The sequence below is a fragment of the Lachnospira rogosae (ex Hitch et al. 2025) genome, assembly GCF_040096455.1.
Lineage (GTDB): Bacteria > Bacillota > Clostridia > Lachnospirales > Lachnospiraceae > Lachnospira > Lachnospira rogosae.
This window is the reverse complement of the sequence record NZ_JBBMER010000001.1, coordinates 173,015-288,357: the sequence shown is the minus strand read 5'-3', so window position 1 is coordinate 288,357 and position 115,343 is coordinate 173,015. Positions and strand designations below refer to the sequence as shown.

106 protein-coding genes, 1 tRNA gene and 1 pseudogene (2 of these 108 running past the window's edge) are annotated in these 115,343 nt (G+C 36.5%); 16 read left to right on the top strand and 92 right to left on the bottom strand.

Going from position 1 to position 115,343, the window contains the following annotated elements:
• A pseudogene (locus WMO14_RS01275) lies at positions 1 to 237 on the top strand (transposase) (its annotated part extends 44 nt beyond the left edge of the window); the annotation flags it as partial.
• A 17-nt stretch (positions 238 to 254) separates the two neighbouring features.
• Here the strand turns inward: WMO14_RS01275 and WMO14_RS01270 are convergent.
• Entirely contained in the window at positions 255 to 1,076 is an 822-nt protein-coding gene (locus tag WMO14_RS01270; protein ID WP_242854115.1) for a helix-turn-helix domain-containing protein, read from the bottom strand.
• A gap of 192 nt (positions 1,077 to 1,268) precedes the next feature.
• Here WMO14_RS01270 and WMO14_RS01265 point away from each other — a divergent pair, with 192 nt between their 5' ends.
• Genes WMO14_RS01265 through bilR form a run of 3 tightly spaced genes read left to right on the top strand, consistent with a single transcriptional unit; the run spans position 1,269 to position 5,389 of the window.
• Positions 1,269 to 2,648 carry an MFS transporter gene (locus WMO14_RS01265; protein ID WP_055174632.1) on the top strand — a complete coding sequence of 460 codons (1,380 nt, stop codon included), beginning with the start codon at positions 1,269 to 1,271 and terminating at the stop codon, positions 2,646 to 2,648.
• Between the two features lie 24 nt (positions 2,649 to 2,672).
• Positions 2,673 to 3,425 carry an alpha/beta hydrolase gene (locus tag WMO14_RS01260; RefSeq protein WP_055174630.1) on the top strand — a complete coding sequence of 251 codons (753 nt, stop codon included), beginning with the start codon at positions 2,673 to 2,675 and terminating at the stop codon, positions 3,423 to 3,425.
• Positions 3,426 to 3,454: 29 nt separating this feature from the next.
• Positions 3,455 to 5,389, top strand: coding sequence for a bilirubin reductase, long form (bilR, locus tag WMO14_RS01255; RefSeq protein WP_349153143.1), 1,935 nt, complete (start codon positions 3,455 to 3,457; stop codon positions 5,387 to 5,389).
• A 218-nt stretch (positions 5,390 to 5,607) separates the two neighbouring features.
• On the opposite strand, the gene WMO14_RS01250 is transcribed toward bilR, so the two are convergent.
• The 7 genes from WMO14_RS01250 to WMO14_RS01220 all read right to left on the bottom strand — a co-directional run bounded on the left by WMO14_RS01250 (position 5,608) and on the right by WMO14_RS01220 (position 13,060).
• The gene (locus WMO14_RS01250) at positions 5,608 to 6,147 is read right to left on the bottom strand and encodes a Gx transporter family protein (RefSeq protein WP_022502174.1); all 540 of its coding nucleotides are present in this window, start codon (positions 6,145 to 6,147) and stop codon (positions 5,608 to 5,610) included.
• Positions 6,148 to 6,258: 111 nt separating this feature from the next.
• Positions 6,259 to 6,651 (bottom strand): NusG domain II-containing protein, encoded by a 393-nt coding sequence (locus WMO14_RS01245; RefSeq protein ID WP_349153142.1) that lies wholly within the window; start codon positions 6,649 to 6,651, stop codon positions 6,259 to 6,261.
• Positions 6,652 to 6,677: 26 nt separating this feature from the next.
• Positions 6,678 to 7,199: a DNA-deoxyinosine glycosylase gene (locus WMO14_RS01240; RefSeq protein WP_349153141.1), complete on the bottom strand. Its 522-nt coding sequence runs from the start codon at positions 7,197 to 7,199 to the stop codon at positions 6,678 to 6,680.
• A 46-nt stretch (positions 7,200 to 7,245) separates the two neighbouring features.
• A complete protein-coding gene (locus tag WMO14_RS01235) occupies positions 7,246 to 8,598 on the bottom strand; it encodes an MATE family efflux transporter (protein WP_349153140.1) in 1,353 nt (450 codons plus the stop codon).
• A 205-nt stretch (positions 8,599 to 8,803) separates the two neighbouring features.
• A complete protein-coding gene (hypB, locus tag WMO14_RS01230) occupies positions 8,804 to 9,484 on the bottom strand; it encodes a hydrogenase nickel incorporation protein HypB (protein WP_055174613.1) in 681 nt (226 codons plus the stop codon).
• Positions 9,485 to 9,718: 234 nt separating this feature from the next.
• A complete protein-coding gene (gene uidA, locus WMO14_RS01225; protein ID WP_022502167.1) occupies positions 9,719 to 11,551 on the bottom strand; it encodes a beta-glucuronidase in 1,833 nt (610 codons plus the stop codon).
• 114 nt (positions 11,552 to 11,665) lie between these two features.
• The gene (locus WMO14_RS01220) at positions 11,666 to 13,060 is read right to left on the bottom strand and encodes an MFS transporter (protein WP_022502166.1); all 1,395 of its coding nucleotides are present in this window, start codon (positions 13,058 to 13,060) and stop codon (positions 11,666 to 11,668) included.
• 454 nt (positions 13,061 to 13,514) lie between these two features.
• Between WMO14_RS01220 and WMO14_RS01215 the strand changes: the two genes are divergently transcribed.
• The gene (locus WMO14_RS01215) at positions 13,515 to 14,735 is read left to right on the top strand and encodes an AraC family transcriptional regulator (protein ID WP_349153139.1); all 1,221 of its coding nucleotides are present in this window, start codon (positions 13,515 to 13,517) and stop codon (positions 14,733 to 14,735) included.
• 114 nt (positions 14,736 to 14,849) lie between these two features.
• On the opposite strand, the gene WMO14_RS01210 is transcribed toward WMO14_RS01215, so the two are convergent.
• The 26 genes from WMO14_RS01210 to rsxC all read right to left on the bottom strand — a co-directional run bounded on the left by WMO14_RS01210 (position 14,850) and on the right by rsxC (position 39,168).
• Positions 14,850 to 15,512, bottom strand: a complete 663-nt coding sequence (locus tag WMO14_RS01210; RefSeq protein WP_349153138.1) for a GntR family transcriptional regulator — start codon at positions 15,510 to 15,512, stop codon at positions 14,850 to 14,852.
• A gap of 192 nt (positions 15,513 to 15,704) precedes the next feature.
• Positions 15,705 to 17,312: a mannitol dehydrogenase family protein gene (locus WMO14_RS01205; protein WP_349153137.1), complete on the bottom strand. Its 1,608-nt coding sequence runs from the start codon at positions 17,310 to 17,312 to the stop codon at positions 15,705 to 15,707.
• Positions 17,313 to 17,370: 58 nt separating this feature from the next.
• Positions 17,371 to 18,438: a mannonate dehydratase gene (gene uxuA, locus WMO14_RS01200; protein ID WP_349153136.1), complete on the bottom strand. Its 1,068-nt coding sequence runs from the start codon at positions 18,436 to 18,438 to the stop codon at positions 17,371 to 17,373.
• Between the two features lie 373 nt (positions 18,439 to 18,811).
• The gene (locus WMO14_RS01195) at positions 18,812 to 19,906 is read right to left on the bottom strand and encodes a hypothetical protein (protein ID WP_349153135.1); all 1,095 of its coding nucleotides are present in this window, start codon (positions 19,904 to 19,906) and stop codon (positions 18,812 to 18,814) included.
• 32 nt (positions 19,907 to 19,938) lie between these two features.
• Entirely contained in the window at positions 19,939 to 22,647 is a 2,709-nt protein-coding gene (locus WMO14_RS01190) for an alpha-amylase family glycosyl hydrolase (RefSeq protein WP_349153134.1), read from the bottom strand.
• Between the two features lie 249 nt (positions 22,648 to 22,896).
• Positions 22,897 to 23,880, bottom strand: coding sequence for a DUF3878 family protein (locus WMO14_RS01185; RefSeq protein WP_116443437.1), 984 nt, complete (start codon positions 23,878 to 23,880; stop codon positions 22,897 to 22,899).
• 69 nt (positions 23,881 to 23,949) lie between these two features.
• Positions 23,950 to 24,744, bottom strand: coding sequence for a class I SAM-dependent methyltransferase (locus tag WMO14_RS01180; protein ID WP_055174594.1), 795 nt, complete (start codon positions 24,742 to 24,744; stop codon positions 23,950 to 23,952).
• A gap of 12 nt (positions 24,745 to 24,756) precedes the next feature.
• Positions 24,757 to 25,254 (bottom strand): class I SAM-dependent methyltransferase, encoded by a 498-nt coding sequence (locus WMO14_RS01175; protein WP_349153133.1) that lies wholly within the window; start codon positions 25,252 to 25,254, stop codon positions 24,757 to 24,759.
• Positions 25,255 to 25,537: 283 nt separating this feature from the next.
• Positions 25,538 to 25,675, bottom strand: a complete 138-nt coding sequence (locus WMO14_RS12895) for a LysR family transcriptional regulator (protein WP_369431801.1) — start codon at positions 25,673 to 25,675, stop codon at positions 25,538 to 25,540.
• Between the two features lie 194 nt (positions 25,676 to 25,869).
• Positions 25,870 to 26,280, bottom strand: a complete 411-nt coding sequence (locus tag WMO14_RS01170) for a peptide deformylase (protein WP_022501648.1) — start codon at positions 26,278 to 26,280, stop codon at positions 25,870 to 25,872.
• A gap of 32 nt (positions 26,281 to 26,312) precedes the next feature.
• Positions 26,313 to 26,531 (bottom strand): hypothetical protein, encoded by a 219-nt coding sequence (locus WMO14_RS01165; protein ID WP_022501649.1) that lies wholly within the window; start codon positions 26,529 to 26,531, stop codon positions 26,313 to 26,315.
• 44 nt (positions 26,532 to 26,575) lie between these two features.
• A complete protein-coding gene (locus WMO14_RS01160; protein WP_349153132.1) occupies positions 26,576 to 27,115 on the bottom strand; it encodes a nitroreductase family protein in 540 nt (179 codons plus the stop codon).
• A gap of 206 nt (positions 27,116 to 27,321) precedes the next feature.
• Entirely contained in the window at positions 27,322 to 28,053 is a 732-nt protein-coding gene (locus tag WMO14_RS01155) for an AlkZ-related protein (RefSeq protein WP_349153131.1), read from the bottom strand.
• Positions 28,054 to 28,136: 83 nt separating this feature from the next.
• A complete protein-coding gene (locus WMO14_RS01150) occupies positions 28,137 to 28,496 on the bottom strand; it encodes an alpha/beta hydrolase family protein (protein WP_349153130.1) in 360 nt (119 codons plus the stop codon).
• Complete coding sequence (locus WMO14_RS01145) at positions 28,447 to 28,581, bottom strand: hypothetical protein (protein ID WP_022501653.1); 135 nt, start codon at positions 28,579 to 28,581, stop codon at positions 28,447 to 28,449. Before WMO14_RS01145 ends, WMO14_RS01150 begins: the two co-directional genes overlap by 50 nt.
• A gap of 30 nt (positions 28,582 to 28,611) precedes the next feature.
• Positions 28,612 to 29,112, bottom strand: a complete 501-nt coding sequence (locus WMO14_RS01140; protein ID WP_022501654.1) for a pyridoxamine 5'-phosphate oxidase family protein — start codon at positions 29,110 to 29,112, stop codon at positions 28,612 to 28,614.
• A gap of 62 nt (positions 29,113 to 29,174) precedes the next feature.
• Positions 29,175 to 29,384 carry a hypothetical protein gene (locus WMO14_RS01135; RefSeq protein ID WP_022203749.1) on the bottom strand — a complete coding sequence of 70 codons (210 nt, stop codon included), beginning with the start codon at positions 29,382 to 29,384 and terminating at the stop codon, positions 29,175 to 29,177.
• A gap of 127 nt (positions 29,385 to 29,511) precedes the next feature.
• Complete coding sequence (locus WMO14_RS01130) at positions 29,512 to 29,733, bottom strand: Lar family restriction alleviation protein (protein ID WP_022501655.1); 222 nt, start codon at positions 29,731 to 29,733, stop codon at positions 29,512 to 29,514.
• Between the two features lie 272 nt (positions 29,734 to 30,005).
• Complete coding sequence (locus tag WMO14_RS01125) at positions 30,006 to 31,343, bottom strand: McrC family protein (RefSeq protein ID WP_318295481.1); 1,338 nt, start codon at positions 31,341 to 31,343, stop codon at positions 30,006 to 30,008.
• Entirely contained in the window at positions 31,340 to 33,943 is a 2,604-nt protein-coding gene (locus WMO14_RS01120; RefSeq protein ID WP_349153129.1) for an McrB family protein, read from the bottom strand. Before WMO14_RS01120 ends, WMO14_RS01125 begins: the two co-directional genes overlap by 4 nt.
• 199 nt (positions 33,944 to 34,142) lie before the next feature.
• Positions 34,143 to 34,940 (bottom strand): RnfABCDGE type electron transport complex subunit B, encoded by a 798-nt coding sequence (locus tag WMO14_RS01115; RefSeq protein ID WP_055174535.1) that lies wholly within the window; start codon positions 34,938 to 34,940, stop codon positions 34,143 to 34,145.
• Between the two features lie 12 nt (positions 34,941 to 34,952).
• Positions 34,953 to 35,525, bottom strand: a complete 573-nt coding sequence (rsxA, locus tag WMO14_RS01110; RefSeq protein ID WP_349153128.1) for an electron transport complex subunit RsxA — start codon at positions 35,523 to 35,525, stop codon at positions 34,953 to 34,955.
• A 16-nt stretch (positions 35,526 to 35,541) separates the two neighbouring features.
• The gene (rsxE, locus tag WMO14_RS01105; protein WP_022203742.1) at positions 35,542 to 36,207 is read right to left on the bottom strand and encodes an electron transport complex subunit RsxE; all 666 of its coding nucleotides are present in this window, start codon (positions 36,205 to 36,207) and stop codon (positions 35,542 to 35,544) included.
• A complete protein-coding gene (locus tag WMO14_RS01100) occupies positions 36,200 to 36,862 on the bottom strand; it encodes an RnfABCDGE type electron transport complex subunit G (RefSeq protein ID WP_022501997.1) in 663 nt (220 codons plus the stop codon). The genes rsxE and WMO14_RS01100 overlap by 8 nt, the downstream gene beginning before the upstream one ends.
• A gap of 1 nt (position 36,863) precedes the next feature.
• Complete coding sequence (locus tag WMO14_RS01095) at positions 36,864 to 37,835, bottom strand: RnfABCDGE type electron transport complex subunit D (protein WP_055174533.1); 972 nt, start codon at positions 37,833 to 37,835, stop codon at positions 36,864 to 36,866.
• A 13-nt stretch (positions 37,836 to 37,848) separates the two neighbouring features.
• Complete coding sequence (gene rsxC, locus WMO14_RS01090) at positions 37,849 to 39,168, bottom strand: electron transport complex subunit RsxC (RefSeq protein WP_022501999.1); 1,320 nt, start codon at positions 39,166 to 39,168, stop codon at positions 37,849 to 37,851.
• A 252-nt stretch (positions 39,169 to 39,420) separates the two neighbouring features.
• Between rsxC and WMO14_RS01085 the strand changes: the two genes are divergently transcribed.
• Positions 39,421 to 40,575 carry a ribonuclease H-like domain-containing protein gene (locus WMO14_RS01085; protein ID WP_055306553.1) on the top strand — a complete coding sequence of 385 codons (1,155 nt, stop codon included), beginning with the start codon at positions 39,421 to 39,423 and terminating at the stop codon, positions 40,573 to 40,575.
• On the opposite strand, the gene WMO14_RS01080 is transcribed toward WMO14_RS01085, so the two are convergent.
• The gene (locus WMO14_RS01080) at positions 40,544 to 41,323 is read right to left on the bottom strand and encodes a CheR family methyltransferase (protein ID WP_022502001.1); all 780 of its coding nucleotides are present in this window, start codon (positions 41,321 to 41,323) and stop codon (positions 40,544 to 40,546) included. The two genes, WMO14_RS01085 and WMO14_RS01080, sit on opposite strands and share 32 nt — an antisense overlap.
• Positions 41,324 to 41,682: 359 nt before the next feature.
• Between WMO14_RS01080 and WMO14_RS01075 the strand changes: the two genes are divergently transcribed.
• Positions 41,683 to 42,438 carry a YlmH/Sll1252 family protein gene (locus WMO14_RS01075; RefSeq protein WP_022502002.1) on the top strand — a complete coding sequence of 252 codons (756 nt, stop codon included), beginning with the start codon at positions 41,683 to 41,685 and terminating at the stop codon, positions 42,436 to 42,438.
• 206 nt (positions 42,439 to 42,644) lie between these two features.
• Here WMO14_RS01075 and rpsA read toward each other — a convergent pair whose 3' ends face one another.
• The 13 genes from rpsA to WMO14_RS01010 form a co-directional block, all read right to left on the bottom strand.
• A complete protein-coding gene (rpsA, locus tag WMO14_RS01070; RefSeq protein WP_022502003.1) occupies positions 42,645 to 43,730 on the bottom strand; it encodes a 30S ribosomal protein S1 in 1,086 nt (361 codons plus the stop codon).
• Positions 43,699 to 44,565 (bottom strand): 4-hydroxy-3-methylbut-2-enyl diphosphate reductase, encoded by an 867-nt coding sequence (gene ispH, locus WMO14_RS01065; protein ID WP_022502004.1) that lies wholly within the window; start codon positions 44,563 to 44,565, stop codon positions 43,699 to 43,701. Before ispH ends, rpsA begins: the two co-directional genes overlap by 32 nt.
• 15 nt (positions 44,566 to 44,580) lie before the next feature.
• Positions 44,581 to 45,246 (bottom strand): (d)CMP kinase, encoded by a 666-nt coding sequence (gene cmk / locus WMO14_RS01060; RefSeq protein ID WP_055174529.1) that lies wholly within the window; start codon positions 45,244 to 45,246, stop codon positions 44,581 to 44,583.
• A gap of 45 nt (positions 45,247 to 45,291) precedes the next feature.
• Complete coding sequence (locus WMO14_RS01055; protein ID WP_349153127.1) at positions 45,292 to 46,710, bottom strand: BaiN/RdsA family NAD(P)/FAD-dependent oxidoreductase; 1,419 nt, start codon at positions 46,708 to 46,710, stop codon at positions 45,292 to 45,294.
• Between the two features lie 20 nt (positions 46,711 to 46,730).
• The gene (locus WMO14_RS01050) at positions 46,731 to 47,345 is read right to left on the bottom strand and encodes a hypothetical protein (RefSeq protein ID WP_055174525.1); all 615 of its coding nucleotides are present in this window, start codon (positions 47,343 to 47,345) and stop codon (positions 46,731 to 46,733) included.
• Between the two features lie 252 nt (positions 47,346 to 47,597).
• Positions 47,598 to 48,578 carry a diaminopimelate dehydrogenase gene (locus tag WMO14_RS01045; protein ID WP_022502008.1) on the bottom strand — a complete coding sequence of 327 codons (981 nt, stop codon included), beginning with the start codon at positions 48,576 to 48,578 and terminating at the stop codon, positions 47,598 to 47,600.
• A gap of 132 nt (positions 48,579 to 48,710) precedes the next feature.
• On the bottom strand, positions 48,711 to 50,678 hold the full coding sequence (locus WMO14_RS01040) for a hypothetical protein (protein ID WP_349153126.1): 1,968 nt from the start codon (positions 50,676 to 50,678) through the stop codon (positions 48,711 to 48,713).
• 199 nt (positions 50,679 to 50,877) lie between these two features.
• Positions 50,878 to 52,311 (bottom strand): oxaloacetate decarboxylase subunit alpha, encoded by a 1,434-nt coding sequence (locus WMO14_RS01035; RefSeq protein ID WP_022502010.1) that lies wholly within the window; start codon positions 52,309 to 52,311, stop codon positions 50,878 to 50,880.
• A gap of 203 nt (positions 52,312 to 52,514) precedes the next feature.
• Positions 52,515 to 53,666 carry a sodium ion-translocating decarboxylase subunit beta gene (locus WMO14_RS01030; RefSeq protein ID WP_090140650.1) on the bottom strand — a complete coding sequence of 384 codons (1,152 nt, stop codon included), beginning with the start codon at positions 53,664 to 53,666 and terminating at the stop codon, positions 52,515 to 52,517.
• Between the two features lie 46 nt (positions 53,667 to 53,712).
• The gene (locus WMO14_RS01025) at positions 53,713 to 54,081 is read right to left on the bottom strand and encodes a biotin/lipoyl-containing protein (RefSeq protein WP_055174518.1); all 369 of its coding nucleotides are present in this window, start codon (positions 54,079 to 54,081) and stop codon (positions 53,713 to 53,715) included.
• A gap of 3 nt (positions 54,082 to 54,084) precedes the next feature.
• On the bottom strand, positions 54,085 to 54,933 hold the full coding sequence (locus WMO14_RS01020) for an OadG family protein (RefSeq protein ID WP_349153125.1): 849 nt from the start codon (positions 54,931 to 54,933) through the stop codon (positions 54,085 to 54,087).
• Positions 54,934 to 54,949: 16 nt separating this feature from the next.
• Positions 54,950 to 56,395 (bottom strand): acyl-CoA carboxylase subunit beta, encoded by a 1,446-nt coding sequence (locus tag WMO14_RS01015; protein ID WP_055174514.1) that lies wholly within the window; start codon positions 56,393 to 56,395, stop codon positions 54,950 to 54,952.
• A 163-nt stretch (positions 56,396 to 56,558) separates the two neighbouring features.
• Complete coding sequence (locus WMO14_RS01010) at positions 56,559 to 57,209, bottom strand: thiamine diphosphokinase (protein WP_090140652.1); 651 nt, start codon at positions 57,207 to 57,209, stop codon at positions 56,559 to 56,561.
• A 251-nt stretch (positions 57,210 to 57,460) separates the two neighbouring features.
• Here WMO14_RS01010 and WMO14_RS01005 point away from each other — a divergent pair, with 251 nt between their 5' ends.
• Positions 57,461 to 58,069 carry a hypothetical protein gene (locus WMO14_RS01005; protein ID WP_090140654.1) on the top strand — a complete coding sequence of 203 codons (609 nt, stop codon included), beginning with the start codon at positions 57,461 to 57,463 and terminating at the stop codon, positions 58,067 to 58,069.
• 241 nt (positions 58,070 to 58,310) lie between these two features.
• Here the strand turns inward: WMO14_RS01005 and gltA are convergent, their stop codons facing one another.
• The 4 genes from gltA to WMO14_RS00985 all read right to left on the bottom strand — a co-directional run bounded on the left by gltA (position 58,311) and on the right by WMO14_RS00985 (position 66,750).
• On the bottom strand, positions 58,311 to 59,696 hold the full coding sequence (gene gltA / locus WMO14_RS01000; RefSeq protein ID WP_055174508.1) for an NADPH-dependent glutamate synthase: 1,386 nt from the start codon (positions 59,694 to 59,696) through the stop codon (positions 58,311 to 58,313).
• A 20-nt stretch (positions 59,697 to 59,716) separates the two neighbouring features.
• Positions 59,717 to 60,595 carry a sulfide/dihydroorotate dehydrogenase-like FAD/NAD-binding protein gene (locus tag WMO14_RS00995; protein WP_022502018.1) on the bottom strand — a complete coding sequence of 293 codons (879 nt, stop codon included), beginning with the start codon at positions 60,593 to 60,595 and terminating at the stop codon, positions 59,717 to 59,719.
• 54 nt (positions 60,596 to 60,649) lie between these two features.
• Positions 60,650 to 62,389, bottom strand: coding sequence for a chitobiase/beta-hexosaminidase C-terminal domain-containing protein (locus tag WMO14_RS00990; protein ID WP_349153124.1), 1,740 nt, complete (start codon positions 62,387 to 62,389; stop codon positions 60,650 to 60,652).
• A gap of 476 nt (positions 62,390 to 62,865) precedes the next feature.
• Positions 62,866 to 66,750 carry an Ig-like domain-containing protein gene (locus WMO14_RS00985; RefSeq protein ID WP_349153123.1) on the bottom strand — a complete coding sequence of 1,295 codons (3,885 nt, stop codon included), beginning with the start codon at positions 66,748 to 66,750 and terminating at the stop codon, positions 62,866 to 62,868.
• A 322-nt stretch (positions 66,751 to 67,072) separates the two neighbouring features.
• Between WMO14_RS00985 and WMO14_RS00980 the strand changes: the two genes are divergently transcribed.
• The 5 genes from WMO14_RS00980 to WMO14_RS00960 all read left to right on the top strand — a co-directional run bounded on the left by WMO14_RS00980 (position 67,073) and on the right by WMO14_RS00960 (position 72,444).
• Entirely contained in the window at positions 67,073 to 68,185 is a 1,113-nt protein-coding gene (locus WMO14_RS00980) for a sugar kinase (RefSeq protein WP_012739150.1), read from the top strand.
• Positions 68,186 to 68,428: 243 nt separating this feature from the next.
• Positions 68,429 to 69,142 carry a LytR/AlgR family response regulator transcription factor gene (locus tag WMO14_RS00975; protein ID WP_349153122.1) on the top strand — a complete coding sequence of 238 codons (714 nt, stop codon included), beginning with the start codon at positions 68,429 to 68,431 and terminating at the stop codon, positions 69,140 to 69,142.
• Positions 69,143 to 69,153: 11 nt separating this feature from the next.
• The gene (locus tag WMO14_RS00970) at positions 69,154 to 70,518 is read left to right on the top strand and encodes a sensor histidine kinase (RefSeq protein ID WP_349153121.1); all 1,365 of its coding nucleotides are present in this window, start codon (positions 69,154 to 69,156) and stop codon (positions 70,516 to 70,518) included.
• 276 nt (positions 70,519 to 70,794) lie between these two features.
• Complete coding sequence (locus tag WMO14_RS00965) at positions 70,795 to 71,718, top strand: Fic family protein (RefSeq protein ID WP_349153120.1); 924 nt, start codon at positions 70,795 to 70,797, stop codon at positions 71,716 to 71,718.
• Positions 71,719 to 72,105: 387 nt separating this feature from the next.
• Positions 72,106 to 72,444: a helix-turn-helix domain-containing protein gene (locus WMO14_RS00960; protein ID WP_349153119.1), complete on the top strand. Its 339-nt coding sequence runs from the start codon at positions 72,106 to 72,108 to the stop codon at positions 72,442 to 72,444.
• Here the strand turns inward: WMO14_RS00960 and WMO14_RS00955 are convergent.
• From WMO14_RS00955 to WMO14_RS00945, 3 genes are all read right to left on the bottom strand, one after another.
• Positions 72,428 to 73,006, bottom strand: a complete 579-nt coding sequence (locus WMO14_RS00955; RefSeq protein WP_022502024.1) for a QueT transporter family protein — start codon at positions 73,004 to 73,006, stop codon at positions 72,428 to 72,430. The genes WMO14_RS00960 and WMO14_RS00955 overlap by 17 nt on opposite strands.
• 265 nt (positions 73,007 to 73,271) lie before the next feature.
• The gene (locus WMO14_RS00950) at positions 73,272 to 74,759 is read right to left on the bottom strand and encodes a UxaA family hydrolase (RefSeq protein WP_022502025.1); all 1,488 of its coding nucleotides are present in this window, start codon (positions 74,757 to 74,759) and stop codon (positions 73,272 to 73,274) included.
• Positions 74,760 to 75,024: 265 nt separating this feature from the next.
• Positions 75,025 to 76,539 (bottom strand): tagaturonate reductase, encoded by a 1,515-nt coding sequence (locus WMO14_RS00945; RefSeq protein ID WP_022502026.1) that lies wholly within the window; start codon positions 76,537 to 76,539, stop codon positions 75,025 to 75,027.
• Positions 76,540 to 77,124: 585 nt separating this feature from the next.
• Between WMO14_RS00945 and WMO14_RS00940 the strand changes: the two genes are divergently transcribed.
• Complete coding sequence (locus WMO14_RS00940; protein WP_055174496.1) at positions 77,125 to 78,129, top strand: LacI family DNA-binding transcriptional regulator; 1,005 nt, start codon at positions 77,125 to 77,127, stop codon at positions 78,127 to 78,129.
• A gap of 21 nt (positions 78,130 to 78,150) precedes the next feature.
• Positions 78,151 to 79,557 (top strand): glucuronate isomerase, encoded by a 1,407-nt coding sequence (uxaC, locus tag WMO14_RS00935; protein ID WP_349153118.1) that lies wholly within the window; start codon positions 78,151 to 78,153, stop codon positions 79,555 to 79,557.
• A gap of 173 nt (positions 79,558 to 79,730) precedes the next feature.
• Here uxaC and WMO14_RS00930 read toward each other — a convergent pair whose 3' ends face one another.
• From WMO14_RS00930 to WMO14_RS00830, 21 genes are all read right to left on the bottom strand, one after another.
• Positions 79,731 to 80,288 carry a hypothetical protein gene (locus WMO14_RS00930; protein WP_022502029.1) on the bottom strand — a complete coding sequence of 186 codons (558 nt, stop codon included), beginning with the start codon at positions 80,286 to 80,288 and terminating at the stop codon, positions 79,731 to 79,733.
• 2 nt (positions 80,289 to 80,290) lie between these two features.
• Positions 80,291 to 81,055, bottom strand: a complete 765-nt coding sequence (locus WMO14_RS00925; protein ID WP_349153117.1) for a PilZ domain-containing protein — start codon at positions 81,053 to 81,055, stop codon at positions 80,291 to 80,293.
• A 273-nt stretch (positions 81,056 to 81,328) separates the two neighbouring features.
• Complete coding sequence (locus WMO14_RS00920) at positions 81,329 to 82,072, bottom strand: YebC/PmpR family DNA-binding transcriptional regulator (RefSeq protein ID WP_022502031.1); 744 nt, start codon at positions 82,070 to 82,072, stop codon at positions 81,329 to 81,331.
• A gap of 68 nt (positions 82,073 to 82,140) precedes the next feature.
• The gene (locus WMO14_RS00915) at positions 82,141 to 83,505 is read right to left on the bottom strand and encodes a putative bifunctional diguanylate cyclase/phosphodiesterase (RefSeq protein ID WP_349153116.1); all 1,365 of its coding nucleotides are present in this window, start codon (positions 83,503 to 83,505) and stop codon (positions 82,141 to 82,143) included.
• Between the two features lie 194 nt (positions 83,506 to 83,699).
• Complete coding sequence (locus WMO14_RS00910) at positions 83,700 to 84,119, bottom strand: HIT family protein (RefSeq protein WP_022502033.1); 420 nt, start codon at positions 84,117 to 84,119, stop codon at positions 83,700 to 83,702.
• A gap of 121 nt (positions 84,120 to 84,240) precedes the next feature.
• Positions 84,241 to 86,325: a polyribonucleotide nucleotidyltransferase gene (locus WMO14_RS00905; protein ID WP_055174490.1), complete on the bottom strand. Its 2,085-nt coding sequence runs from the start codon at positions 86,323 to 86,325 to the stop codon at positions 84,241 to 84,243.
• Between the two features lie 212 nt (positions 86,326 to 86,537).
• On the bottom strand, positions 86,538 to 86,804 hold the full coding sequence (gene rpsO, locus WMO14_RS00900; RefSeq protein WP_022502035.1) for a 30S ribosomal protein S15: 267 nt from the start codon (positions 86,802 to 86,804) through the stop codon (positions 86,538 to 86,540).
• A gap of 227 nt (positions 86,805 to 87,031) precedes the next feature.
• Positions 87,032 to 87,958: a bifunctional riboflavin kinase/FAD synthetase gene (locus WMO14_RS00895; protein ID WP_022502036.1), complete on the bottom strand. Its 927-nt coding sequence runs from the start codon at positions 87,956 to 87,958 to the stop codon at positions 87,032 to 87,034.
• 31 nt (positions 87,959 to 87,989) lie between these two features.
• Positions 87,990 to 88,898, bottom strand: a complete 909-nt coding sequence (truB, locus tag WMO14_RS00890; protein ID WP_055174488.1) for a tRNA pseudouridine(55) synthase TruB — start codon at positions 88,896 to 88,898, stop codon at positions 87,990 to 87,992.
• Positions 88,899 to 88,921: 23 nt separating this feature from the next.
• Positions 88,922 to 89,875: a DHH family phosphoesterase gene (locus WMO14_RS00885; protein WP_349153115.1), complete on the bottom strand. Its 954-nt coding sequence runs from the start codon at positions 89,873 to 89,875 to the stop codon at positions 88,922 to 88,924.
• Between the two features lie 13 nt (positions 89,876 to 89,888).
• Positions 89,889 to 90,263 (bottom strand): 30S ribosome-binding factor RbfA, encoded by a 375-nt coding sequence (gene rbfA / locus WMO14_RS00880; protein WP_022502039.1) that lies wholly within the window; start codon positions 90,261 to 90,263, stop codon positions 89,889 to 89,891.
• A gap of 85 nt (positions 90,264 to 90,348) precedes the next feature.
• Entirely contained in the window at positions 90,349 to 93,273 is a 2,925-nt protein-coding gene (gene infB / locus WMO14_RS00875) for a translation initiation factor IF-2 (RefSeq protein ID WP_349153114.1), read from the bottom strand.
• A gap of 56 nt (positions 93,274 to 93,329) precedes the next feature.
• A complete protein-coding gene (locus WMO14_RS00870) occupies positions 93,330 to 93,614 on the bottom strand; it encodes a L7Ae/L30e/S12e/Gadd45 family ribosomal protein (RefSeq protein ID WP_055175047.1) in 285 nt (94 codons plus the stop codon).
• 13 nt (positions 93,615 to 93,627) lie between these two features.
• Positions 93,628 to 93,903 carry an RNase P modulator RnpM gene (gene rnpM, locus WMO14_RS00865; protein WP_082421562.1) on the bottom strand — a complete coding sequence of 92 codons (276 nt, stop codon included), beginning with the start codon at positions 93,901 to 93,903 and terminating at the stop codon, positions 93,628 to 93,630.
• A gap of 20 nt (positions 93,904 to 93,923) precedes the next feature.
• Positions 93,924 to 95,147, bottom strand: coding sequence for a transcription termination factor NusA (gene nusA / locus WMO14_RS00860; protein WP_349153113.1), 1,224 nt, complete (start codon positions 95,145 to 95,147; stop codon positions 93,924 to 93,926).
• A 38-nt stretch (positions 95,148 to 95,185) separates the two neighbouring features.
• Positions 95,186 to 95,650, bottom strand: coding sequence for a ribosome maturation factor RimP (gene rimP / locus WMO14_RS00855; RefSeq protein WP_022502044.1), 465 nt, complete (start codon positions 95,648 to 95,650; stop codon positions 95,186 to 95,188).
• 121 nt (positions 95,651 to 95,771) lie between these two features.
• A tRNA-Glu gene (locus WMO14_RS00850) sits at positions 95,772 to 95,843 on the bottom strand.
• A 169-nt stretch (positions 95,844 to 96,012) separates the two neighbouring features.
• The gene (locus tag WMO14_RS00845) at positions 96,013 to 96,780 is read right to left on the bottom strand and encodes a carboxymuconolactone decarboxylase family protein (protein ID WP_349153112.1); all 768 of its coding nucleotides are present in this window, start codon (positions 96,778 to 96,780) and stop codon (positions 96,013 to 96,015) included.
• A gap of 28 nt (positions 96,781 to 96,808) precedes the next feature.
• Positions 96,809 to 97,672, bottom strand: a complete 864-nt coding sequence (locus tag WMO14_RS00840; protein WP_022502046.1) for an aldo/keto reductase — start codon at positions 97,670 to 97,672, stop codon at positions 96,809 to 96,811.
• A gap of 107 nt (positions 97,673 to 97,779) precedes the next feature.
• A complete protein-coding gene (locus WMO14_RS00835; protein ID WP_055175041.1) occupies positions 97,780 to 98,571 on the bottom strand; it encodes a DUF3169 family protein in 792 nt (263 codons plus the stop codon).
• On the bottom strand, positions 98,561 to 98,779 hold the full coding sequence (locus WMO14_RS00830) for a helix-turn-helix transcriptional regulator (protein WP_055174479.1): 219 nt from the start codon (positions 98,777 to 98,779) through the stop codon (positions 98,561 to 98,563). Before WMO14_RS00830 ends, WMO14_RS00835 begins: the two co-directional genes overlap by 11 nt.
• A 203-nt stretch (positions 98,780 to 98,982) precedes the next feature.
• Between WMO14_RS00830 and WMO14_RS00825 the strand changes: the two genes are divergently transcribed.
• On the top strand, positions 98,983 to 99,507 hold the full coding sequence (locus WMO14_RS00825; RefSeq protein ID WP_349153111.1) for a FadR/GntR family transcriptional regulator: 525 nt from the start codon (positions 98,983 to 98,985) through the stop codon (positions 99,505 to 99,507).
• A gap of 41 nt (positions 99,508 to 99,548) precedes the next feature.
• Here WMO14_RS00825 and WMO14_RS00820 read toward each other — a convergent pair whose 3' ends face one another.
• From WMO14_RS00820 to WMO14_RS00745, 16 genes are all read right to left on the bottom strand, one after another.
• Entirely contained in the window at positions 99,549 to 101,066 is a 1,518-nt protein-coding gene (locus WMO14_RS00820; protein WP_055174469.1) for a cobyric acid synthase, read from the bottom strand.
• Between the two features lie 134 nt (positions 101,067 to 101,200).
• Positions 101,201 to 102,313 carry a pyridoxal phosphate-dependent aminotransferase gene (locus WMO14_RS00815; RefSeq protein WP_349153110.1) on the bottom strand — a complete coding sequence of 371 codons (1,113 nt, stop codon included), beginning with the start codon at positions 102,311 to 102,313 and terminating at the stop codon, positions 101,201 to 101,203.
• An 82-nt stretch (positions 102,314 to 102,395) separates the two neighbouring features.
• On the bottom strand, positions 102,396 to 103,415 hold the full coding sequence (gene cbiB / locus WMO14_RS00810) for an adenosylcobinamide-phosphate synthase CbiB (protein WP_349153109.1): 1,020 nt from the start codon (positions 103,413 to 103,415) through the stop codon (positions 102,396 to 102,398).
• 139 nt (positions 103,416 to 103,554) lie between these two features.
• Positions 103,555 to 104,142: a histidine phosphatase family protein gene (locus WMO14_RS00805; protein WP_022502051.1), complete on the bottom strand. Its 588-nt coding sequence runs from the start codon at positions 104,140 to 104,142 to the stop codon at positions 103,555 to 103,557.
• Between the two features lies 1 nt (position 104,143).
• Positions 104,144 to 104,611, bottom strand: a complete 468-nt coding sequence (locus WMO14_RS00800) for a bifunctional adenosylcobinamide kinase/adenosylcobinamide-phosphate guanylyltransferase (protein WP_055174463.1) — start codon at positions 104,609 to 104,611, stop codon at positions 104,144 to 104,146.
• Positions 104,612 to 104,644: 33 nt separating this feature from the next.
• Positions 104,645 to 105,415 carry an adenosylcobinamide-GDP ribazoletransferase gene (locus tag WMO14_RS00795; protein ID WP_055174461.1) on the bottom strand — a complete coding sequence of 257 codons (771 nt, stop codon included), beginning with the start codon at positions 105,413 to 105,415 and terminating at the stop codon, positions 104,645 to 104,647.
• Positions 105,402 to 105,941 carry a bifunctional adenosylcobinamide kinase/adenosylcobinamide-phosphate guanylyltransferase gene (locus tag WMO14_RS00790; protein WP_022502054.1) on the bottom strand — a complete coding sequence of 180 codons (540 nt, stop codon included), beginning with the start codon at positions 105,939 to 105,941 and terminating at the stop codon, positions 105,402 to 105,404. The genes WMO14_RS00795 and WMO14_RS00790 overlap by 14 nt, the downstream gene beginning before the upstream one ends.
• Positions 105,935 to 108,403: a cobyrinic acid a,c-diamide synthase CobB gene (locus tag WMO14_RS00785; protein WP_349153108.1), complete on the bottom strand. Its 2,469-nt coding sequence runs from the start codon at positions 108,401 to 108,403 to the stop codon at positions 105,935 to 105,937. The genes WMO14_RS00790 and WMO14_RS00785 overlap by 7 nt, the downstream gene beginning before the upstream one ends.
• Positions 108,400 to 109,590: a precorrin-6y C5,15-methyltransferase (decarboxylating) subunit CbiE gene (gene cbiE / locus WMO14_RS00780; RefSeq protein ID WP_349153107.1), complete on the bottom strand. Its 1,191-nt coding sequence runs from the start codon at positions 109,588 to 109,590 to the stop codon at positions 108,400 to 108,402. The genes WMO14_RS00785 and cbiE overlap by 4 nt, the downstream gene beginning before the upstream one ends.
• A gap of 85 nt (positions 109,591 to 109,675) precedes the next feature.
• Entirely contained in the window at positions 109,676 to 110,458 is a 783-nt protein-coding gene (cobK, locus tag WMO14_RS00775; protein WP_349153106.1) for a precorrin-6A reductase, read from the bottom strand.
• Complete coding sequence (gene cobJ / locus WMO14_RS00770; RefSeq protein WP_055174455.1) at positions 110,455 to 111,174, bottom strand: precorrin-3B C(17)-methyltransferase; 720 nt, start codon at positions 111,172 to 111,174, stop codon at positions 110,455 to 110,457. The genes cobK and cobJ overlap by 4 nt, the downstream gene beginning before the upstream one ends.
• A 3-nt stretch (positions 111,175 to 111,177) precedes the next feature.
• Positions 111,178 to 112,245 carry a cobalt-precorrin 5A hydrolase gene (locus tag WMO14_RS00765; protein ID WP_055174454.1) on the bottom strand — a complete coding sequence of 356 codons (1,068 nt, stop codon included), beginning with the start codon at positions 112,243 to 112,245 and terminating at the stop codon, positions 111,178 to 111,180.
• Positions 112,242 to 112,988: a precorrin-4 C(11)-methyltransferase gene (cobM, locus tag WMO14_RS00760; protein ID WP_022502060.1), complete on the bottom strand. Its 747-nt coding sequence runs from the start codon at positions 112,986 to 112,988 to the stop codon at positions 112,242 to 112,244. The genes WMO14_RS00765 and cobM overlap by 4 nt, the downstream gene beginning before the upstream one ends.
• Positions 112,989 to 113,073: 85 nt before the next feature.
• On the bottom strand, positions 113,074 to 114,231 hold the full coding sequence (gene cbiD / locus WMO14_RS00755) for a cobalt-precorrin-5B (C(1))-methyltransferase CbiD (protein ID WP_349153105.1): 1,158 nt from the start codon (positions 114,229 to 114,231) through the stop codon (positions 113,074 to 113,076).
• Positions 114,225 to 114,857: a precorrin-8X methylmutase gene (locus WMO14_RS00750; RefSeq protein ID WP_022502062.1), complete on the bottom strand. Its 633-nt coding sequence runs from the start codon at positions 114,855 to 114,857 to the stop codon at positions 114,225 to 114,227. The genes cbiD and WMO14_RS00750 overlap by 7 nt, the downstream gene beginning before the upstream one ends.
• Before the next feature lie 14 nt (positions 114,858 to 114,871).
• A protein-coding gene (locus tag WMO14_RS00745) for an ABC transporter ATP-binding protein (RefSeq protein ID WP_022502063.1) crosses the window boundary here: on the bottom strand, positions 114,872 to 115,343 show its end. Its footprint extends 722 nt past the window's final position; the window shows 472 of its 1,194 coding nt (coding positions 723–1,194); the start codon falls outside the window, past its right edge; the stop codon is at positions 114,872 to 114,874.

Genomic DNA, 115,343 nt, shown 5'->3' with positions numbered 1-115,343 from the left:
GAGTGGATATCAACTAAAACTTCCACTCGAAAACTGCAAAAGAGATATCAATTTCATATTTCTTCTAGAAGGGCATTCTGCACCTGACCATGCAACACTTGCACGATTCAGAAGCATTCATTTTGCCCCTTGTTCTAAGCGTATTCTCGCAGAAGTTTCAAGATTGAGGCAAATGCCAATAAATATACTTTCGTGTGGAAAAAAGCCGTTACAAAAAATCAGGCAAAATTTGCTTTATTCTACAAACACAATCATTACTTTTCATTCCTGTCAATCTTTAAATCTTTGTAATATTGCATTGGAGTAACACCATATTCTTTCTTAAATGCTCTAAAAAAATGATTATACCCTCCAAATCCACCAAGCTCATATACCTCATGAATACTTTTCCCCTGCTCTATATAATGGCGGCATAAATCAAGTTTGCTCTTTACAATGTATGAATGAGGTGTCTCACCTGTCAATTTTTTAAACTCTCTTACTATATGATAACGGCTTATATAAAATTCATTTTCCAAGCGCTCCAACGAGATATCTTCTGTCAAATGTTCTCTGATATAAATAAAAATATCATCCATTACAACGTGTTTTTTCTTCTTCTTCTTGATCTGTACATCATCCTGAACAGATGAGCGAAGTGCAAGTACAAGAATCATAGTTAATAGGCTTTTCTCGTATAATGAGTGGGCAAATTTAGGCGGCTCATTATTCATCGAATAGAGCTTTTTTGATATATTCTTTATAAGCATAGCCGATTCAGTCTCAGAATGAACAATCTTAACTTGATACGGAACAAAATCAAACGCTTCATCAAGTCTTGTTTCTTCATCTGACAATTTCCTTAAAAGTTCTCCACCTATATAAAGAACATAAACTTCAAGAGGATACTTATTTTTACGATATTCAAGCTTTACTTTATTACCTGGCTTAATAAATATCAAATCCTCCATAGTACATACAATATTATCGTCCTCCTGGTGCATATACCCTATCCCACCAGCTATAAATACAATTGTATAGCTCTCCTTTTGCCCAAAGCTTCGCTGGGCACTATCCAATATTTTCAAATATTCCATTTTGTAGCCTTGCTTTTTCATATGTCTATTTTGTACACTTTCCTATTATATTTTTTGTTCATTTCGTCAAAATATACAATATATCAATTTTTCGTAGTTTGCAAGCAATATTTGTATATGGATATCAGCATAACCCCAATATAATAAGATTGTAGCTACTAAAACAATATAAATGTTTGGAGGTAAATTATCATGAAAGAAACAAGACCTTTTTCCATGAAGGACAAAATTGGTTACACTCTTGGCGATTTGGGATGTTGCTGTACTGAGCAGTTCCGTGCCATGTATCTTGCTATTTTTTATACACTGGTATTAAAAGTTAATCCAGTACACGTAGGAATCCTTATGCTTGTTACAAAGTTTTGGGATGCTATAAATGACCCTTTAATTGGTGCACTTGTTGATAGCCACAAAAACAAAGGAAAAGGAAAATTTATTCCTTGGATTAAATTCTTTGCTTTTCCAACTGCAGTACTCTGTATATTAGGATTTGTTAACGTAAGCAATTTCGCTTATGGTGCACGTATTGCTTATATGTTCATTACATATATTGTTTACGAAATTATGTACACATGTGTCAACGTTCCATTTGGTAGTCTTTCAAGTGTAATGACTGATGATGTTAACCAACGTACTGACCTTTCTCGTTTCAGAAGTCTTGGCGGTACAATTTTTATGACAGTTATCGTTATTGCTGGACCATTATTCTTATATAAAGATAACCAGCCAGTACCTAGCCATTTCCTTATTATGTCAGCAATCTGTGCAGTTATTGGATTAATCTGTCTTATGTTTACATCTCATTGGTGTAAAGAGCGTATTATTACAGAACCAGTTGTTGAGAAAAAAGAAAAGTTTAACTACTTCCAGGTAATTAAAGATATTACTAAAAACAAAGCATTACTCGGAGTTATGTTATCAAGCTTTATCGGTATTGTTGGAGCAGGTATGGTTAACGGATTAAATACTTATTTATTCCGCGATTATTTTGGAAATGTTGCCATCATGGCAGTTTCAGGTATGTTAAGTGTACTCTGGTCACTTATTGCATTCGTAGGCACAAAATTTGTTGCTAAGAAATTTGGAAAGAAAGAATGGATCATGTACAGTGCAACTTTCTCAGTTGTTGTTTATGCTATTTTATTCTTCTTCCCACTTGAAAATCCTTTGCTCTTTATTATCATCAACGGAATCTGCTATCTTGGAGTAAGTGGTTTCCAAGTATTAGTTTGGGCACTTGTAAATGATGCAATTGATTATCAAGAACTTCAGACAGGAAAACGTAATGAAGGAATTGTATATTCGGCATATACATTCTTCCGTAAACTTGCTAATGCTGTATCAGGAAGTATGAGTAGTTTTGCACTTGCAATTGCTGGATTCCAGGTTAATGAAGCTGTCCAGAATGAAGCATTCTCAGGACATCTTTGGAAAACATATACAGGTTTATATGTTGTAGGATATTTATTAGCTGTTCTGGTATTAAAATTTATCTACCCTCTTACAAAAGAGAAAACAGCTGAAATGTTACAGGATTTAGCTGACAAGCGAAATGCTACTACTGCAGAATAAAATTAGAAATGGAGGTATTTTAAATTGACAAAACAAGTAGAAATCACAAACCGTGATGGACACATCTTACGCGGAATAGTTAACATTCCAGAAGATGGCACAAGATTTCCTGCTATTGTAAATGTACATGGCTTTACAGGGAATAAAAGCGGTTACAAAAGTATTTATACGCACACAGCCAGATTATTAGCTGAACATGGATTTGCCAGTGTCCGTTTTGATTTATACGGAAATGGTGAAAGTGATGGTGAATTCGAGGACATGACCTTTACAGGTATCCTACACGATATCGAGGATATTATAAACTGGACTAAAACACAAGATTTTGCCAATCCAGATAAGATTATCTTATCTGGTCAGAGTATGGGAGGATACGCAGCTGCTACTGCCGCTCCTATTGTTAATCCTTATGCTCTCATACTTATGTGTCCAGGTGCTGGAATGTGGTTTGGATGTAAGGATCGTGCTGAAGCCATGGAAGCTAAGGGGATCACCAAGGCCGATATTGAAGGACTCACTTTCCCAACATCTTTTAATCATGATTTATTTAATTATGAGCCATTCTCGTCAGCAGAAGGATACAACGGACCAGTCCTCCTTATAAGAGGAACTGCAGATGATTTGGTAGATGATGCAACATGCCATAGATATGAGTCACTTTACAATGGAAAATGCAATTATAAAACAATTGAAGGCGCTAACCACAATTTTGCCAGTGCTTTTGCAAGAGCAGAATTAGACAAATTAATGTTAGAGTTTTTAACACCACTTAAATAGTATATTCAATTTGAAAGGAAGTATGAACAATGAAATTATTAGAGCCTATAAAAGTTGGAAATATTGAGTTTAAAAACCGTATTATGTTCCCACCACTTACAACAGGATATGAGGAAAAAGATGGTTCAATTGGAGAACAAAGTTTTCGTTTTTACGAGCGTCTCGCAAAAGGCGGTGTCGGATATATAGTAATTGGAGATGTTGCACCACTTCCAACATTCTCTCCTACACCAAAGCTTTATTCACCTGAGCAGGTTCAAAGCTTCAAAAGACTTGCTGACGCATGTCATGAAAATGGCGCAAAACTTGGAATTCAGTTATTCCATCCTGACTACAATGTTAAAGCTTTAAACGATTTGTTTCATCAGGGCAAAATGCAGGAAGCAAGAGCTAAACTTCACCATGATATGCAGCACTTTGTAAATGAAGTTACTGCAGAAGAGCTTGATGAAATAATAAAGCATATGGAAAACTGTGCTATCTTAGCACACGAAGCTGGTGTTGATTGTATTGAAGTACATGGAGACCGTCTTGTTGGTTCTCTTTGCTCTCCTATTTTAAATCATAGAACTGATGAATATGGCGGTGACCTGGCTAATCGTACACGTTTTGCATTAACACTCGTAAAAAGATTAAAAACAATCGTACCTGACATGGTTATCGACTACAAGCTTCCTATAGTTACTCCTCTTGGAGAAAATAGTTTTAGAGGAAAAGGTGGTCTTCCACTTGATGAAGCTTGCATTTTTGCTAAAGAATTAGAAGCTTGCGGTGTTGACACATTACATGTTGCACAGGCTAACCATACTGGAAATATGGGTGATACAATCCCTGCCATGGGAACACAGCCATACGGATTTATGGTTTCTTATTCTAAAAAAATCAAAGAGTTTGTATCTATTCCTGTATCTGTAGTAGGCCGTATCGTTACACCAGAAGCTGCTGAAGCAGTTATTACAAATGGTTCTGCTGATATTATTGGATTAGGTCGTTCTCTTCTCACAGACCCTGACTTTGCAAACAAATGTGCAGATGGACATTGCTGTAATGTCAGAACATGTATGATGTGTAATAAAGGATGTACAGATAATATTCAGAATCGTGCTTTCTTAAGTTGTGTACTTAATGCTGAAAATGGTTACGAAGGATCTCGTCAGATTACTCCTGCAGCATCAACAAAGAATATAGCAATTATTGGTGCTGGTATTGCTGGACTTGAAGCTGCACGTGTTTCCGCATTAAGAGGACATCATGTAACTATATTTGAGAAATCACTTCAGATTGGTGGTCAGTTACTTATTGCTAGTGTACCTCCAAGAAAAGAAGAAATGATGAGAAGCATTAATTATTATACAAATGTACTTCCTGAATTGGATGTAACATTCAGGCTTGGTCAGGAATTCACATCCCAAGATTATAATTCATTCGATGAAGTAATTGTGGCAACAGGAGCAAACAATGCAATAATCCCTGTTCCTGGCAAAGATCTTCCAACTGTAGCAAGTGCATGGGATGTACTTGCCAAGAAAGAAATCGTATTCGGTAATGTTTCTGTAATCGGTGGTGGTCTTGTAGGTGTTGAAACCGCTGAATATCTGGCTTCACGCGGATGTAAGGTTACAATTATTGAAATGATGGATCAGATTGCAAAAGAAGAAAGTAACACTATTTTACCTACTTTAATGAGGGAATTAGAGCATTATAATGTTCAAATAGTAACATCTGCAAAATTATCAGAAATTAAAGATGATTCTGTAGTTGTTGAAAAAACAATAGACGACAATACATCAACAGAAGAAATTGCTTCAGACTTTGTTGTAATGGCTGTTGGTGCAAGAAAGAACCTTCCAGAGCTTTCTGATTGTCCTCTTCCACTTCACTATATTGGTGATTGTGCTGGAGAACGTCCAAGTAATATTGAACATGCTATTAAATCAGCATATGATGTAGCATGTGAAATATAAATTATTAATTACCCTATTACCACAAAGGGGCTGTCGCACTAAGAAATTAGTGCGATGCCCCTTCTTTTTAAAAAGTGCCTGAATTTAGAAATATCAAAATAAAAATCTTTAAAACCCGTATAGGTTTATTAAAGTACGCCAATTTTTGGAACATCCCATTCATTTTAATAAATAGTAACTTAAAAATCGTATTTTTATAGGAAAAAGAGGCTGGTACCTTAACGATTTTCAATCGTTAAAGCGACAGCCCCTTTTTTTACATATTTAACTACTATTCCTGACACAATTCCTATAATAATACCTGTTATTACACCAGCTATTATAAGCACTGGCAGATAATATATTATAGCACTGCTTCCCATTATAAATATTGCCGCGATTATCTGTCCGACATTATGCATAATTGCTCCACTTACACTCACACCGATATACGAAAAACTGTCTATTTTTTTTAGAACAATCATTGTTACCATACTAAGCACTGCTCCCGCAATACTAAACAAAAAGCTGTTAAGATTACCAAAAAGCATTGCAGTCAGTGATATTCTTAAAATATTAATTATAACCGCTTCCTTAATTCCCAATGTATAAAGAATTGTGATAACTGCTATATTGGCAACTCCAAGCTTAATTCCAGGAACTGGTATTGGAACTGGTATAATACTCTCAATATAGCTGAATATCATAGCCAGTGCCGTAAGCACCCCGCACATAGCAATGTTATATGTGCTGTTGTTCTTTTTATGTTCTTTTGTCATATTCTTTAATGTATTTACTCCTTCAACTATTATATAATAATTTTCTTTTCATCCTATTCTGCATTTACAAACACACTATTGCACTTTTTTCCAACTGCCTTACTTATATTACTATCTTACTATTGAATCGACCCCGCTATCATCAGCCGCTGCTCCTATAATCTCTACAACCACACGGTGTGGAAGACAGACTATTGTTTCACCTGTCTTGCTTATCCTTCCTGTCTTAACACATAACTTGTCAGGGCAATCAGCATCTGTCATTGTCACACCACCATTTTCTATTGTGACAATATTGCTTCCACCCTGATATCCTTCTATAGTCAGTGTTTCATTCTGATTGACAGATATTGTCTTTATGACCTGTCCGTCAACCTTTATCTGCACAAATGCACCATCTTTCTTAACAAAATGATTAATCACAACAAATGCAATAACTGCTATGATTACAAATGCTGCAATTAATATTATATCTTTTTTATATTTATGATTATTATTATCCAAATATCTGTCCTTACTTTCCATATTACTTATATATTTATTGTTCCACTCCATATTCCAATGAGCCTGTCCAATGAATACGCAGCATTTGCAGGGCTTGTGGACGGAAGAACCTCTGCTTCAATACCAAGTACTTTCTGCTGGTACTTTTTGTAATAATTACCTGAAGCTGCACCATTACAGTATACACGCTCAATCCGGGAATTGCTTATAATCTGTCCTAAATCCGTTGGTACGACATTTTTAATGCTGCTGTCACTTGAACCGATTATATCGCAGCTATATAAAGTATCCCATAAAGCTATATGATTATTATGCAGCATCTGCTTCTTATCCTCTATCGTAACTGGAACTTCAATATTCTTATCATTCATTCCACTGTTATTAATGACTGCCGTTATAACCTTCCAGAACCTGTTGCCCGGATGTCCATAGAAGAACATCTGCTCTCTTGATTTAACAGATGGCAGACTTCCAAGAATAAGTATCTTAGAGTTATTGTCATAAAGCGGAGGAAATGGATGAATAATATGCTCATACTGTGACTTCATTAGTTGTTATCTCCTGATATATTTATAATATTTTCTATTTATACTGTCAGCTATTATCCTCTACCAGCAGTTTCTTAAATTTAACCATAAATACACTTGTGGTAACCACTGCCGCTATAATATCACTTACTGGCTCTGCAAGAAATACTGCAAACACCTTATTGCTTATAAATAACGGAAGTATGAATATAAGTGGTATAAGCAGTATCAGCTTTCTAAGGCAAGCCATAATAAGGCTGACCTTTGCCTGTCCCAGTGCCATAAAACTCTGCTGACAGCATCTCTGAAAGCCCAGTGAAAACATTCCTGCCATATATACCCTTAACGTCCACACTGTATACTGCTTAAGTTCTGCATTGTTTGTAAACATTCCGGCAAATACCTGAGGCACAAGCATCATAACTGCCCAGCTTGCAATTGTAAATATAATACATACCTTAAACTGTGTAAAAAATGCCCTCTTAACCCTGTCATAGTTCTTGGCACCGTAATTATAACTCATAATAGGCTGTCCACCCTGACATATTCCCTGCAATGGCATAAGAACAAGCTGGTTAGTGCTTGTTATAATTGTCATAGCACCAACCGCCAGATCACCGCCATAACGTGACAGACTTGATGTAAAGCTTACAGATAATATGCTCTCTGTTGAAAGCATTACAAAGCTTGATATTCCAAGTGCAAGGCATGGCATTATTATAGTGCTTTTAAGCTTCAGATTACATTTTCTAAGTCTTAAAATGGTCTTATCTCCTGTAAGAAAATGCAGTATCCATACTGCACCAACTGCCTGACTAAGCACTGTTGCAAGTGCTGCTCCCTGAACGCCCATATTGAATACAAATATAAATACCGGGTCTAATATAATATTAATAACTGCCCCGATAACTGTTGTCAGCATACTAATCTTGGCAAAACCCTGCGTTGTAATAAACAAATTCATTCCTAACACAATAAGCACAAATATGCTTCCAAGCACATATATCCTTGCATATGAAAGAGCATATGGCATTGTAACACTGCTTGCACCTAACCATTTAAGAAGCACTGGCAATGTCCCATAAAATCCTGCTGTAAGCACGACTGCACATATCACTAAAAATGTAAAACAGTTCCCGACAATTTTCTCTGCCGTAGCATTATCTTTCTTACCCATATAAATAGCAGCCCTTGGTGCTCCACCCGAACCGGCAAGCATTGCAAATGCATTAAGAAGCATAAGAACCGGCGTAAATAAACCAACACCTGTAAATGCATCTGCACCTATCTGTGGTATATGTCCTATATATATCCTGTCAACTATATTATAGAGCAAATTCACTACCTGAGCTACAACCGCTGGAATTGCAAGCTTTGCCATAAGCTTAGGTATACTGCCCTCACCTAAATTATTAATCATATTATTCTTCCTCAAACCATCTTATTTCTTATCTCTTCAACCATAGTCTCATTGGTCATACCAAGCTCTTTAAGAAGCTCTGCTGGATTATAACGGTCATAGAATTTCACTTCAGGATATTCCTGTGTAATTTCTATGCTGAAGCCGTTGCTGGTATGTTTATCGACCTGTTCCAAAATCCGGATAAAGCTAACTATGCCAGAACTTATGAATATTTCTCAGTTAACTTTTTACGTTCATCTGCAAGCCATGTTACAAACTGTTCCATACCTTCACCTGTCTTTGCACTTATTGGCATAATTATAGCATTTGGATTAAGTTCTTTAACATGATTAGTAAACTTCTGCATATCAAAATCAAATGCTTTCAGAGTATCTATCTTATTAACAAGTACAACATTACATACTGAGAACATAAGCGGATACTTAAGCGGCTTATCATCACCCTCAGGAACTGACAGTATCATAACATTACGGTGTGCCCCTGTATCGAACTCAGCAGGGCACACAAGATTACCTATATTTTCAAGAAATAGTATATCAAGGTCATCTACACCATACTCGCTTATTGCATCTGCCGTCATCTTGGCATCTATATGACACAAACCTCCGTTATGTATCTGCATTGTCTTTACACCAGTTGACTCTGCTACTCTTCTTGCATCTATATCAGACTCAATATCAACGTCCATCTCACCTATGCGGTAATCATCTTTAAGCATATTGATAAGTCTTGACAGCATAGTAGTCTTACCACTTCCCGGTGATGACATAATATTAACGAAAAACACCTTCTTATCATTTAACATACGGCGTGTCATATCCGCCTGATTATCATTCTTAGAATACACACTTTCATTTAATTTAATAACTCTGACTTCTGCCATCTTAATCTCCATTTCCAAACTACTATTTAATATAGTTATAGTCTAATAGTTTTTCACTATCTTTGTCAATATCAGTCTCTTTCATTAACTACATTTCATATAATTGTTTTTGATGTATAGAAAGAGGCGCCGCACTAATTTCTTAATGCGACACCCCTTTTTATTGTTACTATAAAATTGAGAAAGTTTTAATGTGAATCACTTATTATATTTACCTGATTGTTTATTTGTATATTACTTCTTATATCCAAATTCTGGAATATTGCTCCATCTGTTACGGAAGTAATGAGCTACCATCTTAGGCTTTCTATCCCTTGTGAATAAGCCTTTCTTGTTACCCTGTACTCTGAGTAAGCTCTGGCTTGTAGCAAAATCTGCAAAGTTCCATGCCTGCTCACCAACTACGAATTCGAATTCATCAAATACCTTATTGTTCATCTCATAATACTCAACCTGATATTCCTCTGTATACATAACAGATGTTGTATCGTGAAGTCCGCTGACAGTATCTGCACCATATTCTGTAAACATTACTGGCTTTCCAAGCTTGCCCCAGTCTGAAAGTTCCTTGCGAAGTCCTTTTTCAGAGATTTCAAGGTCTGGTCCACCAAAATACCAGCCATAATAACGGTTAAGGCATATAACATCGCTTAATTTAGAAGAACAATCAGTATCAGCAGTTGTTCCCTGAACACTTACTAATGTGCAAGGACGTTTCTGTGGATCGATTTCCTTTGCAAGGTCAAACAATGGTTTAAAGTAATCATATGCTCCCTCTGCTGCTGAGTCAGGCTCATTGGCAATACTCCACATAACAACACAGGCATGGTTCTTATCTCTTGAAATAAGGTCTCTTACAACATCCTTATGATGCTCCTGTGTCTGAACTCCGTGTTCTTTATCAAATGTACCGATTCTTTCTCCGCCAAAGTTAGCACCGCCACCAAACTGAAGGTTAACACCTACTGCTGTTGTTTCATCAATAACAACGATACCTTCCTCGTCACATAATCTCATCATCTCTTCACTGTATGGATAATGGCTTGTTCTGAAGCTGTTAGCATGCTGCCACTTCATAATAGATATATCCTTTGTGTTCATAGGAAGATTAATTCCTCGTCCATTAGGGAATGTATCCTCATGCTTTCCATAGCCCTTAAAGTAAAATGGTTTTTCATTAATAAGGAACTTAACTCCATCTACTCTTACGCTTCTTACACCATATGGAAGAGTATATACATCTTCTCCTGCTGTAACCTTTATCTGGTAAAGATAAGAATTTAATGGCTGCCATAGCTTTACATTCTCAAGCTCAAGCTTTCCCTGTGTTCCTGCTGCCTCTGCAACCTTGTTACCCTCAGCATCAAACACCTCAACCTTACAAGCCGTGCTATCCTTATCCACACCCTCAATATCAACAGCATAGTTAAGTACTGCTGATGGTGTTTCCTTTCCAAAGTCAATATCTGATGTTACTGTAATATCATTGATATAAGTTTTAGGTGTTGTGTATATCTTAACTGGTCTTGTGATACCGCAGTAGTTAAAGAAGTCAAAGTTAGGATTATTCTGAGGCTTTTCAGATGCTCCTGCACCCATTCCGCCCATCAGACCGCTCATCATGTTAGCCTTTCCACCAACTGGAAGAGTTGTGTAATCTATAACATTATTGACTGCGATTGTAAGAAGATTATCACCATCCTCTAATACATCATTTAACTCAACTTCAAATGGAAGGAAGCCACCCTTATGCTCACATATTAAATTACCATTAAGATAAATCTTTGCATAATGTGTTACTGCTGCACATCTTAATACAATTCTCTGGCTCTTTACATATGATGGAACTGAAATGTTTCTCTGATAGAATACCCATCCGTAATGATCCCTGAAATCAGCTCCTTCCTTTAAATCGTTGTATGAAGCTGGAACTGGCATAGTATCTGCATCCTTTAATGGTGCTTCATACCATTTCTCATCAAAGCCATTGCCATTGTCTAACTTAAAATCCCATACTCCACTTAAGTCACTTAATAATCTTGATTCTGTTAAAATTGGATATAACATAATTGATTCCTCCTGTAATTTTAAAATTTTGTATAATAATTTGTATAATAATTTTATTTTTCAGATGATGCCGGGGTCAGATGCCCCGACTTTATACCTACATATTGTTTTGCACTACGCATTTTCATTTCTCTTAATTCTAAGCTTTTCTGCATTCTCTTCAACTCTCTTCTTATTAAGAGGATATAAGAACCATAAAGCAAGTAAAAGTAATATCATTCCTCCCGCTGGTACAAGGCAGGTAATATTATATATTCCATCTACTACCTTTGGATCAAAGGCTGTTACTGAAGTATATCCTATTATTGAAAGAAGCACTCCTGATAAACCTGATGAACAAGCCTGTCCAAGCTTTCTTGCAAATGAATATACTGAATAAATTGTTCCATCCTGACGGACTCCAGTCTGAACCTCTGACTCATCAATTACATCTGTAATCATAGCCCATATAACCATATTGAACATTGAAGTTCCTATTGTAGCTACGATTATTAATCCTACCCATACCAATACATTGTGTGTATGAATTATGAATAATAGTATGAAGGAAGCTGCACTTATAAAGCATCCTATCATTGATAATTCTTTTTTACCTATCTTTGAAGCAAGCTTTACTATAAATGTTGAAAGTGCAAGTATAACAACTGTTCCTGCAAGACTTGCTATAGACATAGCCTTTATATTACCAAAGTAATTAGGATATACATAAGCATTCATGTTACTTAATGATAACTGTGCAAGTAAGAATACTAATGCACATACTATAATTCCTATTAATGACTTATTATGAACAAGCTGCTTAATAAGTTCCTTAAATGAGAACTTCTGTGTATTCTGTTCTACCTTAACTCTTTCTGTTGTCATATGATAGCAGAGCATATAACATATAACTGCGCCTATTGAACAGATTAATGCTCCAATCATCATCTTTTCACCAGATAATACTGAATTACCGGCTGCATCTGTATAATATACTACAAGTGGTAATATAACACCTATAGCTGTCTGTGCAAGTGTTGCACCAATTGTTCTCCAGTTAGAAAGTGATGTTCTGTCTGTTGGGTTATCTGAAATTGCAGATGCCATTGAACCATAAGGAATATTAACTCCTGTGTAACATACGCTTCCCCAGAGGAGATATGTGAAGAACATCCAGAATATCTTAAATCCCATTGGCATTCCCTTAAAATATGTTGCATACATCAGAAATGAAGCTACAGCAACCGGACCACACATACGTCTTATCCAAGGAGCGAACTTACCTTTCTTACCAGGTCTGCTTCTGTCTACTATCTGTCCCATTGTTACATCTGTTATGGCATCGACGAATCTTGCTGCCATCATCATAAGTCCTACAAGTGCTGCTGAAACTCCCATAACATCTGTATAGAACTTAAGTAAAAACATTGCTGATAACAAAAATGTAAAATCATTACCAAAATCGCCAAACATATAGCCCAGCTTATCTTTTATACCGAAAGGCTTTACCTTTCCATTAGTTTCTTTCATTGTATATCCTCCATTCTTATGCGAAATATATTTTGTATTCATCATTAATTGTTAAATAGTTTCTTTAAAGACGTCCTTAAATATTGTTCTGCATTTCGTTGTGCTGTTGTTTTCTATGGTTTTATAATACCCTTTTTAATTATTAACAGTTATTACTAAATTTAGTCTTTATAGTATAATTTTTACCTGTACAATTTTCACACTAAAAATTATACTATTGTATAATTAAATTGTACTAACATGTCAGTTGTGCTCATATTAACATGTTAGTGATTACATTTGAGACATGCTAGTTTTAAAGTTTATAATTGTTACAGATATAAATTTTTGTTTTATGCACATATCATAATTTTAAAAATTATTTTAAAAATAATAATTAATAGATAATATTTTATACAACTTATGCTATAATATGTAAATATAATGTAAAAATATAGCTTTGGGGGGAATATATATGGAATACAAAATATATTTAGATTATACAATCGAACTTTTATCGCAAATAAAAATTCCATCCTATATTATTGACGCTCCTTACACATGGGATAATCAAATTGATGGTGGACTTAGAAATAACATTTTCACCCAGAATACTTATATGAATAATCAAGAAAACTTCAGCCAGTTCATCAGCTCCTATAACAGGGATAATACTGCATTATTTATACATGACAGCTTTTCATGTGAATATATACATATTAAGCTTCCGGACAGCACAAGAATATTCATAGCAGGTCCATTCTCATATGAACGATTCACTAACCAGAGAATACTTGACTTATGTTCTTACAATTCAGTTCCTGTGCAGTATAATGAGTTTATGCAGCTGTACTACTCTGCTCTTCCAGTATTTGCTGATGAACGATGTATTACAGCTATTATAAGCTGTCTTTGCAGCAGGCTTTGGGGTAATAATTATACTATTGAAAAAAAACATATACTTAATAAGAATTTAACCCAGTATATGTATAAAGAAGAAGCACCTGAGCCTACAAAAAAATCTGTCGAAGCTCTGGAAACCCGCTATAAAAATGAAGCATTTCTTATGGAATGTATAGCACATGGAGATTATAAGTCTATTGAAAATATGGAGCGTCTTAACTCTTCTGATATAAAGCCACGCTTATCTGACTCTATACGTGACAGAAAGAACTTTATGATTATATTAAATACAATCTGCCGTAAAGCTGCACAGACTGCATATATACATCCGGTACATCTTGATGAAATATCGCGCAAATTTGCAATTAAAATTGAAGACTGCACATCAATCGCACAGCTTGAAGTATTAGAAAATGAAATAACAAGAAAATACTGTCTTCTTGTCCAGTCACACTCATTACGGACATATAGCAAGCCTATACAGAATATAATCAACTATATATCCTTCAATCTCACAGCTGATTTAAGCCTTAACGCTTTATCAGAAGAGTTTATGTTAAACAGTAGTTATTTATCAACGCTCTTTAAAAAAGAAACCGGAGTGACTCTTACGAACTTCGTCAACAATAAAAGAATAGAGCATGCAATATATCTGCTCAACACAACACAGTCTGCTATTCAGGATATTGCCGCACAATGTGGCATTAACGATGTGAACTACTTTACCAAGCTTTTTAAAAAGCTTAAAAATATGACTCCTACGCAATACCGCGAAATGATACAACACAAATAAGCTATAAATTAAAAAAGGCTGACGTAATGATAGTATATTACGTCAGTCATTTTTATCTTTTTAATATAATAATACAAAAATATGCGGATATAAGGGGAATTTCTTTCATCTACTTCAATTTTTTTCAAAATATTCCGGATATATTCCCTTAAGCTTATCAAGTTCATTAAATATTCTGCTTATATGTGCTTTTATAACGCGAAGATACATTCTCTTATCTTTATTCCTTATCGCATCAATAAGCATATTATGCTCATCATTAGTCTTTACGCTTATGTTTTTATTTAACTCTGCAAGATATCTAATTCTGTTGTAATGGCTCATCTGTGTCTTTATTATATTCTTCGCAAGCTGTTCGCCGGAACATTCATATATTAATTGATGAAATTCATTATCTATCTCTATTCTTGGAATACTTTCTGTTTCTTCGTCATAATTAATAAGTCGATTATTAAGCCCTGCCATCTTATCAAGCATATCAGCACTTGCATTTTTAAAAATTGCATCAACCATCCCAATCTCAAGACTCTTTCTGACAAACCATTCCTGCTCTGAACGCTTACAATTAATACAGGCTACATACGTTCCAGACTGAGGTATAACCTTTAAAAGTCCTTCTTTCTCAAGATTAACTATTGCCTCTCTTGCAGGTGTCCTTGATACATTATATCTTAATGCAATCTTCTGGGCACTTATAGAATCTCCTGGCAAAACTTCAAAATTCATTATATCGTATTTTAATTTTTCATATGTTTCTTCATTTAATGATTTTTCCATAAAATTACAGCCTTTCTATATATAACAGCAATCTGCCATTAATATAAAAATATAAAACAATTAATAAAATAAACAGCAAAAGCCGTCCAGAACCAATATCCTGCATAATCTCTACAGCTCTGAACGGCACAATATGTTTATATTATATATAAGATAAGCATGTCAAACGTATATTATAACATCTGCATCACATTAAAGGTATTTCTTAAGCGTTTCTCTTATAGCACCTTTTCCTGATATTTCTTCGACAAACATTTCTTCAATCTTATCACCAATTCCTGCTTCATATAAATTTATACCAAATATATTAGCATTTGACAATAAGTTCTTAAGCTGACCCGTGTAAGATGATGACTCACCCCATACGATACCATCCAGCTGACATTTCAATTCATCAGCCATAGGGTCTGGGGATAATTCAAAAGCTTCACCATTATCATCAATGCCAAGAAGATACCTGCACCAGCCTGCAATCGCAAGCGGAATGGCAGTTAGTGCTCTGGCACTTCCATCCTTGGCAACATATGACTTTATAGTTTCACCATATCTTATGCCAACCTTCTGAGATGTATCTGTTGCAATTCTTTGAGGTGTATCAGGCATAAATGGATTAGGTATACGCACATTTATAACTTCATCTGCAAACTTCTCTGGGGCTATAATACCAGGATTAGTAACAACAGGCATACCCTCAACAAGCCCTATTCTTTTTACAAGCTCTGAAAGTTCCTTATCCTTCATCTCATCAGCTATAAGGTCATAGCCTAATACGCAGCCATATACTGCAAGTGCTGTATGCAATGGATTAAGACAGGTTGTAACCTTCATTCTCTCCACCTTGTTAACTGTATCCCTGTCCGTCATATATACTCCTGCCTTTTCAAGCTGTGGTCTTCCATTCGGAAATCTATCCTCTATAACAAGATACTGTGGTCCTTCTGCATTAACAAATGGAGCTATATAAGTTCTCTTTGATGTAATAACAGGGTCCATATCTTCAACCCCGGCTTCTTTTAACGACTCAGCCACAGTATCTGCTGGTCTTGGAGTAATCTTATCTATCATAGACCATGGGAAAGATATTGTATTTTCATCATTGACATATTGTACAAAATCTTCGCTAACAAAACCTTTTTTCTGCCATTCGCCTACCATATCTGTTATTGAATTTCTTAACTTTTCACCATTATGTGAGCAGTTATCCATAGACACAACTGCTAAAGGTGCCTTACATGTATTAAATCTTTCATATAAAAGTGCTGACACAACTGCCATAGCTGATGATGCCTTATCAGGACCATTATCTATATCACTTCTGATAAATGGAAAATACTCTCCCTTTGCATCTCGAAGTGCATATCCTTTTTCTGTTATTGTAAATGAAACCATCTGAAGCTGTGGACTTGCAAATATTTTCTTCAATCTTGACCACTCAGCATCTACTGATGACTGTGCCTTAACAGCCTCTGTAAGTGAACCTAATACTTTCTTATCAGTGCTTCCATCTTCCTTTAATGTAACTGCCATAACAAGATTGTCGAATGGCTTGTATATCTTATCAACTACATCATAATCAAATGTTTCAACACATGTAATTCCTTTATCTGACAATCCCTGCTCTAATAATGAGTCTGCTATTCCACCTATAAATATTCTGAAAATGTTGCCTATTCCGAAATGAACCCATACAGGTGCTTCCTTTGTAGCTGTTGCAACTTTTTCAACATCATATGATGGAAGCTTTATTCCAGCCTTCTCCCATGCTTCTTTATCTTTAATACCTTGTATTGAAAGTTTCATGCTAATCCTCCATTCCTATATACATATTCATATATAAAACCATATTCCCATACAAAATTTATTTGGCTGACTTATCTATAGCCTCCCACAGACCATTAAGATATGTGGCACCTAATGCTCTGTCATAAAGACCATATCCTGGCATAGCAACCTCATCCCATATCATTCTTCCGTGGTCTGGTCTTATGACTCCGTCAAAGCCTGTATCATATAAAGTCTTCATAATCTTATACATATCTATAGATCCATCAGATGATAAATGTGCTGCCTCTTCAAAATCTCTTGGAGAGTTGTACTTAAGATTTCTTACATGTGCAAATGGAATTCTGCCTCTGCAGGCCTTAATAATCTCACATAAATCATTGTTCTGGTTAGAACCAAATGAACCTGTACACAACGTAATTCCATTATAAGGCTTATCAACAGCATCAAGAAGTCTTGTAACTGAGTCCTTACCTGTCATAATTCTTGGCAATCCGAATATTGGCCATGCTGGGTCATCTGGATGAATACCCATCTTTATATCATATTTTTCACATACAGGTCCGATTGCTTCAAGGAAATATACAAGATTATTAAACAGCTTTTCTGCATCCACATCACTATACATTTCAAAAAGTTCTTTTAATCTGTCAAGTCTTTCCGGCTCCCATCCCGGCATAACAAAACCATTAGACATCTTCTCAACTGACTCTTTCATATGTTCAGGATCAATCATATCTACAGTATCCTGATTATAAGCAAGAACTGTTGAACCATCTTTCCTTACTCTTGCAAGCTCAGAACGTGTCCAGTCAAACACTGGCATAAAGTTGTAACATACCATATGGATGTCAGCTTCGCCAAGAGCCTGTAATGTCTTAATATAATTATCAATATGTTCATCTCTCTTAGCTGTACCTATCTTAATATCATCTGATACATTAACAGACTCAATACCAGCTATTCCAAGACCAGCATCACATACTACCTTCTTAAGCTCAGCTATCTCCTCAGGCAGCCATAACTCTCCCGCCTGCTTTCCAAATAGTGTTGTAATAACATTCTTAACTCCAGGTATCTGTCTTATCTGTTTAAGTGTTACACTGTCATAACCTGGTCCATACCATCTTAATGTCATATCCATAATGCTAAATCCTCCTTAAATTAAAATATAATCAAAAAATCACTTTATTATAGATGTACTTCGTATTATTAATTAATTCGTACACCAATTATCTATAAATATTATGCTGCATAATTACTTTGATGTCATCATACTAACATGTTAGTGCTGACATGTCAATCAATTTTTTTAATTTATTTTATATTCTTATATTCTCACTCATATACTATACCTTATAATATAAAAAAGACGTGTGAAAAATTTCTATTTTTCACACGCCATTAAAACTATATTATTATAAACACCTGAATATACTGCCTCTGAATATATTCTGCCAATCATAATATTCTGTTTGATATTATTTGTCAGCTTTTCTTTCTGTTATTTTTTATTATTATCCGTTAGTTCTCCTTTTCTTACTGCTAATAGCCATACATACTGTCATTCCTCCAACAGATAACATAAGAAGCCATACAAATATACTGTTATTGTCAGCTGTATCCGGGGTTTCTTTCACTTCTGCAGCGGTATCATTAGCACCAGCACTGCCTGAGCCTGCTCCTGTATCATTCGAACCTGCATCACCTGAGCCTGCTCCTGTATCATTCGAACCTGCATCACCTGAGCCTGCTCCTGTACCATTGTCAACCACATCACCTGAGCCTGCTCCATTTGAATTATCATTATCAGATACCTTCGCAATTACTGTATCTGCTTTCTTTATCTCGACATAGCCATTGTCTTCTACATAATATCTGTCACAATCTTCACAATGCCAGTATTCAATATTACCTTCTTCTGCCTTAGTTGCCGCCTTTGCTTCTACTAACTTTAAGCCTTTATGCACACCAAGATTATATGTTCCATATTCCTCATTACAGATTATACACTGTGCTTTCTGTATACAAGTTGCCTCTCCACCTGTATGATGGCAGTGATAAGCACATATCTTGCATACTCCTGCCTCCCAGATATGTTCCTCACTTGCTGATACCTCTAAGCCACAACAATCATAGGCTTTCTTGTGTGTATCTTCGGTCTGCACCCACTCTGGATTTCCTGTATGCTTTGAAGGCTCTTTATCTGTGTATTCCATACCACAGTTTTCACATATTGCACCACTTGTACAATTAGCTTCCCCTCCTGTATGTACACATTTATAATCACAGATTTCGCATACACCGTCTTTCCACTTATGATTTTCTTTAACTAATGTTACTTTACCACAGCAGGTATATTTCTTCTCGTGTGTTGTTGATGTCTTAATATATTCCTCCGTTCCAGTATGATTATTGGCATCTACTTTTCCATAAGGAAGCTTACAAATAGCACAGACTGCTTTTTCTGTACAGGTTGCCTCTCCACCTGTATGTTCACAGCCATATCCACATACACTGCAATGTCCATTTTCCCACTTATGACTTTCAACAGCTTCATATTCAGCACCACAACATTCATATTTCTTCTGGTGTGTACCCTCCGTCTGCACCCATTCAACACTTCCACTGTGGTTAGATGGATTTAACGCACCATATTCTGAATTACAATATGTACATACAGCTTTTTTAGTACATGTTGCTTCTCCGCCTTCACAATCCTTAGTTTCTTCTGCTGTACAGCCCTGTATTGTACACTTTCTTGTATGTGTGCCATCACCATTAGACTTCCCTCACCATAAGTATGTTCTGCTTTAGCCGCTGTAACAATCTGTCCACATTCACATATTACAGGTGTTGTACAATCTCCATCGTCTGTACCACTATGCTCTGTCTTAGTACTTGTTACTTCACAGCCATCATTCTCACATACTTTCCAATGGTAAGTATCATCTTTTGACCAGCTATCACTGTACTTATGACTTGTCTGTGCAGGAAATACCTTGCCACAGATAGTACAAACAGAATCTTTAGTACAATCGTTATTGTTAGGTATATGATTTTCCAGTACCTTTATATAAAGCTGCACATTACAGCCATTATTATCTATTAATTTAATAGTCTGTTCTTTATCAGCATATGAGACAGTATAATAACCATTACTATCTGGTGTCAGCTTCTTATCATCAACTCTTACCTCTGTATAAGCCGGATCAGTTACTTTGAATCGTACTTCTTCACAATAATGACCATCATTAATAATTCCATCTACCAAACGATCTGGCTTATATTTAGCACTATAATAATATCGCAGCCTGATTGTACCTGATTCAAATATACCCTTTTTGCCATATTCCGCATTAATAAGATCATAATAAGATGAAATATTAAGATTCTGTGGCACAACAAACCCTGTTCCTACTGTACCATATAGCGTAATCGACTCTCTTAATGGTGTCTCAAAACTGCTATTACCATAACCATCTGTCCTCAGATAATCAATAATTACTCTTCCTTTTTCTTCTGGCACTGATACCTGCAATGAACTCTCCTTGTCTACAAGAATCATTGTCGTATACGCCGGCACTTTTACAGTCGAACCACTGACTTCACCAAGTGATACTAAACCGGCACTTTCCCCATTAGCAATAATCACCCAGTCTGCGGCCTCTCTTGAAGCTGGAATTGCAATCTCTTTATCATCAGCTGTATCATTATTCAATACTGCCATAGTGCTCCATTCACCTTCTGTTGTATTAGTCAGTACATAAGCTTCTTTATTGTTACTAATATTCTGACTATCGGCAAGTGGTGAAAAGGCTTTTCTAATATCCATAAGACCTCTATAATAAGATACTACATCTGTATAATCTATACATTTCTGCCATTCAAGCACTGACTTGTCCTGCTGTGTTGTTCCTTCAACACTACTGCACATTTCTTCTCCTGCATCCATATATAATATTCCTGGTGTTGCATATTTCATTGCAGCCTGCTGTTTATACATTTTTATTGCTTTTTCATTTCTTGCTCCATATGTGCTTCCATTAATAGAACTAATTATATTATCATATATAGATGTCTTATTCTGTCTATCTGTCTTGGTATAATTATCGCCCCATATAACAAGTCTGGGATCTGTCTTTGCAACATTTTCTTTTACTTCATCTAACCATTTATCCAGTCTTGAATGATATGCTTTTGTGTCAAAGCAGTCAACTAAATCTATTGAAAATCCATCTATATGATATACCTCTGCCCAGTATTTCATGGAATTTTCAACATATTTACGATACATTGCACGCTCCGTGGCACACTCATTGTCATAATCAGTTGTAGTGTAATAAGTTCCATTCGTATTATGTCTGTAATAATAACCAGGAACTACTTTTTCAAATACAGACTCTGTTGGTGTAACCGTATGCGTATATGGCATTTCCATTACAACTGAAATTCCCGCGTTATGAAGTGCCTGAATCATTGCTTTACATTCTTTTATTATTGCTTCACTATTTGATGCATCAGAAGCATAATCCGGCTCCGGTGCATTAAAATTCGCAACTACATATTCATCATCAGAAGCATAATCTGAAAATGGTGCAAGTTGTACGGTTGTAACACCTAATTCTTTAAGATAATCAATACCTGATGACAATTCACCTGCATTATTTACAGTTGCACCTTTTTCTGTAAATGCACTGTATTTGCCATTTGATGTCGTACCTGATGATGTATCTGTTGAAAAATCTTTAATACTTACTTTGTATACATTATTAGCTTTGGCTGTATCTACATATATATGCTTATCATTCTCCCATCCATCAGGAGATACCATATCCGGATCTATAATATAAGAACGCTTGCCATCTGCACTTACAGCCACTGAGTATGGGTCTGCAACCTGATATTTTGTATCGTGTGCACCAGTTATGTTTGTCGTAGAAATTGTATAATTGTAATAGAATCCTCTCCAGTCTCCTATAAGTGTTAATGTCCATACACCTGTCCACACATCTCTATTTCCATTAGCGAACATTTTTTCCAATGTAAATGATCCAACTTTAGATGACTCATCGTCATCATTCACACCTTTTCTGTAAATATTAACTTTTATATACCTTGCACTTGGTGCCCATATTTTAAAAGTTGTATAATCTTCAGTAGCCTCTATCCCAAGGTCTGAACCTTCATAAGTATAATTCTCATCAATATCGTCAGCACACTTATCATACCAATTATAAGTTCTCTTAGATGCCCTGCTGTTCTGGTTTGCAGCCGAACCTGCCACAGGTGCATTGGAGATAATCATACCTGCAGCTAATACCACTGCTATTATTTTTTTCAAATATTTCATAAACTCTCCTTTCTCTTATCGTACTTTCCCTGCAATAAAAACGTATGCAGTCTTTAAAAATATTACGAAAGCTTTATATGTTGGCATTATTATACAATAAAAAAACACAAAAAAAATGCCATCTGCGCGAAATGACATTTTTCTTGCGCGAATGACATATTTTTCTCAATATTCATTATATATGCAGTAAATTTTATTAAAATATATTGTGGAACAGTATAAATTTCACTTATATATTATATTTATATACTATGCTTCATATGTATATATATCACATTTTCTATTAATACGACCATTTCTAAACACTAATATGTGTTCTTTATATGTAATTGAGTCCTTGGAATACATAAATGGTTCTTCCCTGTATAACAGACACTCATATCCTGCTTCTTTGTATCTATCCAGTGCCTTAAGAGCCTTATTATGAACTATCTTATACTGTGCTTCCTCGTCACTGTTAAACGTCCTTTTGACATAATTGTCAGCTTCGTTCCGCACATCCATAATAAGCTTATCTATAAATCTGCTATGTGCCTTTCTATGAAACATAGCCGCAATAATATTACACTTAATTATGTCCGGTTTATTCAAATAGCATTTAAGCATACCTGCCATACGTTTATCGCCAACACTCACTGCCATATCTATAAGATAATTCACTGCCTCAGAATAAACTGCATCGGGATATGGCACATAATAAGCTTCTGGCACTGATTTATACTTCTTAATAGGTGGAAAATCTGCAAGCTGCATAAATATAAGCTCCTTACTGGTACAAGACGAGCTTCCAAGATATCTGTATTTATCCCTGACATCTGCAAGCTGATACTCCAGTTGTCTTAAATACTCATATCCCTTAACCCAAAAATGTCCCATACTGCCATAATTAAAATATGTAGTCTTAATACCTAGCTTATTAAATCTTATTGTAAATATATTCTCGCCGCCCTGATTAACTATAAGCATATATCCGTCGCTAAGTGTTTCTATTCCAGCTACCTGTTCGCAGTCAATATTCTTATATTCTCCTGTCATTATAGAGTTCTCAAAAACAAAATAACTTTCGACTGAATCATTCATAAGATAAGCTGCGTATATATCATCTTCGCCTTCCATATAAACAGGCTCGAACACACTAAGTTCAAATACCTGTGCAAGCTTTACAAACTCCTCTGGCATATCCTTAGTCAGCCCGTCAAGATATTCCATATAATATTCTATGTTATCAATCATTATTAATCTTACACCTGTTATTTACATATTTGTCATATTAATTATGTCTGATTTATTCAAAAAAATCAACTATCTTTCCATAACCACTATTTTATTAGACATACCGCACACTGCGGGAATTATTCCAAGCACATTATAAACAGGCATAATCTCTTTCATACCCTCGACCAGACTTACATCACGCTTCCAGTTAAATGCTGGCACAATCTGCTGTAGATCTTTTCCATTTTTAACCCCCCAGCTAAACTTGGCATTACTTCCTTCTATCGATTTTTCCTTCATATGCTTTACAAAGAATGGTGACATAGTTTCGATCATTACTGTTGACTTATTAAAGGCTTTTTCTATAATCGAAAATATCTGTCTTATGTCATTCTCGTGTAAATACATTGACAAACCTTCTATGATTACAAGCACATTTTCTTTATTATATTCAATATCATCTGTATATGAAATGTCCATTGCAGACTTGGCAATCTGGTATACAGGACCATTTTCTGTCAGAAAACGCTTTCTTATCTCAATTGTTTCTGGCAAATCAATATTGTACCAGTGCTTATATTTTCCCTGCATACGATAACATCTTGTGTCCATTCCACAGCCAATATTGACAACAACCGTATCAGAATGAGTATCCAGATATTCCCCTACCATCTTATCAAGTACAATAGTTCTTGCAATCACACCACTAGCCATAGTCTTATCATTATCTGCTTTGGAAAAATCGTAATCAAGCTTTTCCACTATCCCTACAGCTATGTCATCTTTGATTTTGGCATTATTCTTTTGGGTTTCCTTCGCCCTTGCATATAATGTCTGAATCATTGTTTCAGGAACACCGGTTATCTTTACTTTCTCTTTCATACCATATACTCCTTAAGCTTTTCTTATAACGCAGTGCATTCTCATACCTTTACGTATCTCGAACTTTTCCACCTTAAGACCTGCCTTTTTGCAGCACTCCATAACTGTTTTTCTTCTGGCAGCCCTTACATCGCCGTGTCCCAGCATATTAGCAATAGGAAGCTCTATATTATCCATAAACCACAAAAGCAGCCTGTTGTCACTTGTCACATCTCTAAGTATTAATCTTCCTCCCGGACGAAGACATCTTTTCACGCTGTCAAAAAATGCCTGTGGATTAGGATAATGGTGGAAACTGTTGGAACATATTATTACGTCAAAAGCATTTTCATCAAAAGGAAAATTCTCACAATCACCAACAACAAATTCTGCATTAGGAATATTCTTCTTCCTTGCCTGTTCTATCATCGCTGGTGTTAAATCAAGTCCTGTGTAATGGCGGTCTGGATATTTTTCTGCCACTTTTGTAAATCCATCAATTGACAGCTTCTTATATTCTTCGTTAGTCATATTCAGCCCTCCTCATTTAAACAAATGTCATTATTAATTTATGTTTGATTAATCCTGCGTTCTGTAATTATAACTGTAATGTTCATATACTTCACTCCTTTTCAAGCTGCATTTGTTAGTTGTATCTAACTTCATTTTATGATACTCTATTTGAGGGATATTTTCAATATAACAATGCTCTGAAAAATGTTGCTCCGTCAATAACCATTCTGATAAATAACTAAAAAAACATATGCTTTCTTTTGATTTAGTTATTCCTTTTTTTGATATCAGATAAACTTCTTTAGTGCATAAGTCCCTGACTTGTTCTTGTAAAAAGTAATATATCTAATTCATTTTCAATTTTCTTAATAACTTTGCTTAATGCCTGAGATGATACAAATAGCTGTTCAGCAGATTTTTTATATTGTGCGGGACATATACTGATAAGAAATTTCCGTAAGATTTTATGCGTTGGCTACCCAGTTGCAAATGCTAATATAAGAATGTAGGAAATATGGCATATAAAAATGTCAGAAAACCTACATTCTTATTTTATATTTTTAGGTGTATTGTTACACTTCCTTATGGAGGTGAACACTGCATGAAAAACAATCTTTTATAACTTATTCCTAATTATATTACCACCCCACAACAATGGTCTATCTCGTGCTGTATCACTTGTGCCGTAAACCCGCTATACTTCCCGTGTTGTGGCTTAAAATTACTGTCAAGATAGTCAACCTCTATCTCCTCATATCTTATGCAGGGTCTGGCACCATCTAATGATAAACAGCCCTCCTCCGTCTTATATTCACCTGACTTTTTAGTTATAACAGGATTAATCATTGCAAACTGAAATGGATCTGCTGCCACTGCTATTATTGACTTATTCACACCTATCATATTGGCAGCCATCCCAACACATATTTCCCTGTTTGCTCTTAAAGTATCTATTAAATCTGTCACAACCTGCTTGTCCGCTTCTGTCGCAGGCTGTGCCTTTCTTGCAAATATCTGCTTTCCTTTTACAATTTTCTTAACCATAATTATATCCTTCTTCCACCGACATTTTAATCCTAATATTCTTTGTCAATATTGCCTTCTATTCCATACATTTCTTTAAATTTTTCGATATCTGCTGACGTTTTTACAAGCATAATATCTTCTATTTTGCCAGTATGAATATCCTTAAATCCAGCCACCTGTTCACCCGTACATATGCTGGTTTTAATTACCGGTTTCATATGCTCTTTATCATATGAATACACTTTTGCCTTCTTTTTAAACAAACCCATATGATTTATCACTCACATTCTCTATATATTTTTTGCTTACTATTTTAATAAAATTTCGCTATATCCGAAACACTCTTTCTCTTAGGCATCTGCGCATCCTTTGTTCCATATCCAACTGCAATAACTGAAACTGACTGCTCATTTTCTGGCAGATTAAAGAACTCTCTTATTGCCTCACCATCACGAACTCCCATAATCAGTGTATCAAGTCCTAATTCTTTAGCTTTAAGAACGAAATTCTCGTTTTGCAGTCCAAGGTCATAATAGCCCCAGCCGTTGGCACATTCATTAACTGGCTCACCTGATAATCTGTCAAATCCAACGCAGTTCTTTACAAATGTTGTTACAACAAGAGCTGCTCCCTCTGAATTGTTCTGATTGAATTCTGGCAGACACTTATGTCTGAATTCTTCAATTTTGTCGTCTGATAATATGCAGTAATATCTAGATATCTGCAAATTCTTCCACGAAGGTGCTAATATGGCCGCATTTATAATAGTTTCAAGCTGCTCTTTTGTAACTTTCTTTTCAGCATCGTAACTTCTCATACTTCTTCTGCTATTCAATACTTCCTGTAATTCCATAATAATCCTCATTTCTACGCATATTTTTGTACATAACGAGTTTGTGTCAAGTGCACACACACATAAATCTCACGTGTGAAAAATCTATTTTCACACCAATTCTCTTTTATACGCCATTTTTAATAAAATTTTGTATCAAGTGTATACTGCTGATAAAACAGCAAAAACAATAAACTATGATTTATTTCAAATATTTTTTGATAATTTTACTTCAATATCTTCTTAATCTGCTTTTCAGTCGCAGACGAATACAATATGTTCATATGTGAAACTATTTTCTGCCACGAAGCTTCCGGCTTTTCCTTATAATCAGAGGTAACATAATCATAACCATAGATATGCTCTATTGATGAATAAACAGCCACATCCCAGCCATATTCTTCACCACTTTTATTAATACGCTTCCTAAAATCGCAGTTACATATATACATCTGCATCATAAGATTAGCAACTGCGCCATCAAATCCTTTTTCACCATCTTTGCCGTAGCCAGCCTGTTTCTTTAACTCATTAGAAAATATTTCGTTATCTGCATTTTCTTCCATAAAATGCTTCATAATCTTTTTATATTTAAGCGGTGCTTTTCCATCCTCATATAACGCATCAAAATCGTATCCGTCACGCCTGTAATTTGCAAATGCAGGAACCCATTTTCTTGATACAAAACCTGCCTTCTTTCCGAAAAACTTTCCATAGATTATATCGTGCTGTCTTGCTATAACCGCACGCCACAACCACGGGTCATATAATTCATCATCACACCACCAGTACTCAGGTGCTGTCCATTCTTCCAGTGAAAATCCTTCTATTTCATTCTTAAATAAAGGCAGAAAACCTACATCATTAATGTGTTCGATTGCTTTCTCAACTGTATGTATACACGCTGGATTGTCCCACTCAAGTCCGTGCATAATCCATTCTCCAGATTCATTTCCCATATATTTTACCGCCCAGTATTTTCATATTTATGATGTCAGTGTAAAAATTCATTTTATTACACATTTTAAAACAACTTATCATTCTAACTAGCTGATATAATCTTTTGCAAAAATTCTTCAATAATATCCAACACATTATCACTAAAGAATTCACTTCCACCGTGGTCAGCTCCCTCAAGCAAATATAACTTCACATCTTTATTATATTTCTTTAAAGCCTCATATACAACAACACTGACCTTTGGATTTATTGTACGGTCTTTTGTTCCGTGAAACATTAATATTGGTGGCAATGAAACATTTTCACTTATATTACACTCAACCGACATAGCTCTGCATAACTCAGGATTCTTGTCTGTGGTGTGATAATCTGCAAATGCAGTGTCGTACCATTTATATGCGCATATTCCACATTTGAATATATATAAGTTCCCTTCTCTCATCTCCGCTTGTAGGAATTCTTGTAACTCCGTCTACTGGCTTATCAAAAGAATGGTATTCTTTATATGGCCACTCTTTTACTTCCATAAGTTATATTACCTCTTTTTTCTTTTAAATTCACTCTAAAATCTGTCTGCTGCTATATCCCTCTTTCTTAAAATCAGAAAATAATACATCCATTTTCACTGGTGTTACACAGATGAGATTAAGCGGCGACTCCATTTTCTTTAACGCCTCTATCGGTATTTTCTTAATTTTTGCGTGTTCATTATATTTATCAGAAAATGGTTCTATCAGTTCGGCTTTTCCCATAACCTGTATGCTCTTAAGCCTGCCAAATCCATCATATTTATCGAAAATAGCCAAACATACATTTTCATTCTTCTCAAGACCTATAAATTTCTCTCCACCTTCTGAAAACATCCAGAACTTATCATTATGATAACTGTACTCAATCGGCGTACATCTTACATAATCGCCAGTTCCTGTTGCAAGCGCACAGGTATTGTTAGCAGCTATATATTCTTCAACCGCTTTTTTAAGCTCTTCTTTGGGAATTGCTGTAATTCCCTTATTCTTCCAGTAATCAGCCGCCTTTTCAAATTGTTCGTGTGTCATAAAAATGCCTCCCAACATAAATAAAAGAGCGTGACTATTAATCACACTCCCTCATTATAGCATTATTCACCAAAATCAATATCTACTGCTCCATTTGCATATTTCATATACTCAAAAAGCTTAGGTGCTGAAAGAAGTGTAAGTGGATCTCTTTCGTGCTCATCATATTCAAACATCTCAGCCGCCTGCTTTATTTCTTCATTAGAAAGCGAATTCATATACTCTCTTAATTCCATAACTGTCATATTAAAAAGTTCTTCCTGACTCTTCATTGTTTAACTCTCCTATCTTATATATCACATTCGGGATTATTATACACATTCCCATCTATACATTAATTATAATAACATTGTACACAAACATATATGTCATACTTCAAAACTATACATACATATATTATTAATCTCCATAACCTGTATAGATTACCTTGCCAGTATTCCATAACTCAGCTGTCTTCTTCGCAGCTTCAAGCTTGTCTTCGTCATTATTATATCTGAATGTTGCTGACTGACATCCACAATCCAGGCAAGTTACATAAAAACCATGGTCTACTTCCTCTAATAACGAAGGTCCTAAACATCTTGGACAGTCCTGTAGGTCTATCATTTCATAAATTTCCATTTTGTAATACCTCTCTTAGCTATTCTGTTATACTTGATTTAAGCTCAGTAAATAACATTATATATGATATTGGGTAATTTTTAAAGGCTATCTTTATTATAAACTTAATCATTCGTAAAAAGGAGTGCGATACTTAAACCACACTCCTTAAGAATTACTTTTAATAAAAAGAGTTTTATGCTGGTTATCAGCATCGATACCCAGTTAAGATATCCATAACAACGTGGAAATATACTCAACTTAATTAAAAAATCAACGCAAATTATTATTTTTCATCTAAAATCCCCTTTTTCACCTACTTCTAATGTATCCCTTAACTCCTGCAAACTATCCTCTATTTTATCAACATCTATAAAATATAAATTTACTGTAGTTCCATCTCCACTTTCAAACCGGATAGGCTTATGATTTCTCATTTCATCATTTACTGGATATAAAAGCCATATCTCAGAAGTACCATATTTCTTAGAATAAGCATACATCTGATACATATCTTGTTGTGAAATGCCATAATTATTTTTTTCATTATTAATCAAGCTTTTCCATTTAGTATCTAAAATTACTATGCGTTCACCTTTTTTCATTACAATATCTGGTCTAAGGGCAAACTGCCTCCTCGGTTCCACGAAAAGATATTGTCCCCTATCCTGATATGAAACATCCCAGCCTTCTGGGCTCATTACTTTCTTCATTTGCTGTGCAACATAACTCTCATATATTGATTCCATCGGGAATAACAATGCTCTTGATGTTGTACTTCCTGAAAATGTTGTAAAACTTTTATTCATCAAAAACACTTTTGACCACTGCATTAGCACTTCGTAGTCCTTTGTATTTCTGTTAATTACAACCTGTGAGAAATCCTTTGTATAATTGACAGAAGCATCTACCATTTCAAATGCTGTTAGTAACTGTCTTATTTCTTTTGAATTTTCTGCACTTATTGTTAATCTCTGCAACTTTGCGAGTGTAGCCTTTACAAGACGGTTTTCTGCACGATTTGGATGAAATTCTTCATAGGAAACGTAAAAACGCTCTTTATGTGCTAAATTTACTCTCACATTCTCGCTTACAAGTAATTTTCCCTTATAATAACGTAAGTTATCTTCCTGTTCAACATAATTCAACTTTATCCCCCGCTTTACCAGTTGTCTTACTTCCTGTAGATACATATTAATAAACAGTTCATACAAATTCATCTGAGCTACATTTAAAGAAGATTCATTGAACACTTTACAAGGAAAATCTTTCATACTGCAAAGCATCTTAAGAAATACTTTCTTTGTTTTCACATTTGCTTCATCTTCCTCTCCAAAAGCTATCTTAGGAAGCACTTGAATTTGAAAACCATTCTTAAGCTGAATTAACCCAACGTAATTTTTTATAGTAACGACTTCTCCGACATTACGCCTGTAACCAATTTTCATAAAATCAAGTGCATCTGCACTATCCGCATCTCCAGTAAATTCATGGATAAACGCTACCAGATTATCAAACTCCTTCTGATTCAGATACTTGTATTTTTCATCATCTTTATAATCCTCATTACAAATAATAGTATCAAATTCTTTCACCTCAAATGGTTTATCCACGTTATCACCACACTTCACAAAATTTCTTTATAACTATTAATATTTTCAAATGCTTTAGAATTGATTGAATATTTCTTTTCCGGAAGATCGATAACATCTTCCACATTTCCTTTAAAAATATTCTTTGCTATAACTTTTTCATCAATAATAAATTTCAAGCTGTCATCGCTCTTTGCATTATCCCCCAGGACAAGCTGTATCTTCTGATAATCTTCATAGAAATATTCCTGCAATAATGGAATTACAGACTTTTCAAAAATAGACTGTAACTTTACAAGTGTTGCATCATCTTTGAGGTCAGTAAAGAAAGCGTGTCCAATAGTGTGCTCCCTGTCATATAAGTACTCGATTCTTTCATTAATTTTATCAAGCATTGCTGCCACATCTAAATCCTCTACCTTATCTGCATGAATTTTTCTAAGTACATCAGAGTCTGGCATCATCTCAACAAACTGAAATCTTCTCCGAAGAGCTGTATCCATCAACGCAATAGATCTATCGGCTGTATTCATTGTTCCTAAAATATATACATTAGATGGCACACTAAATTCATCACCCGAATACGGCAGTATAGCTGATGCTGCTTCAGGCATCCCTGCTCTCTTTGTACTTTCAATTAATGTAATCAATTCACCAAATATTTTTGATATATTTCCTCTATTAATTTCATCAATAATAAATACATATGGCTCTGTATTCTCTTCAATTACCGTGCTTTCTATACCTGTACTTGTACGAGTAATACTTTTCGCATTGTCACAAAACTTCTTAAACACTCCCGGTTCTATTGTATATCCAATGTCCTGCTTATTTTCATCAATAATTGGTTTAATCCCCTCTATAAATTCTTCGTATCCATATGACTGATGAAATGTAGTAAATGATATTCTTCCAGCCTTCTTTAATTCGTTATATCTTGACATAACTGCAGCGTAATCTGTAAGTTCATCTACTGGCTTTCCGTCACAAATTGCAACAGCATATATAACAGAATTATATGTCTTACCAGTTCCAGGGGGACCATATAATATTAAGTTCTTATCAAACTCTTTATCTAATTCTTTCATTTCCTGAAACACACCTCTTTCTTCTAACGATTTAATTGCTTCCATCAAAGGCTCCCTCATCTTATAACTAAATACGCCTTCATCACTGTCTTCCAAAGCTCTTCCATAGAATAGCACCGGCCAATATTCATTTTCACCAGACTCTCTTACGCATAATGGGCATTGCGTTTCCTTATGCACTGCCTTAGCCACTTTTATTGTATTCATATTATAATGTGCTGCGCTATTTCCATATTTATTTGTTATCTGCTTGCAGCTTCCTGTTCCACCCATTATGTACAAATAATAAAGAGTGTCTAACCATACACGTTTTACAATATTCTCATTATCAAGAATTCTTTCATATTCTTCTGCTGTAATCCCAGGATTATATTCATTAAGACTTGGATAATAATCAGTTGCTCCTAAATAGTCAATATTAGTGTGTTGTCTTGCTTTTCCAATCTCCCACGCCGCAATATCAAATATCCTATAATTTTTCACAGTAAAATATTTGTCACGAAATGCCTTAACAATTCTTACATTTTCGATATATGTACATAGTTCTGTTTTACGTTTAATACCAATATTGAAATACACATAAATATTGTCAAAACCCATGTTACTATTAAAAATAGGAAAAGTCATAGGTTTCAAACAATGAAGTATCATAGATGCTGATGCAGCTCGCATTCCATGAAAGTCCTCATTTAATGTCCGTTCACATCTATTAAATATTTCCTCATCATTAGAAAGGTTCTTAATATCAATACACATTTGAATAAAGTCTTTTGGTGAGTGCTCATCTGTTTTTTGTCCAAATGTATAAAGTCCTGTTCCGAACATACCAAAGTTAGCATTGATTTCCTTATTATTGGCATATTCTCCACGTTTTGCCCTCTCTCCAAGTTCATCCAACAAGTTTTTCAATCTGCTTTTTTCGCTATCAGGAAGGTGACTAGCATCTATTGTTTTCTTTTTTGAATCAAATCCATGTCTCCAGGTTCCCACACTCATAAGATATACTAAATCCAAATCCCTATAATCACATACAGATAAATCTCCCATTATTTCATATGAATTTATAACCTCTCTAATTAATTCATATGTTGCATCGTGAGTATCTGGTTCCATTTCATCTGCGCGAAGCAATTCCTGAACAATATCTAAATACTCTTTTAATTCCGATGATACTCTCACTGGTCCAAGTGGCGATTTAAAACTATGTTGTTCTAATCTACTCTTTTCAAACAATCCTGTTGAAAATTCTTCAATCATTTCCAGCTCCATATATCGCCCCTTTGAGCCATCAAATTCATCTGACTTATTAAATTTACTATCATCTATAGTTGGTACTGCTTTATTGACAGCATTTACTTTACATTTAACTTTTATAGTGCGAACCGTATTTGAAACGTATATGTAAACAATATCTCCTACAACAATGTTGGCACTTTGTGTCCAATCTATTGAACCTAACTCATGAAAGGCTCCAATAACATCATATTTATCTGGATTACACGCAATAATCCATTCCGTATTATTTTCATTGTCTTCTTTTGGATTAGCCAAACATATCACCTCAATTCAAAAAAATATACAAACTCTTGACTTTTATTTTATCATATTTGTGCAGGGTTTACATCTACACTCTTTAAACTATAAACTTCTTTACCAACCTCTACATCACAAAAAACCGCCAGCAAAAATGCCATTCCCAACATTTCCACCAGCGGTTTTTATAATTTTGATTTACCCGATTACACTACAATTAATTCTGCTTATGAATAATCTTCTTAGGACACTTTTCAGCACACTTGCCACAGCCAACGCACTTAGACTGGTCAATGTGTGCGATATTGTTCTCTACAGTGATAGCACCATACTCGCACTGCTTTGTACATAACATACAGCCGATACATCCAACTGAACATACCTGCATAACATCCTTACCCTTGTTCTGTGAAGAACAGTTAACTGCATAAGATGCCTTGTATGGAATAAGCTCGATAAGGTGTCTTGGACATGTAGCAACACACTTACCACAAGCCTTACACTTTTCCTTATCTACTACAGCTACACCATTAACTACGTGGATAGCATCGAATGGACAAGCCTTAACGCATGAGCCATAACCCATACATCCGTATGTACATCCCTTAGGACCACCATTAGGTGCTATGTTCATCATAGTACAATCCTGTACACCAGAATATACATAGTTATTCTTAGCCTTATCACAGTCTCCGCCACACTTAACGAACGCTGTCATACGCTCCTGGCTTCCTGCCTCAGCACCCATAATAGCTGCTATCTTTGCTGCTACCGGAGCACCACCAACTGGACATGCACCACAATCAGCTTCACCTGCTGCGATAGCCTTTGCAAGTGCATCACAACCTGCGTATCCACAACCACCACAGTTGTTACCTGGAAGCTCTGCTCTTACATCTATTTCCTTCTGGTCAACCTCAACTGCAAACTTCTTTCCCATAAATCCAAGGAAGAGTCCAAGAAGAAGACCTGTTACACCTACGGCACAAGCCGCAATAATAATACCTGTCATTATTCAATATCCTCCTTAGATTATTCCTGAAAATCCGAAAAATGCAATTGACATAAGTCCTGCTGTTAAAAGAACGATAGGCATTCCCTTAAAACTTTCTGGAACATCATTGTCCTCTGTACGCTCACGTACACCAGCCATTATTACGATAGCTATTGTGAAACCAATAGCTGTACCAAGACCACTTACAAATGATTCAATTAAGTTGTATGAATTCTGTACATTTGTTAAAGCAATACCAAGTACGGCACAGTTAGTTGTGATAAGTGGAAGGTATACACCAAGTGCCTCATATAAAGGTGGCATACACTTCTTAAGTACCATTTCAACAAACTGAACTAATGTTGCTATTACAAGAATGAATACTACAGTATTCAGGTATGTAAGGTTAAGTGGTGTTAATATAAAATCATATATAAGGCTGCATATGATTGATGATATAGAGATAACACCGATAACAGCGCCACCCATTCCGGCAGCTGTGTTTATTTTCTTCGATACACCAAGGAAAGGACACAGACCTAAGAACTGGCTTAATACAACGTTGTTAACAAGCGCTGTGCTTATAGCGATAACTAATAAATTCATCTTTTACTCTCCTCCCTTAGTTCTCTTTTTCTTCATCTGAAACATAGTCTGGAACCTCAGCAGGCTTCATTCCATGCTTTCTCTTTACTCTGTTCATAACAGCTACACACATAGCAAGTACGAAGAATGCACCAGGTGCAAGGATAAATATACTAGCTGGTGTATAACCAAAGTTAGAAAGATCTACAAGTGCTGAACTACCTGTTGAAAGGATTGTTCCACCACCAAGTAACTCTCTGATTGCACCAAGAATTGTGATAGCACATGTGAAACCAAGTCCCATTCCGATACCATCAAACATTGATGGAAGTGCTGGGTTCTTAGAAGCATATGACTCTGCACGTCCTAAGATAATACAGTTAACAACGATAAGTGGTATATAGATACCAAGTGCATCATATATAGATGGCACAAAGCCCTGTAATAAGAACTGTATTATTGTAACAAATGATGCAACGATCACGATATAAGCTGGCATTCTTACGCTGTCTGGAATAACCTTTCTAAGTAATGAAATGAAAAGGTTAGAAAGCATAAGAACTGCTGTTGTAGAAAGTCCCATTCCGATACCATTGATTGCTGATGTAGTAACCGCAAGTGTAGGACACATACCAAGTGTTAAAACCAGAGTAGGATTCTCTTTGATAATACCATTATAAAGTCTTTCAACACATTTATTCAACTGAAACACCTCCTACTGTCTTAACATTAGCCTTAGCAAGGTCTGCATATACAGCTAATGCTGCATTAACACCCTTTGTTATAGCCTTAGATGTAACTGTAGAACCACCGATTGCATCAATAGAGCTGTCTGATGATGAACCTGTTCCATCTGTTACTACCTTATATTCTGAAGTCTTAGTTCCGTTAAACTGTGCTAAGAATGAAGGATCCTGCTTAGCTCTCATACCAAGACCTGCTGTTTCACTTATTGTAAGAATAGATGTTCCAAGATATGTTCCATCTGTTGAAAGTCCAACAGAGAACTTGATATCTCCGCCGTAACCATCATGTGCAACAACTGTTACTACGAAACCTATAATCTTACCATTCTTAATACCAGCAACTACCTCTGATACATCATCCTTAGAGAAATCTGTTGCAGAAGCTGAAAGTACTGCCTTAGCTGTTTCTGCTACCTTATCAGAAGCATAACTTCCATCAAGTGCTTCAAACTTATCAGCATCAGCAATAACCTCCTGGTAAGCCTTCTGCTTAGCCTTCTCGTTCTGCTGTGCGATAGGGTCTTTAGTTACATTATATACAAGACCAAGAAGGATACCTGCAACAAGTGTAATTGCGAATAATATACATGCGTCTTTTATTATATTCTTCATCTTATGCAGCCTCCTTTGCCTTTTTTTCCGGCTTTTTCTTGCCAAATGACTTAGGTACTGTAACTCTTTCGATAAGAGGTACTAAGAGGTTACAGAAGATGATTGCGTATGAAACGCCTTCTGCTGAACCACCGAACATTCTGAATATGAATGTAAGTAAACCTAAGCAGACACCGAATACTAACTTACCATTAGGTGTGATAGGTGATGTAACATAATCAGTTGCCATAAAGAAAGCACCAAGAATAAGACCACCACCACAGATTTCCTGTAACATATACATAGCATCAAACTGATGTCCTGGTGCGAAAAGGAATATAAGCACTGCAAATGTTCCAATGTAAGAAAGTGGAATTCTTAAAGAAATAATCTTTCTTACAACAAGATATATAGCACCGATAAGAAGACATATAACTGATGTCTCACCGATAACACCGCTTGTCTTACCAATAAACATAGTAAGAAGTGTAGGGGCTGTCTGTCCTACAACCTCTGAACCTGGCTTTAATATAGCAAGAGGTGTAGCTCCAGAATATGCATCACATACGAAGTTAGTCATTGGACCTGTATATGCAATAAGAAGGAAACATCTTGCTGCAAGTGCAGGGTTCATAAAGTTCTGACCAATTCCGCCAAACAACTGCTTAACAATAATAATTGCAAATACACAGCCAACAATCTCAAAACCAATGTTGAGAGTTGATGGAATGTTAAGTGCAATAAGAAGACCTGTAACAGCGGCACTAAGGTCCATAACTGTTATCTTCTTATGCATAAAATACTCATATACTGCTTCAGAAGCCATACACACTGCAATACCAACTATGATACGAATAAGTGCCTGGACTCCGAAGTTATAAATACCAAATATACTAGCAGGGGCTAACGCTATAAGCACGTCTCTCATAATAGTCTGAGTAGTATCCTTGCTACGTACATGTGGATTAGTTGATACGTTAAAAATCTCGCTCACTTTTAATCCTCCCTTATTTCTTTCTTCTGTTAGCCAGAACGATACTTCTCATAGCCTTAATCTGCTGTGTTAATGGTCTCTTAGCTGGACAGACATATGAACAGCTTCCGCACATTACACACTCCATACCATCAAACTTAACGAAACCAGCTTCATCGTTCTTAGCTGCAAATGAAGCAAGCTTAGCTGGAAGTAAATGGCTTGGACATCCTTCACCACATCTTCCACAACGGATACATGCTGTCTCTTCAAGCTTAGATACAACATCATTCTGGAATACAAGAAGTGATGAGCTTCCCTTTATAACTGGTACATCAAGACTGTACATAGCAAATCCCATCATAGGACCACCTGATATGTACTTCTCTGGTTCGCCAACCACTCCGCCGACTGCTTCAAGAAGCTGTCTGTAGTTCATACCAAGCCATACATAGAAGTTGCCTGGTTCTTTAACACCATCACCTGTAACAGTAACGATTCTCTTAGTAAGTGGCTTTCCTTCAATAACAGCCATATATATGCTGTATATTGTATCTACGTTATGTACAATACATCCTGCATCTGCTGGAAGCATAGTTGAGTTGATGCTTCTGCCTGTTGTAGCATAGATAAGACTACGCTCACCACCCTGAGGATATTTAGTCTTTAAAACCTTAACCTCGATATCTGGCTCAGATGCAACTGCTGCCTGCATAACTTTAATGGCTTCAGGCTTATTATCTTCAATACCAATAATACCCTTAGCGTGATCAAAGATGCTTAATGCAACCTTTAAGCCGAGTACAATCTTGTCTGACTCTTCAAGAAGTCTTCTGTAATCGGATGTAAGGTATGGTTCACATTCAGCACCATTTACTATAATATAATCAATTCCTTCTGGATTCTTAGGGCTTAACTTTACGTTAGTAGGGAAGCCTGCACCACCCATACCTACTACACCTGCATCCTTAATTCTTTGTAATACTTCTTCTTTAGAAAGTTCTTCTAACTTCTTAGGAGTATACTCAACTTCCTTAAATTCTCCATCATTCTCAATGATGATTGAATTGCACTTTCCACCTGTGGCTAGCGTTCTTGGCTCTATAGCCTTAACTGTACCAGAAACAGATGAATGGATATTAGCTGATACGAATCCACCAGCCTCAGCAATCAACTGTCCAGCAAGGACGTAATCACCTTTGGCAACTACTGGAACTGCCGGCGCACCGATGTGCTGTGAAAGTGGGAAAACCATCTCTCCTACAGCAGGGAACAACTCTTTTATAGGCTTATCCTTTGATAATTCCTTGCCGTCATATGGATGTATTCCACCTTTAAATGTACACTTTCCCATGACATATTTCTCCTTATAAAATAATATATGTTATCATCCAAAGCAATGCAAAAACAGATAGACAACCATAAAACCCAAGCTTAATGATTGTGTATCTGATTTATAATAATTATGAACGATAATTAATATATTAATATAATATATCATTTATCATTAAAAATCTACTTTTTTTTGTGTATATATTCGTATATAATAAACAAAAACTGACATTTTTTTAACGTACACTTTTTGTAATCAAAGGATTTATAATTAATGAAGACTATAACTAAAACATTTAATCTAAACGATATACACAACAACGACAGCAATACTAATAATACTGCTGATAATTTTATCAATAATTCTCTCTGCAGCGAGCATACAATATTTTTTGATATTGAAACAACCGGCTTTTCGCACAAGACAAGCTTCTGTTATTTAATCGGCACTGCTTATATAAAGAATTCCATACTTACCATAATACAGTGGCTTGCCCAGTCCAAGGCTGACGAAGTGCAGGTAATAGCAAGCTTTCTTAATGCTGCCGCTTCATTTGATACACTAGTGCATTTTAATGGAGATAATTTTGACATTCCATTTATTAAAGACAGAGCCGCACACCTTAACATTCCGTACACACTTGATAAGCTCTTAAGCTATGATTTATACAAATGTGTACGCCCATTAAAGACATTACTAAAGCTTGAAAGTTGTAACCAGAAGTCTGTTGAGCAATTCCTTAACATAAGCCGTGATGATGAATTCTCTGGCGGCGAGCTTATCAAGGTATACAACGACTATGTTAAGACTGGCGAAGCTTCTTACGAAGAACTGCTTCTGCTTCATAATTATGATGATGTATACGGACTAATCCAGCTTTCATCTATAACTGCCTACAATGCTGTATTAGAAGAAAATGTAACCTATACCGGATATTCTGTTGAATATTCCGATGATACTAATAAAAATGGAGATTTAATAATTAACTATACCCTGCCCTGTGCAGTTCCCATACCCGTTATTCATCTTGATAATAATGGATATGCCATAAGAATCAATGGCAATACTATGAAAATCAAACTGCCATTAATAACTGATAATCTCAGATTGTATTATAGTGATTATAAGAATTACTACTATCTTCCATACGAAGATACTGCCATTCACAAAAGTGTAGCCGCTTATGTTGATGCTGAATGTAAAGTGAAAGCAACCAGAGAAACAGCATACACTAAAAAATTCGCTTCGTTTATCAAACTGCCTTGTTACAATACAGACAGTCTCCAGACTTCTGAATATATATTCAGATATGAGTATAATGATGCTAATATATACCTTTTATATGATAAAAAAGAACTGCCTGAAGACATAATTCTTCAGGCAGTACATATACTGATTACTTTTTTCTGTAGAAAAACAACTCACTAGATTCATAACCAAGGTCTTTATAATTGATAATCTGCTCTGTATTACCAACAAATAAACAGCCGCCCTTAACTAATGAATCATTGAACTTCTTATATATCTCTAACTTGGCATCTTCTGTAAAATAGATAAGTACATTTCGGCAAACTATAAGATGACAGCTCTGAGGATATGAGTCTTTTAAAAGATTAGACTTCTTGAACTCAACGCACTTCTTAATCTCATCCGAAATCTTATAGTACTTATCTCCCATTTTTTCAAAATATTTATTCTTATACTCATCAGGAAGCCCCTTTAAGCTGTTGGCTGAATACACGCCATCTTTGGCCTTTTCAAGAACCTGGTCATCTATATCAGTAGCATATATCTTTATATCTTTAAGTGGGACTTTCTTTGCAAGCACCATTGCAAGTGAATATGGCTCATCACCTGTTGAACAAGCAGCACTCCATATCTTAAGTCTTGGTCCAAACTTCTTAATCAGGTCTGGAAGGATAATCTCATCAAGCTTCTTCCATAACGCTGGATTTCTATAGAATTCTGACACATTAATTGTAAGATAATTAACGAATTCATCAAGCATCTGGGCATCATTCTTTATCGCATTGCAATAACTGTCATAACCTGTATGCTTATTCCTTGCTATAAGTGTATCTATTCTTCTCTTCATCTGCTTTTCTTTATAAGCATTAAGGTCAATTCCTGTAAGTCCTAACACAAATTTCTTAAAATCTTCATAATCTTTAACCATATTGATATCCTCTGTTCTTTCCTGTAACATATTCCGCAGTTGTTGCAATCCCTTAGCTTTATATGGATTTTATCACACAATATTAATTGTGTCAAAATTTTATCATTATATAAAAAATATAAAAACATTACATAAAATATCTAATTACCATATCCAATTAAGCTTACCATTATATTCAATTTTACAATATTCTGGATTTTACAACTCATTCTGCCAATATTGAATTTGCCAATATATTAAACATCGTATTAGACATATATAATTAATTACATTATAATAAACATTAATTTACTATATCAATTTAATCTAAGCACAATACGCACATATCACCAATTTATAAAATAGAAGGAATTAACACAATGAACGAAGAACAGCTTTTAAAAAGAAAAATAATAGATACTGCCAATCAGGCTTTCAATCACAATATATATACTTACACTAATTTTTTAAGTATAAATGAACTGTCGTCTGTCAACAAAATGAGCAACGAATTATCATTTATACCATATGATGAATGGGGTGGCAATCCTGTATGTGAACGCAAAATAATACGTTTCGGCTCTGAGGAACTCTATGGCTATGATGCCGGTTACCCTATCTCAACTATCCGAATAAGCCCATTATCCGTCAAATTTGCTGAACAGCTTAACCACCGTGATTACCTTGGTGCAATTATGAACCTTGGAATTGAACGCGAACTAGTCGGTGACATTATAATTAAAGTGCCTGATGCTTATGTATACTGCCTTTCGCACATAGCTGATTATATATGTGATAATCTGGACTCTATTAAACACACACACATAAGATGTACAATATGCACTGATGAGATTGAAGCAATCAAACCAGAACTTGAAGAGATACGAATAATTGCTGCTTCTAAGCGGATTGATGCAGTTGTTGCTTCCCTCACCAGATTATCACGCAGTAATTCCAATGAGCTATTTACGTCAAAGAAAATATTCCTCAATGGAATATGTACCGAGAATAAAAGCCAGAACTTAAAGAAAGATGATGTACTTGTAATCCGTGGACATGGAAAGTATATCTTTATAGGTGATGAAGCCGAAACCCGCAAAGGACGAAGCTATCTGACACTTATGCAATATAAGTAATTATTCTTCTAATATAATTCGCACCCCAGATTTTGACAGAAAGCTTAAGGAAATTTAACAAGAGCTGTACACCAACATTGTATATATACTTTCTACCGGTTCTACCCGGCATAGAAAGTATATATCACACTAAGGTGTACAGCTCTTATATTATCAAATATTAAGTTACAGCCAATCATCAGAACATCTGACAATTAATTATTAAATTATTCTTCTGTAGCCTCTTCCTGTGGTTCTGCATCATCTAATAATGCTTTCATACTAAGGCTGATCTTCTTGTCAGCTTCGTTAAGGTCTACAACCTTAGCTTCAATTTCCTGACCAATCTTTAATACATCTTCTGGCTTGTTGATGTGTTCCTTAGAAATCTGTGATACGTGAAGTAAAGCATCAATGCCGTCTTCAAGCTGAACAAAAGCACCAAAGTCAGTCATTCTTGCTACCTTACCAGTAACAACATTACCTACAGCATACTTTGTTGAAGCATCATTCCAAGGGTTCTGGTCTGGATATTTAACTGAAAGTGCAATCTTGTCACCATTGATTTCCTTGATGAAGCACTTAACTGAATCGCCAACCTTATATACCTTCTTAGGGTTCTCTGTTCTTCCCCAAGACATCTCTGAAATATGAAGAAGTCCGTCTACACCACCAAGGTCAATGAATGCACCAAAATCTGTTACATTCTTAACTGTACCTTCGATTGTATCTCCTTCTTTAATCTTAGAAAGAAGTTCTTCCTGAGCTGCCTTCTTCTTAGCTACGATAAGCTGCTTGCAGTCACCAATCACCTTTCTGTTCTTTGGATCATATTCTGTTAATACAAATGTAATCTCCTTACCATTGTATTCTGAGAAATCCTTAACATAAGAATCTGATACAAGGCTTGCTGGAATGAAGATTCTTGTCTCATCAACAACAACTTCAAGACCACCCTTAATAACTCTTGATACATTAGCTGTTATAGCTTCTTTGTTATTAAATGCTTCTTCAAGTCTCTTGCTTCCACTCTCTGCAACAAGCTTTCTATATGTAAGAAGAACCTGTCCTTCTCCATCATTAAGCTTAAGCACCTTTGCCTTCATCTCATCTCCAACAGAAACAACTGTTGTTAAATCGATACCTGGTGTTGATGAATATTCACTTCTTGTGATAATTCCATCGTGCTTATAGCCTATGTTAAGAACGATATGGTCTTCTTTAACTGCTATTACAGTGCCATCAACAACTTCTCCTGTATGAATTTCCTTCCACTCTTCGTTAGCTAACATCTCTGCAAAATTCTCTGACATTAGTATAAACCTCCTCAATGATATTGTTCGGGGTCGATGCCCCAGCTGTAATACCTATGCTGTCTATGAATCTTAAATCGTTAAGATTAAGATCTCTTAGAGTTTGAATGTAAAATGTATCCTCACATTCGCCTTTACAAATCTCATACAGTTTTCTCGTATTGGAACTACTCTTGTCACCAATGACAATCATCGCACTAACTTTCCGTGCAATATCTCTTGCCTCTGTCTGACGTTCTTCCGTGGCATTACAAATAGTATTTTTAATGGTAATATTGTAACTCTTTTTGTTGATAATTTCAACTAATTCTTGAAATTTATTGTAATTAAATGTCGTTTGGGATACAACAACCACTTCTTTTGCCCTGTCAAGCTCAAGATTTTGTGCTTTTTCGATAGAATCCACTATATATACAGGACTTACTGACCACCCTTTAATGCCCTCAACTTCCGGGTGTTTCTCATTGCCTATTATTACAATCTGCTTTCCTGCCTTGCTCTCCTGCTCAACTATTCTGTGTATTTTAAGAACAAATGGACAGGTTGCATCTACAACTTCATAATTCTTTGTCTTTATGCTCTCATACACATTTTTAGATACACCATGCGACCTTATTATGACAGTAGCATTATCAATACCGTCAAGCTGTGCTACATCTGATATTGCCTTGACCCCTTTGCTTTCAAGGTCCTTTACAACTTCATCGTTATGTATGATAGGTCCGTATGTGTATACATTTTCCATTCCTGTTCTTTCATACACTGTATCCACTGCACGGTGAACTCCAAAGCAGAAACCAGCAGACCTGGCAAGTATAACTTCTGCCTCTTTCATATATCCTCCAAATCACTACTTTGCTTTATTAATAACTGTCTTGATGGCTTCCACCACCTCATCAATTCCCATATCAGAACTGTCTACAAGAACTGCATCATCTGCCTGCTTTAATGGTGAAATATCCCTGTGCATATCCTGATAATCTCTCTGTTCAATATCCTCTTTTATCTTCTGTAAATCACATTCTTCACCCTTTGCCTTAAGTTCGTCATATCTTCTTCTGGCTCTGGCATCAGAACTTGCAGTAAGATATATCTTTACATTGGCATCTGGAAGAACTGTTGTGCCAATATCACGTCCATCCATAACAACATTTTCTGCTGCCGCAAGCTCTCTTTGCAAATCAACAAGCTTGCTTCTTACAGCCTTATACTTAGATGTCTTTGAAGCCATATTGCCTGTTGCCTCAGTTCTTAAAAGACTGGTTACATTCTCGCCGTTAAGGATAACCTGCTGTTCGCCGTCTTTATATTCTATTGTTATCTTTACATTATCGACTGCCGCATTAATCGCAGCTTCATCTGCGGGGTCAATATTATTCTGGTTAAAATATACTGCCATTGCCCTGTACATAGCACCGGTATCTACATATATATAACCCATCTGCTTAGATATAAGCTTTGCTATTGTACTCTTGCCAGCTCCTGCCGGTCCATCAATTGCTACTGAATAAGACATAATAATCCTCTTTTCTGCCTGTGTTATAAAACACGCTGGCATTATTTAATTATTCAAATGCATTGCTGCAGCATACGCACTCGACCACGCTACCTGCAAGTTAAAACCGCCTGTAACCGCATCTACATCAAGCACCTCTCCTGCAAAATACACATTTTTAACTAACTTTGACTCCATAGTTGTCGGATTGATTTCTTTAACATCAACACCGCCCTGTGTAATTATAGCTTCATTAAAGCCTCTTGTACCGGTTATTGTCATTTCAAAATGCTTTAACAGATGTACAAGCCTTAATCTTTCTTCCCTTGTTATCTCATTAACCTGTTTATCTTTATTGATATCACTGAGCCTTACTATAACAGGGATAAGTTTCTTAGGAAGCAGCTTATCAAGTGAATTACGGAAGGTTTTATTCTTTTCCTCTGAGAAATCCCTAAGAACTCTCTCATCAAGCTGTTCCTCTGATAAAGCTGGCTTTAAATCTATCACAAGCTTAAGCGGTCTTTTTCTTAATATTGCTGTTGTATAACTGCTCGCACTAAGAATAACTGGCCCGCTCACACCAAAATGCGTAAATAGCATTTCACCAAAGTCACTATACAGCTCTTTACGGCTGTCACCCATACTGTCATATATGCTTATTGCTATATTCTTAAGGCTCAGTCCCATAAGCTCTGAAGCCCATTCTTCTCTTACTGTGAGAGGAACTAATGCCGGTATAATAGGTGTAACATTATGTGAAAGTGCCTTTGCAAATCTATAGCCATCGCCTGTTGAACCAGTGCTTGAATAAGAATTACCACCTGTTGCTATAATGCAGGAATCAGCTTTTATAACCTGCTTTCTGCCAGTAGATAACTCCTTAACTTCAACACTTACAAACTGCGATATATATTCTGGATCTTTTTTCTTAGATTTATGTTCTTTTTTCTTGGATTTATACTTTTTTTCAAGTTTTACACTATCATTTGCTATATTCTCTGATACTGCATTGCAAGATACTATTTTCCCTGACACTGCATTTTCTGATACTACATTCTCTGATAATTCCCTGGCTGTAACATCAACAACCTCTGTGCTAAGCATAATATCCACTTTGCATTTTCTTAATTCTCTTGCCAATGTGCCGATTACATCTGATGAATGGTCTGACTCTGGAAAACAGCGGTTACCTCGTTCTATTTTAAACTTAAGTCCAAGTTCATCAAAGAATCCCATTACATCATAATTAGAAAAGCCTTTAAATGAACTGTACATAAATTTAGGGTTGGTTACAACACTATTTTTAATGTCGTCCTCATCACCAGCATTAGTAAAATTACAGCGGCCTTTTCCTGTTATAAAAAGCTTCTTTCCAAGCTTATCATTCTTTTCTATAAGAGTTACTGTGTGTCCATTTCTGGCGGCTATAATAGAAGCCATCATACCTGCCGCCCCGCCTCCAATAACTACAACTTTACTCATAGGAAACCTCTCTATCCTCTTTATTCCTGAACCAAAAGTTCTTTGAAATATGGTAACTCAAGTGCCCAGTCACAGAATGTATGCCATTCTGCAAGCTTATGGTTTCTTCTTGAATAATACATTCCTGCAAGATTTTCATAATTAAATGTGCAGGTACGCATCTGATTATAGCTTTCTGGAAGCAACTGAATCATACTATACCAAAGGTCTTTATCCTTAGTTTCTATGAACTTCTGGCGTATTGTTTCAAGAAAATCTATATTCTTCTGCATCATATCTAACGCCTCAGAAGTACAATGGTCAACGCTGAAATCTTCCATTTCAAATGACTTGCTGTGGATTTTATGCATTGTACTTGTTGAATTGGCAACTGTTCCAACCTTATATGTATCGTATTCCTTCCACCAGTAGATTGGTGCTGTTATATCTACTGTTACAAATATCTGTCTTATAAACTTTCTATGGTCTGAACCAGCCTTGCAGAGCCTTTTCGCTAAATCTAAATCATTAGGTCCAAATGTGAATACTCCATTTTCTGTCTTACTATCCATTCTAGCCCAGCTATTAAGCGGATTTCTCGCTCCTCTCATAGCATTTTCAAAATTCATAACTTCAAATCTTTCAAGCTTAATCATCTATTCAAATACCTTTCTGTGTTTATTAGTAACGTATATTGTGACATTATTATAAATAACGCATACATATTTATATTACACTATTATTAGTGCAAAGTATATAGTTGACTTAAAATAATAAAATTGACCTTTAGAAGCCATAATATACCTCCAAAGGTCAATCTTATTTTAGTTCATAATATTTATGTAATTAATTCTTACAATAATTACATTATCAATTCCTGCAATATAATATTAATAACACCATATTAATTAAAGAAGGCTCTTGCGTAATTCTGCTCCATCCTTAGCACTAAGATATGCAGGTGCAATATCAAATACTGTCTTACAACCGCTCTGACCTTCCTTATAAAGACGATAAGCTGCTCTTGCATATGCTACGATAACGCAAGATGTGAATTCTGGGTTAGAATCAAGCTTTAAGCTGTATTCTATAACGTGATTGTTCTCTTTGTTCCAGCCTGTCTTTCCTGTACGGATAACAAATCCTCCGTGAGGAATTCCACTGTGGTTTTTCTTTAATTCTTCTTCACTGATAAAATGTACTGTTGTATCGTAATCAGCGAAATAGTTAGGCATATTCTTGATTGTTTCTTCTACCTTTGCAGCATCAGCACCTTCCTCTAATACTACAAAACATTCTCTTGTATGCTTCTGTCTTGTTGTAAGCTCTGGATTCTCGCCATTTCTTACAGCTTCTAAGGCTGCCTCAACTGGAATTGTATACTGCTTGCCATCCTTGACGCCCTCAACTCTTCTGATAGCGTCTGAATGTCCCTGACTTACGCCCTTACCCCAGAATGTATAATCTTTGCCTTCTGGTAAAATAGCATTGGCATACATACGGTTTAAAGAGAACATACCTGGATCCCAGCCTACTGATATAATTCCAACGTGTCCGCTCTTCTTAGCCGCAGAATCAACATTTTCAAAATGTTCTGGAATTCTTGCGTGTGTATCAAAGCTGTCAACTACGTTAAACATCTCTGCAAACTTTGGTGTCTGTACTGGTAAATCTGTAGCACTTCCACCGCAAAGAATCATTACGTCTATCTTATCCTTCCACTGCTCTACCTCATCTACTGAGCATACTAAAGCACCCTCTGTCAATATAGATACGCTTTCTGGTGCACGTCTTGTAAATACTGCTACAAGCTCCATATCTGGATTTTGCCTGATAGCACACTCAACGCCTCTTCCAAGATTTCCGTATCCAATAATACCTATTCTCATATTCTGCCTCCATTTTATACATATTTACTGTATTTCACATATAATTAATGTGAACAAACACTTCTTTAATATTACTTTTTGAAAATACATATGTCAACTCTCATTCAGGCAGTTTTTTATCAATAAATATTATTACTGTTCTTTCTTTAGCTTACCAGCCATTAAAATTGTAAATCCAATGCCCATTAATGATAATACTAATAAATATCCTGCCCAGTATATATGTGTCATATCTCCTGTCTGTGGTGTTTCAACTGTATTACCTGCGGCTTCTGTTACATTTTCTACTGATGTGCCTGGTAAACTTATATCTGATGAACTGCTTGTAATCTGCTGTTTTGTAATAAGATATGTTGAGCAGTGATCCTGTTCTACTGTCATATAACCATCATTATCAACTACAGCTGACATCATACTAATTATTGTTCCATCATCTAAGAGCTGGCTGTAATAAAGTGTCTGGCCTGCATATGCTTTTCCAACATTTAACTTAATACTTGCCGTTGCTGGAAGCACGCCGGAATAATTGTATACAATCTTAGATACGAATATATCCTCTGTTACATCTGCCGGCATATCTCCTGCTTCTTTTATATCAGAAGTAATTGCTGTTGAGAAGTCATATATTGCAACCTGTGATACTTCTGACATTGTTCCTTTTGCAAATGTAAATGTAACATCATTGTTAGATTTGATAACAACATCATTCACCTTGTTATCTTCAATAATCTTTCTGATTTCATCAGCCTTAATAGTTGTGCTGCCGTCTGATACATCTACTACTGTATTAGTGGTGCTTGACTCTGGTGTCGATGGCTTCTCATCTGCTGGTGTATCTGTTGTGTTGTCAGATGGATTATTGGTTGTGTCTCCTTTTGAATTATCTGTCGTATTATCACTAGATGATTTAGCTGTAAATGTAAGCCTATCTGCTACACATTCAACATTATAAAGACCTTCTATCTCTGTACCGTCATACTTGTATCCGTCTGGAAGATTATCACTTCCCACTACAGGATTGTATGTTGCTACAGGATTGTCATAATCAATAAGCCATAATTCATCATTGCTTCGTTCATCTACACCAAGCTTTTCAAGAAGCTTACATATTCTATAATATGATGTTTTATTTTCATAAACATATGCAGATACATACTTTTCATTTGTTGCTGTATTGATTATAACCTGACTTGTTCCGCCGCTTCCACTGTCTGACTCATAATATGAAATTGGATTGTCTAATGTGGTCTTGGTATATCCAGCAGGGATATTATCATATTCACCTACTTTGTCAGCATAATATACATCGCCCATAGCTTTCTTTGTAGTAAGCTTATATAATGTATAAGTCACTTTAGCAGGTTCAATATATGTCAGCTCTTTAATATAATATAATGAAGTATTATCTGTCTCGTTCTTATATACTATATTAGTTGTATAAGGGTCGTACTCATAATACCTGGCACATAATCTTGATATTTCCAGCGGATGTGAAACATTATATGTCACATTTTCCTTTAATGTTCCATTATCCTTAATTGGCTTGTTAGTGAGATTATCGCTTGTATACACTACTGCCTTTGAACCAGAATATATTGTAACATTACAGGTGTCTGCAACTGAAAGCACCGAATTAGTTCCCTCAGCAAAGAAAGCTATTCCATAATCATCTGATTTGTCTGCATTAATTACCAAAGAACCATTACCACTTATATTGATGGAACCACCCCATGCATCACCATATGAACCTATACTTCCGATTTCATTATCACCAACAAGGTTAATCTTGAAATCATCACCCATCATATTAGTAACTATTACTGTTGTAGAGCTTTTATAATTATTTAATGTAAGTGTATTAGACTCTCTGTCATAAGACATTCCATCTATAGAATTAGTGCCTTCTGATGAGAATAGCAGATTACTTTCCTCTCCATTTCTTACATTAATATAAGCATAAGCCCAATCACCAGTATCACATGGTCCATTGGCAGCTTTTACTTGTGGTACTGCAAATGAAACTGCTGCCGATACAGCAAGCACAACAGCTGTAACTAATGCTGCCATTTTCTTACTATGACATTTTTTGTTTTTCACCATAAACTTTGTTCCTCCTGTTTCTTATATTTTTATGCTGCTATATTACTTTATTTATCCTTATAATTACAGTTGTCATATATCCCAATCTGCCAGAAAATGACAAAAATGGGCGTGGGACTAACGTCCCACGCCCATTTTTTCACTTAAAACCACCAGTTGTTGCGGGTTCTACGAAAAAAACAAATCATACCGCTAGCTATTAAACTGGATATGCCTTATTCTCTGTATCAGCCTTAGCAGGGTCAACCTTCTTCTGCTGTGCTTCTCTATACTTGAAGAACTCAGTAGCAACTGCTGGGAATAATGCGTATGAAAGCACATCTTCATCCTGCTGCTTGTACTGCTGTACGACTGGGTCATTCTTGAACTTCTCAAGCTGTGGCTCAATAAGATCTGCCGGACGGCAGGTAATAGGTGTAGCATCACCTATAGCCTTCTTCTGTACTTCTGGGTTGAATGGCTTAATTGTCTGTCCGAATTCACCCATAAGAACCTTCTTAGATTCCTTAGTAATCATCTTATAACGCTCGCCCTGTAATACATTAAGAACAGCCTGTGTACCAACAATCTGTGATGATGGTGTAACAAGAGGTGGTTCACCAAAGTCCTTACGAACCTTAGGAATTTCCTCAAGAACTGCCTGATACTTATCTTCTGCACCAGCTTCCTTAAGCTGTGATACAAGGTTAGAAAGCATACCACCAGGTACCTGATATAATAATGTCTTAATATTAACACCAAGAACCTTAGTATTCATAAGACCTGACTTTAATGCTTCTTCTCTCATTGGCTGGAAGTAAGCAGCTATCTCTGCAAGAAGGTTCTGGTCAAGACCTGTATCGTACTCTGTACCCTTAAATGCCTCTACCATAACTTCTGTAGCCGGCTGTGATGTTCCCATTGAGAATGGTGACATAGCTGTATCGATAATATCAGCACCTGCTTCAACAGCCTTCATATATGTCATTGAAGCAACACCTGATGTATAATGTGTATGCATCTGGATAGGAAGTGAAGAACCATCCTTTAATGCCTGTACAAGCTCTGTAGCCTTAGCAGGAACAAGTAAACCTGCCATATCCTTGATACAGATAGAATCTGCACCCATATCCTCAATTCTCTTAGCTGTTTCTTTCCAGTAATCAAGAGTATATGCATCACCAAGTGTATAGCAAAGTGCTATCTGTGCGTGAGCATTAGGATTTTCTTTCTTAACAAGCTTAACTGCCTCAACTGATGACTTAAGATTTCTTAAATCATTGAAACAGTCAAATATTCTGATTATATCAATACCATTAGCGATAGACTTCTGTACGAAATATTCTACAACGTCATCTGCATAATGATTGTATCCGAGGATATTCTGTCCTCTGAATAACATCTGTAACTTTGTATTCTTAAAACCATCTCTTAACTTACGAAGTCTTTCCCAAGGGTCTTCCTTAAGGAAACGAAGTGATGCATCAAATGTAGCACCGCCCCAGCACTCAACTGAATGATATCCAACCTTATCCATCTTGTCTATGATTGGAAGCATCTGCTCTGTAGTCATTCTTGTAGCAATAAGTGACTGATGAGCATCTCTTAATACAGTCTCAGTTATCTTTAATGGTTTCTTAACCTGATCTGCCATCTTAAACTCCTCCTATATATTCCTATATATAAAGTAAATAAACTCTAATTAAGCTGCGTAAGTAACTTCTATTCAGACTTAGAAGGTCTTATGATATATATAGACCATTCCTCTGTCCACAACGAAGTTGCGTAAGCAACTTCTAATGAATTTAGAAGGTCTTAGTCTGCGTATTGTGCAGACTTAGAGCTTCTTAATTCAATTTACATAACACCAAACATCGCCATAAATGTACCAGCTGCAACCGCTGTACCAATAACACCGGCTACGTTAGGTCCCATAGCGTGCATCAAAAGGAAGTTAGAAGGATCTGCTTCTGAACCAACCTTCTGTGAAACTCTGGCTGCCATAGGAACCGCAGATACACCTGCTGAACCAATAAGTGGATTAACCTTACCGTGTGTAGCCTTACACATAATCTTACCAAATATAACACCTGCCGCTGTACCAAAGCCGAATGCAATAAGACCTAATGCAACAATCTTTAATGTATCAAGATTGAGAAAGGCTTCTGCACTTGTTGTAGCACCAACTGATGTACCAAGAATAATAACAACTATATACATAAGTGCATTGGATGCTGTTTCTGTAAGCTGCTTAACAACTCCTGACTCTCTAAAAAGGTTACCAAGCATAAGCATACCAACAAGTGGTGCTGTTGTAGGAAGAATTAATACTACAACGATTGTAACGATAATAGGGAAAAGAATTTTCTCAAGCTTAGATACAGGTCTTAACTGTTCCATCTTAATCTTTCTTTCTTTTTCAGTTGTTAATAACTTCATAATAGGTGGCTGAATAATTGGTACAAGTGACATATATGAATATGCTGCAACCGCTATTGGTCCAAGGTAATTCGTCTGTCCTAATTTACCAGCAAGGAATATTGATGTAGGACCATCAGCACCACCAATAATAGATATAGCTGCTGCTGCCTTATCTGGGAATCCCATAAATATAGCCATAATGTAAGCAGCGAATATACCAAACTGTGCTGCTGCACCTAAAAGGAAACTCTTAGGATTAGCGATAAGTGGACCAAAGTCTGTCATCGCACCAACACCAAGGAAGATAAGTGATGGCAGAATACTCCATTCATCTAATAAATAAAAATAATGTAACAAACCACCTACGCCATTGCTTGAATCTTCAATAGATAACATAATATCCGGGAAAAGATTAACAAGTAACATACCAAATGAAATAGGTACTAAAAGCAGAGGTTCATATTCTTTTTTGATTGCCAAATACATGAAAAACAGCGCAACCAGAATCATCAGATAATTACCCCAAGTGAGGTTAAAGAATGCTGTCTGGTGAACGAGGTTTCCCAATGTTGATAAAATATATTCCATTTTTTACCTCCGTATATTATCTCTACACAACTAATTGATATATCAATTAGTTCATAGAAACTAATACTTTACCTGACTCTACTGAATCACCAGCTGCACACTCAACTGTAGCAACTGTACCATCCTGTGGTGCACAGATTTCATTTTCCATCTTCATAGCTTCAAGAACGAGTAATACATCACCCTTCTTAACTGCTGCGCCCGCATTAACGTTAACCTTAAGAATCTTACCAGGCATTGGTGCATTAACCTTTACTGCACCCTGTGCGCCTGCTGGTGCTGCAGCCTTTGGCGCTGCCTTAGGAGCTGCTGCTTTTGGTGCTGCTGCCTTAGCTGCACCTGCTGTGCTTCCTGTTCCTTCTTCTACAGTAACATCATATACATTACCATTAACTGTTATTGTATAATTCTTCATAATTTATTTCCTCCTGCTATTAACCTTTCTAATTGAACGAACTACAAGTCCGTCTGTAGATGTATTCTCTGATGCAGCAATAGCTGCTGTTATAACTGCTATAAGTTCAAGATCATCAACTTCTTCATCCTGCTCTTCGCTTGAAACTATCTGAGCAATAGCATTATCAACGCCCTGGGCACCATTAGATGCTTCATTCTTAGCCTTATTTCTATTCTCAAACTTATTGATGTACTTAAATAATGAAATAATGAATGAAATAAATATAAGTACAACGAATACTGTTCCCATACCGATAAGAGTATTCATTACCGCTTTATACATCTTCTGTCCTGTAGTATATGATGGATTGATAGCACCATTTTCAAGTGTATAGTCATCATTAATTACGAATTCAAATGTACATTTATCATTTTTCTCATATGAAGTATCAACTGTAATAGTACATAACTCACCTGTCTTGCTATTGAGTTCTACATTAATTTCATTGATACTCTTTAAAGCACCTAACTCACCTCTTGTGCTATTCCAGCTATTATAAAAAGCTATTGTCTTAACACTAATTCCACTCTGGTCAACAATGTATAACTTATTATTTACCATTGTAAGTGATTGAGCTGCCTCTGCATCCGCTGTTATCTTAGCAGAATCATTCTTATCAAGATATGTAATCATATCTTTAACCCAGTCTACAAGATAAGCCTCACTGGCATCAAGCTGCTGCTGTTTTAATTCTGTCTTGGCACTTGCTGTTGATATAGTGCCATTAGATGAACTGCAGGCTGTCATACAGAATACACAGATAAGTAATGAGAATAACACTAAGAACTTTTTAAACTTAATTTTCTTCATATTATCACCTCTTCAATTATACTGTGCCATGCTTCTTATCTGCACGAACCTCTCTTTTATCAAACAACATTTCAAATGCTGCAATAATGTACTTTCTTGTATCTTCTGGGTTAATAATTGTATCAACATAACCTCTTGCAGCTGCCTGCTCAACGCTTGACTGTAATGCTGCATATTCAGAAGCCTTTTCATTAATCTTAGCTGTAACATCATCTGCTGCTGCGATTTCATCAGCATACATAATCTTAGCAGCTAAAGAAGCATCCATCATACCGATGCTTGCCTGTGACCAGGCATATACCATATCTGCACCTACTGACTTAGAATTCATAGCTACATATGCGCTTCCATAAGCTTCACCTGTAATTACATTAACCTTTGGCACATCTGCGTTAGAAAATGCATATACTAACTTAGCAGCTGCCTTGGCAATTGTCTTCTCAGCTCTTACATTAGCTTCAAAGCCCTTAACATTAGTAAGCGAAAGCACTGGTATTTCAAATGCGTTACAGAATGTTACGAATTCGGCTGCCTTATAAGCTCCATCTGTAGTTAATACAGCTGCAAACTCTTCTGCCTTTTCGCCATTCTCATCATATATTGCTGTTCTGTTAGCAACAGCACCAACTGTAACTCCATCAAGCTGAATGAAGCCAGTTACCATTTCCTTAGCATATTCAGCCTTAACTTCTACAAATAATCCATCATCTGAAATATCTGTAAGAGCAAGTGCAGCATCAGCTATCTCTGCTGACATATCAGCGCATACTCTGTTAAGGTCGTCCTGATTATCTGTGTATACAGCACCTTCCTCATTATTAGATGGAAGCATTGATACAAGCTGTCTTACTCCATTAGCGATTGTTTCTTCATCACCAATGAAATCTGCAACACCTGCTTTAGCCATAAATTCTGCACTTGATGTATCAAGCTTAGATTCATAGTTGCCATCTAATGCGTTAGGACTGTTAACAAATAACTTAGCCTTCTTTTCTTCCACAAATACGAAATCTGAAAGTTCTGCAAGAACAGCAAGACCTCCACCACATTCACCGTATACGGCTGTAATCTGTGGAACAATTCCAGAAGCTAATGACATATTCTTATAAATCTGTCCAAAGCCGTCAAGGGCGTCTGTTGCTTCCTGAAGTCTTAAACCTGCGCAGTCAATCAGACCAATCACAGGAGCTCCCATTTTCATTGCCTTCTCATAAAGATTAGCAATCTTCTTGGCATGCATCTCACCAATTGTTCCGCCTAACACAGCAGCATCCTGGCTATACACATACACAAGATTTCCATTGATAACTCCATATCCTGTGATTACACCATCAGATGGAGCCTTTTTTTCCTGCATGTTAAAATCTGTTGCTCTTGCTGTAACAGCCGCTCCGATTTCAACAAAACTGCTATCATCAAGAATTGCTTCGATTCTTGATAAAGCCTGTGTAGTATTACTCATCACCGAGACCTCCTCTTTGTTATATATTGCTTAATGCAAACAACTATTGTTTATTTTATAACAATGTAAGTTAAATTACAAGAGATTTGTTGTTGCTTTCCACGTTATTTTGTTAATTTCATACGCATTTTTCATTAATTTTGCACATAGGACATATATGTTATTAATCTTTTGTTTCAAGAACTATAATAAGTCCTTTATGAACCTTAATTATTCCCTGTTCATCTTCTACCTCGTTGCTCTGGCATATACTTAATCCCTGCTTTAATTCATAATTATCAAGCGTATATTTAAATCCCTCAAGGCTTAAACTGACATTTTCTGACATAGGAATAATTGACACATATCTTCCATACTGGCTGTCTTTACGAATTATATGTATTCCATCAGCCTCACTTAAAAGATATATATAATTGTGTTCATCAACTATATGGCAGTCCTTTCCACAATCAGCCACCACCTTCATATTTCCTATATTGGTAATTGTGTGATCCATTCTTGTTCCTGTCGCACCAAGTATATATATGTCTGTTGCACCCTTTTTAAGTGCTGTCATAATCGCAAGATGTGTGTCGGTATAATCTTTTTCTTTAGGATATGTCTCAAATTCAGTATTACTCTTATATGTGTCAAGCACATCTTTATCTACTGAATCGTAATCTCCAAGCAGATAATCCACCTTCAATCCAAGCTTATCAGCATACTCAAGCCCGCTGTCAGCCGCTATGCAATAATCAAATGTCTGATTATCAAGCCATTCCTTAGCCCACGCAACATTAATACTTCCACCTGTAACAATAAGAGCCTTGCTCATCTTCTATAACCTCCTTTTTAATTATCAATCTTTTAAATTTTCTGCCCATGTTCTTTAATTTTTCACATTTATACTTTATAATTAACCAAATAGTAATTAAGCGTATATATTTTAATAAGCAGACAGCATTTTCATTCTGCTTACATCTGGTAATAGTACCACATTTTACTGCTTATATATAGTTTAATTTACGCGAAGCATTTTAATGCTACATATTACATATTATTTATATACACAGAAAGGAGATTATTGTGAGCAGCTTAAATTCACAGTCAGACAATACAGTTGATGAACACATCATTGACGAAGCTAAGCAATCTGGCATTTCTGAAAAAGAAGCCAAAAATATTATCGAGGAAGAAGAAGGCATTGAGCTTTTACAGCACTCTGGCAATCTGTATGAGTCAACAGATGACAAATATAAAGATAACTTGTCGTCTGCAATAACTTTTTTTGTATGCGGTGCTGCTGGAATTATAATTCTTATTCTTAATGACATCGGAATATTAAAGTTTGTAACAAAAGGTAGTTCTAATTTCATACTTGTAAATGTTGTTCTTGGTCTTTTATTTGTTGGATTTATCGCAATAGGTTTCTGGTCTTTAAAGTATTCCAAGAAAATCAAGTCAAACGCCTCTATCGAAAATGAAGCAACGGACACTATTATCAACTGGCTTAATGACAATGTAACCAAAGAAGACATTGAAGGTTCTTACAACAATGATATTGCAGAAGAAATGAAATATTTCAACAGAAGTGATTACATCAAAAATGCTATTATGAAACAGTTCCCTGACACGTCTGAAGGGTTATGTGACACTATCTCTGATAAATACATTGACAGCATTTTCAATATGTAAATCAACTTTACAAAAACAAAAAGAATATACAGGCTTCTATAAAAAGCATACAATCAGCTTTATAAAAACACTGGCTTCCATAGAACCATACAGTCTGCTATAAAATCACGCAGCCTGTCAATGCTAAATATTACCCAGCTATAATCAGGCTATAACATAAGATAAGCAAAAGCTGTTGGTTTATTATCTAAACACTGATAATAAATCAACAGCTTTTTACTATTATTGTAAATATAATTACTTACTTTGAAAGGTACTCATCAATACCCTTAGCAGCAGCTTTACCAGCTCCCATAGCAAGAATAACTGTTGCAGCACCTGTAACAGCATCACCACCAGCGTATACGCCTTCCTTAGATGTCTGTCCATTAGCTTCTTCTGCTACAATACATTTTCTCTTATTAATCTCAAGACCCTTAGTTGTAGATGAGATAAGTGGGTTAGGTGATGTACCAAGTGACATAATAACTGCATCAAGGTCCATTACGAATTCTGAATCAGGGACTTCAACAGGCTTTCTTCTTCCAGAAGCATCTGGCTCGCCAAGTTCCATCTTAACACACTTAATACCTGTAACATTACCCTTATCATCTGTAAGGACTTCTGTTGGGTTAGTAAGAAGGTCAAATATAATCCCCTCTTCTTTAGCGTGATGTACTTCTTCTGCTCTTGCAGGAAGTTCTTCCTCACTTCTTCTGTATACAATATGTACCTCAGCACCAAGTCTTAATGCTGTTCTTGCAGCATCCATAGCAACGTTACCACCACCAACGACAGCAACCTTCTTAAATCTTGCTATTGGTGTATCATAATCCTCTCTGAAAGCTTTCATAAGATTGCTTCTTGTAAGGTATTCATTAGCTGAGAATACTTCATTAGCATTTTCTCCTGGGATACCCATAAATCTTGGAAGACCAGCACCTGAGCCGATAAATACAGCATCAAAACCTTCTTCATTAATAAGCTGGTCAATTGTCATTGACTTACCGATTACTACGTTAGTTTCAATCTTAACGCCAAGCTTCTTAACATTTTCAATCTCTGATGCAACAACTGTCTTCTTTGGAAGACGGAATTCTGGAATGCCATATACTAATACTCCACCAGCTTCGTGAAGTGCTTCAAATATTGTAACATCATATCCCATCTTAGCAAGGTCACCGGCACAAGTAAGTCCTGAAGGACCTGAACCGATAACAGCCACTTTCTTACCCTTCTTCTCTGTTGGCATCTCTGGTGATACATTGTTCTCTCTAGCCCAGTCAGCTACGAATCTTTCAAGCTTACCAATTGATATAGCTTCGCCCTTAATTCCTCTTATACACTGACCTTCACACTGTGTTTCCTGTGGACATACACGACCACATACAGCAGGTAATGCAGATGACTTTCCAATAACCTTGTAAGCTTCTTCAAAATTACCTTCTTTTACATTATGTATGAATTCCGGAATATTGATTGATACTGGACATCCCTGTACACATTTAGCATTCTTACAATTAAGGCAACGTGTTGCTTCTTCCTGTGCCTCTTCTGCATTATATCCAAGGCATACCTCATCAAAGTTCTTATTCCTTACATCTGGAGCCTGTTCCCTTACTGGAACTTTCTTCATAACATCCATTATATATACCTCTTTTCCGTTGATTAATTACATTGTCCACATCCACCGTGATGTGTATCTCCTTCAAGGGCTGCAAGCATAGCTCTGCCCTCTTCTGTCTTATATGTCTGCTGACGTTTCATAGCCTGGTCAAAGTCTACTAAATGTCCATCGAACTCCGGTCCGTCTACACAAGCGAACTTAATCTCATCACCAACCTGAAGTCTGCATGCACCACACATACCTGTACCATCAACCATAATAGGGTTCATACTTACAACTGTAGGTATACCTAATTCCTTAGTTAAAAGACAGACGAATTTCATCATAATCAATGGTCCAATCGCTATACATTTGTCATACTTCTTACCCTGTGCATAAAGATCTTTAAGTACATCTGTACCCATACCTTTTCTTACATAGCTGCCATCATCAGTTGTTATATAAAGATTACCTGCCACTGCCTTCATCTCTTCTTCTAATAAGATAAGGTCTTTGTTCTTAGCTCCAACGATAACATCAACATCTACACCATGCTCATGAAGCCATTTTACCTGAGGATATACTGGTGCTGTACCTACACCACCTGCTATAAATACGATATTCTGCTTCTTTAAATCCTCAATATTCTCGTGAATTAATTCTGAAGGGCATCCTAATGGACCAACGAAATCACTAAAAGCATCACCTGCTTTAAGGTGAGACATTTTTTCTGTTGATGCTCCTACTATCTGGAATACAATTGTTATTGTTCCAGCTTCTCTGTCATAATCACAGATTGTAAGAGGAATTCTCTCTCCTTTTTCATCCATTTTAACAATTATGAACTGGCCAGGTTCACAGTGCTTAGCAACTCTTGGTGCTTCAACATCCATAAGAAAAATCTTTTCTGCTAATTTTTCAGCCTTAAGAATCTTGTACATTTTATTACCCCTTTCAGTTATATATTATCTGAAGTGTTAATCACACATCAAAACTTAATTATATGCGGCTGCACTATATGCTCCGCCATTCTGTGTCACTGTATAGCAGTCACCTGTCTTAGTCGCGACACCATAATAACCAGCTGTAGAAGTCTTTCCCGTCTTAGATGTCACATCATATCTTACAACGAACATCTCAACTCCATCTACAGTTGTCCTTGACTGATATACAAATGTAACTGTAGAACCATCAGCAGCTGTAGTTCCATCTGACTTAAGCACTCCCTTTGATATAAGCTTTCCTTTTAATATCTCAAGTGCCTCATTATATACATATGTCTTAGCCTTGTTGACAACATAGTTACGCTTAACAACACTGCTTGACTGGTTATGCGAATCAATTATAACAACAGATATTACATTATTACCTGTTGGAATTGTAAATGGTTCAGAGTATTCCTCCGAATTCTTAGTTGGTGTAGAACCATCTAATGTATAATACGCTGTACTGCCAACTGGAATATTATCTATTGTCACAGTCTGTCCTTCCTCATATGTTCCTGAGGCAGGACCTACTGTTGGTGCAGATGGCTTCTTAAAGTCAACTGTATACTCCAGCTCCACAACATCACTGCACACTCCTATGTCACTAATAGCAATAGCCTTTATTGTAGTAGTACCACTCTGTATTTCTATTGCTGTACCTGTGTAACGTTTACTTTTCTTATCTGGCTCAGTCTTATCTGTTGTGTAATATATTGTTGAACTGCTGTTCTCTGTAAATTGTAACTTAATCACATCATCATAGCTTCCAGCTTCAACTGATGGCTTAGGGGTTTCAACAACATAATCTGTAAGATATTTGTAACCCTGTTTATCCTTATAATATTTAATAAGCTTATTAAGACTTGTTCCATCTTTCTTAGTATTATATATTGAAGCTAATGCTTTTATAGCTTTCTCATTATTCTCATCAAATGATAAAATATCCTTTAACACTTCAATTGACATATCTGTATTATCTGTTGCAGCATAACACTGATACAATGTATATTTTAAATCTACATTTTTCTTGCCTTCAGATAACTTGGAAGCTTTAGCAAGATACTTAATAGCATTATCATAATCCTTGTTCTGATAAGAACCCATTCCTTTATCATAATTAAATTGGAACGAATTCTTATTCTTATTATTAAGAACAACTCCGACAACTATACCTATAATAACTACTAAAGCAGCTACTACACAGGAAACAGCTATAATCATCTTTTTCCTCTTAGCATCCATAGGCTTCTTATCCTTTTCCTGCACGCTGTCATCTTTCTCATTATTACCATTATCCATATGTGCATCAGAACACTTATCCTGCTGTTCTGCCTTATTATATTCTTTTATCTTTTCAGAATTTCTAACTGTATTGTGTTCTTTTGGCTTTTCAGAGTCTTTGGTCATATTATAATCTTTTATCGGCTCTGACTCCCTGGCTTTGTTGTATTCTTTTACTCTGCTGGTATCATCTATATTATTCTGTTCTTTATTAGATTGAAGTTTTTTGTCTGCATTCAAATCACTGATATTAATTGTAGCATCACTTACTTTAGTGAGCATATCATCTGTGACCTTAGGTATAACTCTTGTCTTACCCATTGTTTCATCAGCCAACTCATCATCTTCATCCGATAACTCGTTCTGAGTATCTATGAACGCTTTAGCAACGTTAGTTTCTTCTTCAACAAGCTTTTTCATTGATTTAATTAACTCATTATCTAACTCATCTTTGTCATTGCTATTCATACTTATTCCCCTGCCTTTATATTTTAACTAATAAATTCTAACATATTGATACTCAATAATCAATAAATTAACAAATTAAACTTTTTGAACTTTATAGCCATTACCCATTTGATATATATTATTTTATTATTTTCTTAATTCTTTTTATCGTTCTTTCACAAATAAGACATACTTTGCACACAATTACAGGTTATATTAATAATCAGATAGCAAAGTTAATTCTTTCTATCTCCCCCTCATATTAAATAATAAAGAACAGGCACCATAAGAATAATCTTATAGTGCCTGTTTCTTTTTATATTGTCTATTTTGTTCTATAAGCCGTTTATTATTACAGTCAGTTCCATTATGTTCTGATAACAGCCAAAATATTATATAAAGAATGGTTATGCCAGACTTGAATGTCTGGCATAACCATCTTTAAGTTCTATAATATCTTTAAAGCTTATATCAAGAATTGAAATTTCCCAGCAGTATTACCTGATGTTAGTAACTGTTACTGTACAGCTAAGTGTCTTATTATGAACTGTAGCTGTTACTGTAGCTGTTCCTGCCCGTCTACCTATAACTTCACCTGATGATGAAACCGTACATACTCTTGGATTAGAACTTCTCCAGGTAACAGCATCTTCTGTACCTATTACATCTAGATTAAATCTATCGTACTGCTCCAATCTCACTCGTGATGTACTCATAGCAAGCGAATGTACCGTACAGGAAGCTTCTACACTGCTGTTATTGCTTATAACAAACACATCTGCAGTACCAGGACCAACGGTTGTGATTACACCATTCTGGTCTACCTGTACAATTCCTGTATCTGTTGAATACCACTCATAAGAATCTGTATTATTAACAGGTCTTACAATTACTGATAACTGTCTAGCTCGTCCAGAAAGCATATATATTTCTTTAGAGTTAATTCTTAATGATGATATGTTAACAACTGGTGTTACATATACCCAGCATACACCCTTAACTTCGTTACCGTCTTGTGATGTAGCTGTTATCTTACATTTACCAGTACTAAGGGCAAATATTTCTCCCGACTCATCTACTGTTGCAATAGCTTCATTAGATGATGTCCATGATACATCTTTGACAGTTGCACTATCTGGTGTTATGACTGCTGTAACCTTAGCTGAATCACCAACAAGAAGCCTTACTGTATCTGGTTCAACTGTAATTCCTATTACAGGATCAACAACCTTTACAATACAAGAAGCACTAACACCACTTCCGTCTGCCGCTGTTGCTGTAATAACTGCATTACCAACTGAGTTGGCACTTAAGTTACCATTGCCATCTACATAACATATATCATAATTAGAAGATGACCATACTATATTCTTATTAGTAGCTGTATCCGTTCCAACAGAAGCAACAAGCGTTCCTGTTGAACCAACATTCATAAATTTATCAGTTTCACTAAGAGTTATTGATGATACGTACTCTTTTACTACAATCGTACACGCCGCCGTTAACTTATTAACTTCGGTTGTCACTTCAATTATACAACTTCCACCCTTTAATGCTGTAACAACACCATTTTCATCTACTGTTGCTACTGATGGATCACTTGATAAATATGTAACATTCTTATTCTCAGCATCATAAGGTTCAACTACCGGTATGATTGCATATTTAGCTCCAACCCATAATTCCTGATAATCTGAGTTAAGCGAAATTCCTGTTACCGGCTGTGTAACCGTTACAACACAATATGCTGTAAGTCCTGTATCAACATTGGTTGCAATAATAGATGTTGTACCAGCACCTACTGCTGTAACCTTACCATCGCTCTCAACTGTACACACGCTCTCATCACGGCTTTCCCAGCTGATAATCTTATTATCTGCATTCTCTGGAAGACAAGTAGCATTAAGCCAGAATACCTGACCCTGTCTTACAGTTATATCTGTTGTATTAAGTATAACCTGTGTTACAGGCTGTTTAACATATATATTACACATTGCTGTGTAGTTACCGTCCAATGACTTACAAAGGATTGTACAACTTCCTGTTCCAACTGCTTCTACAAGACCATTAGAATCTACGATACACACATTAGTATTAGAAGATTCCCATACTACTGTTCTATTAGTAGCTGTTACCGGAAGAACCTCTGCTGTAATTCTTAATGTACTGCCTATTGACATTATCTCATCAGTATAATCAAGCTTAATCTGCTCTACTGGTATGCTTATGATAAAGTTACAAGTAGCTATATATGCTCCATCTGTTGTCTTACATACGATCGTACAATATCCTGGCTTAACATACTTAACAAGACCATTCTCATCTACTGTTGCAACTGATGGATCTGATGATGTCCATGTTACAGCACGGTCAACACCTTCGCCTGCTGGAAGAACAGTTGCAACGAGCTGATACTGACCAACTGCCATCGATGATTCAACTGTTGTTGCATTAAGTACAAGACCTGTTACAGGTTCTCTTACATATACATCACAAGTTGCTACTTTAAGTCCGTCTTCTGTTATGACCGTAATTGTTGTTGTACCACCAGATACACCAGTAATTGTAGCTGTATAGCTGTCACCTTCTACTGTTGCAACATCTGTATTAGATGATGACCATAATACTTTATTATTAGTTGGTGCTGATGGGTTAAATATAAGCTGTACAGTATCAGATGAACCTCTGTCTACTGTAAGTGATGAAGGATTAATAGTAATCTCACCCACTGGTGTTGTAACATATACAACACAGGTTGCTTTCTTAATAACGCCATTAACATTCTGTGTCACCTTAATATGTGCTATACCTGATGCAATACCTGTTACCTTGAATGTTCTTCCGTCTTCTGACTGAACTACATTAATTAAAGTCTCAGTTGGAACAACTCCTGCTGCATCTGGCTGATTCTCTACTGTAAATGTAATATCATCCTTGCTAGGATTATTAGTTACAAGTGCCACAAGGTTCTGTGTATCACCTATATTAACACTCATTGATGTAAGGCTTAAGCCAAATCCATCGATAACTGTAATCTCATAAGAAAGCTGATTATTAAGCTTGTACTTTGTTGAAAGTTCATCGTCAACTCTTGTTGCATATATAGTAGCTTTACCAGCTCCCATTGCTGTAACAAGACCTGTTGTTGCATCAACCTGAAGTACGCTGTTATCAGATGTTGACCAGGTAACCTCTGTTGATTTAGCAGAAGTCTTAAGCTGTATTGAGTCACCCACATTCATATTGCTTACATCATTGCCAAGCTTCTTAAATGGTACAACAACATTAACTACATCTTTGGTCGCCCAGCCTATGTTACCCTGTACATCATTACTTGCAACACCTGCTGTTGCCTGGGCTACACCTGCGTTAACACCTTTTACGCTGCCAGCCTTATATGTAATTACGTCTGTATCTGATGATACATATGTAACACCTGCTGTTGCTGGATACTTAATATTAGAAGGAATTGCTTCTTCTTTAAAGTCTTCAAAATCTTTATCTGATAATGTAATAAATCTTGTACCATCAGAAAGCTTCTGAATAGAATGTCCTTCTGAGTTAGCAACTCCATCAGTGTATTCGACCTTTGATGTTATCTGGTATGTTGCTGTAAGAGAATTGATACCATCACCATCTGCTGTTCTTACTTTAAGATTAGTTCTACCACCACCGACAATCTTAAGTGTTACTTTAGCACCTGAAGATGATACTTTCTCTACAATACCATCTTTAGAAAGACTTCCTGTCTTATCATTGTCTGTTTCAACAAATATTTTATTAGTATCATTGGCATTAGATGTTATCTCAATAATATCTCCTACCTGATAACAAAGCATTTCTTCTTTTGTAAGCTCTACACCATTTCTGTATGCCTTAAAGCTGTTAATCTTTAAAGGAACGATGATATCTACAGAGTCATTTCCAAGCTCTTCTTCATAAGTAATGCTACCGTCTGGTCCGTAAGCCTTAGTATAATATGTAGCCGTAATTGTTGCCTTACCTGCTCTATTACCATATATTGTAGGATTGGCAGTGCCTTCTGCTGTGTCTGCATATTTAGTTCCCGCACTATCACTTACGACAAATTTAATAATATCAGAGTTGGATACTGTCCATTTAAGATTTCTTACTGCCGGCTTATAATTATCCGGTGAATCCTGACTGACATTATTCTCATCTCTTCCCGACATAGTTGCCACGATGCTGTTCGACTCTGTGCCCTGATTAACAATTGTTGCTGTCGTTGTCACTGATACAGTGACACTGGAATCAGCTTTAGCAAATACCATATATCCGCCAAATACGAATATAACAAGCATTGCTGAAAGCAATATTTTCCATTGGATTTTGAGTTTTCTTAACTTCTTGATATTGCTCATATATATGCCTCATTTCATAAATATTATTCATTGGTATACTATTTTAGAAATATTTTACAATATCTCCACAATATTTTCAATAAGCAAAAAGTTCTATTTTCAATAATTATGTATATTTTTTTAACATTTCACTTTTTATAAATTGCATTACATCTTACATAATACATTATATTTCAATTTATATATAATGTAACTTACCAATATTCTTTTTAATCAGTGGAAAATTGACAGCTTTATACAAAACTTTACTTAAATATATAGATTAAATCTAAATTATATGTTAATATGATTATGTAAAAATTTATTTGGAGGTATCTAAAAAATGAAATTAAATTTAAGACCAGCTGAAGAATGCACATTTGATGCTGTATCTTTAGGTGAAGTAATGCTTCGTCTTGATCCAGGTGAAGGAAGAATTCGTACAGCAAGAAGCTTTAGAGCATGGGAAGGTGGCGGAGAATATAACGTTATCCGTGGTCTTCACAAGTGCTTCGGTATGAGAACTGCTGTTATCACATCTTTCGCTGATAACGAAGTAGGTCTTCTTATGAAGGACTTCATCGAACAGGGTGGTGTTGATACATCCCTTATCTGCTGGAAGAAGACAGATGGTATCGGTCGTCTTTGCAGAAATGGTCTCAACTTCACAGAAAGAGGATTCGGTATCCGTGGTGCCAAGGGTTGCTCAGATAGAGCTAACACAGCTATTTCTCAGGCTACTCCAGAAGATTTCGACTTTGATTACATCTTCAAGAACAAGAGCGATGGTGGCTTAGGTGTTCGTTGGTTACATACAGGTGGTATCTATGCTGCTCTTTCTGAACAGGCTTGTGAAACTGTTATTGCAGCTTGTAAGGCAGCTAAGAAGTACGGTACAATCGTATCTTACGATCTTAACTACAGACCATCTATGTGGGAAGCTATTGGCGGTTTAGCTAAGGCTCAGGAAGTTAATAAGGAAGTTGCTAAGTATGTTGACGTTATGATTGGTAACGAAGAAGACTTCACAGCTTGCCTTGGTTTCGAAATCGAAGGTAACGATGAGAACCTTAAGACTCTTAACCTTGATGGTTACAAGAAGATGATTAACGAAGCTGCTGCTACATACCCTAACTTCAAGGCTGTTGCTACAACTCTTCGTCAGGTTAAGACAGCTACAGTTAATGACTGGTCAGCAATCTGCTGGGCTGATGGTGAAATCTACAAAGCTGCTCAGTATGATGGACTTGAAATCATGGATAGAGTTGGTGGCGGAGATTCATTCGCTTCAGGTCTTGTATATGGTCTTATGACATTTGAAGACGCTGAAAAGGCTGTTAACTATGGTGCTGCTCATGGTGCATTAGCTATGACAACTCCTGGTGATACAACAATGGCTTCTCTTAAGGAAGTTGAAGGTATCGTTGGTGGAGCTGGTGCCAGAGTTCAGAGATAATTAAACATTGTTTTAGTTAATCCATTTAAACTTATGCTTTTAAGCATAAAAAGGAGGTATACAGAATTCCGTATACCTCCTTTTTCAGTTATATAACACAATAATTGAAATAAATCAGCTAATTAACACTATTTATCATATCAACCTACATTTTTCAACGCGAACAATGTAAATTTCTATGGAATTTTATCAAAAAGAAATATATAATAACGTAAGTATTAATTGTTAGAAGTGGAGATTACTATGAAGATTGCCGTATGTGATGATGACCAATACGAATTAGGTATTATAAGAGAACTTTTAGATAATTATGAAGCCTCATCTAATATCAGCTTCACAGTGAAATATTATAACAGCAGTGTCGAGCTTGCTTCTACTGCTGGATTTGAGAAGTTTGACATATATTTTCTTGACATTATTATGCCAGTAATGAACGGACTTGCACTCGCTAATGAAATCCGTACCTTTGATAAAGCCGCACCTATAATATTCTTAACTTCATCTTCCGAATTCGCAGTAGACAGCTATGAAGTAAAGGCATTTAATTATCTGTTAAAGCCCGTGAACAAAGAACGCCTGTATACTACGCTTGATGATTTAATAGACTTCTTTCACATCGAACAGACAAACAACATAATTATTAAGAACAATTCAGGTATACACAAAATCCGTACATCTGATATTGTCTATGCGGAAGCATTAAACCGCAAGGTAACTATTCATCTTAAAAATGGAGAACACATAACATCAACCGATGTATTCTCCTCAATATGTGATACACTTAGTATTCACAAGGGATTTATTCTTCCACACCGTTCATATATTGTAAATATGAACTACATAAGTACCATTATTAGTAATGAAATTCATCTGAGCAATAACAAAACAGTTCCATTGGCACAACGCCGTGTCGTTGAAATCAAGAAGCAGTATTTAACTTTCCAGATGGAAGAATAACAGGGGGCTATATGTATATTTCTACTTTATTAAATCTTATTAATTATATCTTTGTTCTTATCTTTGGCATTATTGTATCATTTTATTTTGCTGATATACGCTTGGAAGATAACCATAAGCTGTTTATATATACAACTCTCACATTTGCGTTATTTCAGGCTGTATGCTATCTGCTACTTGGTCAGAATGTGCTTTATAAAAGCTATCCTTTCCTTATACATATACCTTTAATTCTTGTCATAAAATTTGTCTGCCATAAGAATATATACATTTCATCAATTGCAGTTCTGTCGGCTTATCTTATGTGTACCCCAAGAAAATGGTTCGGCACTGCTGCCGCTTACATTTTCAAAGATATTCCTATGATATCAGATATTGTAACTATTATTATTACAATCCCACTTATATTTATTGTAATTAAATACATTTCTCCTTACATAATAAGGCTTAAGAACGAATCAAAGACCATTATATCAATGTTCTTTCTCCTGCCTCTTACTTATTATATTTTAGAGTACGCATTCACTGTATACACAGACCTGTTATACCGCGGAGAAGCTGTTGTTATAGAATTTATGGACAGCTTTATTGTCATACTCTATTTTATATTATCAACAGTTATACTGGCTCTGTTAAATAAGAAAAATACCGCCGAGCGTGAAAATATCATTCTCTTGTCCGCAGCTGCACAGGCAGAAAAAGAGATTGCCCAGTTATCGGACTATCAGAAACAAGCAGCTATATACCGCCACGACTTGCGCCACCATATGAACTTTATACAGAGTTGTCTTAATGATAACAGCTATGCACAGGCACAGGATTATATCAGTGAGATATGTACCAGTCTTAACAACAGCCAAATAACGAGATACTGCGATAATGAAGCCGTCAACCTTATATTATCTTCCTATATTGCCAAAGCTGACAAATATAATATCACCACACAAGTGTCAGTTACTGCCGCCAACCTTGCTGACTACAAGCCAACTGACCTTTGCAGTCTATTTGCAAATGCACTTGAAAATGCCATAAATGCCTGCAAGCTTGTACAGACAGCCAGGACATCTATTAATAATTCATATAGCAGCATATCCGACACTGCTTCTGACTACAATTCCGGCTGCACTTCTGACTACGGCGAGGTTAATTCTAATCGTATTATCACAGTAAAGGTGTTTGATAAGAATAACAAATTATGTATTAATATCACTAATACTTATGCTATTGAACCTGTATTCGTTAATAATACTCCTGTATCGGATAAAGCCGGCCATGGTATTGGTATCAGAAGCATAATATCTGTGATTGAGAAATATAACGGTGTATATGATTTCTTTACTGAGGATGGGTTGTTTTATTTTCAGGCGTGTATATAAATATACACCACCATAAAAAGGACTGTCATTTATGGTGACAGTCCTTTTTCATTATATTAATTGGTTTTCAATAATTTATTTAATTTCTTATCAAAAGTTTTAATATCGTATCCCTTCATATACTAATAATTATATCTATATATATTATACCCACAAAATGCCTTTACAGCAACTACCAAATTAGTGAAATTATATTGCTTTCAATATCTAAACATTAAATATTTACAAATCTAAATATATATAATATACTATGTATGTACAGAAAGGTGGTATTCTATGATTTCATACAAAAAATTATTTCTACTAATGGAAGAACAGGAAATCACAAAAGAAAAGCTAAAAAATAAAATTGGAATTTCCTCAGCAACTATGGCAAAACTCTCCAAAAATGAAGATGTTTCAATGTCAACAATTCAAAGTCTTTGCGATTTTTTTGACTGCCAGCCCGGTGCTATTCTGTCATATGAAAAAGAAATTGATAAAAATACTACTCTTTTCAGACTTCGTGAAGAAATGGAAATGAAACTAAAAGGGGGTCTATATCATCAGACCCAGATACGCATAGCTTATAATTCAAATCATATGGAAGGAAGCCGGTTGACAGAAGAACAGACACGAAGTATCTATGAAACAAAGACTATAGGTATTACTGATGGCGTTGAAAAAGTAGATGACATCATAGAAACTGTTAATCATTTCAGATGTTTTGATTATATTTTAGAAATTGCGGATAAAGAACTTTCCGAAGATATTATAAAACATATTCATCTCTTATTAAAAAGCGGAACAACGGATAGTCAAAAAGAATGGTTTGCAGTTGGCGATTATAAGAAACGCCCTAATGTCATTGGTGATATGATTGAAACAACACACCCTTCCAAAGTCCCCGCCGCTATCAAGAGTCTATTAAAAGACTATAGGGAAAACAGCAATATAACCTTTGAGGATATAATTGATTTTCATTATAAATTTGAAAAAATACACCCATTTCAGGACGGAAATGGACGTGTTGGCAGACTTATAATGTTTAAAGAATGTCTGAAAAATAACATCTGCCCTTTTATTATTGATGATACTATGAAAGATTATTATAGACGAGGCTTAAATGAATACAATGATGAAAAAGGTTATTTACTAGAAACCTGCCGTGCCTCGCAGGATGAATATAGGAAATTGTTGGAATATTTTGAATATATTTAAAAGAGCGATGTCATTAAATAGCATATAACATATACCCCTAGATTTTGAAACACTTTAAAATCTAGGGGTATATTATAAAATGCGCTTGTTATTAATACATTTTTATTTGTGTACACTAATCATTCCACAAAGGCATTTTACGATAGTTATAACCGTCAAATAAGAAATGATATTCGCTTCCATCAGGATATACAACAATCCATTGCTGTGTCTTTGCAGTAATTTTTCCACTTGTTTTAGGATATCTTATCTGTATGCTTCGTAAGATATCATTAGATACATCATTATTATTTCCTGCTAATTGTGATTGTTCGTCTAACTCCGAAGTTTCTTTCGCGGCTTCTGTGTCATCTTCTTGTTGCTACACCAGATAATATGAAGGATATAATGATAGAACAGGATGTACTTGACAGGATACAACAATTGCTTACATTTAAACATTGGTCTTTATACAAACTAGCTAAGCAATCTGATATTCCATATTCAAGCCTTAATAACATTTTTAACAGGCAAACCTGTCCTACTATGGTAACTTTAGAAAAAATATGCCACGGTTTTAATATAAGCTTATCCGAATTCTTTTCTTTTGAAAGCAATCCTTTAAGAAATGAATTACTTTCCGATGATGAAGAAGAATTACTTAACACCTATAAAGAATTATCTGTTCAAAATAAAAAATTACTCAAAGCATATCTTGACGGTCTATATCTTACTCCACGCCCTTAAATATCACGTTTCTCACCGGATTAAGTGCGAATAAAAGCAACATTCCAATAACACCACACACTATGAATTCACTTGCTCCGATTGTCACAAAGAACATAGCAAATACGCCCTCTGAACCATAAGCATATCTTAATACAAATGGTACTATAAGTGTATTCGCAATAATCGGTGGTAATGGTGCAAGCCACTTATTCTTCCTTAACGCATAAGTTCCTATTGCACCAATAAGTGTCGCAATACTTCCAAATATTATATCCCATATAGCCGCACCGCCTAAGATGTTAGATAACAGACAACCTACGAACAATCCCGGTATCGCCGCTGGTGTAAAATATGGCAGAATTGTAAGTGCCTCTGCTATTCTGAACTGTATAGGTCCGAAGCTGCAATAGTTAAACATAATAACAAGCACAACATAAAGTGCCGCAATCACGGCCGCCTGTGTAATAAACGCAACCTTAAACTGTGCACTTTTAGTATTTCTATTACCGCTGTTATTTTTATTATTATTTTCAATAATATCTTTATTCTTATCCTCTTTACCTTGATTTAATGTATCCATTTTATTCTCCTTTAGTTTTGTTTTATGTGTGGAAGGTTTCGAACACACATTACTGTAATCTCTGCATATATGAAACATATCACTGACACATTCCGTATAAACAGCATTCACAGACACATTATAAGACGGACAGAAATGTAAATATCTGCCCGCCTTAATCTTATATGTCACTATATTTATATGCTGTTATTCAGAGCCACGCAAAATCTGAAAGATACACAACTGCCTCTGAAAAACAATTAACACAATCCTTAAAATTTGTTAATTAGAGAGTTACACCCTGCTTAAAGATAGCTAAATCGTGGAAGCCAGCGATTTCAGCCTTTACCTTCTTACCAGAAGCAACATCTAATACAAGCTGGAAGAGTTCCTTAGCTGCATCTTCAAGTGGAAGGTCATCTGTTACAATTCTTCCTGCGTTGAAGTCTATCCAGTTGCTCTTATTGCCAGCAAGTCTTGAGTTAGTAGCAATCTTTACTGTAGGTACTGGTGATGCAAATGGTGTTCCACGTCCTGTTGTGAAAAGAACCATCTGTGCTCCTGCTGCTGCACAAGCTGTTGAAGCAACAAGGTCATTACCAGGTGCACTAAGAAGGTTAAGTCCCTTATCAGATACTCTTTCACCATAAGCTAATACACCCTTTACAAGTGATGAACCAGACTTCTGTGTACATCCAAGTGACTTATCTTCAAGTGTTGTGATACCACCATCCTTGTTTCCTGGTGATGGATTCTCATAGATTTCCTGACCATTCTTGATGAAGTATTCCTTAAAGTCATTGATAAGGTGAACTGTCTTCTCGAAAAGTTCCTTGTTAGCACATCTATTCATAAGGATAGTCTCTGCACCGAACATTTCTGGAACTTCTGTAAGGATAGTTGTACCACCCTTAGATACGAGCATATCTGAGAAAAGACCTACTGTTGGGTTAGCTGTGATACCTGATAAACCATCAGAACCACCGCACTTCATACCAACGATAAGATGCTTAGCACTAACCTTTTCTCTCTTAAATGTAGCAGCGTAAGACATAAGTTCCTTCATAATACCTTCAGCAGCTTCCTGCTCATTTTCTACATCCTGAACCTGTAAGAACTTAACTCTGTCTGGGTTAACTTCACCGATATAATCCTTAAGAACTTCAATACGGCTGTTCTCGCAACCAAGACCAAGTACAAGTACTGCACCAGCATTAGGATGGTTGATAAGGTCAGCAAGTACGTGTCTTGTATTCTCCTGATCCTCTGTTACCTGTGAACATCCGTATGGATGTGGGAAAGCAACAACTTCATCAACACCTTCTGGCTTGTTAGCTCTTGCTGTAGCTTCGATTGCTCTTGCTATTGAATTAACACAGCCAACTGTTGGGATAATCCATACTTCATTTCTTACACCAACTGTACCATTTTCACGCATATATCCTTCAAAGAACGCTTCCTCTGTTGGCTCAACGTCCTTATGTCCTTCTGGATTGTATGTGTATTCAAGAAGTTCACCGAGAGCTGTCTTTAAGTTGTGTGTATGAACCCAGCCACCAACTTCAATATCAGACTGTGCGAAACCGATTCTGAAACCATACTTTATAACTGCATCACCCTTCTTGATAGGCTTGATAACAAACTTATGTCCCTGAGGGATATCTTCTATTGTAGTAACTTCTGTACCAGCAACATTAAGTGTTGTGCCCTTAGCGATTGGCTTAAGAGCTACTGCAACATTATCATCTTTATTAATCTTAATAAAATCCTGCATAACTACCTCCTGTAATTAATATAATCTCTATGTATCATTAACCACGTACATCATAGAATTATGAAATTCAATGATTACATTCATATCATAACATTTTTATTATAACAATAAAAGGGTATAAATACACAATACCTCTTACATAACTTAAGGGCGGATGAAAAAGAACACCCGCCCTTATTAATGCTTTAAAATACGATATAAATCAATGCCGAAACTTATATTCAGCTAAGGCTTATAAATACTTTGCTGCAAACTGCCAACGCAATTATGCTAACTTTTCATCATCAAGAGCTAAATCGTTAACTACAGCTCTCATGCCTCTTTCTCTGATATCTGTAATATATCCTGTGATAACTTCTTCAAGGTCAAGAACCTTAGTAAGGTCTTCGCCACCGAAGAACTTAGTATTGCTTAAGTAAGCATGTGCGAATTCAGCTGGTGTCTTACCAGAGTTATCTCTGAAGAAATCAAGTACAGCCTTATCATCTGTGATGTTGTACTCTTCACCGTTTCTGTCACCCTTTAATACAATACCACCGTTGAACTCAGCTTCTGTCTGTGATGTATAGAAGCTCATAAGTGCTGCGATAGAGAATGTAAGGTACTTAGGAAGCTTGTTAAACTTCTTAACGTATCCTAAGAATGAAGGAAGACATCTAGCTTCCCACTTAGATACAGAGTTAAGTGAAATGCTTAATAATCTGTGATCTACGAATGGGTTAAGGAATCTGTCGATAACAGCCTTAGCGAATTCTTCACAATCTTCCTTAGAAAGTGAAAGTGTAGGAATAACTTCATTGTAAAGTGTTTCTTCCATATACTTTCTGATAACTGGATCCTTCATAGAGTTCTCTACGTTATCGTTACCAGCAAGGAATGATGCTAATACGAATGATGTATGTGAACCATTAAGGATTCTTACCTTTCTTTCCTTATATGGATGATGATCCTTTGTAAATACTACATTAAGTCCAGCTTCCTTGAATGGAAGTTCCTTCTCAAGCTGTTCAAGTGGAAGGTTAGAATCACTTTCTACAACCCAGAGACCGAATACCTCAGCTCTGTCGATAAGCTGATCTTCATAGCCCCACTCTTCGCAAAGCTTAGCAGCATCTTCTCTTGGATAACCTGGAACAATTCTATCAACAAGTGTTGGGCAGAATGAGCAGTAATTGTTAACCCAGTCCTTGAATCCATCTTCAAGACCCCAGAGTTCTATAAACTTCATAATGCACTTCTTTAATTCGATACCATTATCAGCGATAAGTTCGCAAGGAAGTAAGATAAGTCCCTTATCTGCTGCTCCGTTGAACTTCTGGTATCTCTTGTAAAGAAGCTGTGTAAGCTTACCAGGATATGTCTTAGGAGGACGAGCATTAGGATCGTTATCTGTCTCGTCAAATACGATACCTGCTTCTGTTGTATTAGAAACGATAAATCTAAGTGTTTCACTTGTACCATATTCAATGTACTTGTCATAGTCTTCGATAGCTGCTACAGCATCAACAACAGATGTAATCTGACGTGTGATTTCCTTAGGCTGTCCATCTACGAAACCTCTTAACTGAAGTGTGTACTGGCATTCCTGATCGTGGAATCTTTCAAGTGTACCAAACTCGATTGGCTTAACGATAACAACACCACCATTAAAATCTGTCTTTTCGTTAGTAACATCGAAGATATAATCTACGAATGCTCTAAGGAAGTTACCTTCACCAAACTGCATAACCTTTACAGGTCTGTCAACTGCATGTGTAATACTCTTGTTTAATCTCTGCATATTATTCCTCCATTCCGCCCACTTTAAGGGCATCTCAGCTCCACGCAGGGCGTAGACACTGACTATGAAATATCCCAGTGTTAATTAAAAAAATATTAAGATATTCCATATTTAACATTATTATAGCGCAGTATCACTCAGCTTTGCCGGACTACGCATTCTTAACCAGTAAATGGTATCCAAAGCGTATGTAAGCGCTTTCATTATCTTTCACAGATTATGATATACTTAAAAACATTTTTAGTCAATACTTATTTTTGTATACATTATTGTCTGTTAAATTTAATTATCAGTTATTGTTCTTCACTCATTACTAAACAATTGCACAACTCTTTAATGGTAATAATTAAGTACAATAAAAATACACTTTACATACTTGCTTTTATAATAATACCATTGTATAATCAGTTTATCAATATGTAAGTGCTTACATTAAGTGTTTTTTATGATATTTTACTACTTTTATAATTACACAATTCTGTTAATTATAATTATTCATCATAATTAATGGCCTAATGATCAACTGCACCTATATATTACATTAATGCAAGCGTTGTCCAGAGCTTACAAGAATGAGGTTAATTTATGAATATATATGATGTTTCCAATAAAGCAGGAGTATCTATTGCCACTGTTTCCCGTGTTCTTAATGGTAATGCCAAAGTATCATCAGCTACAAGAAACAAAGTATTAGATGCTATGAAAGAGCTTGATTATACACCAAATGTATTTGCAAGAGGCTTAGGACTTAATACAATGAAGACCATAGGTATAATGTGTATTGACTCCTCTGATATTTACCTTGCTAATGCTGTATATTATCTTGAACAGGAATTAAGAAAGCATGGTTATGACTCCATACTCTGCTGTACAGGTAAGGATTATACTAATAAGAAGAAATATCTTGAACTCCTGTTAAGCAAAAGAGTTGACGGCATAATACTTGCCGGTTCACAGTTTGTTGAGAATACCAATATCCACAATAATGATTACATAATTAATGCAGCTAAGGATATACCTATTGTCTTAGTGAATGGATACCTTGATGCACCTAATATATATTCTGTTATGTGCAATGATGAAATTGCCATATATAATGCAACTAACCTCTTGATTAATAATGGACATCGTAATATAGTCTACTTATACACAAGCAAGTCATACAGTGGTATGAACAAATATGCAGGATATATAAAAGCTTTGAAAGAAGCAGACATTTCACTTCCTGAAGATTACAGACATCTATGTGGCAAGAACATTTCGCACGCCAAGGAATACCTTAATTATCTTTATAATAAAGGTATCGAATTTGATGCTGTAGTAACCTCTGATGACTCACTTGCAGCTGGGGCAGTTAAATATGCACACGCCCACTCTATCAGTGTTCCTGATGAGCTTGAGATTATAGGGTTTAACAACTCGGTTCTTTCCATATGCACTGAACCAGAGCTTACATCTATTGACAGCCACGTTGAACAGCTTTCAACTAAAGCAGTAGATGTTCTTATGAAGGTATTGTGCGGTGAATCTGCTGATAAACACAGCATTATCACTGCTGATATTATAAAACGCAATACAACACATTTTTAATTCACAGGAGGATTAAGAACTATGAAACAATTCATGGACAAAGACTTTTTACTTTCAACACCTACAGCACAGCATCTCTTCCACGACTATGCTGACAAGATGCCTATCGTTGATTATCACTGTCATATCAACCCTAAGGAAATCGCAGAAGACAGAAAGTTCGAGAATATTACACAGGTATGGCTCGGCGGTGACCACTATAAGTGGCGTCAGATGAGAACTAATGGTGTTGATGAGAAGTATATCACAGGTGATGCTTCTGATCGTGAAAAGTTCCAGAAATGGGCTGAAACACTTGAAATGGCTATCGGTAATCCACTTTACCATTGGAGCCACCTTGAACTTCAGAGATATTTCGGTTACAACGGTATCTTAAATGGTGATACAGCCGAAGAAGTATGGAATCTTTGCAACGCTAAGTTACAGGAAGATTCTATGTCAGTTAGAAATCTTATAAAGCAGTCAAATGTTAAATTAATCTGTACAACAGATGATCCAGTTGATTCACTTGAATGGCACAAGAAGCTTGCAGAAGATGATACATTTGATGTACAGGTACTCCCAGCCTGGAGACCTGACAAGGCTATGAACATCGAAAAGCCTGAATATCTTGACTACCTTAACACATTATCAGATGTAAGTGGAATCAAGGTTAACTCTTTTGCTTCTCTTATGGATGCTTTAAGAAACAGAATGCAGTTCTTTGATTCAATGGGATGCTCAGTATCTGACCATGCTCTTGAATATGTTATGTATAAGCCATACACAGATGAAGAAATCGAAGCTTTATTTGCTAAGAGATTATCTGGTAAAGCTATCACAACAGAAGAGATGAACAAGTTCAAGACAGCATTTATGGTATCTGTTGGTAAGGAATACAACAAGCTTAACTGGGTAATGCAGTTACATTATGGTACTATCCGTGATAACAATGTATTTAGATACAATCAGTTAGGACCAGATACAGGATTTGACTGTATCAATACTTATGACTGCTCAGCAGAGATGGCTCAGTTCCTCAACGCTCTTAACAGCACAGATGAACTTCCAAAAACTATCATCTACTCACTTAACCCTTCAGTTAACGCTGCTATCGGAACTGTTATCGGATGCTTCCAGGATTCTAAGGCAGTTGGTAAGATCCAGCAGGGTTCAGCCTGGTGGTTCAACGATCATAAGGTTGGTATGACTAACCAGATGACAAGTCTTGCCAACTTAAGCTTACTTGGCAACTTCATTGGTATGCTTACAGATTCAAGAAGCTTCTTATCTTATACAAGACATGAATACTTCAGAAGAATTATGTGTGAACTTATCGGTGGATGGGTTGAAAATGGTGAATACCCTAACGATGAAAAGGCTCTTAAGAAGATTGTTGAAGGCATATCTTACAACAATGCAGTTCGTTACTTTGGTTTCAACTTATAAAATTAAGCACGGACAAATAGTATTATAGACATTCATTTGTTAATAATATTAAACTAAAATCCGCTGTATATTGAAATGTAAAATCAATATACAGCGGATTTTTATATCTTTAATCCTTAAGGTCCTTCGTCAAAAGCTGACAAAGAGTCTTAGGGATTATTCTTTTTGTTTCATTATTTCTTATCTTTTCTTCTCATTGCAACTGGCTTTCTTGATACATTCTTCATCTCGCTCTCATCAAGTGTATGCATCTTGCCATTGTAATCCATCTTATGCTTTGGCTTCTCTCCAACATATACCATAGATGAATTATCCCTGCTAAGCTTAGCTGAACACTCCGGACAAAATCTTCCGTATCTTATCTCTGCACCGCACATCTGGCACTTAATATACGAACCAGAACCATCTGGTATCTCAATACGGCCCTGATATAAGAACTTCTGTATAGTCTTAACGCTTACACCTGTTGCATCAGCTATTGTGACTGCATTCTGTGGTCCGTGCTTTTCAAGATAATCTCTTATCTTGCCAAATTCAGTAAATTCTTTATTACCACATTTAGGACATTCATATACCTCTCCATATGCATATATCATTCTCGTGCCACACTTAGGACATTCCTTAAGCATTGTATAATGCTCATCAAGTTCTGCCCTCATATTAATCTTCATCTTTTCGTCGTCATTGATATTCTGTCTGTTGTCAACAACTCTTTTATTATTATTCTCCAATTTTACCCCTTCTTTCTTTTACCCTGTTTCTTACTGTCCTGATTTGCCTGTGCTGCCTTTAGTGCTGATTCATATTGTGTAGGTTCTCTTAAAGACCTCTTTAGTGCTTCCTTATTAGATTCCCCTGAACTACGTGAACTACGGCTTGCAGCAAGGAACTGTCTTTGCTTCTCATTGATATAACGTGCCACATCAATATTGCAGGATGTAAGTGTACAGCCATAGATAATCTTCTTCTCACCTGCTGTAACCTTTCTTACAATATTTCCAATAAGGCTTATACCTGTCTTCATATCATTAAACACCAGTCTTACAGGAAGATTCTCTGCATCTATATCTTCAATTTCAACAAATGAGAAACCATTCTCACTTATATCCTTAAGAATAACATTAACAGCTTTCTTATTAGAACCTATCTGGACAACCGCTCCCAGACCAAGAAACAATCTAAACGACTCTCTTCGGTTCATCTCAAATCCTTCCCCTGATGCAACTATCTTGTATACATTCTTTCCATTATTCTGGACAGTCGTTATTCCGACACCTTTCCATACTATAGGATTCTTTTCTTCTCTTAAATATATTAAATTAACCATCAAATGCCCTTCACTATTAAATGATAGTATCTTACCATCTATCCTTATCGGCTGAGCATATATATAATTCACTCCTGATTCTACACACTGTGAGTGAAATTCCAACTTTCTTTCCTTAAGACTGACCTCAATAGTTAAATTACCTTCAGCCGGAACTTCCTTAATTATCATTAATCATCTCCAGAAATATATAAATATCCATATATTCAATTAAACGTAATCAAAAATATTTAATTAAATAATAACATTTTTCACGCTTATTGAAAAGTTGTTTTTTGACATTTTAGACAACATTTTAGACATTTTCCACACATTCTATTGGAATTTCCTATTACATAAAATAAAGACTGCTAATATATACTAACATACCAGCAGCCTTTTTATCATAAACACATATAACCATAAAATGATATATAATCATCTAATGGCTACGCTATATTGTTATTATTCCTCGTCCTCAATTGGCTCGTCCCAATTGTGGTATACATTCTGAACATCATCTTCTTCATCAAGAAGTGCTAATATTCTTCTCATCTTCTTAATATCATCTTCTGATGTGAGCTCTACCATTGTCTGTGGAATCATTGTAACTTCTGCTGAAGCAAATGTAATTCCTTCGTTAGAAAGTGCATCACTTACTGTGCCAAAATCATCTGGAGCTGTAGTAATCTCATAGCTGTCTTCTTCTTCATTGAAGTCATCTGCACCTGCATCAAGGGCAATCATCATAAGATCATCTGCATCCTTATCACAATCTTCCTTAGCAACGATAATCTGTCCCTTGTTATCGAACATAAATGATACACAGCCAGGTGTTCCTACATTACCGCCACCCTTAGTGAATGCATTTCTGATGTTAGAAGCAGCTCTGTTTCTATTGTCTGTTAATGCCTCAACTATAATAGCTGTTCCGTTAGGACCATATCCTTCATATGTAACTGATTCAAAGTTAGACATATCTGTACTTGCAGCCTTCTTAATAGCTCTTTCAATTGTATCATTAGGCATATTAGCAGCCTTACACTTAGTAACAACCTGTCTTAACTTACTATTATTATTAACATCAGGTCCACCTTCTTTAACGGCAACCATAATCTCCTTACCAAGTCTTGTAAAAATCTTACCCTTAGCAGCATCATTTGCAGCTTTCTTATGGGCTATGTTAGCAAATTTTGAATGTCCTGACATTTTATTTCTCCTTTAATCTACTTATCTTCTTATTTCTAATCTAAAATACGCCGACAAATATTCTATCACTATCTGGCTGAATTTTCAAGCAATTTAGCAAATTCTTCAATAGGCATAGGTTTATAATAATAGTAGCCCTGTGCATACATACAGCCATTCTCCTTTAAGAAATCAGCCTGCTCTTTTGTCTCAACACCTTCTGCAATCATATCTATTCCAAGTTCATTAATCATTCTTATGACATTGCCAAGAAGTACTTTTCCTTTATCTGTTGCTATATCATCAACAAAGGTCTTGTCTATCTTAACTTCATCTACACGCTCGCTCTTTAACATTCCAAGAGAAGAATATCCCGAACCGAAATCGTCCATTGAGAACTTAAAGCCATATCCCTGCAATGACTGAACCTTCTTAAAAAGACTGCCCTCTTCCTTAGTAAACGCACTTTCTGTTATCTCTAGCGGAATATACTTAGGATCTATACCATATTCACCGGCCATATTCTTTAAATTCTCTGTGAACTTTTCCTGATATACATGCATTCTTGATACATTAACTGATATAGGAACTGGTTCAATACCTTTATCTTCCATCATCTTAATACAGGCACATACTTTGTTCCATATAAAATTATCCACATCAATTACATATCCATTCTTCTCAAGAACAGGTATGAACTGGTCAGGATATATCATCTCCTTATCGTTCTGCCATCTTACAAGTGCCTCTCCGCCAATAATATGCCCATTGTGCATATTAACCTTGGGCTGTACATATGCTTTTATGTAGTCATTCTTAAGTGCCGGAAGCACATCATTTTCTATCTTCTTCTCCAAAAGCATAGACTCACGCATAGCATTATCGTAAAACTCATATGTCTTAAACACCTTGCCCTTAATCTTCTTAATCGCAAGATCTGCGTAATCACACATAAGGCTTACATCCATATTATTATGATTAATACATATTCCAAATGCGGGAAGAACTTTGCACTGTATATTATACTGGTCTATTCTGCTCTTAATCGAATTAACAATATCAATAAGCTCCTGCTTGTCATCAAATGATGTGCATAACACAAATATGTCAGCCCTGAAATGACCTGCAACACAGAATTCCCCCTCATAATCACAAAACAATCCTGATATGTACTTAAGCAGCTTATCCGCTTCTTCACGTCCACAAAACTCATTAACTGTCTTAAAATGGTATATATCCATTCTTATAACAGCGAACTTCTTATCACTGTTATTCTTCATAAGTTCATTAGCTTCATAAAAGAATGCCTTAATTCCATATAGACCTGTAAGCGGCGATTCATTCTTCTTAGCGTTAAGATCAGCCATCTTCTTCAACGAATAAAGATATAATTCATCACTCACAATCTTAGAATTTGTAGTATTATCTTTAGTATTATCTCCCGCATTTCCCATATTAATCTCCGTTCCTACATCTTTCTATAAATGTATATCAAGATTACTTATTGCAAATTATATCATATTACATTAAAAAAAGCAAAAAATATTGTGATATTGCATAAATTTTATACCAATATCACAATATTTTGTATGCATTCTTATATTTTCTGCAAAAGCAGCAGAATTATATGTTAAAACACCACTTAATCTTAAAGGTTAGCTTTAATCTTCTCAATCATAGCAGCATATTCTTCATCTGTAAGGTATTTCTTATCTGGATTCATAAGGAATACTCCACCCCATTCATATTCGTCCTTATACTTAGGACAAAGGTGGAAGTGAAGATGATGTCCTGTATCTCCATATGCACCATAGTTAACCTTATCTGGGTTAAACGCTTTCATAATTGCTCTTGCAACTCTTGCAACATCCTCAAAGTAAGCTGCTCTTTCTTCTGCTGTAAGCTCGTTCATATCACCTACGTGCTTCTTATGCGCAACGATACATCTTCCCGGATGACTCTGCTCCTTGAAAAGATATACCTTAGATGTCTCTAATTCGCATATCTTAATACCGAACTTTGCAACAAGTTCACCTTCCATACAGTATGCACAATTCTGATCTACCATATCTGTATCCTCCTTATAATTAAAATCACTATAAATAACTAATAAGCAGTCAAGCCAGCAGGTCAAACTGCTTATCAATTAATATCTTTATATATCAATTATTAAATGTCTGAACTATCAATTATTCAGCATCTTTGATGGAGAAGCTTATTCTTCCCATCTTATCCTTACCCATGCACTTACACTTGACAACGTCACCAAGAGTAAGAACATCTTCTACCATATTAATTCTTTCCTTAGAAATCTTAGAAATGTGAACCATTCCTTCCTTTCCAGGTGCGAACTCAACAAATGCACCGAATTCCTTAATACTTACAACTTTACCTTCGTATATCTTTCCTTCTTCAAATTCATCAACAATAGTTCTGATATACTTCATAGCCTTATCCATACCAGCCTGGTCAACACCACATACTGATACAAAGCCGTCATCTGTGATATCAATCTTAACACCACATTCTTCGATGATGGCATTGATAACCTTACCACGCTGTCCAACAACTTCACCAATCTTAGCCGGATCAATTGTAGTCTGGATAATCTTAGGTGCGAATTCACCTACAGTCTTTCTTGGTTCAGCGATAGCTGGCTTCATACAAGTATCCATAATGAAAAGTCTTGCTTCTCTTGTTCTTCTTATAGCTTCTTCTACGATAGGACGTGTAAGACCATGAATCTTAATATCCATCTGGATAGCTGTTATACCTTCTGTTGTACCAGTTACCTTAAAGTCCATATCTCCGAAGAAATCTTCAAGACCCTGAATATCTGTAAGAACAACATAATCATCATCTGTATCACCTGTTACAAGGCCACAAGAGATACCTGCAACCATACTCTTAATTGGAACACCAGCAGCCATAAGTGACATACAAGATGCACAAGTTGAAGCCATTGATGTAGAACCATTAGACTCGAATGTCTCTGATACAGCACGTATTGCATATGGGAATTCCTTTTCTGAAGGAAGTACTGGAATAAGTGCTCTCTCGGCTAAAGCTCCGTGTCCAATCTCTCTACGTCCTGGTCCTCTTGAAGGCTTTGTCTCACCTACGGAGTATGAAGGGAAATTGTAGTGATGTATATATCTCTTAGTTGTAACATTATCATCAAGTCCATCCACCTTCTGTGCTTCTGATAAAGGAGCAAGTGTTACAACGTCACATATCTGTGTCTGTCCTCTTGTAAACATAGCAGAACCATGAACTCTAGGAATGATATCAACCTCTGCTGCAAGCGGTCTTATCTGGTTGATTGCACGTCCATCAGGTCTCTTATGGTCTTTTAAGATCATCTTGCGGACAGTCTTCTTCTGATACTGGTAAAGAGCTTCACCAAGTAATGCAAGATATTCTTCATTATCAGCAAATGCTTCTTTCATCTTTTCCATTATCTCATCAATGTTCTTATCTCTAGTCTGCTTGTCATCTGTGAATACAGCAACTTCCATTTCTTCTGGAGATACTACCTGTTTCATAGCTTCAAACATCTCTGCTGGAATAGCACAGCTCTCATATGAGTGCTTTTCTTTTCCAACTTCTGATACAATCTTCTCAATAAATGCAATGATTGTCTGGTTGATATCGTGAGCCATATATATAGCTTCAATCATCTTGTCCTCTGGAATGATATTAGCACCGGCTTCAATCATAATAACCTTCTGCTTAGTAGAAGCTACTGTAAGCTGAAGATCACCTTCCTGCCACTGAGCCTGTGATGGGTTAATAATGAATTCTCCGTCAATCATACCAACCTGTGTCATAGCACAAGGACCGTCAAATGGAATATCTGATATACAAGTTGCAATAGAGGCTCCAATCATAGCAACAAGCTCTGGACGGCACTCTGGATCTACTGCCATAACCATATTATTAAGTGTAACATCATTACGGTAATCCTTAGGGAATAAAGGTCTCATAGGTCTGTCTATTACTCTTGATGTAAGAATAGCATTCTCAGAAGCCTTTCCCTCTCTCTTATTAAATCCGCCAGGTATCTTGCCTACGGCATACATCTTTTCTTCAAATTCAACACTTAATGGGAAGAAATCAATTCCTTCTCTTGGCTCCTTAGATGCAGTAGCTGTTGAAAGTACCACTGTATCACCATAGTGCATAAGAGCTGCTCCGTTAGCCTGTGCACATACTCTGCCGACATCAACTCTTAATGTTCTGCCAGCTAATTCCATTGTGTACTGTTTAAACATAAATTTCCTCGTTTCCGCCTGTTATGGCTTGCTTAATTGTATTAACAGAAAGTCCGAAACAACTCAAAAACCCACTTAATTAAGTACGCTTTTGAGTGGTCTCGGTGAAATCTTTCTGTTATTAGCTTAATAATAAGTAATTACTGCCTGATTTGCAAGCATATTACCAAAAGAAAAAGGCGAAGTTATACAACTCCGCCATAAATAATTAATTACTTTCTGATTCCTAAACGTTCGATTAAGTTTCTGTAACTTTCGATGTCGTTCTTCTTTAAGTAAGAAAGTAAAGCTCTTCTCTTACCAACCATCTTTAAAAGACCTCTTCTTGAGTGATGATCCTTCTGGTTAATCTTTAAATGTTCTGTTAATTCAGCAATTCTTTCTGTTAAGATTGCAATCTGAACTTCTGGAGAACCTGTATCTCCTGCTTTTCTTCCGTAATTAGCAATAATTTCTGCTTTCTTTTCCTTAGATATCATTGTTGATTCCTCCTAAATATTAATCACCTGCCACCAAGCCTGGGGTCGGAGTGTCCCGTATCTGAGTGACGGCTCATACGTTGATAATATATCATAACACCAATATGAAATCAAGTGGATTTACAAAATAATTTCAAGATTTCAAGACATTTTCAAAATTTAATTTTTTCAAAATCACTTCAAAAATATCTTTTCAAAAACAATCTCAAAATATTTCCATTTATCTTTTATTGTATAAGAAACATCTCTTTAGCAAAGCTTGCATCACTTTCCATCTGCTTCTTTAATGCCTCAACATTTTCAAACTTCATTTCCTGCCTTAAGAAATGATAAAGTGCCACCTCAACCCTGTTTCCGTATACATCTTTATCAAAGTCAAATACATTAGTCTCAACGCTCACTTCATATCCATCACTTATTGTCGGCTTAGTACCAAGATTAGTAACACCATAATACCAGACACCATCTATTAATATTCTGGATGCATATACTCCGTTCGGTGGAAGAAGCTTAATCTCTGTAGGATATACATTAATGGTAGGTATCTCTAACTTCCTGCCAAGCTGGTTACCCTTGGCAACAATTCCTGTTATCGAATAAGGTCTGTTAAGGAGCACATTGACTGTCTCCATATGACCTAACTTTAATTCTTCCCTTACATATGTACTGCTTATATCTTTATCCTGAAACTTCTCTTTCTCTACAACAATGGTTTCATAGCCATATTTAGCTGCATTACTTATAAGAAATTCCACATTGCCGCTTCTATCCCTGCCAAAGCAATAATCAGTTCCAACGACAATTACCTTTGCTTTCAATTTATTAATCAATATATCACTTACGAATTCTTCTGGTTCCATATTCATAAGTGTTGTAGTAAATGGATACTCAACCTCGACATCTATTCCATAATTCTCGCATAACATTCTTCTCTCCGAATTAGTAGATAAAAAATGCTGGTTCTTCTGAGGACAGATACTAAGCGGAATTCTGTCAAATGTAAACATAACCGACAAAAGTCCCTGTTCCTCTGCTTTCTCTTTAACTATGGATATAAGCTTCTGATGTCCAAGATGAACACCATCAAACTTGCCAAGCGTTACAGCGCTGGACCTTTCCAGCTTGAAATCCTCCGTTCCGTGTATGTATTCCATACTGGTCTACACCGCCTTTCAGGTACATCATTTATCCTTCATAAAACATCTTCTCAAGGACAAACTGTCCCGCAATATACTGATATATGCCAACAAATGTATTGCCAGAATCATATATCCTGAATTTCTCCATATCAAGAAACTCACAATCTTCATTAACAACCGCTTCTAAAGGAAGCTTATTGCCATTATACAAAAGCTTGTTGTAAGCTTCATCTACTGTAAGTCTGGTATATGACGGAAACATAGAATCAATGCTGATAATATGTTCTTCCATCTCTCCCTTAATCATATAAGCTGCTATCTGATTAAGTGTAAGAGTATCATCAATAAGAAAATCCCCCACTCTTGTTCTTATAAGCTCCATCATACAAGCTCCACAGCCAAGTTTCTCTCCTATATCCTGACACAACGTCCTTATATAGGTTCCTTTGGAGCAGTCTACAGTAATTGTAACCGTCTTAATATCATCTTCAAGGTTAATATCATTAACCCTCAAAGAATTAATCTTTATACGGCGCGGTTTTCTCTCAACCTCTACCCCTGCTCTTGCAAGCTCATAAAGCTTCTTTCCATTAACCTTAAGTGCCGAATACATTGGGGGAATCTGATCATATTCTCCCTCAAAGCTGCTGCAAACTTCCAATATCTGTCTTTTAGTGACATTAACCTCTCTTGTCTTAAGAACAGTTCCCGATGTATCCTGAGTATCAGTAACTGTACCAAGAAGCATTACAGCCTCATAGGTCTTAGTCCAGTCTGTAATCATGGAACACAGACCCGTTCCTTTACCAAGACACACCGGAAGCACGCCAACTGCATCAGGGTCAAGTGTACCGGTATGACCTATTTTTTTCATATGAAGAATTCCACGAAGTTTTGCAACCACATCGTGTGATGTGAAACCTTTTTCTTTGTATACATTAATAATTCCGTTCATACCAACTTAACCTTTCTTAGTGATTACTCCTGTGCATACTGCTGTTCAATTATTTCGCCTATTCTGTTGACGATTTCATATACAGTGCCTTTAGCATTAAAGCCGGCAGCCCTTATATGTCCGCCGCCGCCAAAGCAGGCAGCTATCCTGCTTACATCAATCTCTTTCTTAGAACGAAGACTTACCTTATATTCATTATCGCCTGTTTCATATAAGAATATTGCAACTTCAACTCCATCAGTAAGCCTTAACTGTTCAATAATTCCTCCGAGCTCCCTGCCAGTAACTCCATAGAAATCCATTTCATCTCTTGTCACGCTTGAGAATATACATTTTCCGTCATAAAAAAGCACACTTTCAAGAAGCGCCCTTCCAAGAATCTGGTTCTGTACATAAGACTTCTTATAAAAGCTATTATCTATTATATCAGAATAATCTATTCCCATCTGCATCATCTTTCCTGCTATCTCCATAGTGTGGAATGATGTGCAGCTATATTTGAATACACCTGTATCGTGTATAATACCTGTGTATATACATTCAGCAGTATTCCTGCTTACTTTACCGGCATCAAATGTGTCATAAAGCACTTCACACGCTGAACTCGCTGTTGGAATAACATTATTAACATCTGCAAAACTGTCATTACTTATATGATGATCTATACATATAGTCTTATCCGCATTCTTAAAGCCGTCTGCGAATGGCTCTATTCTGTCTATTGAACTGCAATCAAGAACAATAAATGCATCAAACTTCTTATCCGGCTCAATAACATTTTTTATAGCATCAAAACCATTAAGATATGATAATTTGTCTGATGGCTGTTCAAGATAAACATTTACATCTATATCTGGTGCATTATCCTTTAAATAATTATACAGACCAAGCACTGAACCTGTGCAGTCACCATCTGGTCTTATATGCCCTGTTATACCAACTACTTTTGCAGCACCTAACTCTTTAATAATATTCATATATTACACCTTCTTACTTATTATGACTATCACTATCTTTCTGTGTAACTTCGTCTATAAGCTTAGACATATTAATTCCGTACTCAATTGACTGGTCAAGAATGAACTTGATTTCTGGTGTATTTCTTAAATTCACTGTTCTAGCAAGTTCTCTTCTTATATAGCCTTCCGCACTCTTAAGTCCTGTAATAGTGTCCTTTTGTGACTGCTCATCGCCAAGTACACTTATATATGCCTTACAAGTCTTTAAATCTGGTGCGACCTCAACAGATACAACCGATGTCATCGGATTGATTCTTGGGTCTTTGATTTCACTACGGATTATATTGCTTAGCTCTTTTAATACTTCCCCATTAATGCGGGTATTCTTAACACTATTTTTACGCATATACTCCTACTTTCTAATATATAATTATATCACTGTCAAAACCATATAGTCCAGAAAATTCAATTTTCTGGACTATCGGATAACTCTATCTAGGTACTTCTACCATTATATGAGCTTCTACAAGATCACCTTCCTGAATCTGGCCAAAGTTCTCAAATACCATACCACATTCAGAACCGCCCTTAACTTCCTTAACATCATCCTTGAAATGCTTAAGTGTAGCGATAGGACCTTCGTATATCTGCTCTTTATCTCTTGTAATTCTTACAATTGAATCCTTAGTAATTCTACCCTCTGTAACGATAGCACCGGCAATATTACCAACACCAGAAGCCTTGAATATCTGTCTTATCTCAGCATGACCGATAATCTTTTCCTCATATATAGGCTCAAGCATACCCTTAAGAGCTGCCTCAACATCTTCAATTGCATTGTAGATTACACTGTAAAGTCTTAAATCAACCTTTTCTCTCTCAGCAACTATTCTCGCCTGATTATCAGGCTTAACATTAAAGCCGATGATAATAGCATTAGAAGCAGAAGCTAACACAACGTCTGACTCATTAATATTACCAACGCCGCCATGGATAACCTTAACGATAACTTCTTCATTAGAAAGCTTAACAAGACTCTGCTTAACAGCCTCGACTGAACCCTGTACATCAGCCTTAATAATAAGGTCGAGTTCCTTCATATTACCAGCCTGAATCTGCTCGAACAATGCATCAAGTGATACTTTATGCTTAGTATCATCAAGAAGCTTCTTCTTGCCTTCTGCAATAAATGTATCAGCAATATTTCTTGCTTCCTTCTCACTCTCTGTAGCCATAATAATTTCACCAGCATTAGGAACATCATTAAGACCGAGAATCTCTACAGGCATAGATGGAGTAGCTTCCTTAACTCTTCTTCCAGTATCATCAATCATAGCTCTTATCTTACCATAACAAGAACCTGCAGCAACTGCATCACCAACTCTTAATGTACCCTTCTGTACAAGGATAGTCGCAACTGGACCACGTCCTTTATCAAGCTCAGCTTCAATTACGATACCTCTTGCCTTACGGTTAGGGTTAGCCTTTAACTCATTAACCTCTGCTGTAAGAAGAATCATCTCAAGAAGTTCGTCAATACCTTCCTTAGTGTGAGCTGATACTGGAACAAATGTAGTTGAACCACCCCAGTCTTCTGCGATAAGTTCATATTCTGTAAGTTCCTGCTTAACCTTCTCGATATTAGCATTAGGCTTATCAATCTTATTAACAGCAACGATAATTTCAACGCCCGCTGCCTTAGCGTGGTTAATAGCTTCGATTGTCTGTGGCATAACGCCATCATCAGCTGCTACTACAAGAATAGCAATATCTGTAGCCTGTGCACCACGCATACGCATAGCTGTAAACGCTTCGTGTCCAGGAGTATCAAGGAATGTAATCTTCTGTCCATCGACATCCACCATATAAGCACCGATCTTCTGTGTAATACCGCCTGATTCCTTAGCTGTTACATGTGTTTCCCTGATTGCATCAAGTAAAGATGTCTTACCGTGGTCAACGTGTCCCATAACACAGACAACTGGTGGTCTTGCAACCATATCGTCCTCTGACTCTTCATCTTCCTTAAGAAGTTCTGCAATAACATCAACCTTAACTTCGTGGTCACATATGCAGTTGAACTCAAGTGCTATTTCTTCTGCTGTATCATAATCAACTTCCTGGTTAATTGTTACAACCTTGCCCTGTAAGAAAAGCTTCTTAACAATTGCAGATGGCTGAACCTTCATCTTATCAGCAAGTTCCTTGATAGTAAGGCTGTCTGGTAAAATGAGCTGCTTAATTGTCTCTTCTTCCTTCTTCTCCTGCTTTGGAGCCGGTTTCTTCTCTAACTTGCTGTTAGCAAATTTAAGATTTTCCTTTGCCTCATTATCTTTCTTTCTGTCATTCTTTCTTGAATCATTCTTTCTTGAGTCTGGTCTTCTTGAATCTGGCTTTGTCTCAAAAATGAAATCGTCCTTAGGTGCTGAAGAACCTCTGTCATTTCTTCTCTGACCAGAGAATCCCTGACCATCTCTTCCTGAGCGTCCGCCGTTCTGGCCGTTATTATCCCTGTTCTGGTAACCGCCATTACGGTCATTGTTTCTATCGTTTCTATAACCGCCGTTATTACGGTCATTTCTATAACCATCTCTGTTCTGGCCGTTATTGTCCCTGTTCTGGTAACCGCCATTACGGTCATTGTTTCGATCATTTCTATAACCGCCGTTGTTTCGATCATTTCTATAACCATCTCTGTTCTGGCCGTTATTATCCCTGTTCTGGTAACCGCTATTACGGTCATTGTTTCGATCGTTTCTATAACCGCCGTTGTTTCGGTCATTTCTATAACCATCTCTGTTCTGGCTGTTATTGTCCCTGTTCTGGTAACTGCCATTGCGGTCATTGTTTCGATCATTTCTATAACCGCCGTTGTTTCGGTCATTTCTATAACCATCTCTGTTCTGGCCGTTGTTGTCCCTGTTCTGGTAACTGCCATTGCGGTCATTATTTCTATCATTTCTATAACCGCCGTTATTTCGGTCATTTCTATAACCATCTCTGTTATTTCTATTCTGGTTATTATCTCTATTATTATTTCTATCTCTTGAATCAGTCTTCTGGCTGTTCTGTGGGAAGTACACCTGAGAAATGTGCTTCTTATCTACATCCTTAGATGTGTTTGCTGCTTTAGTATCCTGTGTATTCTGTTCTGACTTATTACCAGTCTTATCCTGTGCCTTAATATTCTTATTCTCCTCTGATTTCACTTGTTTTTCTTCTGCCTTTTTAGGTCCTGATTTATTAGCTGTATTTCCAGCTGCTTTTGTAAACTTACTCTTTACACTGTTTATTTCACTTTCACCAAGTCCGCTCATAGCTGTATATTTCTTGTCAGCATTGCTTAACATATCAGTTATCGCTTTTGATGAAATATTTAATTCTTTCGCCAACTCATGAACTCTCATATTTGCCATTTAACCTCTTTTCCAATACAGGAATAATATTTCTGTATTATTTACACCGATTATCTCTAATCTTGTTTAAAATGTTTCTCAATACTATTCTTAAACCCTTCATCAAGGATTGCGAGTGATGCTCTGAATTCTTTACCTATAGCATGCCCTAAGTCATCCTTATTGCTAAAGAAATACACTGGCACTTTATAATATTCACACATATTCTTAAAATTCTTTTTGGTATTATCAGATGAATCATCTGCTACTATTACCATATATGCCTTATGCTCTTTTACAGCCTTTTCAGTAGAGAACTCACCGCTTGCTACTTTTCCAGCCTTTTGTGCAAGACCTATCATTGATAACGCTCTTTTATTGTCCAAGATTATTCATCTCCTTTTCTAACTCATCATAAACAGATGCATCAACAGCCATCTTAAAAGCCCTTTCAAGTCCTCTTGACTTTCTTGCCTTCTTAAGGCACTCCGCATCAGGACATATATACGCCCCTCTTCCGTTCTTCTTGCCTGTTGTATCTATTATTATCTGTTCATCCTGAGTCTTTAATATCCGTATAAGCTGCTTTTTGTCTTTCATCTCATTACAACCTATACACTGTCTTTGTGGAATCTTCTTTACTGCTGCCAAACTATCACTCTCCAATAATATTATTCTTCTACAACTTCTGTGTCAGAGGCTGCATCTTCGTTATAGTCTTCATCCAATGACATTACATTATCTGCCTGATTGTCATCATATCCTTCACTGTCTTCACCATATACGATTTCTGCGTTGTCTTTATCCATATCAGCAAATGCTTCTGGATCAGCTTCGCTCTTAATATCAATTCCGTAACCTGTAAGCTTAGCTGCAAGTCTTACATTCTGTCCTGACTTACCGATTGCAAGTGATAACTGCTGTTCTGAAACAATTATCTTAGCCTTCTTCTCTTCTTCATCTGCTACTGCTGATACAACCTTTGCCGGGCTTAAAGCATTAACGATTAACTGTGCTGGATTGTCATCCCACTCAACAATATCAATCTGTTCATTGCCAAGTTCATTAACGATATTCTTAACTCTCGCACCATTAATACCTACGCATGCACCTACTGGATCCACATGAGGAACATTAGCTCTTACAGCCATCTTAGTTCTTGAACCTGCTTCTCTTGCGATAGCCATAATCTCAACTGTGCCATCTTTAATCTCTGTAACTTCTTCTTCAAAAAGCTTTTTTACAAGTTCCTGTGACTTTCTTGAAATCTTAACTGATAAACCGCTTCTTTCTCTGTTGCTTACGCTTGCAACATATACCTTAATTCTGTCTCCGCATTTGAACTGCTTATCCTTAAAGTTATCATCTGCCTTAAGAACCGCCTGTGTTCTTCCAATATCAATAGTCATATCACCATTGTCGTTAATTCTCTGTACAACACCTGTAACGATTTCCTTCTCCTTAGCGTGAAGCTCGTTGTAGAGTGCATTCTTTTCCTGTTCTCTTATAGTCTGGACAATTGTATTCTTGGCATTCTTAGCTGCCTTTCTTGAGAATTCTTCTGACTTTACTTCTATAGTAATAACATCACCAAGCTGACAGGCCGGCTTAATCTTTCTTGCATCTGCAAGTGCGATTTCTGTACCAGATACATACTTTCCTTTCTTAGTATCAAGGAACTCTGGAACTTCTACTTCTTCAACTACAGTTCTGTCTGAATAAATGTGGAAATCACCTGTTCTTCTGTCAAGTACTACCCTGCCATTATCTGCCTTGTCAAATTCAGCCTTATATTCGTCCATTAATGACTTTTCTATAGCATCAAACATAATCTCTTTGTCGATTCCATTTTCTTTTTCTAAGGCTTCAATCGCAAGTATCAATTCTTTATTCATCTTCTTATCCTCCATTATTAACAACTTTAGTTATATATCTATTCAACATATGCCCATCTAATCATTGCAAGATTGCTTCTCTCAATCTTTATAAGATTATCATCAACCTCTATTGTAATGTTGTCTTTATCGTATTCCTTAAGAACGCCTGTATATTCCTTTAAGCCTTCAACAGCTTTGTAAAGCTTAATATCTATAAGTTTCCCAATACTCTTTGCATAATCCTTCTCTTTCTTTAAAGGTCTTGTAAGTCCCGGTGAACTCACTTCAAAAATGTACTGGTCAGTAATATAGTTCTCCTTATCAAGTATCTCATTAAAAGCTCTGCTTACAGCCTGACAGTCATCAATTGTAACTCCACCTTCTTTATCTATGTAGACACGCAGATACCAGTCCTGACCCTCTTTAATGTAATCCACATCAAAAAGTTCTACATTATTAGCTTCAACAATTGGCATTATAAGCTTTTCTGTCTTAGCTTCATAATCTTCTCTCTTACCCATTACTACCTCTTTCTTTTAATAATATTCAGTTTTCATTCTGCATTAATCAAACAATAATTATATTGCAAAAACGAAAGAGTGGACATAAAGCCCACTCTTTCGAATCAATTATAACGCAGAATAGCTTATAGGGGAGTCGAACCCCTGTCTTCGCCGTGAGAGGGCGACGTCTTAACCACTTGACCAATAAGCCATATCTTAAGTCTTGCTTTGTGTTAGCTGCTATCGCAAAGCACTTCATTATAATACACGACCCAATGTAATTCGTCAAGCACTTTTTTGAAGAAATTTCAAAAAAATTTAAAATAAATCTTTATATGTGCTGAAAGCCGCTAAAACACTGGGTTCGTGCCTTACATTTTTTATTTAAGCTTGCTATATTGCTCATCTGTCACTGGCTCGCACCATTCATTAGATATCTCCTCGCCAGGTACTTCAACTGCCAGATGTGAGAACCAGCTGTCAGGTGCTGCTCCGTGCCAATGCTTAACTTCTGCTGGAATATTAATGCAGTCCCCTGGATTGAATTCTACAGCCTCTTTTCCTTCTTCCTGATAGTAACCACGTCCAGCTACGCATATAAGAATCTGTCCGCCGCCACTCTTCGCGTGATGTATATGCCAGTTATTTCTACAGCCCGGCTCAAATGTCACATTATAAATCCCCACCTGACTTGTAGATACAGGTGCAAGATAACTCTTTCCTATAAAATACTGTGCATATGCTTCATTTGATGCTCCGATAGGAAATACCATTTCTTTTGCATGTGCTCTCATAGCTTCATCTTCATAAGGCAAATCACCTTCATTTACATTCCACACTTCCTTGGCAAGATTAAATACTGCCCACGCTTTTGGCCAGCCTGCGTAAAATGCAACGTGTGTTATAACAGCCGCAATTTCCTTCTGGGTTACGCCGTGTGCCTTGGCATTCTGCAAATGGAACTTAAGTGAAGAATCTGTAATTCCCATAGACATAAGTGAAACTACTGTTATAATGCTTCTTGTCTTTAAATCAATATCCTGATTGTTCCAGTTCTCACCAAAAAGCACATCATCATTAAAATGTGCAAACTGTGGAGCATATTCTCCCAAAGCTGTTCTTCCTGCTGTCTGTACTATTTTACCCATAACAATCCTCTTTTCTATATTTCTCTAATTAAAGTTTACCGCCATATACTGGGAAGCCACTGCTCTCACCATAATTTTCAATTTTCTTGAAATTCTTAAGAGCTTCCATATCCTCTGCACTGATTTCAAAATTTACTTCTGCATTACTCTTCATATGCTCAGGATCAGCTGTCTTTGGAAGTGCTATTGCTCCAAGCTGTAATGTATATCTGATGCAAAGCTGTGGAATGGTAACACCATATTTATCAGCTATCACTTTAATCTCTGGCTGGTTAAGAATTTCACCGTGTGCTATAGGTGAATATGCTTCTACTACTATTCCCCGCTTCTGGCAGTATTCTACAAGTTCTAATGGCGTGTTGCTTATATGAAGAAGAATCTGGTTAACCATCGGCTTAACCTCTGCTGTTTCTAAAAGACTTTCAATATCACCAATCTGGAAATTAGATATACCAATTGCCTTAAGCTTTCCTTCCTTATAAGCATCTTCCAATGCCCTCCATGCAGCTCTGTTACCTTCTACATATCTGTCATCACTCTGATTAACCTCTAACCAAGGCTGTGGTGAATGAATAATCATCATATCAAGGTAATCAAGTCCCATTTTTTCAAGTGTCTCATCAATACCAGCTTTAGCTTCCTTGTATGTCTTATGTTCAGCGGCAACCTTTGATACTACAAAAAGTTTCTCTCTTGAAACTCCGCAATTACGCACTCCTTCACCGACACCTCTTTCATTGCCATATGCCTGTGCTGTATCAATATGTCTGTATCCAAGCTTTACCGCTTCTTTTACAGCATCTGCAACCTTTGCATCGTCAATAAACCAAGTACCAAGTCCAAGCTGTGGAATTTTCGCTCCATTGTTAAGTGTTAAAGTATTATTATACATTCCCATTGCTCCTTTTCTAAAATGTATTATCGTTTATGTGTTTATCTTAATACTTTGACTTAACTCCAAGTCAAGGGGGTGGTGAGAAATTTCATTACAATATTTATCTACATAATCTTGTTACCAACTTTTGAATATTTCAGACATTCTTTGCAATATATTGACATATTAACTATCCAGATAAGACACACAACAAATGAAGGGAGAAAACCAATTCCAAACATAAGTGCACTGATTGCAAGAATAACTGCAAGTACACTGCACATACTATTCGTTATATTAAATGCTTTAAATGCACATTTCCCAACTATAATCTTCTCTGCTTCATCACAGGTTTCAAGCCATTTCTTCTGGAACTTCATATCATATACCGATGCCGTCTTTTCAGGATTCATTATCTTTACACAGTCAACACTTTTCTGTTGTATAATAACAACCTCTGCCATAATCCCTAAAAATGCTGCAATGCTAACAGTTAATCCTATCATATTGTTAACACTTTCAAACATTGCTGTACCACCTGAATATGATGCCGCAATAAGAAAATATGAAATTATAAGTGCTCCACTTGAAACCCATTGAATTATAGAAAGCTTCTCTTCGACACCATCTGATACTTCTTCGTCTTCACCATCCCACTGTGATAACTGCTTCTTAGCCTTCCTGTAGTATGGCACTAATACTATAGGAATTATAACTGCAATAGCAAGCATAATCCAAGGTGCAGTTAATTCAACATAATTACTAACTACCACTTTAAAATCCCCTGACATTGTATCAATTCCATTTGCTCCAACAAGATACCCAGCTACACCTCCGATTAAAGCTCCTACAATACAAAGCAATATGAACTTAGGCAATGCCTTTCTGTTTGCTTTCTTAATTTCTTCATTTCCCATCATTATCTTCCTCCTGTAAATAAAATACTTCTTCCACAGTAACGCCGCATACTTTTGCAATCGTTAATGCAAGAGTGACAGACGGCGAATAATCGCCCCTTTCTATAAGACTGATTGTCTGTCTTGACACTCCGCACAGTCTTCCCATCTCCTGCTGATTGACATCCAGCGCAGCTCTGCGTTCTTTCAGCCGATTTCGCAGTATCATACTACACCTCCATATGACAACTTTTATTATTAATCTGACAACTTTCATTGCTATAATGACAACTTTTTTTGTCATTTTGCATTATACTCTTGTCATTATACACTGTCAATACCAAATAACCAAAACGATACTCAATTTTAAATAATTCCTGAAGCCACTTATCACACCAGCTTGATATCGGAAGAAGCTCTCTAAGGGAAGCCATGAAGCTTCTTGTCTCCCGCAATATTGTAACTATCAAACAAGGGTCTGGAACATATGTAGCCTCATCACCTGGTATAGTAGACGATCCTTTTGGCTTTACATTCATATCAGATAAGAAGAAACTTGTGCAGGATCTGCTTGAAATACGTTTTTTACTCGAACCTTCTATTGCTGCTATGTCAGCAACCTATGCTGATAAGAATGACATCAGCAAAATCAACAGATTATGTAATGAGGTTGAAGAGCTTATGGAACAAAAAAAAGACCATACACAAAAAGATATAGAATTCCACACCGCTATCGCTATGGGAAGCAAGAATCTTGTCATTCCAAGATTAATCCCAATAATAAACAGCTCTATCCCTCTTTTTGTTGAAACAACCGGCAACATCCTTAAAACTGAAACCATCGAAACTCATCGTGAAATAGCGGAGGCTATCGCAGAACATAATGCTGTCCGTGCCCAGGATGCTATGTATATGCATCTTATGTACAATAAAAGGTGTATTAATTCTTCAAAATAATACACCTTTATTAAACATTATACATTTTATTCAATTTAGCTTTAACCTATAATCTCATATATATACTTCATATCCATATTCTCACGGATCACATCTGCCAGCTTATCATATTCTCTCTGCTTGTATTCATCAAAGCTTATTCTGACACCACTCTTTGATGTAATACCATACCTTGCACAGAGCATATTGATTAAGCTGTCGCAGAATTCCTGTCCATCGAATATCCCGTGCATATAAGTTCCTGCTGTATTGCCCCGTACACAGCCATCCATATATTCGGTCTTATCAACAGTATTGAATATTCTTGCAAATGGATTCGCACCATCTTCACTTATTGTACTTTCACCCATATGTATTTCATAGCCTTTACATTTCTTCTGTCCGAGCATTTCCCACATTCCAGATTGTATACAAGTTATCCCCTGCACTCTTGTACGGTGTTTATTCTTTGAAAATGTGGTTGTTACCGGAAGCAGTCCCATTCCTGCTACAACTTCTCCAGTTTCTGCACCACACGAATCATCAATGACATTTCCTAACATTTGAAAGCCACCGCATATTCCAAATACCGGAATATCCTGTCTTGAACATTTTATAATCTGTGCTTCCATTCCATTTTTACGGAGCCATTTTAAATCATTAATTGTATTCTTGCTTCCCGGAAGAATTATGAGGTCGGGATTTCCAATCTGTTCTGCCTTGTCTGCATAACGCAGATTGACCTCTTCAATACGCTCAAGTGCATTAAAATCCGTAAAATTAGAAATGTGAGGCACACGTATTACTACTATGTCGAACTGCTCATCTGACATATGTGCATTGTAGACTGATGGCTCAATCCGTGAAGCAAGGCTGTCCTCATCATCAATGTCAAGCTTAACATAAGGAATTACACCTGCAACCGGAATTGGACATATATCATATAACTGTTTTATGCCCGGCTCTAATATTCTCTTATCTCCACGGAACTTATTCATAACAAGACCTTTTACACGCCTGCGTTCTTCTTCCTCTAACAGCATAATTGTTCCAACAAGCTGTGCAAATACACCACCTCTGTCAATATCACCTACAAGCAGAACAGGTGCATCTACAAGCTTTGCCATTCCCATATTAACAATATCATCTTTTTTAAGGTTAATCTCTGCCGGACTGCCAGCACCCTCAAGAACAATAATGTCATACGCACTGGCAAGCTTATTATACGCTTCTAATATATCTGGAATAAGCTGCTTTTTGTACTGGAAATATTCTTTAGCCGGCATATTCTTTAATGGTATTCCATTTACAATTACCTGAGAACCAACATCACTTGTCGGTTTTAAAAGTATAGGATTCATCTCTACACAAGGGGATATCCCAGCCGCCTCTGCCTGCATAACCTGTGCCCTTCCCATCTCCAGGCCATCGGCTGTTATATATGAATTAAGTGCCATATTCTGTGACTTAAATGGTGCTACACTGTAGCCATCCTGTTTTAACACTCTTAATATTCCTGCTGTTATAATGCTCTTTCCTGCATTGGACATCGTTCCCTGAATCATCAGATTTCTTGCCATAATCACTGCACCTTCCCTGTTATCTATGTTAAATTCCTATCCTAATTAACTTTATTATAATATTTATATATAATAATTTGTCCGTTATTGATATCTATGGATATATTGCCACTTTGCAATTATATATTCTTAATCTATATTATACATTTTGTCAATATACCGCTTATAAAATCAATAAGAATTTCATTATCTGTATGCTTCTTTACTGCTATGCGGTAGCAGTCTGGCGGCATATTGCGGTAGCTTTGACACGAACGGATAAGAATTCCATTTTTTAATAATTCATCCTGCAGCTGACAGCCAGCCTTATCTGACGGAAGCCTGAAAGTTATATAGTCTGCCACAGACGGATATACGATACATTCCATAGCCGATAATTTATCTGTAAGAAATTCCCGCTCCTTCTCGATAAGCCTATATGTGTGCCCCTCGTAATCTTTATCCTTAAATGCCGCAATTCCTGCACGCTGTGCCACTGTTGATATATTCCACTCTGGAAGCTGTAAAGATATGTTGTCGATTAATTCATCATTATAACTCATGAGATATCCAAGCCTTATTCCTGCCATTGCATAGAACTTGGTATACGCATTTATTATTACAAGATTATTATAATCCTTTAGAAAACGTTTACAGCTTATCTTCTCATAATTACGGTTAAATCTTAAAAAGCACTCATCCGCAACAACTATAATATTTCTTCTTCTGCATATGTCTAATATATTGATAAGAATATTTTCAGGTATAATATTCCCTGTTGGATTGTTCGGATTGCATATAAAACATAACTGGACATCAAGCTGTTCTAATCGTCCACTTACATATTCATAGCTAAAGCCATTATTACTGTCAAGCTCATAATATACAATCCCTGCTCCATACGCCTTAACTGCACGCTCATAGCCTGAAAATGAAGGTGCAGCAATGGCACATTTTTCTGGATGTACAGCCCTTACAACTGCCATTATAAGTTCTGAAGCACCATTACCACAGAGTATATTCCTAGCATTAATATTAACCTTATAAATGTTATCTGCATTAATACTCTCTTTGCTGGCAATTGCATTTCTTAATGCCGTATACTTAATGTCTGGATATGTCTGATAACCACCAATATCCTGCGTAATCGCATTACACACTTCCTGCGGCATTCCTAAAGGGTTAATATTAACCGAATAATCAAGTGTTATTTCTTTGTTGTATATATTTTTATCATATATATTTCCACCGTGTATCTGCTGTTCCATAGCTGTAACCTCTCATCTGCCTGACAATCTCTTTATCAGTATGCAATCCCCGTATCAATATGCCAATCTGATTAAAATATAATTATCTGACTGCCAACATTATTATCAATCTTATTAATAACACAATAATTACCATAAGAAATGCAGTAATATATAATAAAATATTACTTCTTCCTATATCACCAGCTTCCAGCGGACGTATTGCCTCTCCTATCTGTGGCTTATGCACAAGCTTTCCAAAATAATAATTATCGCCTGATAATGCTACTTTTAAAGCTCCTGCACAGGCTGACTCTGTCTGGGCGGCATTAGGACTGCTGTGCTTTTTTCTGTCACTTTTAAATATCTTCCACGCATTCCCTATACTATAGTGTGAATTTGTTTTATCCTTTGTATTACATTTTTCTGCAAGCTGTGCAATTCCTGCTGACACAATCATAAGACAGCCTCCTATTCTTGCCGGAATAAAGTTCACAACATCATCTAACTTCGCCGCAAATCTTCCAAAGTACAAATATTTATCATTCTTATAACCTATCATTGAATCCATTGTATTAACAGCCTTATATACAAAACCGCCAGCCGCCCCGAATAACATCATATAAAATAATGGTGCAATAACTCCGTCTGATGTGTTCTCTGCGACAGTTTCAACAGCTGCTCTTACAACGCTGTGTTCATCAAGCTGTTTCGTATCCCTGCCGACTATCATTGCAACGGCATTACGTGCCTTCTGTAACCCTTCTTTATCCAAAGCATAATATACCTTCATACTTTCTACTTTGAGCGATTTTACTGCCAGTATCTGATAACACATTATTGTTTCAATTACACAGCCAAGTATCATATTAATATGATAACCAACAACCAGAATAGATACAATAACAATACCCGTTATTAACGGCGTTAATATTGCAAGCACCATACCCTTTCTGTACTTCTTAGCAGATGTATCTTTTTCTTTTAATAAAATACTTTCTAACAACGAAATAAGATTACCTATAAGGCGTACCGGATGATACAGCCAGTGAGGGTCGCCAATAAGCAGATCCAGTATATAACCACAGCCAATTGCTATTGTCTGGCATATAAATAAATTCATAAACTCCTCATTCCTTCACACACTATTACTCAGAATAAACTCATACTTTAACATATAATAGACACACATATTTATTTATAACAAACACATATTTTACTCAAGATAAATACATATCTTTACTCATAGAATACGCATATTTTTACTCACAACGTAAAAGTTCTGTATAATTATTAATGCTTCCATCTAAAGCCACATCACATATATACCCATCACCATTGCCACAATGATAATCATAATAGCCACCACCATATATCTCTGACATTACTGACATTATTGTGCCGCCGTGAATTACACATGCAATGTCCGAATAATTCAATAAACGGCATTGTTTAATCATATCATACCAGCCCTTAACACTTCTTTTCTTAAAATCCGCAACATCTTCTCCTTGTGGAAATGGTATCGTTGCATTACTGTCAATCCATCTCTGGTACTGCTCATTGCCAGAAAGTTCTTTATAATTCTTTCCTTCAAATATGCCAAAATCACATTCCCTGAAATCTGGCACTATATGCTGTTTATATTCAGGATATATAAGCTCTGCCGTCTGCCTGCACCTTTTCATAGGACTTACATATACTGCCTGTACCCCTTGGTAATAACCTGCCTTAATATTATTATGTATGCTCTCAATCCCAGAAGCACATAAGTCCTCATCAGTTATGCCTATATACCTTTTTTTGATATTACCTGCTGTTGCACCATGTCTGATTAATACAATCTTCATATTATTCACCTTTCAGGCATTGTCCTATGCCACACGCTATACGCTCTACCCTGTCAGCCTTTTTTACAGCCCTGCAAAGCATACGCCCAACTGTTTCACGGTATATTCTGTCCTCTTTTTCCAAAGGAACTATGCCACTGCCAATCTCATCGCATATTATTATAATTGATGGATTGCCAGCATAAATGGTATCTATAAGCGTATCTGTACATTTCCCATCTTTAAGCAGTCTTTTTATAAGCAGATGAAAATGATTTAATATACAGGCATTTTTTATATCTTCAATACTGCAATATGCTCCATCAGCTATATTATTATTGCATATTTTATTTTTAATGCACTTATCATCTTCTGAATATATATTACTCATTGTATCTTCTGCATTACCACACAATTCTTTAACTATATTTTTCCTGCCACATACATAATCAAGCTTTCCCTGATAAGCTCCGCCAAAATATAATTCCATATTATTCCTCGTTTCTGTGCACATTTTTATTCACTAAAGCAATGCTATAACAGCAACAGCTATTGTCATACACAGTTCACTTACACATAGCAGATACCCTGCAAGGTCGCCCGTCACTCCACCGAACTGCTTATATGCCATATATCTGTAATACAATAAAACCACGAATGCCACAACGATAACTACAACAGCACCTGTAACACTGCAAAGGCACATAAGTATAACACATATAATTAACTGTACCGCAAGCATTACATTTACACATTTTACTGCTGTTGCACTTGTAAATGTATGCAACATTCCATTGTTCCTTGCTCCTCGGAAATTAACTGCTGCCAGACCACTTATAATTCTTGACAGATAAAACGTAAGTGCCAGAAGCAAAAGTCTCATATTATCTGGCTTCTGCACAATAATATATGCCGCCGCATAATATACCGCAGAATACATAAGCAATCTTATAACTGCAAATGCTCCAATATGCGAATCCTTTAATATATCCAGCTTCTTCTCCCTGTCGCCATATGAATTAAGTGCATCACTTGTATCCATATAGCCGTCAATGTGTATTCCCCCTGTTATCAGTACAGGAATTACTACAAGAACAAGTGTCCTGCTGATATCCGGCACATTTAGCAGACCGCTGATATACACCCAGCCATATATGACTGCACCTATAACAAGACCTGCTAACGGAAAGAAGCCCATTACATATCTCATATCTTTTTCTTCTAATTCCAAATGCGGCATTGGTATTTTAGAATACATTGAAAATGCAATTACCAATGATTTAATTACCGACATAACTGATATCCCCCTTTAATACTACAGGAATAGTGTATACAACCTCAACAACTGTGTCTGCTGCCTTTGCAAGCTTTACATTAAGCTCTCCAAGCCGTCTTATATAATCAGTTGTGCTATCATCATATTCACACCCGTCTGAAAACACTTCATTAGTCACAATTACAAGGTGACTGCACTCTGAATACAACTGCATACATTCAGCAAATATATTATCTGGATGTCCGTTTTCTTCAAAGCATTCATTAGCAAGAAGATTAGACATACACTCAACCAATACTACCGGTTTTGTATCTCTTTTACATCCTTTAAGTGCACCACCTATATTCTGATACTGCTCTATCGTTTCAAAGCCTTTGCCATCACGCTGCAGCTTGTGCTTCTTAACCCTGCTTCTGCCGTCTTCTCCATATGGATACATAGTAGCCACATAATATTTTTTATTGTCCTTTGCAAGCTGACAGCTTATCTGCTCGGCATATTCTGACTTGCCACTGCCGCTTACTCCTGTAACCATAATCAACATTTTTCGTAATCCTCATAGGCAGTTATGCGTATATCATCAAATGTAGTATTTTCCCTGTACACCTGCAAAGCCATATCAAGAAGTGGAAACATCATAACCGCACCTGTTCCCTCTCCAAGTGCAAGCTCTCCGTGTATAACAGCCTTCCTTCCAAGTTCGTTAAGCAGAGCTTTCATCGCAGGCTCTTTTCCCTGATGTGAAGCTATTATGTAATCACCAATCTGACTATTCAACCTTACTGCAATAAGTGCCGCAACTGCCGAGATAACACCATCTATAACAACAGGTATTCCATAAAGTGCACAACCAATATATACTCCGACAAGCCCTGCAATATCGAGTCCGCCTATATTCTGTAAAAGACCTAATGGATTGTCCTGGCAGCTTCCATACATTTCTTTAGCTCTGGTAATAACTTCTATCTTTTTCTTAAGACCTTTATCATCAAGCCCTGCACCTCTGCCTGTTGCCATATGTGGCTCAAGATTTAAAAGTATGCAGGCAAGTGCCGTGCTTGTGGTTGTATTGCCTATTCCCATCTCTCCTGTTGCAAGAATATTATACCTCTGTTCCTTACACTCCTTAACCTGTGTAATTCCTGCATATATAGCCTGTATAAGCTGTTCCTCTGACATTGCCGGCTCTTTAAGGAAATTATTAGTGCCAGCCATAACCCTTTTATTGACAAGCCCCTTATAAGTTCCTACATCTGTTCCGTCCTCAAGCGTATCCATGGCAATTCCAACATTCACAGGAATAACATCTGCATTGGCATATGCCGCCATTCTGCATACACTTGATATTCCGTCTGCCATATTACAGCTCACTATCGCGGTTACCTCCTGTCCTGTCTGGGTAACACTTTCTTCAACTATGCCATTGTCTGCACACATTACAATAACAGCACGTCTGTCAATATTGACATCTGCTGTATGCTCGATTCCTGCTATCTGGCTTATTATTTCCTCCATAAGTCCAAGCCCGTGCAGTGGCTTTGCTATCCCATTCCAATGACTATGTGCTTTTTGTACACTATCTTTACTGCTTGCCTTTATCTTTGACAGTTCTGGAATAAGACTTTTAATATCAGGACCTTCAAGCCTGTCATTATATTTTTTATAATTCTTTCTATAGCGGACACAGGCATTTATGAAATTATCTGCCACCTGTTCATTGCCATAGAAATATATATGTGGAAATCCAGCATACAACGTATCACTTCCATAACCTGCTGTTGCTATACTGTTATCTGAAGCTTTCTTTATCTCATAATCTTCACCAGGGCAGTCACTATTCCAGTAATGGAATTCGTGTGCACGAAAGCTTTCATTCGTAGAGGCAATCAGTGTATCTTTCTTTGCCGTAAGCGTCATATAGCCAAAACGCTGTAGTCTTCCTGCATTATATCCCATTCCTTTTATAATTCCTGCCATAGGATATTTATCTTTTTCTGGTGTTTCTAAGTATTCGTGCAGATAAAGAAATCCTCCACATTCTGCTATGCAGGGAAGTCCTTCTTTTATCTTCTTTGCAATATCATTCCTCATTGATACATTTTCTGACAACGCTTTGGCGTGAAGCTCTGGATAACCGCCATATAGTAACAACCCGTCTATATTATCCGGAAGCTTATTATCTGCAAGTGGACTAAAATACACTATCTCACAACCGCACTGCCTTAGATAATCTATATTATCATCATAAAGAAAACAGAAAGCTTCATCTTTTGCAACTGCAATCCTTACATCTTTTTTATCTATGCTCTTATGTATGGCTTCCAGCTTTGAAGCATTTTCTGCAATTCTAAGTATTCCTTCTATATCAACGCTTTCCCTCATCTGCTCTGCAATAGAGCTGATTTTTTCCTGAAAATGTTCCACCTCTGCCGAGGTCACAAGACCAAGATGACGGCTTTCAAGCACAGCATTTTTCTTATATGGCATATAGCCTAGTGGTTCTATCCCCATATCTTTAACTATGCGTGCGGCATTACCATATAACCTGTCTGAAAGATTATTAAAGATTACACCTTTGATATTATTGTTCTTTTCATATCCAAGATAACCCTTTACAACTGCGCCGATTGAATTACTCATTCCACGGCAGTTCACTATAAGAATAACCGGCGTATCTGTAATGTCTGCTATCTCATAAGAACTTCCCTTTGTGCTAAAGCCCTGTCCGTCATAGTAGCCCATAACTCCCTCTACAATAGTTATATCACTCTTATCCTCTTTACCTGCAAGCAGATATTTTATTGTTGCATTATCACAAAACCAGCTGTCAAGATTACCTGTGCTCATATTTAACACACGCGAATGAAACATAGAATCTATATAATCAGGCCCGCATTTTAACGCTGATATATTAAGTCCCATATCTTTAAAACACTGGCATAGACCGCAGACAATTGTTGTCTTGCCACTTCCACTGCCTGTCCCTGCTATCATTATACGGCTCACTTTGCACCTCTTCCTTCTATAATAAATACTGGATTATTCGCAGACATCATATGATATCTGCCCCTTTTCTTTACCTCTGTCACTGCAATCTGGACTATATCAAGGACATTCACACCATTCTTTTCCATTAATGAAATAGTATTGTTAAGTGTTTCTAATGTCACTGCCGTAACCACAATATGGACATATGGATTTTTCTTAAGAATACTGCTGAAAATGTATTCTAACTCTCCACCGCTTCCACCAATAAATACTTTATCGGGTACTGGCAGACTATCAATAACAGCCGCCGCATTGCCGTGTATAATCTCTATATTATTAAGTCCGAATTTTTCTGCATTTTTAGCTATAAGACTACAGCCCTCTTCTGTCCTCTCAACTGCATACACTGTTCCGTAAAGTGCGTGAAGTGCAAGCTCCACTGTGACAGAGCCTGTTCCTGCACCTATATCATATACGCAGGAATTCTTAGATACCGCCATTCGGCTTACAACGCTTGCACGGATTTCCCTTTTCGTCATCGGCACATCAGAACGGATAAAACTGCTGTCAGCAATTCCTGTTATTGAAAATGCACGCGAATGTTCATTATAAACTGCCAATACCGTAAGTCCTTCTGAAATATATTCAGTAAATTCAGACACATTTCCATTAGTTATCTTCTCATTATCATATGAAAGATTTTCACCAATCCATATATGTGCCTGTCCAAGTCCTGCCCTATAAAGCTCCTGGCATATCTGTGATACATTTCCCTGTGTCAGAAAATATGTCAATTCATTTTGTAAAACTACAGGTATATAGCTTTGTTTCTTACCGTGCAGGCTTACAAAAGCTGCGTTCTCCCAAGACTTTCCTATCTTTGCCGCAAGATATATTACAGAAGATACACCTGCCATAATGCTGTATTCATACTTTCCAGCAAGTGCCTCTGCAAGCTTCTTTGCACCGCTGTAAAAGCCTGTATCACCTGACATAAGCACAACGTAGTTATTGGCATTTTCATTATCAATAATATCTATTATGTCTTTTGCTGTTACTGCATAAAATGTCTTCTTATCTGTGTATTCTTCTATCAGCCTTTTAGAACCAATCAGCACCTCTGAATTATCAATTGCTTCCTTTACTTCCTCTGTAAGACAGCTTTTACTGCCCGGCCCCACACCAGCTATAATTACCCTTTTCATTATTCACTCCACCTTAATTCATTAACATTATAGACAGCCATTTTCCTAAAACTTTATAACTCTAAAACCACATAGCTTTTAGGCTTTATAACCCTTTTGTCTTAAGATATTTAATAAGCTCTGGCAGGCTTACTCCATTTTCTTCTACTGGACGTTTTATTACTATACAGTCAATGCCTGTATTCTCTGTGGCAGACACCTTTTCTTCATATCCGCCATTACTGCCAGACTCCTTTGTCACAAGAACACCTATATTAAACTGTCTTATTACTGCCTCATTTAATTCCTGTGAAAATGGTCCCTGCATACCTATTAAATGTGACGGCATAATCCCTGCTTCTATTGCACTCTGTAACATTTCAGGATTAGGAAGAAGCCTTAAATATACTCTCTCTTTATAATCTGTAATATAGACATACTCTGGTATGTTCTTACTGCCTGTCGTCATAAGAATATTTTTACTATTATGCTGTTCACTGTTAAGTAGTTCTACTACATCTTTTATTGACTTAACATATGTAATGTTATCTGACTTAAACTCTGGCTTTTTGTCATTATCTTCCCTTAATACCCTCACATAAGAAATGTTCTTGCTGTCACACACATTTTTAATATTATGTGTAACCTGTGTAGCATATGGGTGCGTGGCATCAATAACTATATATGGCTTTTTAGCTTCTAACTCCTTTAGCATATCAGCCTCATCCATTCTACCAGTATGTATATGCACATTATCAGCCTGCGGCAGTAATTCCCTGCCATATTCAGTCGTTACATATACATAAGTGTCACAGTTCTTTCCTGCAAGATATTCACATAACTTTCTGCCCTCTGTTGTCCCCGCAAAAAGCATTATCGTCTTTCTCATACAACCTTATATCCTCTTGGTGTAACCATTTTCCCATTAATTACCTTAGTATGGCTGTTGCCTATGTATATTGTTGTAAACATATCCGCTTTAAAATCCGCAAGCTCCTTTAATGTAAGAATTCCTGTAGTTTCGTTCTCTCTTCCTATGTTTCTTACATAACCGCACACTGTATCCGGTGACTGTACCTTTAATACAATATCGCAGGCTTCCTTTAAATATCCGCTTCTTCTGCGGCTTGATGGGTTATATATGCACATTACCATATCGCTGTCAGCCATCGCCTTTATTCTTTTCTTAATAAGCTCCCAAGGTGTCATACAGTCACTTAAGCTGATAACCGCAAAATCGTGTGACAATGGTGCACCAAGGCAGGCTGAACCACTGCTTGCGGCTGTTACACCTGATATAACCTTAATATCCAGATTATCCTCTGCAAGCTCATATACAAGGCTTGCCATACCATATATACCGCTATCTCCACTGCATACAAGCACTACCTCTTTTCCTTCTTTAGCTGTATCTATTGCATACTGACAGCGTTCCTTTTCCTGCATCATATTAGTTGAATAGTACTCTTTATCAGGAAAATACTGCTTTAATATATCAACATATGTAGTATATCCAACTATCAGGTCAGCACCAGCTATTGCGGCTGATGCCTCCAGTGTCATATTATCTTTTGCTCCGCTTCCAAAACCTACTATCTTAAGCATAATCTACTCCTTATTTTTCTGTGCCACTCTGTAAATAGCTACTGTAACTCCGTTATCTGCTGTCTTTCCTACAAGCTTTTCTCCACCAGAAGACGCGGCACCCGCACTGCGTTCACATACATTTCCTACACCTATCTGTTCTTCAACAAAAGCTGAAGATACAAAGTCACCTTCAACATCTCTTAAATATTCAGGCGTATATGTCTTATATGGCACTTTACATTTTCTTGCAAATTCAATTATTCCTGCTTCATCTGCTTTTCTGTCAACCGAAGCCACAACAGCAATTGCTTCCAGCAAAAGCCCTGCTTTATCAAATGTTTTCTTGACAGCCCGCTCTATTTCATGTGCTGACTTGCCTTTTTTACAGCCAATTCCTACAGCAAGCTCCTGTGGTACAAGCTTTAATGTGCGCTTAAATACTATTTTATCGTCTTTGCCTGTAATTATCTGTACACCGCTTTCATACTCATTATTACTATTATCAGTATATTTAATCTGTCCGTTCCAGCGTTCTTCTGTTACTTTTAACAGGTTCTTATATTTATCATTGCCTGTTATTCCAACAGGCTCATTATTTAATATCCTGCCTGATATGTCTTTTATCATAACCGGATTAACTATTCTCATATTATGTTCCGTGGCAAATATATCAACTGCAAACATTCCTCTTGCATCGGTCGCTGTAGTAATTACCGGCATTGCACCTATCCTGACAGCAAGCTTACTGCACCACTCATTAGCTCTGCCAATATGACCTGATAGAAGTGATATAAGATACTTTCCGCCCTCATCTGCAACAAGCACCGCCGGGTCTGTAACCTTGCTTTTAAGGTATGGTGCTATAGTTCTTACAGCTATTGCAACAGCACACACAAATAATATTCTGTCACTTACTGCAAACTCGCTCTTTATAACACTTCCAACTGCCACAAATGGTACTGCCTCATTCTTATAAGTATCTGCACATCTTTGGTGACAGTATATTATTACTTCACCGTCCATTGCCTCACTGGCTTTCTTTGCTACCTTCATCCCCTCGTGTGTGAAGGTTATTATAATTGTTCTCATTTTCTATACTCCGTAGTGAACTCTGGGTCATACAATTTAGAAAAACTATATTTGTCCCCAAGAAATTCCCCGACCAATACAAGTGCAGTTCTTGTAATGCCTGCTTTCCTTGCTTCACTGTCAAGATCTTTCAATGTTGTGCGTATGCATTTCTCATCTTCCCAGCTTACCTTATAACATAACGCACAAGGCGTGTCTGGTGTAAATGCTCCTTTATATAATTCTTCTTTAAGTTCCTCTAAATGTGATGAGCTTAAGAATACCGCCATTGATGTACCGTGCTGTGCAAGCTTTGCTATGCTCTCATTATCTGGAACCGGGGTTCTGCCCGGCATTCTTGTAATAATTACTGTCTGTGCTACATCTGGAACTGTATACTCACATTTAACTGCCGCCGCGGCCGCAAGGAAACTGCTCACTCCAGGACATATCTCACAGGTAATTCCGTATTTGGCAAGTTCTTCAATCTGCTCTCTTATTGCACCATATAATGACGGATCTCCTGTATGAAGGCGCACTATATTCTTTCCCTCGCCCTCTGCTTTTACAATCACATCAATAACTTCCCTGAGGTTCATATATGCACTGTTATATATCTCACAATCCTTCTTTGCATACTCTAATAATTCCTCATTTACAAGTGAACCTGCGTATATAATTACATCCGCTTCATTAAGCATACGCATACCTCTGACTGTAATTAAATCCTTCGCTCCCGGTCCTGCTCCGACTATTTTTACCATATTTATTCTCCTGTGTCTGCTCTATATTAATTCATAATTTATGTCTATCATACATAATTCACAATTTAACTGCTTTTTATGATTTTTAACTGCTTTTTATAAGTTCCAACAGCTTATCTGCCGCCGGTGTTTTCCCTAATATTCCATATTCATTTGAAAATACAATTGCTCCAATTACTATCTTGCCACTGCTTCTTCTTTGCAATACATCTTCTATACGAAGCGTAAGCTGATACATAGTCTTCTCTAGTATGTCTGATTTCTTCAAAATTTCAAGTGCCGCCTCTGTCGTAATACAATCAAGTATCTTTAATGCTGTATCATTATCTACACCTGCCCTTATTGCACAGGCTGACAGAACTTCCATTCGTCCGTCTGCCACTTTGGAATGTGTATTCATTATTCCTGCACCTAATTTTACAAGCTTTCCTATATGCCCCACAAGAAGCATTGCCTTAGCACCTGCATCACACACCATATCTATTGTATCGCCAATATAATTACTGCATTTTATGCTTCTTTTCAGCTCAATATTAAGTGTATTAAGCAGAAAATCCTGTCCATAATTACCCGGTGCAACAAGAAGCACTTTCTCTCCCTGTGCTATGTGCATATTAATCTCTGTCTTAATTGTATCAATAAGTGCCTGTTCACTCATAGGCTCTACAATTCCTGTTGTTCCAAGAATTGATATGCCCCCTGTAATTCCAAGGTTCGGATTAAACGTCTTCTTGGCAATATCAACTCCTTTGGGTGCTGATATTATAACTTTAAGGCTTCCCTCATAAGAATAACTTTCTGCTGCCTCTGCTACCGCCTCTTTAATCATCTTAAGAGGTACTGGATTGATTGCCGCTTCTCCAACAGCACATTTCAAGCCCTTCTTAGTAACACGTCCTACTCCTATTCCACCATCTACAATTACCCCGTCAGTATTTATAGTTCTCATTATATCTTCTTTAACATAAGAAACCTGTGCATATATCTTTATTCCATTGGTCACATCAGGGTCATCCCCACTGTCTTTCTTAATTGCACATATTACCTTATCCTCTTTAATATCTATGTCAATAACCGGAAGTGTAAGTGATACTCCCATAGGAGTTATCACTTTAATCTCTTTTACTTCCCTGCCTGACAGAAGCATATATGCCGCAGCTTTGGCGGCGGCACAGGCACAGGTTCCTGTTGTATATCCGCAGCGCATTTTCTTTTGATTTTTGTATACATATCTTTCTAACATCTGCGCCACTCTTTATCATCATCTGCCGCCATATAGAACAGTGCATTCATAATGGCGGCGGCAACATTGCTTCCGCCCTTTCTGCCTCTTGCAACTATATATGACATTCCGCTTTCTATAATCTCTTCCTTTGCACTGGCTACATTTACGAAACCAACCGGAACTCCAATAACAAGTCTTGGCACAAATATGCCCTCATCATAAAGCTCTCTTATTCTCATAAGTGCTGTTGGTGCATTACCTACAACCATAATACAGTCTGGATTATCCTTTGCCGCCTTCTCCACACTGACTGTCGCCCTTGTAACCTCACGCTTTGCCGCTTCACTGGCAACATCACTGTCTGCCATATAACAATTAAGCGAACAAGAAAACTTCTCTGCCATTTTGTGGCTTATTCCTGACTTCGCCATATTGGTATCTGTAACAATATCCACACCTTCTTTAATAGCTTTAAGTGCTTCCTCAATAACTCCTTTGGAAAATGTCATACTTGTTTCGTATGAGAAGTCCGCCGTTGTATGAATAACACGTTTGACAACCGGCTTATATTCAGCTGGAATATCAGTTGTCAGTTCTTTCTCGATTATTGCAAATGACTCTTTTTCAATATCCATTGGTTTCATAATATCTATTCTCCTTAGAATAATGATTTCATTGTATCTATGTCTGGCTTTGTAAGAATTCTCTTATTCTTCTTTTCTGCGTAATCTAATAATTCTTTCATTGCACTGTTAATACTGCCGATTGGACAGCCTGTATCTATAACATAATCTGCCTCATCAATTCTTTTACAGGCTTTATCTAATGTCTCTTTTCCTATAGGCTCAAACATTTTCTCTGTGACAATATCTGCCGCCAGTGCTTTGGCTATCGGATAATCACAGTCATTTTCATAAAGAATCCCTGCTGTAAATGCAATACCAATACGCTGTAATTCCCTGTATATTAATATTCCAGTTCCAGCACCGCCAGCTACGAATACCTTCGGTGTGCCCTCCGGCTTCTTTAATTCTGTACTTCCATACATGCAATTATACGTTCCGTGTGTAATTCCGTAAAGCCTGCTTATGCGTTCATCTGTAAATATCTTTTCCGGTCTTCCAAATTCT

Excerpts from the sequence above, each read along its gene's own strand:
- WMO14_RS01270 (WP_242854115.1), bottom strand. The coding sequence starts at position 1,076 with ATGGAATATTTGAAAATATTGGATAGTGCCCAGCGAAGCTTTGGGCAA.
- WMO14_RS01265 (WP_055174632.1), top strand. The coding sequence starts at position 1,269 with ATGAAAGAAACAAGACCTTTTTCCATGAAGGACAAAATTGGTTACACT.
- bilR (WP_349153143.1), top strand. The coding sequence starts at position 3,455 with ATGAAATTATTAGAGCCTATAAAAGTTGGAAATATTGAGTTTAAAAAC.
- WMO14_RS01250 (WP_022502174.1), bottom strand. The coding sequence starts at position 6,147 with ATGACAAAAGAACATAAAAAGAACAACAGCACATATAACATTGCTATG.
- WMO14_RS01240 (WP_349153141.1), bottom strand. The coding sequence starts at position 7,199 with ATGAAGTCACAGTATGAGCATATTATTCATCCATTTCCTCCGCTTTAT.
- WMO14_RS01235 (WP_349153140.1), bottom strand. The coding sequence starts at position 8,598 with ATGATTAATAATTTAGGTGAGGGCAGTATACCTAAGCTTATGGCAAAG.
- hypB (WP_055174613.1), bottom strand. The coding sequence starts at position 9,484 with ATGGCAGAAGTCAGAGTTATTAAATTAAATGAAAGTGTGTATTCTAAG.
- uidA (WP_022502167.1), bottom strand. The coding sequence starts at position 11,551 with ATGTTATATCCAATTTTAACAGAATCAAGATTATTAAGTGACTTAAGT.
- WMO14_RS01220 (WP_022502166.1), bottom strand. The coding sequence starts at position 13,060 with ATGAAAGAAACTAATGGAAAGGTAAAGCCTTTCGGTATAAAAGATAAG.
- WMO14_RS01215 (WP_349153139.1), top strand. The coding sequence starts at position 13,515 with ATGGAATACAAAATATATTTAGATTATACAATCGAACTTTTATCGCAA.
- WMO14_RS01210 (WP_349153138.1), bottom strand. The coding sequence starts at position 15,512 with ATGGAAAAATCATTAAATGAAGAAACATATGAAAAATTAAAATACGAT.
- WMO14_RS01205 (WP_349153137.1), bottom strand. The coding sequence starts at position 17,312 with ATGAAACTTTCAATACAAGGTATTAAAGATAAAGAAGCATGGGAGAAG.
- uxuA (WP_349153136.1), bottom strand. The coding sequence starts at position 18,438 with ATGGATATGACATTAAGATGGTATGGACCAGGTTATGACAGTGTAACA.
- WMO14_RS01190 (WP_349153134.1), bottom strand. The coding sequence starts at position 22,647 with ATGAAATATTTGAAAAAAATAATAGCAGTGGTATTAGCTGCAGGTATG.
- WMO14_RS01185 (WP_116443437.1), bottom strand. The coding sequence starts at position 23,880 with ATGATTGATAACATAGAATATTATATGGAATATCTTGACGGGCTGACT.
- WMO14_RS01180 (WP_055174594.1), bottom strand. The coding sequence starts at position 24,744 with ATGAAAGAGAAAGTAAAGATAACCGGTGTTCCTGAAACAATGATTCAG.
- WMO14_RS01175 (WP_349153133.1), bottom strand. The coding sequence starts at position 25,254 with ATGACTAACGAAGAATATAAGAAGCTGTCAATTGATGGATTTACAAAA.
- WMO14_RS01170 (WP_022501648.1), bottom strand. The coding sequence starts at position 26,280 with ATGGTTAAGAAAATTGTAAAAGGAAAGCAGATATTTGCAAGAAAGGCA.
- WMO14_RS01165 (WP_022501649.1), bottom strand. The coding sequence starts at position 26,531 with ATGGGTTTGTTTAAAAAGAAGGCAAAAGTGTATTCATATGATAAAGAG.
- WMO14_RS01160 (WP_349153132.1), bottom strand. The coding sequence starts at position 27,115 with ATGGAATTACAGGAAGTATTGAATAGCAGAAGAAGTATGAGAAGTTAC.
- WMO14_RS01155 (WP_349153131.1), bottom strand. The coding sequence starts at position 28,053 with ATGGGAAATGAATCTGGAGAATGGATTATGCACGGACTTGAGTGGGAC.
- WMO14_RS01150 (WP_349153130.1), bottom strand. The coding sequence starts at position 28,496 with ATGAGAGAAGGGAACTTATATATATTCAAATGTGGAATATGCGCATAT.
- WMO14_RS01145 (WP_022501653.1), bottom strand. The coding sequence starts at position 28,581 with ATGGAAGTAAAAGAGTGGCCATATAAAGAATACCATTCTTTTGATAAG.
- WMO14_RS01140 (WP_022501654.1), bottom strand. The coding sequence starts at position 29,112 with ATGACACACGAACAATTTGAAAAGGCGGCTGATTACTGGAAGAATAAG.
- WMO14_RS01135 (WP_022203749.1), bottom strand. The coding sequence starts at position 29,384 with ATGAAGAGTCAGGAAGAACTTTTTAATATGACAGTTATGGAATTAAGA.
- WMO14_RS01130 (WP_022501655.1), bottom strand. The coding sequence starts at position 29,733 with ATGGAAATTTATGAAATGATAGACCTACAGGACTGTCCAAGATGTTTA.
- rsxA (WP_349153128.1), bottom strand. The coding sequence starts at position 35,525 with ATGAATTTATTAGTTATCGCTATAAGCACAGCGCTTGTTAACAACGTT.
- WMO14_RS01100 (WP_022501997.1), bottom strand. The coding sequence starts at position 36,862 with ATGAAGAATATAATAAAAGACGCATGTATATTATTCGCAATTACACTT.
- rsxC (WP_022501999.1), bottom strand. The coding sequence starts at position 39,168 with ATGGGAAAGTGTACATTTAAAGGTGGAATACATCCATATGACGGCAAG.
- WMO14_RS01085 (WP_055306553.1), top strand. The coding sequence starts at position 39,421 with ATGAAGACTATAACTAAAACATTTAATCTAAACGATATACACAACAAC.
- WMO14_RS01080 (WP_022502001.1), bottom strand. The coding sequence starts at position 41,323 with ATGGTTAAAGATTATGAAGATTTTAAGAAATTTGTGTTAGGACTTACA.
- WMO14_RS01075 (WP_022502002.1), top strand. The coding sequence starts at position 41,683 with ATGAACGAAGAACAGCTTTTAAAAAGAAAAATAATAGATACTGCCAAT.
- rpsA (WP_022502003.1), bottom strand. The coding sequence starts at position 43,730 with ATGTCAGAGAATTTTGCAGAGATGTTAGCTAACGAAGAGTGGAAGGAA.
- ispH (WP_022502004.1), bottom strand. The coding sequence starts at position 44,565 with ATGAAAGAGGCAGAAGTTATACTTGCCAGGTCTGCTGGTTTCTGCTTT.
- cmk (WP_055174529.1), bottom strand. The coding sequence starts at position 45,246 with ATGTCTTATTCAGTAGCAATTGATGGACCGGCAGGAGCTGGCAAGAGT.
- WMO14_RS01055 (WP_349153127.1), bottom strand. The coding sequence starts at position 46,710 with ATGAGTAAAGTTGTAGTTATTGGAGGCGGGGCGGCAGGTATGATGGCT.
- WMO14_RS01050 (WP_055174525.1), bottom strand. The coding sequence starts at position 47,345 with ATGATTAAGCTTGAAAGATTTGAAGTTATGAATTTTGAAAATGCTATG.
- WMO14_RS01045 (WP_022502008.1), bottom strand. The coding sequence starts at position 48,578 with ATGAGAATAGGTATTATTGGATACGGAAATCTTGGAAGAGGCGTTGAG.
- WMO14_RS01040 (WP_349153126.1), bottom strand. The coding sequence starts at position 50,678 with ATGGTGAAAAACAAAAAATGTCATAGTAAGAAAATGGCAGCATTAGTT.
- WMO14_RS01035 (WP_022502010.1), bottom strand. The coding sequence starts at position 52,311 with ATGGCAGATCAGGTTAAGAAACCATTAAAGATAACTGAGACTGTATTA.
- WMO14_RS01030 (WP_090140650.1), bottom strand. The coding sequence starts at position 53,666 with ATGGAATATATTTTATCAACATTGGGAAACCTCGTTCACCAGACAGCA.
- WMO14_RS01025 (WP_055174518.1), bottom strand. The coding sequence starts at position 54,081 with ATGAAGAATTATACAATAACAGTTAATGGTAATGTATATGATGTTACT.
- WMO14_RS01020 (WP_349153125.1), bottom strand. The coding sequence starts at position 54,933 with ATGAAGAAAATTAAGTTTAAAAAGTTCTTAGTGTTATTCTCATTACTT.
- WMO14_RS01015 (WP_055174514.1), bottom strand. The coding sequence starts at position 56,395 with ATGAGTAATACTACACAGGCTTTATCAAGAATCGAAGCAATTCTTGAT.
- WMO14_RS01010 (WP_090140652.1), bottom strand. The coding sequence starts at position 57,209 with ATGAGCAAGGCTCTTATTGTTACAGGTGGAAGTATTAATGTTGCGTGG.
- WMO14_RS00995 (WP_022502018.1), bottom strand. The coding sequence starts at position 60,595 with ATGTACAAGATTCTTAAGGCTGAAAAATTAGCAGAAAAGATTTTTCTT.
- WMO14_RS00990 (WP_349153124.1), bottom strand. The coding sequence starts at position 62,389 with ATGAATAGCAATGACAAAGATGAGTTAGATAATGAGTTAATTAAATCA.
- WMO14_RS00985 (WP_349153123.1), bottom strand. The coding sequence starts at position 66,750 with ATGAGCAATATCAAGAAGTTAAGAAAACTCAAAATCCAATGGAAAATA.
- WMO14_RS00980 (WP_012739150.1), top strand. The coding sequence starts at position 67,073 with ATGAAATTAAATTTAAGACCAGCTGAAGAATGCACATTTGATGCTGTA.
- WMO14_RS00975 (WP_349153122.1), top strand. The coding sequence starts at position 68,429 with ATGAAGATTGCCGTATGTGATGATGACCAATACGAATTAGGTATTATA.
- WMO14_RS00970 (WP_349153121.1), top strand. The coding sequence starts at position 69,154 with ATGTATATTTCTACTTTATTAAATCTTATTAATTATATCTTTGTTCTT.
- WMO14_RS00965 (WP_349153120.1), top strand. The coding sequence starts at position 70,795 with ATGATTTCATACAAAAAATTATTTCTACTAATGGAAGAACAGGAAATC.
- WMO14_RS00960 (WP_349153119.1), top strand. The coding sequence starts at position 72,106 with ATGATAGAACAGGATGTACTTGACAGGATACAACAATTGCTTACATTT.
- WMO14_RS00955 (WP_022502024.1), bottom strand. The coding sequence starts at position 73,006 with ATGGATACATTAAATCAAGGTAAAGAGGATAAGAATAAAGATATTATT.
- WMO14_RS00950 (WP_022502025.1), bottom strand. The coding sequence starts at position 74,759 with ATGCAGGATTTTATTAAGATTAATAAAGATGATAATGTTGCAGTAGCT.
- WMO14_RS00945 (WP_022502026.1), bottom strand. The coding sequence starts at position 76,539 with ATGCAGAGATTAAACAAGAGTATTACACATGCAGTTGACAGACCTGTA.
- WMO14_RS00940 (WP_055174496.1), top strand. The coding sequence starts at position 77,125 with ATGAATATATATGATGTTTCCAATAAAGCAGGAGTATCTATTGCCACT.
- uxaC (WP_349153118.1), top strand. The coding sequence starts at position 78,151 with ATGAAACAATTCATGGACAAAGACTTTTTACTTTCAACACCTACAGCA.
- WMO14_RS00925 (WP_349153117.1), bottom strand. The coding sequence starts at position 81,055 with ATGATAATTAAGGAAGTTCCGGCTGAAGGTAATTTAACTATTGAGGTC.
- WMO14_RS00920 (WP_022502031.1), bottom strand. The coding sequence starts at position 82,072 with ATGTCAGGACATTCAAAATTTGCTAACATAGCCCATAAGAAAGCTGCA.
- WMO14_RS00915 (WP_349153116.1), bottom strand. The coding sequence starts at position 83,505 with ATGGGAAATGCGGGAGATAATACTAAAGATAATACTACAAATTCTAAG.
- WMO14_RS00910 (WP_022502033.1), bottom strand. The coding sequence starts at position 84,119 with ATGGTAGATCAGAATTGTGCATACTGTATGGAAGGTGAACTTGTTGCA.
- WMO14_RS00905 (WP_055174490.1), bottom strand. The coding sequence starts at position 86,325 with ATGTTTAAACAGTACACAATGGAATTAGCTGGCAGAACATTAAGAGTT.
- rpsO (WP_022502035.1), bottom strand. The coding sequence starts at position 86,804 with ATGATATCTAAGGAAAAGAAAGCAGAAATTATTGCTAATTACGGAAGA.
- WMO14_RS00895 (WP_022502036.1), bottom strand. The coding sequence starts at position 87,958 with ATGGAATACATACACGGAACGGAGGATTTCAAGCTGGAAAGGTCCAGC.
- truB (WP_055174488.1), bottom strand. The coding sequence starts at position 88,898 with ATGAACGGAATTATTAATGTATACAAAGAAAAAGGTTTCACATCACAC.
- WMO14_RS00885 (WP_349153115.1), bottom strand. The coding sequence starts at position 89,875 with ATGAATATTATTAAAGAGTTAGGTGCTGCAAAAGTAGTTGGTATAACA.
- rbfA (WP_022502039.1), bottom strand. The coding sequence starts at position 90,263 with ATGCGTAAAAATAGTGTTAAGAATACCCGCATTAATGGGGAAGTATTA.
- infB (WP_349153114.1), bottom strand. The coding sequence starts at position 93,273 with ATGGCAAATATGAGAGTTCATGAGTTGGCGAAAGAATTAAATATTTCA.
- WMO14_RS00870 (WP_055175047.1), bottom strand. The coding sequence starts at position 93,614 with ATGATAGGTCTTGCACAAAAGGCTGGAAAAGTAGCAAGCGGTGAGTTC.
- nusA (WP_349153113.1), bottom strand. The coding sequence starts at position 95,147 with ATGAATAAAGAATTGATACTTGCGATTGAAGCCTTAGAAAAAGAAAAT.
- rimP (WP_022502044.1), bottom strand. The coding sequence starts at position 95,650 with ATGGGTAAGAGAGAAGATTATGAAGCTAAGACAGAAAAGCTTATAATG.
- WMO14_RS00845 (WP_349153112.1), bottom strand. The coding sequence starts at position 96,780 with ATGGGTAAAATAGTACAGACAGCAGGAAGAACAGCTTTGGGAGAATAT.
- WMO14_RS00840 (WP_022502046.1), bottom strand. The coding sequence starts at position 97,672 with ATGTATAATAATACTTTAACACTTAACAATGGAGCGAAAATTCCACAG.
- WMO14_RS00835 (WP_055175041.1), bottom strand. The coding sequence starts at position 98,571 with ATGGGAAATGAAGAAATTAAGAAAGCAAACAGAAAGGCATTGCCTAAG.
- WMO14_RS00830 (WP_055174479.1), bottom strand. The coding sequence starts at position 98,779 with ATGATACTGCGAAATCGGCTGAAAGAACGCAGAGCTGCGCTGGATGTC.
- WMO14_RS00825 (WP_349153111.1), top strand. The coding sequence starts at position 98,983 with ATGAAGCTTCTTGTCTCCCGCAATATTGTAACTATCAAACAAGGGTCT.
- WMO14_RS00820 (WP_055174469.1), bottom strand. The coding sequence starts at position 101,066 with ATGGCAAGAAATCTGATGATTCAGGGAACGATGTCCAATGCAGGAAAG.
- WMO14_RS00815 (WP_349153110.1), bottom strand. The coding sequence starts at position 102,313 with ATGGAACAGCAGATACACGGTGGAAATATATATGATAAAAATATATAC.
- cbiB (WP_349153109.1), bottom strand. The coding sequence starts at position 103,415 with ATGAATTTATTTATATGCCAGACAATAGCAATTGGCTGTGGTTATATA.
- WMO14_RS00805 (WP_022502051.1), bottom strand. The coding sequence starts at position 104,142 with ATGAAGATTGTATTAATCAGACATGGTGCAACAGCAGGTAATATCAAA.
- WMO14_RS00800 (WP_055174463.1), bottom strand. The coding sequence starts at position 104,611 with ATGGAATTATATTTTGGCGGAGCTTATCAGGGAAAGCTTGATTATGTA.
- WMO14_RS00795 (WP_055174461.1), bottom strand. The coding sequence starts at position 105,415 with ATGTCGGTAATTAAATCATTGGTAATTGCATTTTCAATGTATTCTAAA.
- WMO14_RS00790 (WP_022502054.1), bottom strand. The coding sequence starts at position 105,941 with ATGTTGATTATGGTTACAGGAGTAAGCGGCAGTGGCAAGTCAGAATAT.
- cbiE (WP_349153107.1), bottom strand. The coding sequence starts at position 109,590 with ATGAAAAGGGTAATTATAGCTGGTGTGGGGCCGGGCAGTAAAAGCTGT.
- cobK (WP_349153106.1), bottom strand. The coding sequence starts at position 110,458 with ATGAGAAAGACGATAATGCTTTTTGCGGGGACAACAGAGGGCAGAAAG.
- cobJ (WP_055174455.1), bottom strand. The coding sequence starts at position 111,174 with ATGCTTAAGATAGTAGGTTTTGGAAGCGGAGCAAAAGATAATATGACA.
- WMO14_RS00765 (WP_055174454.1), bottom strand. The coding sequence starts at position 112,245 with ATGAGAACAATTATAATAACCTTCACACACGAGGGGATGAAGGTAGCA.
- cobM (WP_022502060.1), bottom strand. The coding sequence starts at position 112,988 with ATGGTAAAAATAGTCGGAGCAGGACCGGGAGCGAAGGATTTAATTACA.
- cbiD (WP_349153105.1), bottom strand. The coding sequence starts at position 114,231 with ATGTTAGAAAGATATGTATACAAAAATCAAAAGAAAATGCGCTGCGGA.
- WMO14_RS00750 (WP_022502062.1), bottom strand. The coding sequence starts at position 114,857 with ATGAAACCAATGGATATTGAAAAAGAGTCATTTGCAATAATCGAGAAA.